This is a genomic window from Nocardia sp. CY15, from assembly GCF_009829295.1.
GTDB classification, from domain to species: domain Bacteria; phylum Actinomycetota; class Actinomycetes; order Mycobacteriales; family Mycobacteriaceae; genus Nocardia; species Nocardia sputi.
The window spans coordinates 1-81,254 of the sequence record NZ_VUOT01000017.1 but is presented as its reverse complement, the minus strand read 5'-3'; the positions used below and the strand labels follow the sequence as shown (position 1 = coordinate 81,254).

General features: G+C 67.6%; 67 protein-coding genes, 1 tRNA gene and 1 pseudogene. 24 read left to right on the top strand and 45 right to left on the bottom strand.

Annotated features, from left to right (window positions below):
* Positions 1-78 precede the first annotated feature (78 nt).
* From GVY39_RS19915 to GVY39_RS19895, 5 genes are all read right to left on the bottom strand, one after another.
* Positions 79-333 (bottom strand): S1 RNA-binding domain-containing protein, encoded by a 255-nt coding sequence (locus GVY39_RS19915; RefSeq protein WP_159926722.1) that lies wholly within the window; start codon positions 331-333, stop codon positions 79-81.
* Positions 334-591: 258 nt separating this feature from the next.
* Positions 592-2,193, bottom strand: a complete 1,602-nt coding sequence (locus tag GVY39_RS19910; RefSeq protein ID WP_159926720.1) for a carboxylesterase/lipase family protein — start codon at positions 2,191-2,193, stop codon at positions 592-594.
* 477 nt (positions 2,194-2,670) lie between these two features.
* On the bottom strand, positions 2,671-6,987 hold the full coding sequence (locus tag GVY39_RS19905) for a type I polyketide synthase (protein WP_159926718.1): 4,317 nt from the start codon (positions 6,985-6,987) through the stop codon (positions 2,671-2,673).
* Positions 6,984-7,253: an acyl carrier protein gene (locus GVY39_RS19900; protein WP_159926716.1), complete on the bottom strand. Its 270-nt coding sequence runs from the start codon at positions 7,251-7,253 to the stop codon at positions 6,984-6,986. Before GVY39_RS19900 ends, GVY39_RS19905 begins: the two co-directional genes overlap by 4 nt.
* Positions 7,254-7,282: 29 nt before the next feature.
* Positions 7,283-8,896, bottom strand: coding sequence for a fatty acyl-AMP ligase (locus GVY39_RS19895; protein WP_236565554.1), 1,614 nt, complete (start codon positions 8,894-8,896; stop codon positions 7,283-7,285).
* A gap of 333 nt (positions 8,897-9,229) precedes the next feature.
* Between GVY39_RS19895 and GVY39_RS19890 the strand changes: the two genes are divergently transcribed.
* Both GVY39_RS19890 and GVY39_RS19885 read left to right on the top strand, forming a co-directional pair.
* Positions 9,230-9,727, top strand: a complete 498-nt coding sequence (locus tag GVY39_RS19890; protein WP_159926712.1) for a MarR family winged helix-turn-helix transcriptional regulator — start codon at positions 9,230-9,232, stop codon at positions 9,725-9,727.
* The gene (locus GVY39_RS19885; RefSeq protein WP_236565553.1) at positions 9,720-11,369 is read left to right on the top strand and encodes an MDR family MFS transporter; all 1,650 of its coding nucleotides are present in this window, start codon (positions 9,720-9,722) and stop codon (positions 11,367-11,369) included. The genes GVY39_RS19890 and GVY39_RS19885 overlap by 8 nt, the downstream gene beginning before the upstream one ends.
* A gap of 70 nt (positions 11,370-11,439) precedes the next feature.
* Here GVY39_RS19885 and GVY39_RS19880 read toward each other — a convergent pair whose 3' ends face one another.
* The 10 genes from GVY39_RS19880 to GVY39_RS19835 all read right to left on the bottom strand — a co-directional run bounded on the left by GVY39_RS19880 (position 11,440) and on the right by GVY39_RS19835 (position 22,438).
* On the bottom strand, positions 11,440-11,790 hold the full coding sequence (locus GVY39_RS19880; RefSeq protein ID WP_159926710.1) for a hypothetical protein: 351 nt from the start codon (positions 11,788-11,790) through the stop codon (positions 11,440-11,442).
* A 69-nt stretch (positions 11,791-11,859) separates the two neighbouring features.
* Positions 11,860-12,270, bottom strand: a complete 411-nt coding sequence (locus GVY39_RS19875) for an NYN domain-containing protein (protein WP_159926708.1) — start codon at positions 12,268-12,270, stop codon at positions 11,860-11,862.
* Positions 12,271-12,333: 63 nt separating this feature from the next.
* Entirely contained in the window at positions 12,334-13,989 is a 1,656-nt protein-coding gene (locus GVY39_RS19870) for a S8 family serine peptidase (protein WP_201295275.1), read from the bottom strand.
* Positions 13,990-14,259: 270 nt separating this feature from the next.
* Positions 14,260-15,201, bottom strand: a complete 942-nt coding sequence (locus tag GVY39_RS19865; RefSeq protein WP_159926704.1) for a GlxA family transcriptional regulator — start codon at positions 15,199-15,201, stop codon at positions 14,260-14,262.
* A gap of 9 nt (positions 15,202-15,210) precedes the next feature.
* Positions 15,211-17,007 (bottom strand): NAD(P)/FAD-dependent oxidoreductase, encoded by a 1,797-nt coding sequence (locus tag GVY39_RS19860; RefSeq protein WP_159926702.1) that lies wholly within the window; start codon positions 17,005-17,007, stop codon positions 15,211-15,213.
* Between the two features lie 27 nt (positions 17,008-17,034).
* Positions 17,035-17,838, bottom strand: coding sequence for a TauD/TfdA family dioxygenase (locus tag GVY39_RS19855; RefSeq protein WP_159926700.1), 804 nt, complete (start codon positions 17,836-17,838; stop codon positions 17,035-17,037).
* A gap of 25 nt (positions 17,839-17,863) precedes the next feature.
* Positions 17,864-18,778: an L-tyrosine/L-tryptophan isonitrile synthase family protein gene (locus GVY39_RS19850; protein ID WP_236565552.1), complete on the bottom strand. Its 915-nt coding sequence runs from the start codon at positions 18,776-18,778 to the stop codon at positions 17,864-17,866.
* 504 nt (positions 18,779-19,282) lie between these two features.
* Positions 19,283-20,428, bottom strand: a complete 1,146-nt coding sequence (locus tag GVY39_RS19845) for an acyltransferase (protein WP_159926696.1) — start codon at positions 20,426-20,428, stop codon at positions 19,283-19,285.
* A 4-nt stretch (positions 20,429-20,432) separates the two neighbouring features.
* A complete protein-coding gene (locus tag GVY39_RS19840) occupies positions 20,433-21,611 on the bottom strand; it encodes an acyl-CoA dehydrogenase family protein (protein WP_159926694.1) in 1,179 nt (392 codons plus the stop codon).
* An 11-nt stretch (positions 21,612-21,622) separates the two neighbouring features.
* Positions 21,623-22,438, bottom strand: a complete 816-nt coding sequence (locus GVY39_RS19835) for an SDR family oxidoreductase (RefSeq protein ID WP_159926692.1) — start codon at positions 22,436-22,438, stop codon at positions 21,623-21,625.
* Positions 22,439-22,763: 325 nt separating this feature from the next.
* On the opposite strand from GVY39_RS19835, the gene GVY39_RS19830 reads away from it, so the two are divergent.
* Positions 22,764-24,017 (top strand): cation:proton antiporter, encoded by a 1,254-nt coding sequence (locus tag GVY39_RS19830; RefSeq protein ID WP_159926690.1) that lies wholly within the window; start codon positions 22,764-22,766, stop codon positions 24,015-24,017.
* Positions 24,014-24,721 carry an HAD family phosphatase gene (locus GVY39_RS19825; protein ID WP_159926688.1) on the top strand — a complete coding sequence of 236 codons (708 nt, stop codon included), beginning with the start codon at positions 24,014-24,016 and terminating at the stop codon, positions 24,719-24,721. The genes GVY39_RS19830 and GVY39_RS19825 overlap by 4 nt, the downstream gene beginning before the upstream one ends.
* 41 nt (positions 24,722-24,762) lie before the next feature.
* Here GVY39_RS19825 and GVY39_RS19820 read toward each other — a convergent pair whose 3' ends face one another.
* Positions 24,763-25,713 (bottom strand): GlxA family transcriptional regulator, encoded by a 951-nt coding sequence (locus tag GVY39_RS19820; protein WP_159926686.1) that lies wholly within the window; start codon positions 25,711-25,713, stop codon positions 24,763-24,765.
* Positions 25,714-25,819: 106 nt separating this feature from the next.
* Here GVY39_RS19820 and GVY39_RS19815 point away from each other — a divergent pair, with 106 nt between their 5' ends.
* Positions 25,820-27,079 carry a KasA/KasB family beta-ketoacyl-ACP synthase gene (locus GVY39_RS19815; protein ID WP_159926684.1) on the top strand — a complete coding sequence of 420 codons (1,260 nt, stop codon included), beginning with the start codon at positions 25,820-25,822 and terminating at the stop codon, positions 27,077-27,079.
* A gap of 17 nt (positions 27,080-27,096) precedes the next feature.
* On the opposite strand, the gene GVY39_RS19810 is transcribed toward GVY39_RS19815, so the two are convergent.
* The 3 genes from GVY39_RS19810 to GVY39_RS19800 all read right to left on the bottom strand — a co-directional run bounded on the left by GVY39_RS19810 (position 27,097) and on the right by GVY39_RS19800 (position 29,024).
* Complete coding sequence (locus GVY39_RS19810) at positions 27,097-27,513, bottom strand: helix-turn-helix transcriptional regulator (protein ID WP_159926682.1); 417 nt, start codon at positions 27,511-27,513, stop codon at positions 27,097-27,099.
* Complete coding sequence (locus GVY39_RS19805; RefSeq protein WP_159926680.1) at positions 27,513-28,169, bottom strand: SRPBCC family protein; 657 nt, start codon at positions 28,167-28,169, stop codon at positions 27,513-27,515. The genes GVY39_RS19810 and GVY39_RS19805 overlap by 1 nt, the downstream gene beginning before the upstream one ends.
* 117 nt (positions 28,170-28,286) lie before the next feature.
* On the bottom strand, positions 28,287-29,024 hold the full coding sequence (locus GVY39_RS19800) for a TetR/AcrR family transcriptional regulator (protein ID WP_236565550.1): 738 nt from the start codon (positions 29,022-29,024) through the stop codon (positions 28,287-28,289).
* On the opposite strand from GVY39_RS19800, the gene GVY39_RS19795 reads away from it, so the two are divergent.
* Both GVY39_RS19795 and GVY39_RS19790 read left to right on the top strand, forming a co-directional pair.
* Complete coding sequence (locus GVY39_RS19795; protein WP_159926678.1) at positions 29,017-30,318, top strand: lipase family protein; 1,302 nt, start codon at positions 29,017-29,019, stop codon at positions 30,316-30,318. The genes GVY39_RS19800 and GVY39_RS19795 overlap by 8 nt on opposite strands.
* A 752-nt stretch (positions 30,319-31,070) precedes the next feature.
* Positions 31,071-32,294: an alkane 1-monooxygenase gene (locus tag GVY39_RS19790; protein ID WP_159926676.1), complete on the top strand. Its 1,224-nt coding sequence runs from the start codon at positions 31,071-31,073 to the stop codon at positions 32,292-32,294.
* A 23-nt stretch (positions 32,295-32,317) separates the two neighbouring features.
* Here the strand turns inward: GVY39_RS19790 and GVY39_RS19785 are convergent, their stop codons facing one another.
* Positions 32,318-33,070 carry an MBL fold metallo-hydrolase gene (locus tag GVY39_RS19785; RefSeq protein WP_255466225.1) on the bottom strand — a complete coding sequence of 251 codons (753 nt, stop codon included), beginning with the start codon at positions 33,068-33,070 and terminating at the stop codon, positions 32,318-32,320.
* Positions 33,071-33,934: 864 nt separating this feature from the next.
* On the opposite strand from GVY39_RS19785, the gene GVY39_RS19780 reads away from it, so the two are divergent.
* Together GVY39_RS19780 and GVY39_RS19775 are read left to right on the top strand one after the other, a co-directional pair.
* Positions 33,935-35,119: a cytochrome P450 gene (locus GVY39_RS19780; protein WP_236565548.1), complete on the top strand. Its 1,185-nt coding sequence runs from the start codon at positions 33,935-33,937 to the stop codon at positions 35,117-35,119.
* Between the two features lie 173 nt (positions 35,120-35,292).
* Positions 35,293-35,366 (top strand) — tRNA-Pro (locus GVY39_RS19775).
* A gap of 43 nt (positions 35,367-35,409) precedes the next feature.
* Here the strand turns inward: GVY39_RS19775 and xerC are convergent.
* The 4 genes from xerC to GVY39_RS19755 form a co-directional block, all read right to left on the bottom strand.
* On the bottom strand, positions 35,410-36,675 hold the full coding sequence (gene xerC / locus GVY39_RS19770; protein ID WP_043704103.1) for a tyrosine recombinase XerC: 1,266 nt from the start codon (positions 36,673-36,675) through the stop codon (positions 35,410-35,412).
* Positions 36,675-36,899: an AlpA family transcriptional regulator gene (locus tag GVY39_RS19765; protein WP_043704100.1), complete on the bottom strand. Its 225-nt coding sequence runs from the start codon at positions 36,897-36,899 to the stop codon at positions 36,675-36,677. The genes xerC and GVY39_RS19765 overlap by 1 nt, the downstream gene beginning before the upstream one ends.
* A gap of 392 nt (positions 36,900-37,291) precedes the next feature.
* Positions 37,292-40,210: a PrgI family protein gene (locus tag GVY39_RS19760; RefSeq protein WP_159926672.1), complete on the bottom strand. Its 2,919-nt coding sequence runs from the start codon at positions 40,208-40,210 to the stop codon at positions 37,292-37,294.
* The gene (locus GVY39_RS19755) at positions 40,207-41,724 is read right to left on the bottom strand and encodes a hypothetical protein (protein WP_159926660.1); all 1,518 of its coding nucleotides are present in this window, start codon (positions 41,722-41,724) and stop codon (positions 40,207-40,209) included. Before GVY39_RS19755 ends, GVY39_RS19760 begins: the two co-directional genes overlap by 4 nt.
* Before the next feature lie 10 nt (positions 41,725-41,734).
* On the opposite strand from GVY39_RS19755, the gene GVY39_RS19750 reads away from it, so the two are divergent.
* Positions 41,735-42,103 (top strand): hypothetical protein, encoded by a 369-nt coding sequence (locus GVY39_RS19750; protein ID WP_159926658.1) that lies wholly within the window; start codon positions 41,735-41,737, stop codon positions 42,101-42,103.
* Here GVY39_RS19750 and GVY39_RS19745 read toward each other — a convergent pair.
* Together GVY39_RS19745 and GVY39_RS19740 are read right to left on the bottom strand one after the other, a co-directional pair.
* Complete coding sequence (locus GVY39_RS19745; RefSeq protein ID WP_043704098.1) at positions 42,090-42,479, bottom strand: pilin; 390 nt, start codon at positions 42,477-42,479, stop codon at positions 42,090-42,092. The two genes, GVY39_RS19750 and GVY39_RS19745, sit on opposite strands and share 14 nt — an antisense overlap.
* Positions 42,476-43,402, bottom strand: coding sequence for a hypothetical protein (locus GVY39_RS19740; protein WP_159926656.1), 927 nt, complete (start codon positions 43,400-43,402; stop codon positions 42,476-42,478). The genes GVY39_RS19745 and GVY39_RS19740 overlap by 4 nt, the downstream gene beginning before the upstream one ends.
* A 476-nt stretch (positions 43,403-43,878) precedes the next feature.
* On the opposite strand from GVY39_RS19740, the gene GVY39_RS19735 reads away from it, so the two are divergent.
* From GVY39_RS19735 to GVY39_RS19710, 6 genes are all read left to right on the top strand, one after another.
* Positions 43,879-44,520, top strand: coding sequence for a hypothetical protein (locus GVY39_RS19735; RefSeq protein WP_159926654.1), 642 nt, complete (start codon positions 43,879-43,881; stop codon positions 44,518-44,520).
* A 49-nt stretch (positions 44,521-44,569) separates the two neighbouring features.
* Positions 44,570-45,586, top strand: coding sequence for a TRM11 family methyltransferase (locus GVY39_RS19730; protein ID WP_159926652.1), 1,017 nt, complete (start codon positions 44,570-44,572; stop codon positions 45,584-45,586).
* On the top strand, positions 45,583-48,048 hold the full coding sequence (locus tag GVY39_RS19725; RefSeq protein WP_159926650.1) for a type IV secretory system conjugative DNA transfer family protein: 2,466 nt from the start codon (positions 45,583-45,585) through the stop codon (positions 48,046-48,048). The genes GVY39_RS19730 and GVY39_RS19725 overlap by 4 nt, the downstream gene beginning before the upstream one ends.
* A gap of 69 nt (positions 48,049-48,117) precedes the next feature.
* Positions 48,118-49,152: a replication-relaxation family protein gene (locus tag GVY39_RS19720; RefSeq protein WP_159926637.1), complete on the top strand. Its 1,035-nt coding sequence runs from the start codon at positions 48,118-48,120 to the stop codon at positions 49,150-49,152.
* A 7-nt stretch (positions 49,153-49,159) separates the two neighbouring features.
* Positions 49,160-50,164: a bifunctional lytic transglycosylase/C40 family peptidase gene (locus tag GVY39_RS19715; RefSeq protein WP_159926635.1), complete on the top strand. Its 1,005-nt coding sequence runs from the start codon at positions 49,160-49,162 to the stop codon at positions 50,162-50,164.
* 30 nt (positions 50,165-50,194) lie between these two features.
* Positions 50,195-51,643 carry a cutinase family protein gene (locus GVY39_RS19710; RefSeq protein ID WP_159926633.1) on the top strand — a complete coding sequence of 483 codons (1,449 nt, stop codon included), beginning with the start codon at positions 50,195-50,197 and terminating at the stop codon, positions 51,641-51,643.
* An 88-nt stretch (positions 51,644-51,731) separates the two neighbouring features.
* On the opposite strand, the gene GVY39_RS19705 is transcribed toward GVY39_RS19710, so the two are convergent.
* From GVY39_RS19705 to GVY39_RS19660, 10 genes are all read right to left on the bottom strand, one after another.
* Positions 51,732-52,205: a hypothetical protein gene (locus GVY39_RS19705; RefSeq protein WP_159926631.1), complete on the bottom strand. Its 474-nt coding sequence runs from the start codon at positions 52,203-52,205 to the stop codon at positions 51,732-51,734.
* Between the two features lie 90 nt (positions 52,206-52,295).
* The gene (locus GVY39_RS19700; protein WP_159926629.1) at positions 52,296-53,447 is read right to left on the bottom strand and encodes a hypothetical protein; all 1,152 of its coding nucleotides are present in this window, start codon (positions 53,445-53,447) and stop codon (positions 52,296-52,298) included.
* A gap of 468 nt (positions 53,448-53,915) precedes the next feature.
* Positions 53,916-54,227, bottom strand: coding sequence for a hypothetical protein (locus tag GVY39_RS19695; protein ID WP_159926627.1), 312 nt, complete (start codon positions 54,225-54,227; stop codon positions 53,916-53,918).
* Positions 54,228-54,359: 132 nt separating this feature from the next.
* Positions 54,360-56,126, bottom strand: a complete 1,767-nt coding sequence (locus tag GVY39_RS19690) for a VWA domain-containing protein (protein WP_236565547.1) — start codon at positions 56,124-56,126, stop codon at positions 54,360-54,362.
* 34 nt (positions 56,127-56,160) lie between these two features.
* Positions 56,161-57,378 (bottom strand): AAA family ATPase, encoded by a 1,218-nt coding sequence (locus tag GVY39_RS19685; RefSeq protein WP_159926625.1) that lies wholly within the window; start codon positions 57,376-57,378, stop codon positions 56,161-56,163.
* 743 nt (positions 57,379-58,121) lie between these two features.
* The gene (locus GVY39_RS19680; RefSeq protein WP_159926623.1) at positions 58,122-59,909 is read right to left on the bottom strand and encodes a BTAD domain-containing putative transcriptional regulator; all 1,788 of its coding nucleotides are present in this window, start codon (positions 59,907-59,909) and stop codon (positions 58,122-58,124) included.
* 10 nt (positions 59,910-59,919) lie between these two features.
* Positions 59,920-60,660 carry a hypothetical protein gene (locus tag GVY39_RS19675; protein WP_159926621.1) on the bottom strand — a complete coding sequence of 247 codons (741 nt, stop codon included), beginning with the start codon at positions 60,658-60,660 and terminating at the stop codon, positions 59,920-59,922.
* Between the two features lie 109 nt (positions 60,661-60,769).
* The gene (locus tag GVY39_RS19670; protein ID WP_159926619.1) at positions 60,770-61,915 is read right to left on the bottom strand and encodes a lipase family protein; all 1,146 of its coding nucleotides are present in this window, start codon (positions 61,913-61,915) and stop codon (positions 60,770-60,772) included.
* A complete protein-coding gene (locus GVY39_RS19665) occupies positions 61,912-63,153 on the bottom strand; it encodes a cutinase family protein (RefSeq protein WP_159926617.1) in 1,242 nt (413 codons plus the stop codon). Before GVY39_RS19665 ends, GVY39_RS19670 begins: the two co-directional genes overlap by 4 nt.
* Positions 63,150-63,947 (bottom strand): hypothetical protein, encoded by a 798-nt coding sequence (locus GVY39_RS19660; RefSeq protein WP_159989336.1) that lies wholly within the window; start codon positions 63,945-63,947, stop codon positions 63,150-63,152. Before GVY39_RS19660 ends, GVY39_RS19665 begins: the two co-directional genes overlap by 4 nt.
* 712 nt (positions 63,948-64,659) lie before the next feature.
* On the opposite strand from GVY39_RS19660, the gene GVY39_RS19655 reads away from it, so the two are divergent.
* Positions 64,660-65,508, top strand: coding sequence for a helix-turn-helix domain-containing protein (locus tag GVY39_RS19655; RefSeq protein ID WP_159926613.1), 849 nt, complete (start codon positions 64,660-64,662; stop codon positions 65,506-65,508).
* Positions 65,509-65,951: 443 nt separating this feature from the next.
* Positions 65,952-66,725, top strand: a complete 774-nt coding sequence (locus GVY39_RS19650) for a helix-turn-helix domain-containing protein (protein ID WP_159926611.1) — start codon at positions 65,952-65,954, stop codon at positions 66,723-66,725.
* Positions 66,726-67,066: 341 nt separating this feature from the next.
* Here GVY39_RS19650 and hisS read toward each other — a convergent pair whose 3' ends face one another.
* The 7 genes from hisS to GVY39_RS19615 all read right to left on the bottom strand — a co-directional run bounded on the left by hisS (position 67,067) and on the right by GVY39_RS19615 (position 74,278).
* A complete protein-coding gene (gene hisS, locus GVY39_RS19645) occupies positions 67,067-68,371 on the bottom strand; it encodes a histidine--tRNA ligase (RefSeq protein ID WP_159926609.1) in 1,305 nt (434 codons plus the stop codon).
* A 217-nt stretch (positions 68,372-68,588) separates the two neighbouring features.
* The gene (locus GVY39_RS19640) at positions 68,589-69,455 is read right to left on the bottom strand and encodes a phytanoyl-CoA dioxygenase family protein (RefSeq protein ID WP_159926607.1); all 867 of its coding nucleotides are present in this window, start codon (positions 69,453-69,455) and stop codon (positions 68,589-68,591) included.
* Positions 69,456-69,466: 11 nt separating this feature from the next.
* Positions 69,467-70,108, bottom strand: coding sequence for a 2OG-Fe(II) oxygenase (locus GVY39_RS19635; protein WP_159926605.1), 642 nt, complete (start codon positions 70,106-70,108; stop codon positions 69,467-69,469).
* Between the two features lie 85 nt (positions 70,109-70,193).
* On the bottom strand, positions 70,194-71,207 hold the full coding sequence (locus GVY39_RS19630) for a Gfo/Idh/MocA family protein (protein ID WP_159926603.1): 1,014 nt from the start codon (positions 71,205-71,207) through the stop codon (positions 70,194-70,196).
* Positions 71,204-72,598, bottom strand: coding sequence for a B12-binding domain-containing radical SAM protein (locus GVY39_RS19625; protein WP_159989334.1), 1,395 nt, complete (start codon positions 72,596-72,598; stop codon positions 71,204-71,206). The genes GVY39_RS19630 and GVY39_RS19625 overlap by 4 nt, the downstream gene beginning before the upstream one ends.
* Positions 72,598-73,746 (bottom strand): radical SAM/SPASM domain-containing protein, encoded by a 1,149-nt coding sequence (locus tag GVY39_RS19620; protein WP_159926599.1) that lies wholly within the window; start codon positions 73,744-73,746, stop codon positions 72,598-72,600. The genes GVY39_RS19625 and GVY39_RS19620 overlap by 1 nt, the downstream gene beginning before the upstream one ends.
* A gap of 4 nt (positions 73,747-73,750) precedes the next feature.
* Positions 73,751-74,278, bottom strand: a complete 528-nt coding sequence (locus tag GVY39_RS19615) for a PqqD family protein (protein WP_159926597.1) — start codon at positions 74,276-74,278, stop codon at positions 73,751-73,753.
* A 163-nt stretch (positions 74,279-74,441) separates the two neighbouring features.
* On the opposite strand from GVY39_RS19615, the gene GVY39_RS19610 reads away from it, so the two are divergent.
* From GVY39_RS19610 to GVY39_RS19600, 3 genes are read left to right on the top strand one after another with little or no spacing between them, the layout of a single operon-like run.
* Positions 74,442-75,857, top strand: coding sequence for a helix-turn-helix transcriptional regulator (locus GVY39_RS19610; RefSeq protein ID WP_159926595.1), 1,416 nt, complete (start codon positions 74,442-74,444; stop codon positions 75,855-75,857).
* Positions 75,858-75,867: 10 nt separating this feature from the next.
* A complete protein-coding gene (locus tag GVY39_RS19605) occupies positions 75,868-76,920 on the top strand; it encodes an asparaginase (protein ID WP_201295274.1) in 1,053 nt (350 codons plus the stop codon).
* Positions 76,913-77,389: a PPC domain-containing DNA-binding protein gene (locus GVY39_RS19600; protein ID WP_159926593.1), complete on the top strand. Its 477-nt coding sequence runs from the start codon at positions 76,913-76,915 to the stop codon at positions 77,387-77,389. Before GVY39_RS19605 ends, GVY39_RS19600 begins: the two co-directional genes overlap by 8 nt.
* Before the next feature lie 446 nt (positions 77,390-77,835).
* On the opposite strand, the gene GVY39_RS19595 is transcribed toward GVY39_RS19600, so the two are convergent.
* Together GVY39_RS19595 and GVY39_RS19590 are read right to left on the bottom strand one after the other, a co-directional pair.
* A complete protein-coding gene (locus GVY39_RS19595) occupies positions 77,836-78,186 on the bottom strand; it encodes a thiamine-binding protein (RefSeq protein ID WP_159926591.1) in 351 nt (116 codons plus the stop codon).
* Between the two features lie 28 nt (positions 78,187-78,214).
* A complete protein-coding gene (locus GVY39_RS19590; RefSeq protein WP_159926589.1) occupies positions 78,215-79,543 on the bottom strand; it encodes a hypothetical protein in 1,329 nt (442 codons plus the stop codon).
* Between the two features lie 528 nt (positions 79,544-80,071).
* Here GVY39_RS19590 and GVY39_RS19585 point away from each other — a divergent pair.
* From GVY39_RS19585 to GVY39_RS19575, 3 genes and pseudogenes are all read left to right on the top strand, one after another.
* Positions 80,072-80,635: a hypothetical protein gene (locus GVY39_RS19585; protein WP_159926587.1), complete on the top strand. Its 564-nt coding sequence runs from the start codon at positions 80,072-80,074 to the stop codon at positions 80,633-80,635.
* A gap of 103 nt (positions 80,636-80,738) precedes the next feature.
* Positions 80,739-80,936, top strand: coding sequence for a hypothetical protein (locus GVY39_RS19580; RefSeq protein WP_159926585.1), 198 nt, complete (start codon positions 80,739-80,741; stop codon positions 80,934-80,936).
* Positions 80,936-81,254 (top strand): annotated as a pseudogene (locus GVY39_RS19575) (hypothetical protein); the annotation flags it as partial. The gene GVY39_RS19580 and the pseudogene GVY39_RS19575, both read left to right, overlap by 1 nt.

Genomic DNA, 81,254 nt, shown 5'->3' with positions numbered 1-81,254 from the left:
CCCCTCCCCCGGTGGGGTTTGTGGCTCCGGGCGGGGCGGGGGGTGGTGGGCTCGCCCCCCCCACGCCCGCGTGGACCGTTATTCAGCGTGCGCCAGAGCCACTCGCTGCCTCTCGGTATCGATATCGAGGATGCGAACCGTCAGAATGGCGCCGATTTGCGGCTCGGTGGACCACTCGGTTCGGTGCAGCAACCCGTGGATTCCTGGATCGACCTCCAAGAACGCGCCGAACGGCACGATCTCTACGACGGTCGCCTCCAGCACTCCGCCCTGAGCGTGCGCGGCGACGAAGTCCGGCCAGCCGCGCTGCTGCGGCGTTTCCGAAGGGGACATATGTTCACCTCCTTCCGATGTCCCTGTAGTACATGGGATTTCGCGAAGAAGGAGGGCGGGCCCCTGGCCCGCCGGATGATCACAGCGCGGCCGGGCGACCGTTCTGTGCGCGGCGTGTCGCCGACCCGGCAGTCATGACGACGACCTTAACTCAGCGCATCACGCGCGGCAAGACCTGCCTACGCCGATGCGGGAATCACTGCCCGCGAACACTATTCACCGAATCGCGGAGATCGCTTCGATCGAGGCGGGCGGGGCTCAGCGTTCCCGTTCGGACCAGAACGCACAGTGGTGCCTGATGGCGAAGTCCTCGATCACGACGCTGCCGGTTGCCCGCATGAGCAGCGTCGGCCCGTCGGAACTCTGCCCTGCCGACTCCGGCCACGCCGGCCATTGGGACGCGCCTGGACCGTTCGGGTCACCGGTATGGGCGAAAGTGGTCCACCATCGTTGCATTTGCGCCGCGAACGCGGCGGACGCCCCGGTCCATGGGATGGGCACTCCCATGAGACCGGTGAACAGATACGGAAGTTCGGCGGCGTGGAAGGCGCCGGGCAGGACCGGATCGGCGTCGCCGAACGGCGCCTGATCGAATTCGTACTGCCACAGGGGATGTCCCGTGTCGCGCGCGGTGCGGCTGGTGAACAGCGCGGGACAAGCGAGAAGACCGTCGGTGATCACCGCGGTCTGAGCGGCTGACGGTGAGGGATACCGATCGAGGGGGTAGCGGGCGAGTACGCGATCGGCATAACCGCCGAATGATTGGCGGACGTAGCGCTCGTAGCTCGCCGCGTCCGGGACGTGGCCGCGGGCGTAATCGGATTCCGCGACGAACAGCGCGCCTTCCGCGCTGTTGCTCCCCACGATGAGCGGTCTCTTGCGCTTGTCTCCTGCCAGGGCTTCGGCGAGTGTGCGGGTGACGACGACGCCGTCGATGCTGGGCACCCAGACGGGGGTCGGCCCGTCGAATCGGACGGTCGGCGAATCCAGGAGCTTCGCGGCGGGAAGCGCGCGAAGGCAGCTCGAACGTGTCGCGGCGTCGCCGCATCCGATGCTCTCCGCGTAGCGCTGTGAGCGTGCGAAGGCATCGTCCCGATTGCCGGGGACCAGCGGTGACTGTGCGCACGAGCCGCTTTGGACGATCGCTTTGGCGAACAGATCGTCGGAGCCGGGTGCGGCGAAGTGTGTGCAGACGCTTCCGCCACCTGCCGATTCACCGAAGATCGTGACATTGCCCGGATCGCCGCCGAAGGCACGCGCGTTCTCGCGCACCCATCGCAGAGCGGCTTGTTGGTCCTGGATGCCGACCGTTCCGGTGGCCCCGCCGGACTCGGCGGCCAGTTCCGGGAGCGACATGAAGCCGAACGGTCCGAGGCGGTAGTTCGGGACTGCGACGATGACGTCGCCGTCGGCGACCATCCGCGTGGGGGCGTCATATTGACTGTTGGAGCCGGTGACGTAGCCGCCGCCGTGGAGAAACACCATGACCGGCAACAGTCGGCCGGGTGCCCGGTCCGGCGCGTACACATCGATGGTCAGGCAGTCCTCGCTGGTGGGTCCGGTCGGTGGTAGGCCGGGCAGGTAGCCGTTCTGCGGACATTGCGGACCGTGGTGGTGAGCAGGCCGCACGCCGGGCCACGGCGGTACCGGACGCGGGGGGCTGAACCGCGCTCCGCCACCGGTGGGGGCCGCGAAGGGAATACCCAGGTATTCGACGATGCCGTCGGCGGCGTGGCCGGAGATCTCGCCGCCGGTCACGATCACCACCAGCGGCATGGACGCCACCGCCGGAGTACTCGCCAACCCCAGACCGCCGGCGAGGATCAGGGAGATCGCGGCTCGCACGCTCGAGCGAATCATGGCTGGCCAATACCTCCGATGCGGTCGCTACGGTCGGCGGCGAGGTTTCGTCCTCGTCCGCGGTAGCCGGCACGATCGGATCGATCTCGCGGTGGTTTCCGATGCGGTGCCGCAAAGCCCGCTCGAAACGAGCCGAATCGCCGCTCGAACCCTCACCCGGCGGATCACACGCCTGTGGCGCCGTAAAACATTCCGGCCGTACACGTCGACGAGGTCCGTACCCGCCCGGCGCCTGCGGCAGCGAACTCGTGCCCGGCCCTCATCGCCCGCCCGGACTCCAGACCCGCGAAGCCGCCGCTATGGGCTCGAGCTGGAGTAATGGCATCTCGGACCGATGCTACAGCGGTCCGGGGCACGTGGAGGTGCACGACGCAGCGGGCGACGAGCCGATGACGTCGCCGTCATCGACACGGCCACCCCGGCCGCGCATCCGTCTCGGACGCGCTGTCGGCGGTCGCTGACCGGCCGGCTCGCCGGTCAGCTCTCCGCGAGCAGGGCGAGTTCCTCGGCGAGAACCTTGACGGTCTCGCGAATCTGGTCCTCGGTGTGGCACGCGGTGACGAAGAACCGCAGCCGTGCGAGGTCTTCCGGCACCGCCGGATACAGGATCGGGTTGACGTTGATGCCGCGGCGCAACAGCGCGTTCGACAGTCGCAACGTCTTCATCGAGTCGCCCACGATGCACGGGATGATCGGCGTGTCGTGGCTGTCGCCGGTGTCGACCCCCACCTCCCGGGCCAATCGCAGGAACAGTCGAGAATTGCCGCGCAGACGTTCCAGGATGGCGCCTTCGGACCGCAACTGACGGATCGCCGCGGCCGAGGCGGCTGCGTTCATCGGCGTCATGCCGACGCTGTAGACGAATCCTGGCGTCGTGTACTTCAGGAATCGGATCAGTTCCGCGCTGCCCGCGACGTACCCGCCACAACCGGCGAGCGCCTTCGATGTCGTCCCGGACCACAATTCGACGTCGTCGCGATCGACGCCGAAATATTCGCCGATTCCACCGCCGCCCGCGCCGAGCACGCCGACGCTGTGCGCCTCGTCGATCATCAACAGCGCCTTGTGCTTCTTCTTGACGGCGATGATCGCGGGCAGATCGGGGATGTCGCCGTCCTGGCTGTAGACGCCTTCGATCAGGATCAGCACCCGCCGGTACTGATGGCGGATCTCGGTGAGCAGTTCGTCGAGGGCGGCGTGATCGTTGTGCGGGAACGGGCGGCGGGTCGCGCCCGACAGCTTGCAGCCTTGCATGATGCTGTCGTGCGCGAGGCTGTCGTGGATGACGAGGTCCTCCGGTCCTACCAGATGCCCGATGATCGTGACGTTCGTGGAGTGGCCGCCGACCAGTGCGATGGCGTCCTCGGTGCCGAGCAGGGCCGCGAGTTCGGCCTCGAGTTCGCGGTGCACCGGCTTCTCGCCGGAGAGGATCCGGCTGGCCGAGCACGAGCTGCCATAGCGGGCCACCGCGTCCTGCACGGCGGCGACGACCGCCGGATGGCCGGACAATCCGAGGTAGTTGTAGCTGGAGAAGTTGATCACCGAGGCGCCGTCGATGACCGAGGTGTCCTTGGTGACACCGTCGTTGACCAGGAAGTAGGGATTGGACAGGCCGAGCGATTCGGCGCCGGCGAGCCGGTCCGCGATCGACTTCACCTCCGCGAAATCCGAGATCCGGTACTCCGGCTCGGCGACCTCACACGACGGTTCGGGCATCCCGCCGGCCGCAGGGCCGGCTGCCTGCTGCGGGACGGGCACACCCACTCGACCGGTCAGGTAGGAGGTGACGTCGCCGAGCGTCGTCGTGGGCGTGAATCTGCTCGGGTCGACGGTCAGGCGGGGTAGCTTGCGAACGAGCGCGGCGATCAGGTCGGTCAGCATGAGCGAGTCGAAGCCCAGGTCGTCACCGAGCGTCTGGGCATCGCGGAGCCGGTCGGCCGGGAATCCGCTCACCCTGGAGAACTCCGCGCGCACGACGCTCGCGACGGCTGCGGGGGGCATCGGCGGGTCCGCGGTGGCCGTGCCCACCGCGGTCGTCGGGGTCACGATGTCGTGCGGTGTGACCGTCTCGGTCGCGACCGGCGCCGCCCCTCTGGGCTGTGGAACGTGCCCGGCGGACGGAGCGCCGACCAGACTCGCCAGGACGGCGTTCTGTTCGCGGAAGAGTGCGATCAACTGGTCCATGGAGGTTTCCTCGGATTGAGCGGAAGGCGCTGCGGTATTGCGTGATTCGACCCAGAACCGTTGGTCGGTGGAGAACTCGTATCCGGGCAGCCTGCGGCGGACGCGCTGCGCCGGCTCGTAGAGCCGGTCCCAGTCGGGGTCGAGTCCGTCGCGGTACAGAGCGGCGACGGTCTCGGCGAATGCGCCGCCTGTCGCACCTGGTCCCGGGCTGGGCGTCAGGCAGCGCGCCGCCAGATCCGGGCGGGTCCGGCCGACCATCGTGGTCAGGACACGACGCGGCCCGATCTCGACGACGTGGCTGGGCTCGGTGCCGAGAGCGGCTTCGATGGCCTCGCCGAAGCGGACGGTGGCGCGGACGTGCTCGACCCAATACGCGGCGTCCATCGATTCGCTGGCGTCGAGCAGGCGACCGTGGACGGTCGAGTAGAGCGGAAGTGCGGGTGTGCGATAACCGCATTCGCGGGCGACTGCCTCGAACTGCTCCAGCATGGGTTCCATCAGCGGGCTGTGGAAGGCGTGGGAGACGTTGAGGACCGTGGTCTCCACCCCGCGAGCCGTGAGCGCGTCCCGCCCCCGGGTGATCGCCGATGCCGCACCGGAAAGCACGATCTCCCGCGGTCCGTTGACGGCGGCGAGCGCCATCTCCGGTTGGTCGGCGAGCAATTCGGCGACCTCGGCCGCGTCCGCCCGCACGGCCAGCATCGCCCCGCCCTCCGGCAACCGTCGCATCAGCTCCCCTCGTGCGACGACGAGGCGGCACGCGTCGTCCAGGTCGAACACTCCCGCCACCGCCGCGGCCGCGAACTCGCCGATGCTGTGCCCGATGACCCACGCGGGCCGGACGCCGACGTCGGCCAGTGCCTTGGCCAGGGCGTACTCCATCGCGAAGATCGCCGGTTGCGCGAGATCGGTGCGGTCGATCTCGGTGTGCTCGTCGAGCGTCAGCTCACGTACCGAGTGACCGAGATGAACCGTCATGACCTGGTCCACCATCGCCAGAGCGTCCCGGAACAACGGGACTTCCGCGTCGAGCGCGCGCGCCATGCCTGTGAATTGCGAACCCTGGCCGGTGAACATCCAGCCGACGCCGAGCGGTCCCACGACCCCGGTGTCCGCGCCGGCGCGCAGCCGCGCGACGGCGGCGTCACGATCGGCGGCCACGACGGCGAGCCGGGCGCGGCCGGAGGACTTGACCTGGTTGCTCGTCCAGCACAGTTGCGCGAATTCCTCCGGCGGGGTGGAACCCAGCGCGTCGGCCAGGCGACGGGCGTTGCGCCGCAACCCTTCCTCGTCGTTCGCCGACAGCGTGAGCACGCCGCCGCCGGAGGACGTGGGGGTCTCGGCGGCAGGAGCGCTGCCCAGCACAACATGGGCATTCGTGCCGCCGATGCCGAAGCTGCTGACTCCCCCGTATCCGGGTCCCTCCAGCGGCATCGGTTCGGTGAGCAGACGCAAACCCTGCTCGGCCATCCGCAGCCGCGGATTCTCCTGATCGGCGAACCTCGACGGCGGGACGATACCGTGCCGCAAGCTGAGAGCGACTTTGAGCAGGCCCGCGACGCCCGCCGCGCCTTCGGTGTGACCGAGATTGCCCTTGATCGATCCGACGCCGCAAAGCCGCCGCTGGTTGCGTGCGTGCAGCTGTCCCAGTGCTTTGACCTCGATCATGTCGCCGAGCACCGTTCCGGTGCCGTGTGCCTCGAGGAAGTCCACCTCCTCGGGCCGTACCCCGGCGCGCTCGCACGCCTCGCCGATCACCTGCTGCTGCGCCCAGCGGTTCGGCGCCGTGATGCCGTTGCTGCGCCCATCGGAATTGACCGCGCTGCCCTTGATCACCGCGTAGATCGGCAGCCCCGCGGCCTGCGCGTCGGCGAGGCGCCGCAGCACAAGCACCGCGACGCCCTCGCCGCGCACGATTCCATCGGCGTTGCCGCTGAACGGCTTGCACCGCGCGTCCGGCGCGGAGAGACCGGCCTGGGTGTAGAACACCCCGACGGCGGGCGTGAGCACCAAGTTGACACCACCGGCGACCGCTTGATCGCATTCGCCGGAAGCCAGTGCGCCGCAGGCGAGGTGGATCGCGACCAGCGACGACGAGCACGCCGTGTCGACCGCGACACTCGGCCCTTTCAGGTCGAACTGGTAGGACAGCCGGTTGGCGGTCATGAAATATCCGTTGCCGGAACCGTGCTGCGGGGTGATCGCGGCATAGTCGCTCATCTGCAGGTTGGCCCATTCGTTGGCCATCACCCCGACGAAGACCCCGGTACGGGAACCGGCCTCGGCGCGCGGATCGAGCGTGGCGTCTTCGAAGGCCCGCCAGGTGGCGTGCAGCAGCAACCGCTGCTGCGGATCCATCGCCTCGGCTTCGCGCGGGGTGATGCCGAAGAATGCGGCGTCGAACGCGTCCGCGTCGTCGAGGAAGCCGCCGCTGCGGGTGTTGATGGTGCCGGGGGCACCGGCCGGATCGTGGTACTCGGCGGCATTCCAGCGGCTCGCCGGAACCTCGGAGATCACGTCACGTCCGTCGATCAGCAGCCGCCACAGCGCGGCCGGATCGGGTGCTTGTGGGAATCGGCAGTCGAGGCCGACGATGGCGATGTCGGTCATGCGGCAAGGGCGAATTCGGTGGCGATGTAAGCGGCGATGTCGGCGATGGTGGGGTACTCGAAGACCAGGACCGGGTCGACCTCGAGTGACCATCGGTCCTCGATCTCGCCGCACAGGTTCACCGCCGAGACGGAGTCCAAGCCCAGTTCGGCGAGCGGGACGACCGGATCGACGTCGCGGGCCGCGCGTTCGGTGTAGTCCGCCACGCGCTCCACGAGCCAATCCTCGATCGTCGTCGTCGGGCGAACGGCTGTGGTGCTGAACATGTTTCGGCTCCTCGGCTGGTATGGGTGGATCAAGCGGTCAGGGTTCGGGTCAGCGCCGGTTCGAGATCCTCGTGCAGGACACCCTCGACACGATGTGCGAGCAGCGAGTCCCGCATCGCGGCGCGCTGGACCTTCCCGCTGGTCGTGCGCTGGACGGCCCGGGGCTCGACGAGCACCACGTTCGGCGCCGATACGTCGAATCCGCGGGCGACGGCGATCTTGATCGCCGAGGTCAGCTCGGCCAGTGTCGTGGCGCCTTGCCGCGCCGTCTTGACGCCCTGCACCACGACGAGTCGTTCCCGGCCGCCCGTGTCGACGGAGACTGCGACACCGGCGGCGCCGAGCGCCGGATGCAACCCGCGCACGAGTTCTTCGATGTCCTGCGGGTACAGGTTGCGGCCGTTGACGATCAGCAGATCCTTGTGGCGCCCTGCGACGAACAGTTCGTCCTCGTGCAGCAGACCGAGATCTCCGGTGCGCAGGAATGGGCCCTCGGCATCGAGGTACGCACCGAATGTCTCGCGCGACTCGTCGGGGCGGTTCCAGTAACCCGCGGCGACGCTCGGGCCCGCGATCCAGATCTCTCCGACCGTGTCGTCCGGAACCTGCCGTCGCGTGTCCGGGTCGACGATGCGGATGTCCAGACCGGGGGCCGCTCGTCCGCAGCCGACGAGCCGGGCTTCGCGACCCACGTCGAGGTAGACCGGCGCCGCGTCGATGGATCCGCCGCTGGCCAGCAACGTCACCTCGGCCAGCCCATAGGCGGGAAGCAACGCCGTGGGTCGCAGACCGGCGGGCGCGAATCGCTGCGACACGGCCGCGATGGTTCGTTCACGGACCGGCTCGGCGCCGCTCAGGGCGATCTCGACGCTGCTCAGATCGAGTTCCGCCAACTGTTCGTCGGTCACCCTGCGGACGATCAGGTCATAGGCGAAGTTCGGTGCGGCGGTGAAGGTCGCGCGGTATTCGCCGATGGCGCGCAGCCAGCGCACCGGATGCTTCAGAAAACTCGTCGGCGCCATGAACACCAGGTCCGCCCCGACGTACAGAGACCCGAGCAGCGTGCCGATCAGGCCCATGTCGTGGAAGTGCGGGATCCAGCTGACGCCGATCGAGGCATCGCTCAACCCGGCCGAGGCGATGGCGGCTTCGTTGTGCATCAGGTTGCCGTGCGTGACGACGACACCCTTGGGGTCGCCGGTCGACCCCGACGTGTACTGGAGGAAGGCGATCGTCTCGGGGCCGATGTCGGGCATGCGCCAGTGGTCGGGGTCGCCGAGCGGGCGGTCGGTGGCGACGACGGCCGCGCTGGTCGCGGTCTCGAGCAGCGGCTGGACGTCGCCGGTCGTGAGAACCAGCTCGGCGCCGGAATCCGCGACGATGCCCGCTACGCGGCGGGCGCTGCCCTCGTCGTACGGCAGGGGCGCGGGGACCGCGATCACGCCCGCGTACAGGCAGCCGAGAAACGCGCGCAGGAACGCCAGCCCGTCGTGATAGAGCAGCACGACGGGCTGCGCCGATTCCGGGCGGTCGGTCAGCCAGACTGCGACAGCCCTGGCGTCGCGGTCGAGTTCGAGGTAGGTCGATACCTCCTCGATCAACTCCCGCCCGACCTCGTGCAGGTAGGTGAACGACCTGTTCACACCGTAGGTAGAAGTTTGCTGCCTTACGTGGTGAACGAAACTCGGCTGCATCTCGTAGTTCCTCGATAGCGATCGACATCAGGTTCAGCTACTACTGTCCGCCGTGTACATCCCCATAACCAGTGACCTCAGGGAGCATCCAGCAACCCCCGGGGGTGGACGAATAGCCACCCTTGGGTTCGTGGTCGCGGCCCCAAGAGGCCGATAGCCGCGCATCTCTGTCATCACCCACCCCCGCAGCCTTCGACGCGGGCGGCGCCGTCCACTAGTTGCTTAGGTCAAGCAACTACTATATATTTGCGTAGCGCAAGTAACTAGTGGTCTGGAGTAGACATGGCAGTCTCGCCCGATACGGCCCAGAGCCTGATTCGAGAGCTCTACCTGATGGGCCGGGCCATCCGTATCGCGCTCGCACACCCGGAAGAAGGGCAATTGCTTCCGGGCGGCATCGGGGTACTGGGCGCCCTCGAATCCAAAGGCTCGAGTCGGCAAGGGGACCTCGCCGCGGACTTGTGCATCAGTCCCAGCGCATTGAGCAGGCACATCACCGAACTCGTCGGCGCCGACTACATCAGCAGGCACGCCGATCCCACCGACGGCCGGGCCACCCTGGTCCGGGTGACCGACAAGGGGCGCGATCTGCTGCACCGCGTGCGGGCATCGCGGGCCCGGGGATTGCAGAACGTCCTGGCCGACTGGAGTGAAGACGACGCCGAGCAGGCCTGCCTCGCCGTCCAGAAGCTCCGCGGCGCACTGACCACGCACGCCCACAGCACCCCCGTCGGCGCTCACCAGCCGGTTTCGAAAGAAAGTCAGGAAGTGGATGTCTAGTTCAGTCGAGGCGGTGACGCGACGCGACCCGTACGCGATGACCCACCGTGAAGTCTTGGAGGCGATGACCGGGCTGCTCGCGGCGTTGTTCACGGCGCTGCTCAGCACGACGATCGTCGCCACCGCGCTGCCCACCATCATCGGCGATCTACAGGGGTCGCAGACCGCCTACGCCTGGGTCATCACCGCGGCGCTGCTGGCGAACGCGGCCTCCACGCCGATCTGGGGCAAATTCGCCGACCTGTTCAACAAGAAGCTGCTTGTCCAATCCGCCATCGTCATTTTCGTGGTCGGCTCGGTCATCGCGGGCTTCGCGGGCGATGTCGCCCTGCTGCTGGTCGCGCGCGTCGTTCAGGGCGTCGGCATGGGCGGGTTGACCGCGCTCGCCGTCGCGATCATCGGCTCCATCGTCGCGCCGCGCGAACGCGGGCGATACTCCGGCTACATGGGCGCTGTCATGGCGGTTTCGATGTCCGGTGGGCCCATCCTCGGCGGCGTCATCGTCGACAGCCCGCTGGGCTGGCGCTGGTGTTTCTTCGTGTGCGTGCCGCTGGCGGTGATCGCACTGGCGCTCTTGCAGCGGACCCTGCGGCTGCCTACCGAGCGCAAGGCCGGGGTGTCGATCGACTGGCTCGGCGCCGCTGCGCTGACCGGCGGCGTGTCCGTGCTGCTCATCTGGGTGTCGTTCGCCGGAAAAGCCGGTTACTACGACTGGGTGTCGCGGGAGTCGGCGCTCTACGTGACCACCGGCGTGCTGCTGCTGATCGCGACCGTGTGGGTCGAGTCCCGCGCCGAGTCGCCGATCATCCCCTTGCCGATCGTCACCGAACGCACCACGGGCCTGGCGATCATCGCCTCGATCGCGGTCGGCGTCGGCATGTTCGGCGCGACCACCTTCCTAGGCCAGTACTTCCAGACCGCGCGCGGCTACTCCCCCACCGCGGCGGGCGTGCTGACCATCCCGCTCGTCGCGGGCATGCTGATCGCCTCGATCGGCTCCGGACAGCTGATCACCCGGCGCGGAAAGTGGAAGGCTTTCGTGGTCGCCGGAGCCGCGCTGCTGGTGGCCGGGTTCACGCTGCTCTCGACGATCGACCACGCGACGAGCCTGTGGCTGGTCGGCGGATACATCACCGTCGTCGGACTCGGCGTCGGCATGATGATGCAGAACCTCGTCCTGGCCGTGCAGAACACGGTGAGCGTGCACGACATCGGCGCCGCGTCCAGCAGTGTCGCCTTCTTCCGCACTTTCGGTGGCGCGATCGGTGTCTCGGTGCTGGGTTCCGTGCTGGCCACCCGGGTCGGTGAACTGTCCGCGGAGGGATTCGGCAGGCTCGGTATCCGGACCGAGTCCTCCGGCGGCGGCAACCTGGATATCGGCGCGCTTCCCGCGCCCATCGCGACCATCGTGCGCGCCTCCTACGGCGACGCGACCGGGCGGATTTTCCTCATCGCCGCGGCCGCGACGGTGGTCGCGCTCATCGCGGCCGCGCTGCTGCCGAACCGCCCGCTGCGCCGCACCATCGACATCGATCCGGCAGTGGACCCGATGCAGTCCGACGCTCGCACCACCACTCGGCAGGCGGGTTCGGGGAGTCCCGCGCAGCAGGCTGACGCCGGACAACCGGCTCTGCTCAACTGAGCCGCCGATCCACGGGCGGCCGGCGAAGCTCCGCGGCTCTGCGCCCGCCTGCTGCGCGCGCGACGGCGAATCAGCGTGGCGGCCGCTCCACGGAGCGCAGGTCCACGGTCGTCGCGGAGGTGAGGGCAACGGCCAAGCAACGCAGTTCCCCCGGAATCAGCACCGATCGGATCGCCCCCTGGAAACACTCCAGCATCGCGCCGTCGCACCACCGCACGTCGTAGCGGTACCAGCACCGGCGCGCGCCCCCGGCGCGCTGGATGTCGCGCTCGACCCGGACGGCCAGTTCGGTGAGCGCGGCGCGCACCTGGCTCGGCTCGCCGGTGCTCGCGATCTTCCACCACGGCCGGTTGAAATAGCCTGGTTCGGAGATCTCGACCAGGTAGAGCAATGGCATCCCCACGGCGTCGGAGGCGGTCATACCGCTCAGACTGCCCCAAACCGGACTGGACGTATGGGTGAAACGCCGGGCTTCCGACCGTCGCCCGGGTCACGATTCGATGTAGTCCAACAGCCAGGTCGGACCGACCACCTCCGCCCCCAGCGCCGCGACGCGCTCGCGCAGTTCCCGGTCCGCCGTCACCACCGTGATGGGACGGCTGCCGTCGTTCGCGCGCGCCGCGGCGACCGCGCCGACGATCGCGTCATCGCCCGAACCGTCCGCCCGCACCACGCGCAAGCCGGCGAGGTCCCGATCCGTCGCCCGGTCGACCGCGGCCTTCGCCGCCCCCTCGAGCACCACGATCACCTCGGTGGGATTCGTCATCCGCTCCGGCAGCATGGCCACTTTCCCGAGTAAGCGACGAGCAGCGCCGGCCCGGTCGCGCCACCAACCGTCGGGCCGCGAACCGACGACATTGGCGGCATCCACCACGATCAGCCGAACACTGTCATCCGCCACTTGCTCAGTCTCCCCTACCCCGCGGTGGTACACCGCCACCTGCGAAGGGCGGCGTTCGGTGGGTCACCGTACCGGCAAGGGACTAGGGATCGCGGGCTCGGCCGCCCGCACTGCGGCGAGCGCGTTCACCCTGCCGTACCCGTACTTGTCGCTGTGCCCGTCGGCGTCGTAGCCGCCGCCCTGCGAATCGATCTTGTCGCAACTGCCCTTCAACAGGTCTTTCACCTCGGTCCACGTCAGATCCGGATTCACCGACAGCATCAGGGCCACCACCCCGGCGGCGCCCGGGCAAGCGCTGGAGGTGCCGCCGAAGTCGTTGGTGTAGTCGCCCGCCGCATCCCCCGACGCCGCCGTGCCGGGGTTGTAGCCGCGGGCGCCGTGCCGGTCCACCGTCCAGATTCCCGGCGTGCGGGGGTCGGGATGTCCGAAGGGCCGGTGCCCGAAGTCGCTGCTGGGGAACGCGCACCACACCGCTTTACCGAAATCGCTGTACACGCTGCGTTTGCCGGTGTCGTTGCACGCCGCGACCGCGATCACTTTCGCGAAACCGGCATAGCCGTCGTTGTCGACGGATTCGTTGCCGTTGCCCGCTGCGAACAACACCACACAACCCTTGCCCGCACGTCCGGCGCCGACGGCGTGTTCGATCGCCAACCTGGTGCTCGCCGGTAGCGGCACCACCCGGTTGTGCACCGGATCGTTCGGCTCGAACCATTTCCCGTCGGCCGGCCCCCAGCTGCACGAGATGACGTCGGCGCCGTGATCGGCGGCCCACACGAAGGCGTCCGCCTCGGCCTGCGATCCGAGTCCGGAGGCGAGCCGGATGGGCATCAGCGCGGCCTGCGGCGCCACGCCCGACGCTGCGCCCGTGCCGTTGGCGCAGGCCACGCCCGCGCACGCGGTGCCGTGGTTGTCACCGTTGTCGGGACCGGTGCCGAAGGTGTCCTTGGGACGCGGATCGCTGGTCTTCGACGTCACGTCCCGCGGCGCGACCACCTTACCGGCGCCCGCGAATTCGGGATGGTCGATATCGACACCGTCATCGATGACGGCGATCGTCACCCCGGCCCCACGGGTGAGGGCATGAGCGGCTTCCACTGCCGCGTGCGCGTCGATCGTGACACCGTCGATGGTGGTCTTCTTCAAATGCCACTGCTGAGGAGAGATCGCCTTCCTTGAACGGCGCCGGATCAACTCCGGGTGGCAATTCTCCACATCGTCGCGATCGAGCAGCGCGTTGGCGATATCGAAGACCCGCTGGCCGGTGCCCTCCGGCGCTGCCGTGAAGTAGGCGTTCCTCGCATACGAAACCCTCTGCTTCACAGTGAGCTCCGCTGCGTCCAGCACGGCGAGACAATGCTCGTGCGCTACGCCGTCGACGAACTTCACGAAGATGTTCTCGGTGTAGAGCACCGGTTCCTCGGTGCCGGGGTCGACCAGGACGTGCCCGGCGAACCGCACCTCCGGCGCGGCTTCGAGCACCGGCTTGCGTTCTTCCACCGACCTCGACCCCGCGGGCAGCCGATATACCTCCACCCCGGCCTCCGGGTAGGCCTGCACCAGCGTCGCGTCATCGAGTTCGCCACTGAGCGGTGTGGGCACCGACCCCGATTTCCGCCGGATCCCGCGACCGCTGTGCGTGCGCACCACGATCAGATCGGGGCTCTGCTCGAGTTCGAAACCGGGATCTTCTCTCGTACCGAAATTCGCTGTGGGCACCGTGATCTCCTTCGCCATGGGGACCGAGCACCTGTGAACCTAGCTCCGGCCACCACGAAAATACCGAGTAGCGCGGTACTCGCCTTTCGGCAGGTTCGGACTCGGCACACTCGCTCGGCCGTCACGCCGCTTGCACCCGGCGACCGGACCTCGGTCGGGGACACCCGCCCACGGCGCGAGCAGCCGACGGGGATTCTCGCCGCGGATCCGTATTCTCCACGCGAATCCACGGCGAGAGCCGGCCTGCGCGCGGACGAGCCGCGCAATCGGTCAGCGGAAGGCCCGCCGGTACGCCTGAGGCGTCACACCCACGGTCTTGCGAAAGACCTTCCGGAAGGCGGCCACCGAAGAGAAACCCGTCTGGCCGGTGATGCACTCCATTGTGAGGATGGTCGTCTCTAGCAATACCTGGGCCTTTCGCACCCGGGCGGTCTGGAGCCACTCGTTCGGCGTCATCCGGACCTGCTCGTGGAAGCGCCGGATCAGCGTGCGCTTGCTGACTCCGGCTCGCTCCGCGAGATCGAGCACGGTGATCTTCTCACCGAGCATCGTCTCCGCCCACTCCAATGTGGGATTGATCGACTTGCTGTCCGCCTCCGAACGCGGACGTTCCGCGATGAACTGCGCTTGCCCCCCGTCGCGTGTCAGTGGCATCACCGAGAGCCGGGCGGTATCCGCCGCGACAGCGGTGCCGTAATCCTGCCGAACCATATGGAGGCACAGGTCCAGTCCCGCCGCGGCGCCGGCCGAGGTCAGGATGCTCCCGTTGTCCACGTACAGCACCGTGGGGTCCACGCGGACCCGCGGATAGCTTCTCGACAATTCGGTAGCGGCCATCCAATGCGTCGTTGCCCGCCTGCCATCGAGCAGGCCGACCGAGGCGAGCGTGAACGCACCCAAGCAGATCGATGCGACCCTCGCGCCGCGCTCATGGGCACGCATCAATGCCCTTCTCAATCGCTCCGATGGCTGCGCCCGGTAACTCATCGCTCCTGGGACGACGACGGTTCCGGCCTCCTCCTCGAGAAATTCGATGTCACCGAGGCATGAGATCCCGAAGAACTTCGACGGAACGTCGGAGCGCACCCCGCATACCTCGACTCGGTATGCGGGCTCGCCATCCTCCTGTCGGGCACGGCCGAAGATTTCGATGGGGACCGAGAGATCGAACGGAATCACATCATCGACGGCCAGAACAGCCAATGACCTCATGTCCTCGACCTAAACGACTTGCTGGTCCGCTTCCGGCCCGGCAATCACCAACCCCGCTCGGATCAAGCGCTTCAAGGCCCGCCCCTGCAACACCGTCAACTGTGGCGCCAGCTCCGACCACCGGGCGGGGCCTCGGGTCAGCGTTTCCCATAGTTCCTTGCCGCCGTCCCGTTCCAGGCACCGCACCTCGATCTCGGGGTCCGCCGCGGAATAGATCCGGTGGCACGGCACGGTGTCGGCCAGTGGCGAAGGCGCGGCGTCACCGTTGGCGAGGAGGTCTCGCCAGTACGCGGCCAGCCCGTCACGCGCCTCCTGGGGGATCTCGAACGGCGGCGACATGCCTTTGAAGCCCGGTATGTCGGCTCCCATGCCCGAGCGGATCCGTGCGTCTTCCGACAGCGCCACGATGTCGCCCTGCGCCAGTTCGACCGCGTCCGCGGCGGTGAAAGCCCGCAGATAAGGTCCTTCGGTGGCGAGGTCACGCGGGTCGCGGGTCCCCTTCGTCATGATGTTCAGCAGGTCGGGCACCAGCGCGGTGTTCAGCAGCGCCTGGAACGTCCCTTCGGTGGCGTTGTCGACCTCCACTCGCCGCCCTTGCGCGCTCCAGTACGGGCTGTCGGGATGCGAACGCGAGATCTCGTGGTACCACTGGTCGATGCTCAGCGCCCATGTCTCCGCCATCCCGCGCCACTCGACGTCGTAATCACGCCAGAGGTCTTGCTTGGCTTGCTCGTCCAACTCCTTGTCGAATGTCTTCCGCAGGACCAATGCGGCCGCCCAGGCTTGGGTGACGGCGAAGGACATCCCGGAAGAGAACAGGGGGTCGACGAAGTACGACGCGTCCCCGACCGCCATCCAGCGATCCGAGTACGAGCCGAAGCACTCGCTGATCCGGGAATAGTTGGTCGCCGTCAGCATCTCGGGACGAATCGGTTCGGCGTCCGCGACCAGGTCCTGCAGTACCGGGATCGACTTGATGGTCTTCAGGAAGATGTCCGGGTCACGCAGATCCACGCGGGCGATCGATTCCGGATTGGTGACGATACCGATCGACCACACGGTTTCCCGAGTGCCATCGACCAGACGAGGCGTCGGGATGTACCACACCCACCCGTGCTCGAAGGCCACCGCGTAGATCGGCGACAGATCCTCCGCCCGGAAGACGTTCCAGTCACCCGCAGCCCGTTGCGCCGGCACGCAGTTGCGGTAATGCGACCAGACGGCCACATTGCGGTACTCCGAAAGCCATTGCTTGTCCCGCTGCGAACCGCGGGCGGCCACCTGATTCGCCCGGCCGGACGCGTCGACGAAATACCCGGCCCTGACCTCGGTGCCGTCTTCCAGGACGACCGTGGCGTCCTTCGCACCGGGGAGGAACCGCACGATCCGCACTCCCTGGAAGACGTGCGCACCACAGGATTCGGCGTGATCGAGCAGAACGGTGTCGAATTCGGCGCGATTGACGTGAACCGACCATCGGTACACGCCGTCGACCAGGTAGTCCGAGTGCTCGAAGAAGCCCACGAACGGCCGCTGGGTGTCCCACTGGTAGATACCGCCGAACTTCTGGATCCAGCACTCGCTCGCGAGCACCTTCTCGAGAGCGCCGCTGGCTTGCAGGACGGGAACCAGTGGATGCGCTCCCGATTCCCCGATGTGCTCGCGGGGGAACACCTCGCGGTCGAAAATCGCCACGCGCAGGTCTGTTTCGCGGCACAACATCGCGGCGAGAGTGGACCCCGCGGGACCACCGCCCATGATGACGACGTCGTACTCGGTTGCTGGTCTGGAAACTTGTGGAGCCATTGACGTTCCTCTCCGATGGCTGATTGCTCAGATGATTTGAATGCGCTGAAGATGCCGCGAGACCGATCCGGTGAACGCATTCCTGCCGTGCAGCAGAGCGTGGTTCTCGACCACGACGATGTCGCCGGTCCGCCACTGGTGGGCATAGCAGTAGCGCGCGTCGTGCAGCCGCTCGCGCAGGTCCTCCATGACGCGCACCCCGTCCTCGGCCGAGATTCCCTCGACGGTCAAGAACAGCGGATTGGCGTAGCGCGCCGGATCCAGCGGCTCGGCGTATCGGATCGTCGTCTCGCCCGTGACGGGATGCGTTCCGAGCAGCGGCCATTCGGCCGAGCCACCGTAGTGCGCGAGTTTGTCTGTCCGGTATGTGATCGTGGTGCGAGCCCAGAGCTCCTTCAGATCTTCCGGCGCCTCCCGGTAGACCTGAACGCTGTCACAGAACACGGTCTCGCCGCCGGCGCCCTCTCCTCGCACGCACTGGAAGAGGAAGAACCGCGGCACGTGCTCGGCGAACGCCCCGTCCCAGTGGAACGGGACATCGTCCCGGTCGAAAAGGTAGTTGTCGGGAGTGTCCCGGACCACCAGATCGAGAATCGACCCGAAGTTCCACTGAAGGATCTCGCCGGCCGCGCGGCAGTAGTTCTCCAGTTCCGGTTTGCCGAGCAGGCCGAATCCGCGCAGCACGACCACTTTCTCGCTGAGCGTCGTTGCGAGCAGCTCCTCGATCGGCACGTCGGCGAGGGTCTGCCCCTCCGTCGCGGACGCCACGAGACGACCGAACGGCCGAAGCCGCTGCCCTCCCAGCAGCAATTCGCTCGAACTTTTCGTCATGACCTTATGACCTTCCTTACACTCGCTAGGAATCGGTTTGCGGCGTCCTGCCGAGGACGAAGTGACTGGGGCGACTGTTGCGCCATACCAAGCGAGCGCCCAATTCCTCGGCATACATCCGCTTGACCAGCGTGTGGCTGGTTCCGTCGTCGAGCACCACGCCGTGCCACGGCGTCAGCCAGCTGTCCTGGGTCCGCAGGAGATGGAAACCGATCTTCTCGGAATGATTCGCCTGCGGATGAATCGACAGTCGCACCGCCTCGGTGAAGATCTCCGCCATCAGGCGGCTCCACGCTTGGCTGCGCTGCACCACTTCGTACGCCGTCTCCTTCGACCGGTTCCGCCGTTGGGTGGCGGACAGGTCGGGCAGCAGCACGGCATTGTCCTCGACCATGAAACGGTGGATTCCGTTGAACATTCGCCGTGCGGCAGGATCGGCGCGCACCGCTGCGCGTAGTGCGCCGATGCCGTCCGAGTACTCCGCCAGCAGACGCCGCCTGCGTTCGTCCCAGGTCATCTCGGGCATCGCGTCCCGCAATCCGTACAGGCCGATGGAGCCGCCGCCGGTCGACCGGATCATCCGGCGAAGCTCCGCACCGTAGTGATCGACGTGCACGTCCGGGATTCCGAGCGTGTCGCTGAAGACATGGCCGTCGGAACAGATGGTCACGATCGCGCCCGGCCGGTAGACCGACGAGATCTGGTCACAGAATCCCTGCAGCGACTCGATCGCCAGTGCCTCGGCCATGTCGGGCAGACGACCGAGCGTCTTGCGGCGGTTACGCGACTTCGCCGGGAACGCCGGAATGACGAAATGGACCGGCGTACCGGCCTCGATGTACCGGATCACCTTGGGCAGGTGCGGTGCGAAACACTCCGCGCACGGAGCCAGCTCACACACCGACTTCGGCTCGGCGCTTCGCCGGCGCGCGAAGACCATGCGAAGTATCTCGGTGGCAACCGATTCCGCGTCATGGTCGTGTCTGGAGTAGGACTGTTGTCGCCCGAGCTCTTGGAGACGCTCGGACCCGTTGTCGACAGTCGTATTCATTACTACCTTCCGAACATACGACACAACGAGCGCACACAACCGGACCGCACGGCGCATTTCCGCGATTCACGCGGACCGGACCGTCGGTGAATTGTCTGCGATCAGAATGCCTGAGCGGGATTCGAAATCAGGAAGGAGACTCCGTTCGAAACCCCGTATATGCGAACCCTAAAAGTTCATAACCAGATGCGATTCACGTAATTCATTTGATCGAACACCCCCCCATATTCAGAACTCGTTCCCTGACTCAGAACACATCCCAGGATACCGCCGAGGCGGCGGCGAGGCAACCGAATTGTTCCCACCGTCGATAAAACGTGAATCGGAGGCCCGTGGCGCACCACGAGCCTCCGACCGGAAAATTTCCGCTGATTTCGAGAGCGATCCGAAGGTCTAACCGACCACCCTTTCTCCGACGCTGGGAGCTCGCCTCGGCCGAGCGAACCGACGCATAGCAGGTGCTTCCACGAAGGTGAACAACATCCAAGCGGCGAGGATGTTCAAACAGAATAAAAGGACGATTATCAGCACGGCGACCGGCACACTGAACGTGGCGGCATCCATGAGGCGGCGGACATAGAACAAAGTGACGCCCTGACAGATATAGAAGGCGAAGGAGATCTCACCGAGCTTGACCGAGAGCCGGCTCGACAGGAACCGTGACGTCCCCTCGATGTCGGACTGGGCGGCCGATCCGATCAGCAGGGCGAGCGGAACCGCGGTCGCCAGGACGAAGCCGACGTAGAACGGCGTGTACATCGCCACCACATAACCCACCCCGACCGCAGCCACCGCGGCCCAGAGCGGAATCCGTATCCATCGCCCTTCCATCACGATGCGCGCCACGAACACGCCGAGGAAGAATTCGAACAGACGCGACGGAGGAAAGAGGTAACCGAACCACAGCTGCAGAACGGGAATCGGCGTGAGTTCGGATTTCTCGGAGCCGGGGACGACGAAGGCCGTCAAGAGGACGATCACGGCAATGCCCGCCACCATGGCGGCGGCTCCGTGCCACAGATACTTCCTGTCGATTCGCAGCACCGCCGGTATCACGAATGGAAACAGAACATAGAACAGCAGCTCACAGGACAACGTCCACGACGGCGTGTTGACTCCTGCATTGATGTAGTTCTGCGGGAACCACGCATGGAGAAGGAAGAGATTCGGCAACCAAGCTTTCCATGGCGTGATAGCCGCGGCGAAAAGAACCATCGACGCCACCCAGAGCGTGAGGTGGTTGGGGAATATCTTGACCACTCGTCGCCGGATGAACTGCAATTTGCTCGATCCCGGTTTCCACGACCAAGTCAGGACGAAGCCGCTCAAAATGAAGAAGAAGGACACCCCGAGGAATCCCAACTTCCCTACAGCCCATGCCGCGTCGTACGCGACGTCCGGATCGGCGAAAAGATTGACCGGCTTGTAGGGAGGTATCGGCGAGTTCGGCAGCATCACGTGGAAAACGAACACCGAGAGCGCCGCGAAGAACCGCAGTCCGGTCAGGGACGGCAGCCGTTTGCGCTTGTCGATTTCCATCGGATCAGCCCAGCCCTACGACGAACGGGAACTCCGGCCTGCCGCCCATCAGGAAGGCTCCGGTGGACTGGATCACCTGGTCGTGCGCGATGATGTGCCGCGCCATCGTGTTCATGTCGCGCAGCCAGATATCCAGCGGATCCGGCCGGTAGATCGAATCCGTACCCACCAGCTCGCACAGGCGGGAGACGATCCGCAGCGCGGCGCGGAAAGCATGGGTCCTGGCCAGCGCGGTCGCGATCCTCGTGTCCGGTGGCAATTCCGCGAAACGGTTGCCCTCCAGGGCGTCCCACAGTGCCTCCACCGTGTTGACGACGGCGCCGCGCGCGACGATGTACTCCATCTCGCACTCGCCCAGCAGGTACTGCGCACGGTAGTTGTCCGCCCATTTCTGCCCGGCCGCGGGCACTGTCTTGCCGTCCGCGAGTCCGCGGACGTAGTCCAACGCCGCGCGCGCCGTACCCAGCGGTACACCGGGCATGATCCGGGCCAGCGCTTCGGGCTCGGCCAGCTTCCCGCTACAGCTCTTCCTTTCGCCGAACGCGAAGGAATAATGCTCGGGGACGAAGAGGTCCTCGACCGCGTAGTCGTTGCTTCCGCTGCCACGAAGACCTGTGGTGTCCCAGGTGTCGAACACGGTGACCTGATCGCGGCGCATGAAGAAGAGCCGGACGACCGGCCTGCCGTCCGCGGTCGCCTCCGGGATTCCTCCCGATGTCACGAATGCCCCGCCGATGACCAGGTCGGCATGCGTGATCGCGCTGCCGAACTTCCATCGTCCGGTCAGTCGATAACCACCGGGGGTGCGCTCGGCACGGCCGGCCGGGAAGATCAGACCCGCCGTGATCAGGTCCTGGCTCGGCATGAGCTCCGCGATCGCCTGCTCGTCGAGATATCCCGCGTAGATGCCGGTGGCGGCGCCGATCATGGCACACCACCCGGTCGCCGTGTCGCCGTACGACAGGGCCTCGACCACTTCCAGCTGCTCGAGGGAGGTCAAGCCGGGACCGCCGATCTCCGAGCTGAAACCCATTCGGTAGACGCCGATCTCGCGGAGTCGCTCCACGATGTCCACCGGAAGCTTGCGCTCGGCATCGATCTCGCTGCGGCGTGCCGCCAAATCGGGCGCCAGGGAACGTACCGCCTCCAGCAGGGAGGTCGCCGAAATTGTTGCTGCAGTCATCGTTCGATTTCCTATGCCAGAGAGGTTTCGTGCGATTCGGACCGATCGCGCAGGAGCAGCTCGATCGCCGAGGTGGTCTGCTCGGGTCCCAGCGCGGAGTAGCCGCCGTCCACGGTCCACTCGGCGCCGGTCACGAAGCTCGCCCTGGACGAAGCGAGAAAGGCGGCCACCTCACCGATTTCCCGGGCATCGGCCGCCCTGCCCAGCATGTGGAATCGGGAGGCCACCGCGTCGGTCCGCGCCCGGTCCCCTTCGGTGATCTCATCCATCACACGCGACCAGGTCCAGCCCGGCGAGACACTGTTGACGCGGATCCCGTCACCGGCGTATTCCAGCGCGAGACTTCGGGTCAGTTGCAGCAACCCGGCCTTGCTCACCGGGTATTGCACTCGCCCGGCCTGCGCGATCCGTCCACTGGGCGAGGTGAAGTTGACGATGGACCCTCCCGCGTCTCGCAGAGCGGATCGCGCCTGTCCGCACAACATCGCCGTACCGACGACATTGGTGTTCAGCACCTCCAGCCACTGTGCCCGCATGTCCGCGGTGGAGCCGTCGTCGCCGTAGACGCAGGCGATGTTGACCAGAGCGTCTATCCGGCCGTGCCGGTCGACCGCGGTCGCGACGAACGACCTGATGGACGAATCGCTGCGGAGATCGATCGGCACGAAGACGGCGCGATCGCCGATACCGGCGGCCGTCCCCTTCCCGCCGTCCGCATCGATGTCCCCCAGCACAACATTCGCGGAATACCCGGCGAAGACCCGAGCGACCTCCGCGCCGATTATGGTTGCCGCACCGGTTACGAGTACCGTCTTACCTTCGAACAACGTCGACTCCCCTCAGCTGCGCCCTCCGACTGGCTCCAGCCATAGATCGAAGTATTCACAACCAAAAGAGCGACCAGCCAGTCCGATTCGCGACAGACATGCACTCCTTTGCGCCACACGCTCCGGACCCCGTACCGAACGTGGCGTAGGTCACTCTCCCCCCTCATTCGCCGCGCGGTTGCGATATCGTCTCGATGCAGGTAGTCCATCTTTCGGGGGTTTCCGCACCGCGGTTCGACGTACGGACAGACCGCCTGCGAGGGTCGAATCCGACCTCGCGATCTCCTCAATGCCGAACGGAGTCGAGGCGTTGCCGAGCAACCAAATGATCTTGTTATTGCTGGACCTCGTACTCATCGTGGCCGCGGCCCGGCTGCTGGGATGGCTGGCCGAGAAATGCGGCCAACCCCCGGTTATCGGCGAGATCGTGGCAGGAATACTCGCGGGGCCGACGATCCTCGGCGCGGAGCTGTCCGCAGCGGTGTTTCCGCACGACATCCGGTCGTATCTCACGGCTTTCGCCAATGTCGGCGTGATGATCTTCATGTTCTCGGCAGGCCTCGAGATGGATCTCCGCTCGCTCGCCGGTCGCAGGCGGTCGGTCACCGCTGTGGCGGTTTCGGCCTACGTCGTTCCCTTCGCGCTCGGTTCCGCGATCGCGATCTGGGCGCTGGCACGGCACGGTGAAGGAAATCGGCTGACATTCGCCCTCTTCATCGGGTGCGCGTTGGCCGTGACGGCGTTTCCGGTGCTGGCCCGCATCCTGCACGACCGCGGGCTGCTGGGCACCCGCCTGGGCCAGTCGGCGATGACCAGCGCCGCATTCGACGACGTACTCGCCTGGTGCGTTCTGGCGGTAGTCATCGGTATCGCGCAGCCCGACCTCGATCACCAGTGGCGGATACTACTGTTCATCCCGCTGGTCATGGTGTTGTGGTGGGCGGTGCGTCCGGCGCTGTGCCGTATCGCCCGCAGCGGGTCCGAGAAGAACACCGGCAACATGGTATTCATCGGCGTCGCGGGCGCTCTGCTATTGGGAGCCACCACCGAGTGGCTGGGCCTGCACCTGATCTTCGGCGCGTTCCTGTTCGGTGTGGTCTTCCCCCGGCCGCTGCGCACGGCCGTCGAGGACGGCGCCCGACTGCTGAGCAGTATCTTCCTGCCTGCTTTCTTCGTGGTCGCCGGCCTGCAAGTGGATCTCGGCGCGCTCGACCGCGCGGGCGTCGTCGAGTTCGTCGCGATCATGTTCGCCGCCCTCGTTGGCAAGCTGGGCGGCACCTACGTGGCGGCCCGCTGCGGCGGAATCGACCGGGTGGAGTCCGCGGCCCTCGCCGCGCTGATGAACACCCGGGGGCTGACGGAGCTGGTGATCCTGAACATCGGACTGACGATCGGCGTCATCGGCCAGCAGTTGTACTCGCTGCTGGTCATCATGGCCTTGGTCACCACCGCCATGACGGCACCGTTGCTGAGAATCTGCGGCGTCACCCGCGCGGTGCGGCACGGTGACCCACCGTCGGCTACAAAAGAGCCGGAACAGGAGGTCGACGCCGCCGCGCAGACCGAGGCTCGAGCATGACGCCGCCCAGAGAGCAGGACCCGGGATCCTTCCCCGCGCCGGAGCTGATCGATCGAAAGGTCGCTGTCCCAGCTGTTTTCGTCGACGTCGATGAAACGCTGGTCCGGAGCGTAACCTTCCTGTCCCTGTTCGTCTTCGACGCGCGGCGCCGGGGGCACGGCGCCGAAGCCGACGCCGTGCTTCGAGAGTTCCGGACGCTTCGTGCGGCAGGCATGAGCCGCGGCGAATCACATCGGTGGTTCTATCGGCACTGGGCCGGCCGTGACACCGCCGACCTGCGGCGTACCGGAAAAGACTGGTTCGCCTCCAGTTCCGCGGACCCGGCTTTCTTCAATGCCGCCGTGCGGCGACGACTGGACGAGCTCTCCCGCACCGGCAGTCGCATCGTGCTGGTCTCCGGCTCGATCGCCCCGGCGCTGGAACCGATCGCCGAAGCCGTTGGCGCGGCAACGGTTCTGTGCACGAAGATGGAGACGGCCGCCGGAAAGTACACCGGCGACGTCCTCGCGACGATGGTCGGTACCGACAAGTCCGCCGCCCTGCTGCGGTATGCCGAACAAGCGGCCATCGATCCGAAGGCGTGCATGGCCTTCGGCGATCATCATTCCGATGTCGCGATGTTCGAGCTGGTGGGTCATCCGGTCGTCGTCGGCGACACCGACCCACGACTGCGCGATTATCCCGCGCAACGGCTTCCCGGCTAGGGCCCGAGCCCCCGGCCGAGCAGTTCCCGGAGGCGCGCCGTTCAGTTCCCGACCGTGAACATGCGCCGGTACTGGCCGGGGCTGACACCCAGATGACGTTTGAACACCGCCCGGGTGTTGGCGGGGTTGCCGAGGCCGACGCGGTAGCCGATCTGATCGACCGGGAGGCCGGTGGTCTCGAGCAGCTCTCGAGCCTGATTCAGGCGCGCGCTGGTGATCCACACATGCGTGGAGGTTCCGGTTTCTTCGCGAAAGCGCCGGATGAAGCTACGGCGCGAGAGATTGGAACGCCTGGCGAGGTCCTCGATCGAATGCCTGCGATCGAGGTTCGCGAGAATCCACGCGCGTGTCTCGGCGAGCACGCCGGAGGAGGTCTGCGGCGAGAACTGCCGGGTGTACTGCGCTTGGCCGCCCTCACGGACCGGCGGCGCCACCAGGTCGCGGGCGCGTTCGTTCGCGGCCGCCGCGCCGACGTCCTTGCGCACCACGTGCAGGCAGAGATCGATTCCGCTGGTGACCCCCGCGGAGGTCATCACGTCGCCGTCATCGACGAACAATCGATCGGAATGAACGTCGATGTCGGGGTATCGGCGCTGAAGCAACGGCGCGGCGCGCCAGTGCGTCGTAGCGGGCCGGCCGGCCAGCAGGCCCGCCGCGGCTAGCGCGAAAGCGCCGGTACAGATCGACAACATTCGCGCACCCCGTGCGTGGGCGTCGCGAAGCGATCGGATCACGGGGTCCGGCAGTGGCTGCTCGTAGGTGGAATAGCCGGGCATTATCACCGTATCGGCATGGCGGAGAGCCTCCAGCCCGGCCGTCGCCACATACGACAGCCCAGGAATCGAGGTCGGCACGGTCGGCGATACCGCGCACACTTCGAGGCGATAGTGGGGGTCCGAACCGAACACGTCGATCGGAATCGCGGCGTCCAGAACCACTACTTCGTCGGGAATGACGACCGTCACACGACGCGTTCCCCCATCCGGTTGCATGGCCCGATCGTAGCGGTGATCGGCACTCGGGCTACTACCCCGCGGTTCCGGCACGCGCATAGCCTCGCTGGAGCATCTGAGCCGACGAGCCGAAAGAAGGGGTTTGATGTCCGATTTGGCGGACTTCTCTACCAGCAACGGAGGATTCCGGGGTGTGGTCGTGACTGCTATCGAGATGTCGACCGCTGTCGGCGCCGACACCGACGCCACCTGGAAAGGACTCCTCGCCGGCGAAACCGGGATCGCCAAGGTACAAGACCCCGACTTCGAGCGCTTCAAGGTTCCCGTCGACATCGGCGGCCAGTTCAAACTGGATCCGACCGACGAACTCAGCCGCGTCCAGAAGCGACGCATGTCGTATGTCCAGCAGATCGCCTACGTCATGGGCAACCGGATCTGGGACACCGCGGGCCGGCCGGAAGTCGATCTCGATCGACTGGGCGTCTGCATCGGCACCGGCCTCGGTGGCGCCGACACGATCATCGAGTCCAACGACCAGATGCGGGAGGCGGGCTACCGCAAAGTGTCCCCGTTCGCGGTGCCCATGGCCATGCCCAATGGCGCCGCGGCGGTGGTCGGGCTGGAACTCGGCGCGCGAGCCAGCGTGATCACGCCCGTCTCCGCGTGTGCTTCCGGATGCGAGGCGCTGGTGCACGCGTGGCGTTCGATCATCCTGGGCGAAGCCGACATCGTCGTGGCGGGGGGCGTGGAGGGCCGGATCAATCCGCTCGCGGTGGCCGGGTTCTCGATGATGCGGGCGCTGAGCACACGGATCGATGAACCCGAGCGCGCGTCACGCCCGTTCGATCGGGACCGAGACGGTTTCGTCTTCGGCGAGGCCGCGGCCCTGTTCGTGCTGGAGTCGGAGGACCACGCACGGGCTCGGGGGGCGAAACCGCTGGCTCGCCTGATGGGCGCGGGCCTCACCGCCGACGGGTACCACATGGTTCTCCCGCACCCGGACGGCGCGGGAAACATTCGAGCCATGCGTCGTGCGCTCGAAACGGCGGGGGTGAGCGCTTCCGACATCGATCACGTCAACGCCCATGCGACAGCCACTCCCTTCGGCGACCTAGCGGAGGCCAGGGGAATCCGAGAGGCGGTGGGCGGCCACGCATCGGTCTACGCGCCCAAATCCGCTCTGGGCCACTCGGTGGGCGCGGTGGGCGCGGTGGAAGCCGCCCTGACCGTGCTCAGCGTGCGGGACGGCGTGGTGCCGCCCACGTTGAATCTCGACAATCAAGATCCCGAGATCGATCTCGATATCGTCCACGGCAGCGCCCGGACTCAGAAGATAGAGTACGCGCTGAACAACTCGTACGGTTTCGGTGGCCACAACGCGGCCGTCGTGTTCGGCCGCTGCTGACGGAGTCGTGCGTGCGGTCACCCGTAACGGGCTTGTCCGTCGGCATCCGCTGTGCCGGTTCGATCGGGCTCGGCGCCGCGGCGTGCTCGTTTTCCGCGAGCGATCTCCGTCGCGAGAGCGTCGAGCGGTTGGGCGAACCGATGTAGCGGGTCCGTCAGCCCGGTCAGCCCGGTCAGCCAGGCCCGGGCGGCGTCGACGCTCGCGGGGTCGAGGGTGTACAGCCGTCGAGTGCCCTCGGCGCGGACGTGCACCAGCCCGGCATCGCGCAGCACCTTGAGATGTTGTGAGACGCCGGGCTGGGAAATCGGCGTGTGCTCTCGCACGGCCGCGACCAGCGCACCCGCGGGCTGCTCGCCCGCCGCCACCACTTCGAGGATGAACCGGCGAACCGGGTCACCCAGTGCCTCGAAGATCTTCGCTGGGGACCTGTCCATCAAACCTGAGAGCCGCCTTCCGAGGCGCCGGTATAGAACGCGACGGTTCGCAGCGCCGCCGCGTTCGCGGCAGCCGGGTCGTCACCGCCGCCCACTGCGGCCTCTGCCCAGCCGAGAGCCGCCGTGCGGATGAAGGCCGCTCCCTCGGGCGTCGTCGGAAACGCCATGGCCTCGGCCTGGTCCACCCGAACTCCGCTCGACAAATGCAGCCCCAGTCCCATCAGGCCGAGATCCCACCCGACGCCTACAGCACCCGGTCCGTACTGCGACCAGAACTCGGGATCGACCGGAGCCTCGTGTACCAACTCCAACTCGGTGCCGTCTCCGGAAGGCGTGAGATCCACCGTCAGCCAGGAGATCTGCGGCCCCATCTCCCATGTCACGGCGAACCGCCTCGGCGCATCGCACTGTTCGACGACACCGTTGGCATTGCCCTCGAGCTGATAGCGGCCGCCGACCCGCAGGTCACCGCTGACGGGCAGGAACCAGCGTGGGATCCGCTCGATGTCGGTGAGGGCGTCCCAGAGATCCGCCTGATCGGTCGGATACGTGCGCCGGGCGACAGCGATCCTGGTCGGCGTGCCGTCGCGAGATCCGGTGCGGACCTCGCGGGTCACGAGCCCGGCGATGGCGGCGGGATCGGTCAGCAGTGGCATGACATCCTCCTTGATAAGCCTTGACTTATATTAGGCTCCGATGCGGCGAACGCAATACCCCCGGAGCCCTTCCGGCATCGGCGCGCGTACGACCGGAACACATACCCACCGAGCACTTCAGCCGTTGCGGGTCAACCCCGCGATCGCGCGCAGCGCCGAGATCATCCCCGTCACCGGGATGCCGGGATCGATCGACCGGAACAGGCCCAGCCCGACACCGAGCGCCAGCACCGCGACCGCGGCCTCGGCCCGCGATCGCTGGATTTCGAGGTCGTCCGGGGTTCCCAGGGCCGCGCCGACCATGCCGACGATATTGTCGAGCCGGGTCGCGAGTTCGTCGCGGAGGTGGTCATCGCGCCGAGCATGGACACTGAACTCCAGCTCCAGTTGCGTCCAGTTCGGATCACCGACAACCCGTTCGGCCCATTCCGTCATCCGTTTCAGACGGTCGGTCGCCGTAGGCGCCGCGATGATTTCGGCGACCTCCGCCGCTCGCTCGGCGTGAATTTCGTCGAGCACCGCCAGGCACAGGTCGTCTTTGGTGCGGAAGTTCGAATACACCGCCCCTTTGGTGAAACCGGCGGCCTTCGCGACCTTGTCCAGAGTCGTCGCCTGATACCCGTCCCGCAGAAAAAGCCGTTTTGCGGTGGCCATCAATTCGTTGCGCGTACGCGCCTGGCTCTGCGCTCGAGTCGGCCGCGAACGCCCTGCCCCCCGCAGCGGCCGACACTCATCGATATTCCCAGACAATCCATACCCCTTACAGATACTCTCAGTATCCGATTCTAGATGCCATGGGTATCCCAATCGCAGGAAGGATCGCATCGTGAGGAGTCGAATACTCAGATTGGCCACAGCCCTGACGGGAACCCTCATCGTGGCCGGGAGCGGGGCGGTCTCGGCCCCACACGTGTGGGCGGAACCAGCCGCGGAAGCGGTGGCGGGCGACGAGTTCTACATTCCACCGGCGTCGCCCGGGGGCGCGCCGGGCTCCATCATCCGGACCGAAGCGTCACGGCTGGCGATTTCCGTCCCGGGAATCGGCGGATCGATCCCGGCTTCGTCGACCCGCATCATGTACGTCAGCAGCGATACCCACGACGCCAGGACGACGGTGGTCGGTACATATCTGGAGCCGGCAGCGCCGTGGACCGGCCCCGGTGAGCGCCCGCTGATCGCGTACGCGGTCGGCACGAAGGGGCAGGGCGACCAATGCGCGCCTTCGAAACTGCTCGCGCAATTCATCCAATACCAGCCTCCGTTCGACGTCATCGTGGAATACGACGTACTGGCGCTGTACACGCTGCTGGCCCGCGGCATGGCGGTGATGGTGACCGACTACCACGGGCTGGGAACGCCCGCGGTGCACGACTACCTCAACCGTAAAGCTCAGGCCTACGCCCTGCTCGACTCCGCGCGTGCGGCGCTGCAATTGCCGGGCACCAGCCTCAACCCCGGCTCGCCGGTCATTCTGTACGGGTACTCCCAGGGCGGCATGGCGTCCGCGGGCGCGGCCGAATTGCAACCTGCTTATGCCCCTGAGCTGAACGTACAGGGCGCTTACATCGGCGGGCCGGTGGTGGACGACCAGTACTTCATCGGGTTCAACGATGGCCGAGCCCCACTCGGACCGGCTTTCGCGTGGATCCTCAACGGCATCGCGGCCAACTATCCCGAAACCCGCCCGGTGCTCGAGTCCGAACTCAACGACACCGGCAAAGCGATCCTGCGGGAGTCCATGGAGAAGTGCGCCGTACCGCTGGGACTGGCACAGCAGTTCCCGAACACGTCGCAGTGGACCACCAGCGGGCAACCGCTCACCGCGGTGATCGATCAGTCCCCGGTGTTGAAGTCGGCGTTCAGCCAGCAGCGGGTCGGCACGCTCACCCCGCGGGTTCCCGTCCTCATCTCCTCGAGCCCGAGCGACGAGGGTGCGCCTTATGTGCCCGTTCGCGAGATGGCCGCGGGGTGGTGCGCCAGCGGCGTGCCGGTGCAGTTGAACGCGAACGTCGAGCTGCCCAGTGTCATCACCGGGTTGCGGGCCACCCACGTGCTGGCGTTCTTCCCCTCGCTGGTCGGATCGCAGCAGTGGATCACCGAGCGGCTCGCCGGACAGCCCGCACCGACCAACTGCGGGGCCCTGCCCTGATTTGCGAAAACACGCCCGACTCGGATACCGTCGGTATCTCGATCGGAGACTCGGCGCAGCGCCGCGCGCAATCGCGCAGCATCGGCTCGTAGCGCCGCGATCTCCATGCACGGTGGTCGGCCGCGGTTCGGTTTCACGACCGAGCCGCGGCCGACCTGCCTGCCAGGGTCGTCACAGATCCCCGCACGGCAGGCGAGTTCCGCCAGAAGGTCCAGCCCGAGGCGTCCCAGCTCCAGAGCCGGTGGGCTGATTGCAGGAAATTTGCTGTTTGAGGTATCGCGTGACTGGTCGAGATCGGCACAGAAAGGGTCGCATGTCGGAGTTGGCTCACCCCCGCCGACCTGAGCCGCTCAGGTGCGCACACCGGTGATACTCGGAGATCCGGCGCGGATCCATCCGTGTCCGACACCGCGTCGCCGACTGCCGGAAGACCGGAAGTCGATGCCTTACTGTCGAAATATTCACCTCGACTATGCCACCGACGACGACCGGCCGACGACGACCGAGCTCGCCGAATCCGGTCACCGGGCACCGAACCGGACACCAGTCGCACGAGGCCGCTACCCCCGGCAGGTCGCGGCCGACCTCGCCGCACCGAATGATCGTGAGTCGGACACTGCCCGCTCAGAGGGCGCTTTCGACAGTTTTCCGCCATCCAGCGAACTTCCAGTTATCCTGGATGAGCGTGCAAAAAGTCCGCGTTGTCCGCAGTCAGAACTGTCGGTTGAGTGTCCTCCTGATGGATCGGCGAGATGACTATGACGATCTTCGAGCACACGAAAGCCCGTGATCCCAAGCGATACCTGTGGCTTCTGGGTTTGATCGCCCCGGGTTGCGCCTTGCTTCCCTCCCAACTGGTGTTGCTCACCGGGTTGGAGGTGTTCTGGTGGATCGGCCCCATCATCGTGCTGGTTGTGATTCCACTGTTGGATTGGGCGGTCGGCGACGACGGAAGCAATCCTCGCGACGAGGATTACGAGGCGCTGTCCAACGACCGCTATTACCGGTGGTGCACCTTTATGTTCCTGCCGATGCAATTCATCGGCCTGCTCATCGCCGGATATCTGTGGAGCAGCCACGAGTTGAGCCTGGCCGACAAACTGGGCTTGGCCGTGACTCTCGGCTTCGTCTCCGGTATCGGCATCAACGCCGCGCACGAACTCGGGCATCGCGCCGAACGCCTCGAACGCTGGCTGGCCAAGATCGCGCTCGCCCAGTCCGGGTACGGCCACTTCTTCGTCGAGCACAACCGCGGCCACCACGTTCGCGTCGCCACACCCGACGACCCCGCCAGCGCCCGCTTCGGGGAATCACTGTGGCAATTCATGCCGCGCACCATCGTGGGCGGATTCCGTTCCGCCCTCGAGCTGGAGCGTCAGCGCCTGGCCCGCAACGGAAAACCCTGGTTCAGCCCCACCAATCATCTTCTGCAAGCCTGGGCGATGAGCGCGGCGTTGTTCATCGGCTTGATCGCGGCCTTCGGCCCCGCCATCATCCCCTACCTCGCCCTGCAAGCACTCATCGGCGCAGGTCTGCTGGAAACCGTGAACTACGTCGAACACTATGGATTGCTGCGCGCCCGCCGCCCCGACGGCCGCTACGCACGCTGCTCACCGCGCGACAGCTGGAACAGCGACCGTCTGGTGACGAACATCTTCCTGTTCCACCTCCAGCGCCACAGCGACCATCACGCCAACCCCGGCCGCCGCTACCAGACCCTGCGCAGCTCCGAACAGGCCCCCCAGCTGCCCGCCGGTTACGCCACGATGGTCGTGCTCGCCATGATTCCCCCGCTGTGGCGCGCGGTCATGGATCACCGCGTCTTCGCCCATTACAACGGCGACATCACGCGCATCAATATGCAGCCTCGCAGGCGGCGGCTCCTGCTGCCGATCCGGCATGCGCGCAACGACGCGCAGCCTGCCGCGGACCCCCGCGCCCACAGCATGAGCCAGTCGACCCAGTCGGACCGATGACGGGCGGCGAGAGCCGCCGAGCCTCAACGGCGCAGGCGCTCGAACTCCGTCGCGCAGTGCGCGGAGAACACCGTCACCGTGTCGGCATTGTCGCGGACGAGTTCCCGTAGCCGCTGCTGGTTGTCGATGCGAGACGGGCGCCGAGTGTCCATCGCCCACTGAAAGGCGCGTAGCCCCGGGGGCATCGACGGCTTCTCGGCCATCTGCCCGTGGAAGGTATAGGCGTCCCCGGCGTGCAACAACCAGCCGTTCCCGGTGTCCACAGCGACTCCGACGTGACCGCGTGTGTGTCCCGCCAGCGGAACAACAAGAATCTCCGACGGCAGACCGCGCAGTTCGCGCACCGCCCGGAAGCCGAACCAGCGCTCCTCCCGGCTGTCGGACTCGTCATAGACCGACCACTTGGGTCCGTGCTCGAACTGCACCGGCCGATACCGGATCTTTTCGCGACGGCCGTACGCCCCTTCGACAGCCTCCAACTCGTCCCGGTAGACATGCACGGCCGCCCGGGGGAAGTCGGCGAGCCCGCCCGCGTGATCGAGATCGAGATGCGTCACGATGATGTCGCGGACATCGTCGCGGGAGAATCCCAGCGCTTCGACCTGACGCGCGATCGGCTGGTCGAGAACCGGATTCGACCGGCGGATGAGTTGCCGCCCCACCCAGACATCCGGCCGAACCAGTGCCTGCTCGCCGTAACCCGTATCGACCAGGGTCAACCCAGCAGAGTGCTCGACCAACAAGCAATGACACGCGCCGGCTGCTCTGCGCAGCACCCCCGGGCGGCCATCGAACAAGCGGCCACCCGAAGGACGGGTTCCCCCAGCATCCAAGTGATGGACACGCACCAGTCCCACTCCTATCCGTGCCGGCCACGCTACACGCCTATTTCGAATGCGGCGAGCCTGAAGGCGCCGAATCGACTCTCGCACTTCGACTACCGGCATCACAGTTGTCCCTGCTATCGATGCGCGCACCGTGAGTGCGTCAGCGCCCCGGTGCTCATGATCCCGCAACCGAAGCGACGGACAGCGATCCCATCGACGGTCGTGCAGATACCGTCATCGGACGCGATTGACGCGCACGATCGCGGTCACCGGCGGCTGACACCACTTCTTTCGAGGGCGCTGCCTCACTGGCTGAATGGTCCACTGCCGGACCGGACCGCTGTCCCAGATTGTTCGCGCTGCGAACGATGACGGAAATGAGTATGCTCCCTCAGCGTTAGTCGAATTACGCTGCGATCGAATACGTTTGGGCAAACCAATCGGTTTGACCACCGGGTTCGGCCGCGGCGCCAATTGCCGACGGCATAGCAGGGGAGTTCAGAAGTGTCGAGGTCGTACCGGGCACGCGGATCGTCAGGATCCACGACGCGCCCAGCGGGCCGGCGACGATCCGCGCCACCCGCGTGTCATCGGCCTCCCGTACTCGGCTTCCCGCGGTAGCCGACTCAGCTATTCCTCGCACGGCCGGACCCGCCTACGCCAGAGAAGCCGTACGGATCCTGTCGATGATTCCGTATTCGCTTTTCAGGAGCCTGTTGTGACTATTTCGTCGTCTCTCGTGCTGGGAGCGAGACCACCGGGACGTCCGGCGCTCCGCCCGTCCGCGCCGCTCGATCGCTACGGTGCGCGCCGGTGAAACTGTATTCGGACGAGTTCGCGGCCGACCCCCATGCCGCCTACCGGCGAATGCGCACCGATCACGGCCCGCTGGCCCCGGTCGAGGTAGCACCGGGAGTGCCGGCGACATTGGTCATCGATTACCGCACGGCGTTGAGCGTCCTCACCGATCCTTCCCGTTTCTCGGCTGATCCGAGCCAATGGGAAGAAAGTGCTGCCACGCGGTGTCCGGTGCCGTGGGCGATGCGGTGGCGGCCGGACGCGTTGCGCACCGCGGGAGACGCGCACTCCCGCTACCGAACGGCTGTGACCGACAGCCTCGATCGGATCGACCTGCACGCGCTGCGTCACACGGTCGAACGCACCGCGGTGTCGCTGATCAACGGTTTCTGCGCGGACGGTTCGGTGGATCTGCTCAGCGAGTACGCGATCCCGCTCACCGTCGGGGTGCTCGAGCAGGTACTGGGATTTCCGCCGGAGACCCGGCAGAACGCGTACACGGCGATGACGAACTTGCGCGACGCCGTCGACGAGACCTCGGTGGAATCCGGTCATCGAATGCTCACCTCGGCGATGCTCGAGGTGATCTCCGCCAGACGGGTAGCACCGGCCAGGGATGTGGCGTCCTGGCTCGTCCAGCATCCGGCTCGATTGAGCGAGACCGAACTCGTGCATCAAATGGCCATGTTGTACACGACGGGCGCCGAACCGACGTGGAACCTGATCGCGGTCACCGTACTGTTGCTCGTTACCGACGAACGCTTCGGTGGTGAACTGCTCGGCGGAGCGCTGTCCACCCGGGACGCGATCGATGAGGTGCTGTTCACCGATCCCCCCGAGTCGATTTCCTGCATCAGATATCCGCGTCAGCCCCAGATCGTCGGGAATATGTGGCTGCCGCAGCATCAACCGGTGCTGATCGGTTTGGCGGCATGCAACAACGATCCCGCCGCGGTGGCCGACGATCGCCAAGGCAACCGTTCGCACCTGGCGTGGGGCGCCGGGGCACACACCTGCCCCGCCCAGTCGGTCGCCATGGTCGTCGTCCAGGAAGCGCTCGACCAACTACTGGACGCCCTGCCGGAGATCCGGCTGGCGGTCCCCGCCGAGGAATTGCGGTGGCTACCGAACTCCTTCCACCGCGCACCGGCCACCGTCCCGGTGACCTTTCCCCCGTCCCCACCTCTACCTTTCCCTTGACACGACGCCTCCTCCGCGAACAAGGCCGCGCCATCGCCGACAAGTAGGCCGCTTGCCCACCACCTACCCCTCCGCACCGGTCGACCACCCCCCACAACACACTCTGACTAGGCGATTAGCACCGCCCCCACCTCGTGCGGTAATCTCTTCGAGCGCCCGCACAGCGGACGCAACGGGCTGTGGCGCAGTTTGGTAGCGCACTTGACTGGGGGTCAAGTGGTCGCAGGTTCAAATCCTGTCAGCCCGACATAGAAAAATCCCCTCCGACCTGCATCGGAGGGGATTTTTTCCTACGGGACCGCCCGCAGAGTTGGGGCCAATCTGGGGCCAGACTTGCCCCGCAGGTGCCGCGACAGCTGATTGCCGTCCTCCTGCAATGCCGCGATATCCGGGTGTAGGTACCGCTGCGTGATCCTGGGATCAGTGTGCCCGGCGATCCGCTGAAGCCGATGCAGCGGAACCCCGGCATCCGCGAACCATGTCAGCCCGGTATGCCGGAGATCGTGACGCCGCAGATGCTCATATCCGAGCTTCGTCACAACCTCGTCCCAATGGGTCGCATCCCGCAGCACTCCCGTTTGGATGCGACCTCCCCGAGGCCCGACGAACAGCCGAGCATCCAACAGCGCCTCTCGCCGCTGCTTCTCGCTCGCCTCCTCCTGGCCACGTTCAACGCGGGCGCGCGCCTCGTTGATCCGCCTGAGGATCAGCGGACGAATCTCCTCGATCAACGGAATCGGACGCGACCGCTTGCCCTTCGTGCCCTTGTCTTGCAATCCACCCGGCCCCGGCGTCGTCTGCCGCCGCAACGTCCACACCCACTGCTCGGTGTCGATATCCCGGACCCTGCAACCCGAAACCTCCCCGATCCGGGTCGCCGTGCAGGCCGCGAACATCACCACATCGCCCCAGCCGCGAAATCGGCCGGCCGATGCTTCCGTGAGCGCCGTCATCAACTGCTCGAGCGTGGCCCAATCCGGCAACGCCAACGCGCGCGGATCGTCGAGCTCGTCCTCGCGCCGCGCCAGCTGCCGACGCCACCCGCTCACGTCGACCCGGTTGCGATCGATCACTTCGTCGCGCACGGCTTGATCCAGGACCCGCGCCAGTGCTGCCAAGGTGTTCTTGATCGTGGACTCTCCGCAGCCGTCCGCGATCCAGCCGGTCACCGCCCGATCGGCCAAACCGGTTGTGATCATGGTGACCGGCAGATGACCCAGTGTCGGCACCACCCGACGCCGCCAGCCCGCCCGATACGGATCGAGCGTCTTCGGCTCCACGCCCCGCATCGCGGTATCCCAGTGCGCATTCCCGTACTCGGCCAGCGTCGCAGTCGCGGTCTTCGGATCTACACCGCGCAGGGCCGCCTGCTCGATCCCCGAAATCCAGTTCTCGGCTTCCTCCTGGGATTCGAACGTCTTCGACCTCGTGTCCCGGGCCTTGGCCACTGGATCGGTCCAGCGGACCCGAGCCCGAACCATCCCGCTTTTGCCTCGGACCTCGATATAGCCTCGGACTGCGACCCCGAGCGGAATGGCGTCGATGCGGTCGCTCATCACGCCGCCTTCGGATCGATGCGCCTGCTCGACAGGTACTCCATCACGTCGGCGCCGCTGTAGCGGATCACACGATCGGAGATGGCTACGAACGGCGGCCCTTGCGGCGCCTGGCCGGTGCGCCAGCGGCGGAGGCTGGAGGCATCCACCTTCAGCAGCGCAGCAACCTCCTCGGTTGTGTACCAGGCTGTCGGGTCCAGGTGCAAGTAACGATCCGTGTCCATATCGAAAGTCCTGTCTGTTCGTTATTCCAAGATTTGGGGAGCGCGCGGTGCACTATCCCCACCAGTAATGGGGGTGTGTGTCTGGGTTGGGGCTATGCCTGGTGGCCGGATCGCCCGGACATCCGGGTCCATGAACGCTCCGTATCTGCACAGTCGTCAACTACCCTCTCCTCCAACGGGTCTAATGCCCTGCCGGCCGATCCGGTGTGGGTCCGGGGCCGACCCCCACTGCTATCGCGGCAGCGGGCTATTCAGGGCGGGTTACGTCCCAGCCGTATGACCGGACAGCATCGGGTGGACGGCGGTCGGGGTTGTCCGGTGCGGTGACGCGGCGGGCATATACTCGTTGGGCGGGCAGAGTCGAATGGTTCAGGCTGCGCGGTTCTTGAGCATCACCTCCTCCTGCGCATCGGCATCGGTGTCGCGTTCGCCGCGGGGGGCCGTGACTGTCTCGGGATCGTGGGGTCGGTGAGCGGGGGTCGCGGTGCAGCAGCGTCGATTTCAATGTCGGTGTCGCCGTCGTTATCGGCGAGTTCGCCGGGATTGGTGGTGATGAGCGCATTTTCGGCGGGCGAGGCGAGAGACCCGAACACCGCCCGGTCGGTGCCGGTGACCGCGAGCAACCCCGATCCCCGTGCCGCGGAGAGTAGGAACTGCTTCTCGCCGTCGGAGAGCTGGAAGGCGGTAGCGACCTCGTCGATGGCCTGAGGTGCCTGCCGTAGCAGGATTTGGGTCGCGGCGTTGGACACGATCGCGCGCCCCAGCTCCGTCGACAGCACATCAGCGCAATCCTGCGTCGCGACGGTGAGCCCGGCCCAATGCTTGCGGAACGACTTGGCGGCCCGGAACAGGAATTGTGCTCCTGCCTGCTCGCGCAGGAGCAGCCACGCCTCGTCCACGGTGACCATGCGGGGCCGCCGCTGTCCCGGATTCGACACCCGCCGCCACGTAGCATCCAAAACCAACAGATTGCCAATGGTTTTCAGCTCCTCGGGCAGATCCCGTAGCGAAAACACGACTAATCCGCCCTCGGGCTCGGTGGTGGTCGGCCCGTCGATCACGCTGGCATAGGCACCCTCGCCGACGTAGGGGTGCAGTCCGGCGGCCAGCTCGGCACCGGCGGCCGTGCCGAGTCGGGTGAGCTGGTCGCGCAGTCCGCTCAGGGTGGGCGCGGGCCGGGTCCAGGTGGCGGGGTCGTCGGTGATCCCTACGGCGGCGTAGGTGGCGGCCAGCGCGGCATCCAGGGCGGCCCGCTGTGCGGCGGTCTGTTCCCCCAGCAGCACCTGGATCAGCCTGTGTAGGAACAACTTGCGTCGGGTGAGGGCATCGGTGGGGGCGCTGCGGCGGCCGTCGGCTCGGCTGTGGACCTCCAAGTCGAGGGGGTTGATCCTGACTCCGGGTGCGCCGAGGCGGATGTGGGTGCCGCCGACGGACTCGGCGAGGCGCCGGTATTCGTCCTCGGGATCGATGACGACCTGCTCGATCCCGCGATACAGCGAGCGCAGGATCTCTGTCTTGACCAGATAGGACTTGCCCGAGCCACTGCGCCCGAGAACGACGAGGTTGTGGTTATGGGCCTCGGGCCCGAACCGGTCCACGAACAGCAACCCTGCTGCGGCGTCACGCCCGACGAGAACACCCTGCGGTCGGTCGGCTCGGGCGGGATCGGCAGCGGCTAGCTGGGGTGAGTCGAAGGGGAATGCCGCGGCGAGGGCGGTGGTGTCGAAGGTCCGGTGGACCCGGAGCAGGTCGAGCCCGAGGGGCAACGTGGTCACCCAGGCTTGAGCTGCCCGGTAGGACAGGGTGCAGGTGTCCACGAGCAGGCTCGCCGCCAGAGCGCGGACAGCGGCGACCTCTTCGGTCAGTCCGGTCTCCGTCTCGGCGTGCACGGTCAGATACACCCCGACCCGGAACAACCGGGCTTCGGCGCGTGCGACGCGCGCCGACAGGTCGGCGGCATCCTCGACGGCGACGTCGATCTGTGGGTCGGTCAGGCGGCCCCGGCCGAGATCGTGCATCCGGGAGGATTCGAGGCGGGCCTGCTGGCGGCGCAGCCGGGTGGCGGCAGTGGCCGGGTCGATCGGCTCGACGTGCACGGCGACCTCGACTCTGCCCGGGTGAGTCAGCAATGGCGCGAGCCAGCCGGCCGTGACCTCGCGCGGATAGCCGGTAACCGCAAGGGTCGCACTCCAGTCGGAGCCGATCTCGAGATGGCGGGTGCCGATGGTGAGGGACTCCGGCGCGAACCGGTCGAGGCCCTCGGCGAACGGATCCGGTGATCGGCTGTCGGGGTCGGTAGTGATGACCGTGTCTGTGGCGGCGATGTCGGCGGCGGCGGACACCACGCTCTCTGGGTTGGTGCAGCTGGCCAGCACAACGGTGGCGGCGTCGTTGTCGAGGGCGGTCACCGAGATCCCGAGGGGGGAAAGGACATCGGCGGCCTCGGTCATCCGGCGCAGCAACCGGGACTCGGCCGCCCGCCGCGCACCACCCGACAGCACCCGTCCCGCGCGTCTGCGGCTGGGCAACCGAGCCCGCAGTCCGGTCGCGGTCAGGGGCTGGGTCTGTTCGCGCCAGATCAGCAGTACCTGCCGGTGCACCGGGGCCTCGCGGGCAGCCAGTTCGGTGAGGTGATCGGCGTGGTCGAGGGCCGCCGCGGCGAGGTCGGCTGACATCTGGGCGGCGGCGGCGTGCAGGCCGGTGATGTGCTCGGTCAGGTCCAGGCGGGCCGAGCGGATGAGGATTTGCACGGGTTGGCGGAGAGTGTGTAGCCAGCCAGCGAGTTGGCCGACGAGGCTGTCCTGTTCGGTCGGGGTGCGCAAGCTCAGGTTGAGGGTGCCTGCGACAGCGATGGCGGCGAGCCCGTCGGCGCCGAGGTCGATCACCCCGACACCACCACTGCTGCTGGCGGTGACCGATTCCGGTAGTCGAGCCGCCTGCGTTGTCAACGCTGCCGGGGCGGGCATGCGGGGCCGGGTGGTGGTGGCACGGCGGGAGATCCACTTCGGGGCCACGTGAACGCGAGTCCGGACCAGGTGGCGTGGGCGGAGGCGGTGACGGATGGCGGCCACGAGCAGCAGGTCGGCCGACAAGCCGTCGCGGCGGGTGAGCACCGCGACCGCGACGACGACGAACACCAAGGCAGCGGCGACGGCGAACACCGGCAGAGGCAGCAGGGATCGGGTCGCCGCCCAGGTCGAATACAGCAGTACGGCGGTGGTGGCGAGGACAACGAGCTGGCGGGCGGTGAAGGGCCCCAGCAGCCGGTCGGAGCGGTCGACGTCGGCGGGGATGCGCACGATGGTGCTCACTGGAGGGTGCCTCCTCTCGGGGCGCGGGGCGCGCGGCGGCGCACGGGCAGATCGGGCATGGGCAGATGCAGCTGCCGACCTGCCGGACGCGGCGGTGCGGGTGGTTGTGGTGGGTTCGGTGGCGGTGCAACGGGTTTGACCCGGGTGACGGGGAACGGCAGCGGGTACTGGCCGCTGCGCGTCGGGCGAAGACGCGCGTACGGGTCGGCCGGGGTGGGCTCGGTGAAGTCGAAGGCGAGCTGTTGCGGTGTTGCACGGCGACCGGGACGCTGCGGCGGCGGCTCGGGAGCCGGTGGTGATGTTCGGATCCGGCGCACCGGGATCGGGAGCGGGTACTGTCCCCCGGCCCCGGCGCGGATGCCCCGGTACGGGTCGGGCTCACGGAAGTCGAAGGCGAGCTGGCGTCCCCTCGCCGACCGGGTGGGACGTGGCGGTGGAGTGCCGGTCGCCTCGGCCGGTGCCGGGCTGGGTTGCCGCGCGACCCGGCGGACTCCTTCCAGGGGCAGCATGAGCTGCCCGTCCCGTGTCGAGCGCACCCGCGCGTACGGATCGGGCAGCCCATTGCTGGCGGCGGTGCGAGGGGCTCGTGGGGCGCGGGCAGGGCGCGGAAGTCGCCGTGCCGATCCCCCCGACGCGGCGGAGCGGGCACTGCTCGAGGTGGCTCCTTTGAGCATGCCGAGGGTCTTGTAGGCGATGAACCCGCGCCCGATCGACCCGAGGAAGCTGCGACCTTGCCCGATCTCGAGCACCGACAACAGCCACATCGGTGTCTTGATCAACACGAACATCAACGCCAAAGCGACAGTGAGGTCGGCGATCTCGTTGGCGTCGGGGCCGAATAGATGCCAGCCGCCGGGGGTGAGCAGGACCCGCAGGACGGTCACCAACGTCAGCGATTGCACAACCTGGATCGCCAGGCAGGCGGCGAAAGAGCGCCACCACCAGCGGGCGATGCCGTCGAGGCCGGGCAGCCCGTGACACATCAACGCCAGGGGCGCGCCCACGATCAGCAGGATCGTGATCGTGACCCGCACGACGTAGGAGATGAGCAGCACCAGCAGCATCACCGACAGCGCGAGTTGCAGCAGCACGAACACGCCTCGGCTCTGGTTGCTGGTGATCGCCAGCTCGGTCAGGGCGTCGGCGGCGGAGCCGGAGTCGACGCCGTCTCCGGCCAGCGCACCGGCGAGGGCGTTGGCGAAACCGATTCCGCCGGTGGCGATCATCATGCTCAATCCCCCGACCCCGAAGCCGATCACCAGGCGGGGTGCGAGTTCGCGGATCGACCATTGGGTTTGGACGCTCTCGCGCATCATCAACAACGCCCCGGCGGCCATCACGACCAGGACGTAGAGCGCGACCACGATCTGCCAGGACTGATTCCACAGAGTGCCGATCTCGGGTATCTGCCCGGGTTCGGGTGTGGTGAGCAGGGTTTGCGAGAGCAGTTCCAGTAGCGGGTTGAGCGAGGTCTCCACGATGCGCCGGAAGAACCCGTCGACCGCGTTCTCCACACAACCGTTGATGTTGGTGACCCCGCACTCCGCCGAACCCGAGCCCGAGCCGGGTGTCGGTGCCGTTGTCGTGCCGGGTGCAGTCGTTGTCGGCGGGGCCGGTGTCGGGGCGGTGGTCGAGGGCGGTGTCACCCACCGGCGCGGGGTTGTCGTGGTCGGTGGAGTGGTTGTCGAGGCGGGTGTGGCCGGTGCGGTGGTCACCGGCGGGGCCGGTGTCGGGGTGGCGGGTTGGGCGGCGGCCCCGCCGGAACTGGTGAGCGCGATCAGGACCGCGGCGAGCACCGCCGCTGCGCTGGCGGCAGCGATGCGCGCGACAGGTGAGAACCGGGCGGGTGCCGGGGGTGCCTGGGCCGAGGTGGTCACGGTCAGGCTCCGATGATGGACTTGAGCACGGCGACAACAACCGGTGCCAGCATCGCCAGCGCGTATCCCAGGCACGCGGCGCGGAAGGCGGTTTTGGCCTTCTCGATCTCGCTGGGGTCACCGCCGCCGAGCAGATAGCGGGCTCCGGCGATGGTCAAGAACAATGTCGCCAGCCCGGCCAGGATGCCCACCAACCAGTTGCGGGCGTTGTCGATCACCTCCCCCAACGACGAGGCGATGGCCAGCACCTCGGCGTGCGGTGGTGCCGCCGAAGCAGATCCGGCGATCGGTACCAGCAGGACCACGGTCGTGGCCGCGACCGCAAGCACCCGCAGCCAATGCCGAGCCGACCGTGGCGTCGCGTGGTTGAGATGTCCCTGGTTGGTGTTCATGCCGCCACCTGCCCGTGCTCGGTGCTCGACGGTGCCGGGGCTGGCGAGTTCCGGTTCGGCCGGCGACCTCTCCGCGGTGACCGATCCGGTGGTGCGAGGGCGGTGACCGCCGCCGCCTCGACCGGGCTGGTGCGCTCGGGGTCGACGTCGCGAGCGCGGTCGTTCAGCCATGCGAGCAGAGCGCGTTCGGCGCGGGGCCGCTGCTTGCGCAACTTCCACAGCGACACACCACGTTCAGCGGCCAAGGAGGTCAGTGACCGGCCCTCCCACCGCGACGCGGCGATGAGTTCGGCGGCGTCGGCGGAGATCACTCCAGCGGCCACGGCTTGGGCCAGCACCGTCTCGGGATGCCCCGGCCCGGCCCCGATCGCCCGCACCCGCTCCCCCAGCGGGGCCAGGTCTTGGTCGAGGTCTCCCACCACCGTCACGCTGGTTCGCTGACGGGTTGCCGCCTTGAGGACGGCGCGGTAGGCACCCCAACGCAGCCGATGCCAGACTCCCGGCTCGTCCACGCTGACGCGCGGCAAGTGGACCAGGAACGCGGTCAGGATTTCGGACTCGATGTCGTGGCGGGCGGTGCTGCTCGCGGTCACGTACTCGCTGGCGGTCCGCGACAGCATCGGCGCGGCCAGCCCGGCGCACACCAGCATCGCGCCCTGCTCCTTGGCGCGGACTCGTTGCAGCAGCCACACCCAGATTGCGTCGACCTCTGCCATCGGGGTGGCCGGGTGCCACAGTCGCTCGCGCAACTGCCCCCAGGTCCGCACCGGGGTGGCGGGGTCGGGCTGCGAGGTCGGCACCGGGCGCGGGTGGGCAGGCAGGGTTTCGGCGGCCATCCGGTCGAAGCCCGCCCACACCACTGCCATCGGCGAGTCCGGCTTTCCGCCCGGTCCTGCATATGTCGCGACGTGTGAATTAGTCACTACAGATCTCCTTGTTCGGTCGAGAACTTCCGACCTCGCAAGGACACCTCGCGCCCATATCCGAAACGCACCCAAACCCTATCCAAACCACACCCAAAACATATCTGAAACATATCAAAGTCACATCCTGGGCGGGTTGGCGAATATTTCGCTACTGTCCGCCACGCCCCCAGCGGGACGCCGGATATCCGTGCGGATAGGAGCATCTACCTGGACTTTTGAAGCTGCAGATAGAGTCGGGATATGAACCGGATATGTTTCAGATAGGGTCCGGGTACTGCACCTTCCTCCCGTCGGCAACCCGGCACAAAAATTCTTCAAAAAAAATTCAGAACCCCCAGGGAACGGACCGCCTTCCCGAGGCCAATTTTCGACCTCAGGAAATTCTCAGAAAAATATCGGGTAGCCGTGTCCCGATTTCGGCTTTTCGGCGGAAGTAAGCGAGTACACACCGCTCTCTCGCTCAGGAGGCCGCAATGCCTGCCAGCTCCCGCCGTCCACGCTCCACCGCCGCCGTGGCGATCCCCTCGACCTTGTGGGCGCTCGGACCCGAACCGCTCGATCCCACCGACCGCTGGCCCGACCGGGCGCTGGTTCACACGATCACCGAATTCTCCGCGCCCGGTTCGCGAGTAATGCTGCTCGGTTGGCCCGCCCCCGTCACCCGAGGGGCATTGCGGATCATCGAGACCGACACCGTCGCCGCACTGTCCACGATCGGTGATCTGGGCCGCCACGGACTCGACGCCCCCACCGACCGAACCTGGCGCGGTGAGCCGGTGGATCTGGTCGTCGCGAGTCTGCTCGCCGATCACCTCGACCCGATCGCCGCCGCCGAGCACATCACCGCGCTCGCGACCGAAGTCCTCGCGATGGGCGGGTTGCTGGTCGTTTTCTCCCGCTGCCGACACAGCAACTCCGGGATCCTGTCCGACCCGGCCGGTTCGGTGGTGGCTGCTGCGCAGGCCGCCGATCTGCTCTACCTCCAGCACATCATCGCCGCCCCCATCTCCGGGCAGATCGTCACCGCGACTCCCGCCCCGGCTCCCTCGGGCAACGCGCGCCACGCCATCGCGCACACCGACGTCTTCGTCTTCCTCCAGCCCGCCCATGGCTGAGCCCACACGCCCTCTGCCCCACCGGAACTCTCACGCGAAGGACGCCCCGATGACTCTCGAACCGACCGCCACCGCCACCGCCACCGCCGACGTGGACTACGGCACCCCCGCACCCACCGGCCCGGCCGTCGCACCGGTGTCGGTATGGGCCACGGCCCAGACCGCGCCCACCGCGCAGCGCCGGGGGCGCTATCACCCCGACAGCACCGCCCATCCCGCGAAGATGTTCCCCGCCATCGTCGCCCACGCCGTGAACACCTACACCCAGCCTGGGGACCTCGTGCTGGACCCGATGTGCGGGATCGGCACCACCCTCGTCGAGTCCCTGCATCTGGGTCGCCGCGCGGTCGGGGTGGAGTACGAGGGCCGGTGGGCAGAGCTGGCGCGCACCAACATCGAGCTCGCCCGCGACGCCGGGATCGATCTCGCCGCAGAGGTCTACCACGGCGACGCCCGCAAGCTCGGCGAGCTGATCCCGGCAGAGCTGCGCGCCCAGGCGAAGCTGGTCATCACTTCCCCGCCCTACGGCGACAGCTTGCACGGGCACGTGCGCGCCAACCGCAAAGAGCCGGTGCTGAAGAAGAACCACCGCTACGGCCAGATCCTCGACCGAGGCAATCTCGCCAACGTCGGGCTCGGCAGACTGTTGAGCGGGTTCACCAAGATCCTGGCCGGGGCCGCCGAATACCTCGCTCCGGGCGGGTATGTGGTGATCACCGCGCGGCCGTGGCGGCAGCACGCCGAACTCGTGCCGCTGCCCGCCCACCTCTACACCTGCGGCGAGCTGGCCGGGCTGGTGCCGGTGGAGCGGTGCGTGGCGCTGCTGGGCCGCCTCACCGAGGGCCAGCTCATCGCCCGCAGCTCGTTCTTCCAGCGCGACTTCATCGTCAAGCAGCGCGCCGCCGGGCTGCCGATGCACCTCATCGCCCACGAGGACGTCATCATCCTCCGCAAGCCCGAAGCCGAGGAGGCAACCGAACGCCGCCGCGCGGGCCGTTTCCCGTTCGGCAGCACGGCAACTTTGCCGAACGCCGAGATCACCGGCCCGGGATCGGTGGCCGCGTGAATCCCGAGCAGGGATGGCTGGGCCGGGCGCTTCTCGCGCCCGGCCGGGCCGTGGCCGACCTCCGCCAGACACTCGAACACGCCCTCGTGTCCGCCGATGCCCTGTTCGTGGTCGCAGCCGGTGTCGCGGTGCTCGCCGCGGTACGGCTCGCGGTTCGGTGGCGGCTAGGCCGGCTGAGTGCGTGTGCCCGCCAGATCACCGTGCTCACCCCGCCCTCGGTCGACGCCAAAGGCGCACTCACCTTCTGGGCACACCTGATCGGCCAGCTGCGCCCAGTGTGGGCGAGGACGCTGCTGGGGCAGCCTCATCTGGGGTTCGAGTACACCGTCACCCCTGAGGAAGGGGCGGCGATCCGGCTGTGGGTGCCGGGCGCGATTCCACCCGGGTTGATCGAGCGGGCTGTCGCCTCGGCGTGGCCCGGCGCGCATACCGACACTGCCGAACCCGCCCGGCCTCCACTGCCGAACCCGGTCAAAAAGATCCGGCGGGTCGTGGCCGGAGGCGAGCTACGCCTCGGGCGCCACGAGGGACTCCCGTTGAGTACCGATCACTCCGGTGATCTGGTGCGCAACCTGATCACCGCCGCCGACGACCTCGCCCCCGGCCACGCCGTGTGCGTGCAGATCCTCGCCCGCCCGGTCACCGGCCGCCGCGTCGCCCGCGCCACCCGCTCCGCGGCGAGCACCAGCAGCCGGACCGGTGCCGCGGCGGGACTGCTGCGCGAGGCCCTCGACCTCCTCACGCCCGGCTCGAGCAGCCCCCGCGCCTCCCGCACTGCCACCGGGGTGGGAAGCGCGCGGGCCACCGACCGGCAGACCTCGCTCGAATACAGCGCCGCCGCCCGAGCGGCAGCGGCCAAAGCGCGAGGGGCGCATTGGGAGACGGTCGTCCGCTATGCCGCCTCGATCCCGGTCTCCACCGACCCCTCCGAGATCGACTCGACAGCCGAAGCGCGGGCGGTGGCGCGGGGGCGAGCCGACGCTCTCGCCACAACGTTCGGGGCGTGCACCGATCACAACTTCTACCGGCGTCGCCGTCGGCTTTTCCGCCTCGAGCGGTTGATCCGGGAGCGGCGTCTCGGGCGTGGGGATGTGTTGTCGGTGCCCGAGCTGGCCACGATCGCGCATCTGCCCACCGACGATGGGCTACCGGGCCTGCAGCGCGCCGGGGCTCGCGCGCTGTCCCCGGCCCCGGAGATCCCCGTCGGTGGGGAGTTCACGAAGCCGTTGGGGATGGCCGACACCGGCACTCGCCGCCCGGTCGCGGTCAAAGTCAGCGACGCCCGTCATCACCTGCACATCCTCGGTCCTACCGGTGTCGGCAAATCCACGCTGTTGGCGCGCACGATCCTCGATGACGCCGAGGCGGGGCGCGGGGTGATCGTGATCGACCCGAAAGGCGACCTCGTCACCGATGTCTTGTCGAGGCTGCCGTCTCGCATGGGTGAGCGGGTCACGCTCTTCGACGCCGACGCATCCGGTGCTCCGCCGTGTGTGAATCCGCTGGACATCGGCCGGATCGGGCGCGCGGTGATGGATCTCGCGGTCGATAACCTGACCACGGTTTTCCGCCGGATCTTTCATCAGTGGTGGGGGCCGCGCACCGACGACATCATGCGCGCGAGCCTGCTCACTTTGTGCGCGCAGCCCGGGACCGCGACCCTGGCCGACCTGCCCCGCCTGCTCACCGAGGGTGCGTTCCGCTCTCGGGTCACCCGCACCACCGCCGATCCCGTCCTGCGCGGGTTCTGGGACTCCTACGAGCAGCTCTCCGATACCGGCCGCGCCCAGCTCACCGGCCCTCTGCTGAACAAGCTGAGGGCGTTCCTGCTGCGCCCGTTCGTGCGCGCGGCCATCGCCGGTGGCCCTTCGACCGTGGACTTCGGCTACATCCTCGACCACGGCGGCATCTGCCTGGCCAGATTGCCGAAAGGCTCACTCGGAGAGGAGACCTCCCGTCTGGTCGGGTCACTGCTGGTCGCGCGGACGTGGCAGGCGGTGACCGCGAGAGCCCGGGTGCCCGCCGCCGACCGACCTGACGCCGCGCTCGTGCTCGACGAGGCGCAGAACTTCTTGAACCTGTCCACCCCGATCGAGGACATGCTCGCCGAAGCCCGCGGACTCCGGCTCTCCTTGCTACTGGCGCATCAGAACTTGGGCCAGCTCTCGCGCGAACTGCGCGACGGCATCTCGGCCAACGCGCGCAACAAGGTGATCTTCGCCGTGTCGCCCGACGACGCGCGCGATCTGGCCCGCCACACCGACCCGTGGCTGTCCGAGCACGACCTGTCTCACCTCGACGCCTTCCACGCTGCCGCGCGCCTGCTGGTCGACGGCCGCAACGCCCGACCTTTCACCCTCACCACCCGCCCCCTGGACCCACCGATCCCCGGGCGCGCCCGTGAGATCGCCGCCGCCGCCCGCACCCGCCTCACCGGCTCCCGCCCCGACCGCGACGAGTGACCCGAGCACCGACAGCTCATCCCCGCCAACCGCCTCCGCCCGTTCGTCCTGAGAAAGGTTGTGCCACCGATGCTCTCCCGCCCTGCCCAGCAGGCAGACAACCGCCGACCCCGCCCCGACAACCGGCCCCGCCCCCGACCGCTCGGCAGCACCGCACTCGTCTCGCGCCTGACCGAGCGCGACCGCTGGATCCTGCGCATGCTGCACGAACACCGCGTCCTGACCACCAACCAGCTCACCAGCCTGGCCTTCCCCACCCAGCCCATCGCGCTGCGGCGGCTGAACCTGCTGCACCGCTACGGCGTCGTGGACCGTTTCCGGCCGTGGCGGACCCAGGGCAGCGCGCCGATGCACTGGGTACTCGCACCAGCCGGGGCCGGCGTCCTCGCCGCCGAAGCCGGAATCACGGTGCGCGAGCTGGGCTACCAGCACCAGCGCGCTCTGGCCATCGGCCACAGCATGCACCTGACCCACACCCTCGGCGTCGCCGAATGGTTCACCGCCCTGATCGCCCACCCCGCCCTCGACCAGCGCGGCGAACCCGGCCAGCTTGAGGCGTGGTGGTCACAGACCCGCTGCGAGCGCCTGTGGGGAGACCTCGCCCGCCCCGACGCCTTCGGCCGCTACACCCACACCGACACCGTGCTCGACTTCTACCTCGAGTACGACCTCGAAACCACCACGGCGCTGTCGCGGGTCGCGGCCAAACTCACCGGCTACGCCGAGCTGGCCCGCACCACCGGCGTCATCGCACCCGTACTGCTCTGGGTGCCAAGTATCGCCCGCGAGACCAAAGCCCGCGCGGCGCTGCACCGAACCTGGGAACGGCTGCCCGATCCCGAGGCCGTGCCCGTGGCAACGGCCGCCGCCGAACTCCTCACCCCCACCCATGAGGCCAGTCCCGCCGACCAGGTCTGGCTGCCCCTGGACGCCTACGCCGCCAACGCCTCTCGCAGGCGACACCTGCACCACCTCGCCACCACGTGGCCTCGGCGCACCCCACCCGACGCCGACATCGAACCCGAACCGACCTGGGCACCGCAGGGCGGCATCGTCACCCTGTCCCCACCACCCCCACAACCACCGACCTACGAGTCCTGGTGAGCTAGCGATGCTGGTCAAGGCACTCGGGGCAGGATTCGGCGCGTTCGTGTTCCTCACGGTCGTCATCGCGACCGTGGTCAGCGCCGTCGTGGTGTTCGACCACGCGCTCACCCCACCCGCCCCGGGAGCCTCGACCGGCACCGGCTCGACCCCGAGCACCGAAGCGGTGCAGGACATCCCGGCCGAGATGCTCGTGCTCTACCAGGCCGCTGCCGGGGACTGCCCCGGCCTGGACTGGAGCGTGCTCGCCGCGGTCGGCAAGGTCGAGACCGACCACGGCCGCTCCACCCTGCCGGGAGTGTCCTCGGGCGAGAACGCCTCCGGAGCCGGTGGGCCGATGCAGTTCCTCGCTCCCACCTTCGACTCCGTCGTCTCGAGGCATCCCCTGCCCGCCGGTGGCGCGAGCCCGCCCTCGCGCTACAACCCCTCCGACGCCATCCATGCCGCCGCGTTCTACCTGTGCGACTCCGGCGCACCCGATGACCTGCGCGCCGCGATCTGGGCTTACAACCACGCCGACTGGTACGTCGACCAGGTCCTCGACCAGGCCGCCCGCTACCGCGCCACCGACACCTCAGGCGGCGACTGCCAGACCGCCTCGCCGCCGAACCCTGCTGCTGCACAGGTGGTCTCGTTCGCTTGTGCCCAGCTCGGCTTGCCCTACGTGTGGGGCGGCAACGGGCCTGACGTGAATGGCGGCTGGGACTGCTCGGGACTGACCCAGGCCGCCTACCGCGCCGCCGGGATCTCGATCCCGCGCACTACCTACGACCAGGTCCACACCGGCACGCCGGTATCCGAAGACCAGCTCGCCCCCGGCGACCTCGTCTTCTACGGCACCGCCGCCGACGTCCACCACGTCGGGATCTACCTCGGCGCAGGCCAGATGGTGCACGCACCCACCTTCAACGAACGCGTCCAAGTCTCGCCCTACCGGTGGAAAAGCGACGACTTCTACGCCGCTAGGAGACCCACACCCACCCACGACGATGGCTCCCGCGCCGCCTCCTGACCATCCCCCTCGCAGGAATGGAGAAACCCGATGCACCACAACAACTCCCGCCTCCGCCGCACCGCCCGCGCGGCGCTGTGCGCGGCTATCGCCGCGACCACCGTGACGGCCGGTGTCGCCGCCGCAGAACCCACACCCGACCGCGCCGGTACCCCGTGCCCACGCTGGACCGCACAGCTGGCACCGGGCACCTACGAGACAAACCCCACCACCACCGGAGGGTCGGCACCCGGCATCCTCACCCTGCTCGGGGAGTCCTTGACCGCCCGCTACGGCAGCGACATCGAGATCCGCACGCTCGCGCCCTCCCCTGGTACGGGATCGGTGAGCGGAGCCGACCTCACCGCGGCGGTGTCGGGGCTGTGCTCGGACACGCGAGTCGTTTTGGCCGGCTACGGCCAAGGCGCCGAGGTCACCGGCGACCTCGCCACCACCCTCGGCAATAAGGGAGGCCCGATCCCAGCCTCCCGTGTCCTGGCCGTGGCACTCGTCGCCGATCCGCGCCGCGACGCCACCACCACTCAGCTCGGCACCCCGGTCTCCGGGCAGGGTGTCACCGGGCCACGCTCGCAGGGCTTCGGCGTGCTGAGCGACCGGGTCCGCACGCTCTGCCTCGAGGGCGACAGCTACTGCTCGACCACCGCCGAGTCGTCTCCGATCCTCGCCGCGGTGAGCCGCGCCCTCACCACCGCCGCCTCGGCCACCTCCACCCCGGCCCCGACCAGCACCGCCTTGCCCACTACCACAGCGAAAGCCCGCGCCACCACGACAAGCACACCGATCACCAGCTTCGGGTCGGCCTCGACCGGGCAGATCAGTGCATCCCAGGTCCTCGCCCAGGTCGTCACCGTCCTCAACGGGCTCACCAGCTTCACCGCGAATGTGCCCGCGATCGTGGCCGACCTCGCACAGCTGCCCGGCCTGATCACCGCCGCCGACGTGCGCGGCGTGCACCGCGTCTCGGGGGACCTGAACAACCAGTTCGCCCCGCTGGTCGAGCTGGCCGATGGACTCGACCTGCGGCTGGTGGCGCGTGCGCTGGCGTTGGCCGCGCCGCTGGACACGACCGGGGTCGCGACGATCGCCGCTGAAATCGTCGGTGTCCTGGCCGGACTCGACATTTCCCGCATCGCCACCGATGTCGGCCGCGCTCAGGAGATCGCCTGGACCGCCGTGGAATCCCTCGCCGGTGGTGACCCGGTGGCGGCGGTGTTGGCGCTGACCGGGCTGGCACCGGTCGCCGCCGATCTCGTCTCGGCCACCGCCGCAGCGTTCACCGGCCAGCAGTTCCCCACCCTGACCAACACCTACACCGCCACGACGGCCGGAACGGGCACAGCGGGCAGCGCCACCGGCACGGGCACCGCCGTTCCGGCCGCCCAGGATGGCCACACGGCCACGTTCGACGCCACCGGCTACAACACCGCCGCCCCCGTGCTGACCGACTGGATCACCCAGGCCATCGACCGCAGCAAGTAGCCCGCGCCGTCCGGCACGGCGCACAGAAAAACGGCCCGTGGTGCCGAGCGATTGCTCGGCACCACGGGCCGTTTCAGCGGGTAGGCGGTCAGGAAATGATCGGCGGCACTGCGCGCGGCGTGAACGCGGGCGGGGCACCCTTGGCGCGGAACCGCCACGACGGCAACGGCGTGGGCGCGGCGTCGATCTGCCCACCGCCGCCGCTGTCGCCGCCGTCGCCGTCGCTGGTGGTGCCCTGGTCGATCAGCTCGTTCAGGGTGGCCACGACCACCTCGCGGGCGGCGGTATCGAGGTCGCGGTACAGGGTGCCGGTCAACGGGCCGGTCATGATCCGCACCGCACCGGTGTGCGGGAAGAACTCGCCGTCGGTCGTCACCTTCTCGTAGCGCAACGCGATCGGTACCCACGGCACCAGCGAGGCCAGCACGGGCATTTGCAGCTCACGCACGGCCGTGTCCGCGATGGCGATCCACAGCTCCAGGCTGTCGGGAGCGTGGCTGGAATCGGCGTACACCCGGTACAGGGCCGAGGCGAGGACCTTGGGGGTTGGGGTGGAGTACATAGTCGAGCACCTTTCTCAGAGGTTAGATTGAGAGGGCGGTGTCGGACTCCCCGGAGCTACGATCTCCGGGGATTCCGGCATCGCCCGTTGTCAGGACGCGAGGGTGAACTTCTTTGGGGCCGTGCTGGTCTGGCGCGCGGTCCCGTGCTTGGTCAGGGTGACCAGGGCGTTGTGGACCGCGCCGCTGGACCGGGCCAGGGCTTTGCCGATCTGGTGTGGGGTGAACTCCTTTCCGGGGTTTTCGCGCAAGTGGTCCTCGACCTGTCCCCGCAGCGCACCAGCGGGCAGGCGTTCCACCGTCGACTCCGGGTCCGCCGCAGCGCCGTCGTCGGCCGCCGCCGGGGGTACCGGGGCCGGGGTGGCGGGATCGTCGCCTGTGGGGGCAGCTACCGCCGTCTCTGGGGTGGTGTCGGGGGCGGGGTCGGTCGGGGCCGCCTGCTCGGCGGGGGTGGCCGGTTCGGGCGCGGTGGGTTCGGCCGCGATGGATTCCGGGGTCGCCGGGTCGGCCGGTGCGGTGGCCGCCGGTTCGGGTACGGCGGGCTCGGGCGCGGCCGGGGCCTGTTCGGGTTTCGCTCCGGCGGTCCAGTTCTTCCCGGCCCCGGGCTTGCCCGGATCGGTGACCGCCCACACTGCCCCGGCGAGTTCCCATTCCGTCAGCAGATGCCGCGCGGGGATGGTCCCGATGGCTGCCATTTCCGCCAGCTCGGCGGTGGTGCTGCCGGGATGGGTTTCCAGGGCCTCCCACAGCGCGCGTGCTTCGGCATTGTGCAGCGCGGGCACCTCCGCCGCCGACACGGTGGCGGGTTCGGTTGCGGGCCCGGCGGTGTCGGGGTCCGGTTCGGCCGATGTGAGTGTCTCGGGCGAAACCGGTTCCGGCGTGGCGAGTTCGGCGGGGCCCGGGTCGGCGGGCGCGGCGGGGGCCGGGTCCGGTTCGATGGCAGCGGGTGCGCCCGCGCCCTGGGCCCAGGTCTTGGCGGCCCGAGGCGAATCGGGGTCGGCGTGCGACTGTGCACACCCGGCGGTTTCCCACTGCGACAGCAACCGCCGCGCGGTGGACAGTCCGATCCCGGCGATGTCTGCCAGCGCGGCGGTGGTGCTGCCGGGATGGGCCCGCAGCGCCGCCCACAACGCGCTGTCGCTGTCGCGGCGCAACACCGGCACCACACCCGACCGCGAACCACGTTCCGGGGCAGGCGCGGCCGTTTTCGTAGGGGCGCTGGAGGCGTTCTTCTTTTTGGACATGGGGGTTCCTTCCAAACAATGGGTTTCGGTGAATTCGGTGATGTCCCGGTCGGGACGGAATCCGCACCGATCGGGGCGATTCCCCAGGGGGTCGGTGCCGTTTCCGGTTCCATGACCGCTCGATAGGGCGTGTGATGTCAAGCGCAATGTGGAAAATAGTTCCGGCCCCGGATTCCTCTCTTCCATTTCTGGAATGCGAACGGCACGAGAGGAATTCGACCCGCCACTATTCATTTGCGCGAGACCAGGTGACTCACGCCGGCGACCTCGCCGCAGTGCCGCAGCGGACGAGGACACACTCCGGAGCACGCGGCCGGTTGCGGGTCGCGCCCGCTACCGCGTTGCCACTGAGTTTGGCTCCAGGTTTGGATGACGCCGTCCTCGTCGTGACCTTGGGTGTTCTTCATCAGGCGCATGAGGGTTTCCTGTTCGTGGGCTGAGTTGGGGTCGGTTGTGTCGCTAGCGGGCTCATCGGGTGAGGCGCTCGCGCAGGGGGCCGGTGGTGCGGTCGAGCCACACACTCGCCCCGTGCCCGCGCCCGCTCCGGCGCACCAGGTCGACGGCACCGGTGGCGTAGGCGGCGATGTCGTCGGGGTGCACGAGGTGAATACGCGGGGCGGCATAGCCGCCCGTACCGCCGGTCACGTGCGCCACGGTGTACATGCCGCGCTCGTCGTGGGGGCCGGGGGCGTAGATGATGAATTGATCGCCGGTGATGGCGTTGGCGATCACGTAGATCGGCTCGAGGGCGGCGGTGGTGGGGATCGCGGGGTCGGGCATGGTTCGCCTCCTGATCGTTGCCGCCCCGGTCGGGGCGGGGTGGGGTTGGTGGTGATGGTCGGGCCGCGCCGGTGGCGGTGACGGCCCTGTCCAGGTGCCCCGGGCGCGGTGCGCGCCCGGGGCACCCGGGGTCTAGGCGGCGCGTACGGCGGCGGTGGCGGCGCGGCCGATGGCGGCGGCGGTGGCGGCCGGGTCGGTAACCAAGTGCAGGGTCACTCCGTCCAGCGGCTCCGGCTCGCTGTCGGCCGGTGCCAGCCACAGCACCGCGCATCCGGCCGCGCGCAGCGCGTTCACGCGGGCCTGGGCACGGTTACGGTTGCGGCCTTTGTATTGGCCGTCGGAGATGATCACCAACAGCCGGGTCGCGCCGGGCCGGGCCAGGTCGAGGGCACCGTCGAGGGCCTCGACAGCGGTATCGATGGCGTGGAGGTAGTCCGGGCAACTGAATTCGGTCACCCTCACCGGGGCGGTGCCCGGGTAGGTGATCGGTTTGACCGAGGCCCCGAACGTCACGGTCGCGGTCTGGGCGGGCATGGTGGCCAGCTCGGCCGCGCGGGCGATTATCCACGCGGCCGAGGCCGCCGGGGCGGCGTAGTTGCCCATCGAGGAGGACACGTCACACGCGACACCGACTCGCAACGGCGGCACCGGAGGCGTTTTGCGGGTGGTGCGGGTGAACGGTTCGGCGGTCGGAATCGCCCCGGCGGCGCGTTGGGCCTCCCGGGCCAGCGCGCCGCGCATCCGCAACCGGCCCGGCGGCAGTGCGGAGGTCGTTTTCACGGTGGTCCGTTCGCGGGTGGCGGCGGTGTTGAGGGCGCGGGCCAGCACCCGCGCGGCGGTGTGCTCCTCTGGGCGGGCGGTGCGTGTGCGTCGCGTGCTTGCCGTCCGGCCCCGGCTCGACCCGTCACCGAACACCTTTCGTGCTTGCAAGGCAGCGTCTTTCGCGGCGCGTTCGGCAGCCTCCCGGGCGGCGGAGGCGATCTCGGCGGGGTCGGGGTCCACCGGCGAGGCGGCGACCGCGTTGCCGATGTTGGTCACGGTGTCGCCGATCGCGGCCCCCAGCGGCGAGGACGGCACGGGGTCGGTGTGGGGGTCGGGGCCGACGATATCGAGCCAGCGTTGCCCGAGCTCGAGCATGGCGGCGGCGTCGGTGTCGGCCACGGTGTGGGCCTCGCGCCAGATGGCGCGCAACTGGTCGAGGGTGTCGGTGCCGAGGATGGCCTCGATCGCGGTGGCGGCGGGCGCGACCTCGGCGGCCTCCAGGATGCCGCCGTCGAGGCGGGCCAGGATGAGCGCGGCGTTGCGGGCGGCGTTGTAGCGGGTTGGGGGGATCTGGGCGGCGGCGATCGCGCCGCCGTTGTCCCCGATCACGATCTCGGTGGTGCTGGCGCGCAACCAGTGCCGGTCGTCGGGGCGGCGGCGGACCTGGGCGGCCTCGATCCGTGATTCCTCGAGCAGCATGGCGGCCTCGACCACCCCCGGGTGCGCCACCGGCGGCGGGTTCCACGCCGAATGTTTGGCGTGCGCGCACTCGTGCACCAGCGCGCCCCACACCGCCGGGTAGCGGTTGCGGTCGCTGTTGCGTTCGGGGTGGGCGGTGGCGGGGTCGATCTTGAGGCGGGAACCGTCGAGTTCGATGGCCGCGAGCCCCGGCACGAACACCGCCGGGTTCCCGAACGCGGCACCGGGGGCGATGCTCACGGTCAAATCGTCACGGTCGGCGATCGGCGGAACCTCGGCGGTCATCGCAGCGGAAAGGGTGGCCCATCCCCCGGTCACCGGCACCGACGCCGGGGCGGGGGTGGCAGGCGCGGCGGGGGCCGCCCCCGCCCCGGCGGCCGGGGCGGAAGCGGTGCCGGTGCCCGGGGTAGCGGGGGCGGTGATCACGTGGCCGGTCATGGGGGGCAATACCTTTCGTAGGCGGGGTGGGTGGTCAGATGCGAGGGCCGAGGGCCAGCGGGGCGTGGTTGGCGCCGTACACGCTGCGCACCACGGCGGCCACGATGGCCCGGTCGTCCTCGGGCGCGGCCCCGATCAAATTGGCGGCGGCCGTGGCGGAGTCGGTGGCGGCGGCAATCTTGCGGAACGCCAGCAGCTCGCGCAGCTGCGGTGCCCACCCGACCTCGCCCTTTTCCTGCCGGGCGGCCAGCTCCCGCGCCACCTTCACCGCCCGCCGCTCCACCCCGAGCTGGGCGGCGAGGTCGTAGTCGCTGCCCACCTGCACCTGGAACGCGAACCGGCTCGCCAACGCATCGGACAAGATCGCCCCGTGCACCCCCGGGTTGTGCCCGGCCACCACGAAGAACCCGGGCTCGGCTTTGACCACCTCGCCGCCGTGGGCTTTGATCACGATCTCGCGGCGGCCGTCCATGGCCGGGTACACCACCGACAGCACAGTCGGCGGGATCAGGGTCGCGTCATCAATGAACAGCACCCGGCCCTCACGCATGGCCCGGACCAGCGGGCCGTGCACGAAAACGAAAGTGCCATCCGGGTTCTGGGTGTACTCGCCCACCAGATCGGCGACCGTGGTGTCCCCGTCACCCTGCACGGTCAGCAGGTCCCCGTAGGCGGCCTCGATGAGCGAGGTCTTCCCGGTTCCGGGCGGCCCGTACAGCAGCACCGGCACCTCGGCCGCGCGCATCGTTTGCAACACATCGACATCGGCGCGCCCAGCCAGCTTCCGCACGTGGTAGTCCTGCCCGTTCGGCCGGGCCACCGTGTTGCCGGTGCGCGCCGGTGCCGCCGGGGCGGCAGGAGTGGCCGGGGCGGCGGGAGTGTTGTTCTTCTTGGGGCGGCGGCGGGCCGGTTTCGCCGCCTTACTGGCGGCCGGGGCTGCCGGGATGGCAGGCGCGGCCGGTGCCGGGGCGGCAGCGGTCGGGGCGGCGGTGGCCGTGGTGGCGGTGGCGCGGTAGCGGCGCGGGGCCGCCGAGGTGCGTTCGGCGTGCCCGGCGGCGGTCAGCGATTCCAGCGCGTTGCCGACCGCGCCGGACGACCGGCCGAGCCCGTTGGCAATCTCACGCGGGGACTGTTCGCGGGCCGGGTCGGCGGCCAGCGCGGCGGCAACCATGCGGCGGAGTTCGCCGTTGGGCAGGCGACCGGCGGCCGGTGCAGCGATAGTGGCGGTGGCGGTGGCGGGTGTGGTGGGCATTGCGACTCCTGCAATTCCGTTCCGAATTCGCGCCGGTTTTCGGCATACGTGCGGCGTGGCCGCCATTCGGATTTCTGCGAATTTCCCGGCGAATTCCGGGAACGTGGTCGACGCTAGCTCGACCTCGAACAGCCTCACAACCCCGAGAAAGGCTCAATTTTCCGGAATTTTTCCGGACAACAGCGAATCCGTCTAGGCAATACGGAAACGCGGCGCGCACATGCACTCGCCAGCCAGGCCACGCCTCGGCCAGTAAAGCCCGGGAAGAATGGATAGATAATGATCAATAGAAAAAGGAGAACGAGGTGATAGGAGGAGGCAGGCGACCGGGTAGTCAGACACAAGAGGACGCATCGAACCGGCCGTGAGAAACCGCCCGAGCATGTCTATACATCTTTGTGTATAGACAATCCCCGCCGATATCCGACCGGATATTTGCCCGATGACCTGCTGTTTCGCGCCGCGGGAGTGCGTCGTTCCAATCCGCGCACCGAATCATGCAGCGAATCTCACCATGGAACATCGCACGGAAATTTTTTCATCGAGCCACTCAGGCCGACAGGGACTCCATCCTTGAGAAAAGCTACGAGTGCCCGGTGCAGGAAACCCGATCCCTCCAGCAATTATCGAAGAATAGCGGAATGACACGAAAGCACGAACGATTGTTTCGTAAACGGCCGGAAAAACTGATTTCTACACTAATCGACAATCAACGCGAGCGGTAATATCCGACCGCATTCGACTCATTTTTGGGCACGGCGGAGCGTTTCGAGAAGCTGTCGGGTTTCCTGACTCGGGGACTGGCCGATTTCGGCGAGTCTCCGAGTCAGGAGGCTGTAGGTGCGGGTGAGTGCGGCGGTTTCGCCGAGGCGGGCGTGCAGGCGCAGGAGGTCGTGCCATACTGCTTCGTTGTACGGGTCGTTCTCGACGGTGGTTTCGAGCATTCCCAGGGTCGCGCGAGGGTCGTCGGTGTTGCGGGTGGCCAGCCAGCTCAAGGCATTCAGCGAGGTGCGTCGCGCCGATTCACGAATGGATTGGACCCAGGTGTCGGTGAGGTCGCTGGCCAGCTCGCTCGTCACCAGGGCCGCGATGCGGCGGGCGGCGTCGGTCTGCTCGGCGTCGCTGCGGGCGTGGCGGCGTTGCGCTACCGCCGTGTTGAAGTCCCAGTAGTCGACGCCGAGGTGGCCCGAGAGCCGGACCTGGGTGCGATCTTCGGCGAGTACGTCGGTGATCTGCCCGCCGGTGGCGGTGCTGAGCGCGGCGCGTAGGCGGCTCAACGTGTTCGCCAGCGCGCTGCCGCCCCGATGTCCGGGCCGCTGGCCCCACAACAGCTCGATGAGCTGCTGTCGTGGCAGCCCTTCGGGATGCAGGGCGAGCACGGCCACGAGTTCGCGAGCACGCGGCTGCAGCTGTGTGGTGATCTCCACGCTTTCCCCGGAGCCGGGGTCGTGCCAGAAGATCCGGGTGGGCCCGAATACCCGCACCGTCAGCGCGGGCGCGCCGCCTACCGGTGTCGGCACCGGCGCAGTATCGGTGGAGGCGGTCTCGGGGTGTGAGCTCGGCTCAGGCGCCGCGGTGAGGTCGCCCTCCGCGAGCTGGCCGGCGTCCTCGGCCTCGACAGCGAGCACAGGCTCAGAAGGCGGTGCGGCGATGGTCTCACCGGCGTCCACCACCACAGGCGCACGCAGGCGAGGACGCGGGGTGGGCACGGTGGCGGGGTCGATGCTGTAGATCCTCGGCCCGTCCTCGCCGCGGCGTCTGCGGCGGTCCTGGCGGGCCGCAGGGGCCGCGTGAGGTGGGTCGAACTGGCCGGAGTGTTCGTAGCGGCGCAGCTGGATCTCCACGTCGATGATGGTGCCGCGAGCGGGCGGGATCAGGTGCTGGCGTGTGCGGCGGCCAGTCAGCAGGGCACGGGCACCGGCGCGGGAGGCGGGCAACTCTCCCACGACCGGGAACCCGATCGCGTCGATGTAGGCGCGGCTGCCGCCGATGACCACGATGCCCCGGGGGCGTCGACGCCGGGTGAGATCCAGGAGCCGCTCGGCGGCGGGCTCGGGATCGATGTGCTCGGCGCGCACCACGAACAGGGCGGCGTCGGCGGCGGCGATGACCGGATGCGCGGGCGAGCCCGGTTCGGGGACACCGCAATCGGCGAACACGGTCGCGCCGAGCCCGCGCAAGCCCCGGTTCGGATCGGTCAGCAGCGCAGCGGCCGGGACAGGATGGGCGGGGTCGTATTCGGGAGGCGCGGCCAGGAACGCCTCCCCGCCGGGCAGATGCTGCACGTGCTGGGCCAGCAGCTCAGGGGTGATGGGATGGCCGACGGCGCTTCGGCGGGCGAGGCTTGCCAGGCCGAGATGCGGGTCCGCGCCGACCATTTCGGCGAGCTGGCCGCCTGCGGGGTCGGCTTCCACGATGAGCGCGGTTTCGGGGCCGGGCCAGGTGTGGGCGAGCGCGACGGTGGTCGTGGTTGTCCCGGCGCGCGAGCTCAGTCCGGCGACGGCGATCAGGTACGGCGCCTGCGGCCTCATCGATGGGTTCCTATCCCTGCTTCTGGACGTTGGAGATCACCAACGCGCCCCCGGTTTCGGCGGGGCGGGTGTTGATCAGCTGGAGGTAGTCGATCCGTGTACGGTCCGGGCGAATCTCGGCGATATGGACGTTCGCGGTCGTCGGGGAGATCGGGGTGATCGCCACGCAGTGCCGGGTGCCGGGCGGGATGGTGGCGATGCCCGCGGCGAGGCTGTCGAAGACGATCCCGGTCTCGAGGGCGAGCAGCGGCATCGCTTTGGCCGCATCACGGTCGATGTAGTACGCGGCTTCGAAGGAGGCGATCACCCCCGTGAGGGTTGTGGGGTCACCGGCGCGGTCGGTGACCACCTCACCCGAGAGCCCGGTGCACGGGCCCTGCGCTGTGGTGGTCGGGCTGGGCGGGGCGGCGGTGGCCTGTAGCTGCTGGCCGGTGTCGGCGGTGTCGTCGGTCGAGACCACCAGGACACCGGCCAGGACGGCGACAGTGGCCGCCAGGGCGGCCCAGGCACTGCGCGGAAGCCGTTCGGCGATGTCGACCCGCCATCGGGGTACCCGGCCGCTGTCGGGGGTGGCAGGAGTGGCGCGTATCCGGCTGAGCCAGAACTCCTCAGGAGGGGGCGACTCGTCGGGCTTGTCGACGTCATGGCCGGAGCTGGTATCGGCGACGATCCGCAGGTCCGGAAGAGCCTGAGGTAGGTCGACCCAGGCTTCGTCCTCGTCATCATCTGGGGTGTGGGGGTACCTCGCCATTCATCTCGCCTCGCCTCGGATCGGGTTGTCTCCGGGCTACCCGCACCCCGCGAGGAAGAAAATGGGGGTCGCGGGGTGCGGGCAGGGTTCCCGGAGGGTCAGGGGTGGATCACGTGCTCGGCTCACTTCTGGCCTCGGCCGGTGCCGAGATCGGCTGAGACACGGGGCCGTTGGCGATGTCCTCGGTGAGCCGGGCCAGGACGTCGGAGATCGCGCAGTGTGCGGTGCTGCGGTGGTCGCCGTCGTACTCGCGCCAGTCGACACGGGTGCCGCGCTGCCGGTAGGCAATCAAAGCCTTTCGTCCAGCGCGGACGGGCACGATCAGATCGAGTTCCCCGTGGTAGAGATGCAGGGGTACATCGGATTTCACGTGTGCGAGGGTCTCCAGGGCGAGGACTCGACGCCACCAGTGGTCGTTCCACGGGTCGGGTTCGCGGCACCAGTGCGCGAGAGGTTGCGGGAAGCGTTCCAGTAGTTCGACGACGGTGAGGTGGCGGGCCTCGGCGGCAGCGACGAGACCGTCCTCGTTGAGCACGTGCCGCAGGGGCAGTTGGTCGTAGGCGCGAGCCAGGCCGATCAGCCCGGCGAACGCGAGCCCCGCGAGACCGGTGCGGGTGCCCCGGCTGACCAGCGGGGCCAGGACCGCGAGGTCGGAGGCGACTGCTCCGGCCGCGACGCCGCGCAGGTCGATCTCGGGGGCGTACCAGGGCTGCAGCTCCCCCGCGACCGCCGCGACACGGCCACCGTCGGCGTATCCCCAGGCCACCACTGGCGCGACCGCGACCCCGAGGTCCGCGCCCCGATAGACCGCTCGCGCGAGGTCCAGCACGCTGCGGGCTCCGGCGCGTGCGGCGAGGAAGGTGTGCGGGCCGCCTCCGGTGATGCCCAGGCCCTCCCCGTCCGGGATCGCCACCACCCAGCCTCGCGCGAGGGCGGCCTCGATACCGGTGGTGTCGGGTTCGGCACCGATCGCCAGCAGTTGCGACGGCGCGCAGACACCGCCCAGGCCGCGAAACTCCGGGCAGTACACCAGGATCGCGGTCGTGCCCGGGGTTGCGATGGTCTCGGGGATCAGCACGATTCCCGAGGCCGCGATGGTTTCGGAGCGGGCGTTGGCCGTGGCGTAGATGACCTGCCACGCCCCCCGCGCCTCGCTCAGCTGCGCGACGAACACCGGCCGTGTGCGCACGAGGTCTCCGGGGCGGTAGCCGTCGAGGGTCGTGACGTTGTAGAAGTCGTTGGTGCTGGTGGTCATTGGTGGCTCCCGGCGAGGTCGTGGGCGAGTGCGGTCATCCACGCGATGCCGCTGGCGAGTTGTCCGGCGGCGGCGTAGCCGGTGTGGCTGCCGTGGATGTCGGCGTAGCGAAGCCACACGCCCGGATTCGTCAGATCGGCGTTGTCGCCGACCAGCTGGCCCCACGCAGCCGACAACTGCCCGGCCAGCTTCGGCAACTGCCCGACCGGGTCGGAGGCCACCACCCCAGTGATCTGCCCCCACCGCGCCATTGCGGCAGCCGTCTCATCCGCACCCGGTCGTGGAGTGCGGGGGTCGGAGGCGTCGGTGAGCCGGTCGGCCAAACTCGCCGCGGGCACGTAATCGACGATCCCGGGCTCGATTCGGAAGTCGCTGTTCACCACGGTGGTCCAGGCGTCACCGAGCACACCCGACAGCAGCGCCTGGAGCGAGCCGAGCGCCGCTACCGGATCACGCAGATCCGCCTGGGCAGCGACCTGCGCGGCCACCCGCAACAGAGCGGCGCGATCAGGTGCCGCACAGCTGAGGTCGCCTTCGACGCAGACGTCGGTCACCCGGCCGGTCAACGCCCCGTACTCGACACCCGAACTGGTGGCGATCCCGCCACCGGCTGCCGGGGCGGTGGTGATCGCCACCCCCGACACCGCCGCCCCGGACGTGCCCGGGGCCGGGTCGGGAGTGAGTTGGCCGGGGCGGCCTGGGATCACCGGTGAGCCCGGGGCGCGGTCGGGATCGGAGTACAGCGCGATACCCGCCACCCGCTCGGGCGGGACGGGTCCCTCGCCCGCGCCGACAGCACGGGCGAATTCCGAGACCACCTGTGCGCCTTGGGAGAACCCGACCACCGCGAGCGCCGTGGCCGGGCAGTCGGCGGCGATCCTCGCCGCGGTCGCGGTCAGCGCGGCCAGGCCCTCGCCGACCGAGGCCGCGTACGGGGCCGTGCCGCCACCGGTGCCTACCGCGCCCCCGAACGCGGCCGAGTACGGAATGTAGGTGCGCTGCACCAAATCCGGGACAGCGGCCACCACCGGGCCGAGCAACGCGCCCAGCATCCCGGTGTCGGCGGTCTCGGAGGCCCCCAGCGAGGACTCGCCGGTGCCCTGCACCCCGAGGACCCACAGCACGGGGCAGCCCGGCCCGCCGATCGCGGGTGGTTGCGCCGTCCCGGAACCAGGCGTGCACAGCGCGCTCGTGCAGGCCGCCAGGACGGTGGCGGTGAGGAGACGGAGACTGGTCACGGCTGGCCAACCCCCACTCCGGCACCGAATCCCGCGCCCACCGTGCCACCGGCCAGCGCGCCGACCACGGCGGCGGGAAGCCCGGCCACGATCGCGCCCGCGACAGCGCCCGCTGCCGCGCCCAGCGCGGTACCGGCCACACCGGAGGTGATCGTGCCGATGACCGGCACGGTCACCACGGTGCCCAGTGCGGCACCGGCGATACCGCCGATCGTGCCACCGGCCAGCCCGCCCGCGACCGCACCCGCTGCCGCCGCCGGTGCACCCGCCAGCGCGCCGCCGATCGCGCCACCGGCCCCGGCTCCGGCGATCGTGGCACCGGCCACCCGGTCCGAACGCCCGGCCGGGATCCCGACCGAGTCCAGGAACGTCGCCGCCTGGGCCTCGGCGTTCGCGGCGACGTCGTTGATGGTGTCGCGGACCTCCGGGGGCACCCAGTCCGGCGAGGGTGTCTGCCATTGGCCGATCCGGATCGTGTCCGGCGGCGGCTCGATCGGCGCGACCGGAGGCACCGGTTCCGGTGAGTGCAATTCGATCACTTGGATCGGGGGCGCGGGAGCGGGTGGAGGCGCCGGGCGCGCGGCCGGACCGTTGCGGATCTCAGGGGGCTGCTGCAGGTACACAGGAGGCTCGGGCGGCGGTATATCCGGTGGCGGGGGCGGGACGGGGGCGGCGGTCCCGGGCTGGACCGGGGCGGTGACGCCGGGCTGGTCGGCGATCGGATCCAGCGTCACCGCACTGGCTTCCAGCGCGGCCAGCATCATCACCACCGGCACAGCGCCGACAGCCAACACACGGCCACCCCACAGCAGCCGACGCCCGTATGCGAGGGATGCATTCCCGTTTTCGGGCACGACAAATAACCCTTTCGATCGAATGAGAAAGGAGAGGAAAAGGATCAGTAAATGCGCGTGACAACGCGCGAGAAAGGCCGGGCGCCCCGGCTGCCCGACCGCAGCCGGGAGACCCGTTGCCGTATTCCCCGTATCAGGGGATCGGTACGGCCGATCAGATGAACGGCAGGACCAGGTTCAATACCTGCGAGGCGGCTGAGAGCACATTCGAGACCAGTGATGCGCCTGCGTCGAGCAGCGACAGGATGGTGTATGGGTCCACAATTATTCCTTTACCGAAGGAGGTGCAGTTGCACCACCATCACAGCCCCGAAAACCGCTGCCGCGCCACCCCTTCGAGGGGTAAGGATTCTGCTAGCAAAACCATTACCCCTCCGGCTGCACATGGTGACCTGCACCGACGGGTGAAAGGGGTAACGCGAGTGTCAGTAGGGAAACTTCCCGAACGCGTGTCCCCCTCGGCGGGCGAGCGCAGCGAATAGTCCGCGACCGCCACACGGAAGCCTTCGGCTAATCATCAGCTAGCTCACGGAGAATAATATTTGCCGAGATGATCTTCCTCTGGTAGGAACGAATCAACTCGGGGGAGTGAACCTTTCAACGTACCCCAAGCGGAAGGGAGTACGGAAGACCGTAGTAGGAGTGGCTTTACATGACCCGGACGACGAACCCGCACCATCCACGACGACGCCGCCAGCAGGACCGCACCAGTTCGTCGTGTGCGGAGATACCCGACCTCGGTTGCTGGGCACGCCGGATCCGCGAGCGCCGCAAGCTCCCGCGCCCGCGCGCCGCCGACCGCCTCCACATCAGCAAGGAGATGCTCAAGAAGATCGAGAACAGCGATGCCCCGTGCTCGCCAGTGGTTTTGAATCACCTCGTCACCGCCTACGACCTCGATCGCGCGCAGGAACGCTACATCCGTGACCTCGCCCGGCCCGCGGTCGCTCTGCCGCCGATCGAGGAACTACGCACCCGCACCGACACTCCCGAGAACCGGGCGACACTGACCTACCTCGACCGCCGCGAGATCGCCGCCGCCTACATCGATCCGCTGTGGAATGTGGTCCTCGCCAACGAACGGTTCACTGCAGGCCTGCCCGGCATCCAACAGTTCCGCGACAACATCGCCTTGTGGTTCTTTCACCCCGGCACCACCACGCCCACCGCCGAACCCATCGTCGTGCACTGGGACAGCGCCGCCGCCTACCTGGTCGCGACCCTGCGCGGCGCCCTCGGACGCCACCGCGAAACCCCGCACGCCCTCACCCTCTTCCACGACCTGCGCGGTGCGGCCACCTTCCGCGAGGCGTGGGACACCAGCGACGCCGTTGCTTACGGCCGCCGCCCCGAGGAACCCGTCCACCTGCGCGACCCCACCACCGGCGAGCCGTACACCGTACACATCCACCTCGGCTACGCCTCGAGCTCCCACGACGTCCGATTCTGCATGTGCTACCGCGAGCCCTACCCCCGGACCAGGTCTGACCGACAGTGTTAGCCGACACGAAAATGCCGATGAACCGCAGCTCACCGTGCCAACGAATGCGACCGGCATCGCCGTGCCGACAAACGCGCCGGTTGCCGCCGATGAGCGCCGTACGGGCACAAGGCCCGCACGGTCCTGGCCTCGCGGTCCGGTCACGTGCGCACAGCCGGAGGCATCGAGAACGCCGACGCAACCGGCATCGCCACTGCCAACGCCCGGCTGGCCAGATCGGCAGGCTGAGCGCCTTTTAGTAGGAATCCTGAGTGCCATACAACAGACCCAGGAACCCGACCCTCGCCCCACACGGCATGCCCCGAATCCCCTCACCACCGAACAGGAGTACCGAATGACAAGCAATCCCCCCAACCGCCACCACGACGCCGAGCAGACGCCTCGTCGTTCGCACGCCGGGGAAATCGCGCACGCGCTACCCCCGCACAGACGGGAAAGATGAAATGCGCAAAGCCCCGGCACTCGACGGGATGCCCGACTTCCACGACTCGCTCGAATGGCTGCGCCACCACCATCACCTCTCCCGCGAGTCCGCCGCCCAACAAGCCGGCTTCAGCAGCTCCTACCTCCACCAGCTCGTCCGGGATCGGACCTACCCCGGCCCTCGTATCTTCACCAAACTGGCCGACGCCTTCGACCTCGACCCCTCACAGCGACGACACCTGCACGAACTGTGGCACCCCTCCCTCGACCTGCCACCCGCCGAGGAACTACGTCAGCACCTCATGCTCCTGGGCATCCAAGCCCACCTCGACCACCTCGATACCCGCCAGGTCCTCGCCGTCTACCTCGACCCCCTCCGAACCGTGCTGCACGGCAACCGAATCTTCCACCGCATGGTGCCCAGCCTCGCCGAGGCCGGCAACAACTACTTCCAGTGGATGTTCTCCCCCGCCGCCCGCGACCACATCGACAACTGGGACAACGAGGCCCGCTACACCGTCACCATCCTGCGCGGAACGCTCGGTCGATACCGCGACCTCCCCCGCGCACGATCCCTGTTCCGGAAACTGCGGACCACCCCCGAATTCCCCCGCGTCTGGGAATCCACACCCATGCAAGTCACCTACGACCGCCCCCGCCCGACACCGATCCACATTCGTACACCCGGCACCGACCAGCCCCTCTCACTCAGCCTCGAGATCAGCGACTACCCCGACTGCCCCGATGTCCTCCTCGCCTACGGCCTCTACGACACATCGGCCATCGCCCGCTAAGGCGGCCCCGTGCGACGGTGGGTGTCCACGACGCTCGCCGCCTGCTGCGATCGATCAAATGGTCAGTCAAACAGTCGCCCGAGCAGGGCGCCCTGGCCGGATTGCAAATACCTCCTCTACGCGCTCAGGCAGGACGATCTCGCACGCCACGAGCAGGATGCAGCCGAATTGTCTTGGTGCATGGAGTCGTTCAACGAGCTGGTGGCTGCGGTACAGGCCGGACGGTTGCAGCTGCCGACGAAACAAAGCAGCGGCAGCCACTTCCGGCGCGCGAGCCCGAAAGTTCGGGCTCCGAATGACCTCGGTGTAGGTCCTGCCCCCTTTGAGCAAACTCGGACCGACTACTGTGGTCGATCGTTTGAGGTACGGGTCGATGTCTCCAGTTCGCGCTCATCGCTACGAACGACCGCGCCGTCTACCAGTTGAAGAATCGCGAACGATCCAAAAGAGGCCGCCTCCAGGCGCTTCAGTTGAGCGCCGAGCTTGCCGCTACGCCGGACAACTTCAACCGTGCGGCTATCGTGCCGCAACTCGCGCGCTGCCGAGAGTGCCTCCGCAACGGGGACGTCGGGTTCGACGAGGATCGCGAGGGCGTCGTGGCGAGCCTGGTGGCCGAGTAGGTTCACAATGCGTTCGAATCCGATGGAGAAGCCGCAGGCGGGTACGTCTTTACCGAGGGATCGGCCGATCAGCTGGTCATAGCGTCCGCCACCAGCGACCGAGCTGGACGACTCGGGGTGGGCGATCTCGTAGATCTGGCCAGTGTAGTAGCCCATGCCACGCACCAGGGTGGGGTCGAATTGCCAAGCGAGCGAACGTTCTTCCGCGAGGAGGTCCAGGCTGGCGGTGGTGGCAGCGAGGTCGTCGAGGGACTGCTGGGGCACGCTTGGCAGCGCGTCGGCCAACACGTCAAGGAGTTTGCCTGTCGGGGTGTCCTGGAGCGCGGCGATCTTGTCCAGTGCTGCGGCCACGGCCTCTCCGGGCATCTCTGACTTGGCGAGTTCGGCGCGGACGCCGTCCCAGCTGATCTTGTCGAGCTTATCCAAGGCGATGAAGAACTTGTCCCAGCAGGCTTCGGGCAGGCCGGAGTCTGCGGCGACAGCGGTGAGGAACCGGCGGTCGGACAGCCGCACGGTCACGTTGTCGAGGCCAACGGCGGCCAGGGCGCTGGTGGTGGCTTCGATCAACTCGGCTTCGGCCAGCACGCCGGGTTCGCCGATCATGTCGATGTCGCATTGGTAGAACTGGCGGTAGCGGCCCTTCTGGGGCCGTTCGGCACGCCAGACGGGGCCGACTTGCAGGGCGCGGAACGGGGTGGGCAATTGAGCGTGATTGTTGCCGTAGAACCGGGTCAGCGGCACTGTGAGGTCGAACCGCAGCCCGAGGTCGACCAGATCGGCGACGATGCTGCGAGGTTCGACTTCGGGGGGCAGGCCGCGACGCAGGACCTGGTAGATCAGCTTCTCGTTCTCGCCGCCCTGGCCCCCCTGCAAGCGGGTGATGTCCTCCAGGGCGGGAGTCTCGATGCGCTGATAGCCGTAGCTGCGGTAAATCTCTGTGATGGTCGACAGCACATGGTCCCGCGTGGCGACCTCTGCGGGGAGCAGATCGCGCATTCCGCGGGCAGGACTGTTGTCGACTTTCACAGGGCATCCTTCGCTGCGTTGGTGGGAGTAGCCCGGCTCACCAGAGTGGGGCCGGTGGCAGGTACATGGACATGCAGGTACTTGGACATGTTAGTCAGGCTGGGATCATGTCCGGTCGGCGACGTGTTCGGCGGCGGCATCGTGCTCAGGCAGCTGTTGGCCTGTGACTGCGAGGTTGGCGCGGGGAATCGCGTGCGGAACGGTCCGCCAGCGGTGACTAGAGGGTCTCGTAGGCATGGAGGCTTTGTTGTGCCTGGCAGAAGTCGGCTCGGGCTTGGTCAGTATCCGACCAGTCGTCGCCGTAGATCAGCTCCAGTTGATCGGGGATCGCGCCGTAGACGTCGCCGGGGCGGCTGCGCGCCCCGAAATCGCCCAGTAGCCGGCGGCGGCGCGGCGTTTGGCGATCGAGGATATCGACGTCGGGAGTTATCCAATAGTCGACGGGTCGGCAGAATAGTTGGCCGTAGCGCAGGACCACGCTAATGCGGGTGGTGTCGCTGGTGTTGGCTGCGACGCCATGACCGAGTGAGAGCGGGAACAACACCACGTCACCGGCATGCGCAAGGATCTGTCTGGGCTCGGCAACCTGTTCGAACGCGATCTTGCCCGGAAAGTTCGCCTGGTGGGAGCCAGGAGCGACGGTGAAGTTCCCAGCATCGGGCCTGGTGAGTTCGGTGAGGAAGAACTGGGCTTTGATCTGCACTTCCTTGACGCTGGGTGCGGCGTGGATGAGCGACGGGCCTTGGTCGGTATGGAAGGCCACGAGAGGCTCGGGTGCGGGGTATCGGAAGAAGATCTCCGAGCCGAGCACCTGCACGTACGGGCCGATGAGCCCGAGAATCCGGCCGAACACCCCAGGGTGATCGAGCAGCAGATCCAGTTCTGGGCACCAGCGCAGCGCATTCGCGATGCTCAGGTCTCGATTGTTGCCAGCGTCGAAGACATCGGCAAAATCGACGGCAGCGTCGCTGCTGTGCAGGTCGAGCAGCGCAGCGTGAAGCGTTTGTACTTCGGCAGGCGCGAGCGCGCCGCGGATGTGCAGATAGCCCTGTTCGGCCCATTGCTCGCGTTCGTCGTCGGTCATCAGCCGTTGTGTCATCGCTCGATGCCTCCATACAGCGTGGTGATCGAGAAGCGGGATCCGTGTTGGACCGGCCGGACAGCATGCGCTCGTGTGGGTGCTAGCGGGAGAAGCAACGCGGAGTTGAATCGCGGTCGCAACTGCCGTGTTTCGGGTCGCAGGGTCCATTTCTTCAGGGGAAAGAACCAGTCCGAATCGTCGTATTCGACGACGTCTTCGACCAGACCGACGACGGTTTCCCCGCCGTCACCTGAAGTCCAGTCCGCCGTGAGATTGCACACGACCGAGAGCCGATACTCGGGTGCTGGACAATCATCGTGCGGGTCGACGTAGTCACCGACATCCATACGGTAGGGCGTCGTGGGCCGCAGCACCTCGAGAGGTTGCCCGAGCCATCGGCTCAGCTGGTCCAGCCACCACGGGCTGACGAACATGTCGAGGGCGTCGAGCGCAGTGATATCGGGCGCAGCGGCCGTTGCGATGGGACTGTCCGGCATGTCGCCCAGACGCCTTGCGCGGCTTACACGTTTCGTGTCGCCGATTTCGTCGCGCTCGTAGTGGATTCCACGACCCAGATGGTCGGCAAGGGAGCTGGCGTAGTCGGGGTCGAGCACGTCATCCATGCGGATGGCGACAAGTTCATCGGCGATGACCACCGTGTCCTCGATGAAGCAGCGGCCTGCAGCGACCGGACGCGTCTCCAGTTCGAATTGCGGAATTCGCATTGTCTTTCTCCTCCGTTCAGCAGGCGCCGTTGAGCCGACCGAGGGCCTTCCCCCGTGGCCGGATCCAACGTGAGGTGGATCGCTCCGCGTGGTCATAGGCGGCGGTCACGAGCACGCTGATCTGCTCGACGTCACTCAGCCGGGAACCCATCGGCGGCTCACCTACTGCAATCCGGTGTAGGTCAGTGACCGGGCGCAGCATGGGCTCGGGCGCGATGACGGTGGGTGCTGGAGCGTCGAAAGTGCAGCCGCTCTCGTTCAGGAGGGCGGCTCCTTGGTCCGCTTCGAGGGCGATCTGCCAGTCTCCGCAGCCAGGCCCCTCCTCCGCGTCGGCGAGCACCAGGCGCACCTCGACGGCGCCAGCACGGAAACAGAGGTCCGCTTCGACGTCCGCGCCGCGTTCGTTGCGGCCGAAAACCGCCGTGATCGTGTTGGGCGAGGGGGCCGGAACGTCGGCGGGCAGGAACATGGCAATGACATCCAGTGCGTGGCTGCCGTTGTCGATCAGTACACCGTGCCGGGGGCCGGCGGATGCCCTGTAGGTGGGTGCTGTGTGGGCATACCTCGTTGCGTACGGTCCTGTCCAGCGAGCCTCGATTCGGCGCAGTGACCCGATAACTCCCTGCGCGACCAGCTCGGCGCTCTCGCGGATGTGCGGCTGATAGCGTCGGTTGAATGGGGCGACCCAGTACGGGCGTGCGCCGGACAGACGCCGCAGCCGGGAAAGTTCGCTGGAGGTCGCGGCGACAGGCTTCTCGACCAGGCATGGCAGTGTGGCGGGAAGCCCCTCGAGTACATCGAACACCGCGCGCGGCGGCACCGCCACCACGACGGCATCGAGCACGCCAGCGTGCACCATCGAATCGACATCGTGATACGCGGTGCTGCCGAAGTCCTCGGCTATTGCGGTCGCCGAGTTGTGGCGAGCGGCGGCTACGCCAGCGAGGTTCATGGCTGGGTCGGTCACGATGTCGAGGGCATGCGAGCGCGCCGCGAGTCCGGCACCGACGAGTCCGATTTTGAGGCTCATGCTGGTCTCCCGACGAGCGGAAGGTGTTTCTGCACCTGCTCAGCCGCGTGGTCCCATTGGCTGCGGATCGGTTCCAGGCGTCGCAGATTGGCGATATCGCGGAAGTCTGGAGAGCAGAACTCGTCGTAGCAGCGGCTGACCCAATCGCGAATATCCCTGGCGGACATGGCGTCGTTGTGGCAGACGGGCATATCGAGCCAACTGGTTGTTTCGTACCAGTACTTGTCGGGAATCGTGATGCCGTACCGCCGCGGGTTGGCGTACACGTCCGTGCCAGGGCGAGGCTCCATGACGTTGAACGTGGCGACCGTGGGATTTACGAGCCGAATGAAATCCATGGTGGCCGCCAGCGTTTCCGGGGTGTCCCCTGGCGCGCCGACAATGAATGACGCGTGCAGCTCCAGCCCCGCCGCCATAATCCGCGCAGCCGTCTTGTACAGCCGCGCGGGCGAGGTGCCCTTTTTCACCAGTCGCAGCGTCTGTTCCTGAACGGACTCGAATCCGACGAACACCCGATATGCGCCCGCCTCGATCATCGCGTCGAGCACTTGCGGGCGCGCGTCCTGTGCCCGCATGTTGCTGGTCCACGGGATCGTCAGGCCACGCCGCGTGATCTCCTCGCAGATCGCAACTGCTCGGCGTGGGTCGCCGGAGAAGGTGTCGTCACCGAAGAAGATCGAGGAGAACCCGAGCTCGGCGACGGTTTCCATCTCGTCCGCGACGTGCGTCGGGCTGTTCCACCGGGCCGTACGACCAGCAATCGTCGTCGAGCAGAAGGTGCAGCGGCTTGGGCATCCTCGGGCGGTCATGACGACCGTCTCGTAGTCGTAGTCGAGGTAGTTGCGCATGTCGAAGATGCTGCGGTCGGGTCGTCCGTATCGGTCGAGATCCATCTCTGGAGACGAGGGCGCCGTCGTCCGGACGCCGGGTCCGTCCCGGAAAACCAGACCCGGCACCTTCGCCAGCGCCGAGGTACCCCCGCCGGAATCTAGAGCGTCAGCGAGGTCGACGATGCTGTCCTCGGCGTCGAACAGCAGCACGAAGTCGACACAGTCGTGGCGGGTGAGGCACTCGGTGCCGATGAACGAGACATGCGGGCCACCGAACACAATCGGGGTCGTCGGACGCCAACTGCGGACCGCTCGCGCGATCTCGAGCGCGTGGTAATAACTCTGGGCAACGGAGGTGACGCCGACCAAGTCCGGGTGGACGTCGTCGAGCCTCGCAACCAGCGCATCGACATTGTTGCCCTCGAACGGCAGGTCCACATGCACAACTTCATGTCCAGCCCGGCGCAGCGAGCGCGCCATGTAGGCGTAGCCCAGAGGTGGATGCAACAGCAACGTATGCGGGTCGTGCGTGTAGTGCGGATTGACGAACAGAATCCTCATCATTCGGCTCCTACACGCAGCCGAGGCAGGCCCACGAAAACCCCCGGAGCCCTTTGCGGAGCAGTCGCAGGGATAGTCTGCTGCGCGGTGTCGAGTCCGTGAGGGTCGAAGTCCACGAATCGCTGCGCACCGCAACGCTCGTCGTACTTGCCGTTGTAGTGGAACGCCTTGCAGCCGCCCATGCACGGCCCGAGCGCCGAGCAGGAGCCGCATGGTCCGGCCGGCGGTTCCCGGCGGTCGGAGTAGCGGTCGACCAGCCTTTGCCAGATGTCGGCGAACGGCTCGTCGCGAACGTTGCCGATGGCTTCTTCGATGAAGTTGCAGCCGGACACGTTGCCCACGGGGTCGATCGACACCATGCTGGTCCCCACATTGCACAGATTCGATCCGATGAACAACTCGCGGGCCGGCTGGTCGGTCAGCCGGTCGTCGATCAGCGTCAGCATGAAAGGGTCGTGGGTGTAGATGTCCAGCACGCCTTGGTGATCGAGGATCAACTGATACAACCGCTTGCACACTTGCTGGTAACGGGGCCACAGGGTGCGATCGAAGACGCTGTGCAGGTTGTAGCGGTTCTGCATGAAGCTGATCGCGTCGACTCCGATGTCTAGGGCGAAGTCGACGATGCGGTCGACATGCTCGTAGTTGTGGGAGTCGATGGTGGTCGAAAACCCCACCGTTGCCATGCCTTCCTGCTTGAGCATCCGCAGAGCCCGGACGGCGACGTCGAATGCACCGGCCTTGCCGCGGACCCGATCGTGCACGGCGGGGTCGGTGCTGTCGATCGACACCATCGCGCGACTGATCCCTGCTCGGATGAGCTTCTGCGCGTCCTCGGGCTGGCGGACGTAGAAGCCGTTGAGCATCAGAGTCTGGTAGAAATCCAGGTCCCGGAAGACCGCTGCCGCCTCGTGGAAATCCCGACGGATCATGTTTTCGCCGTGTGAGTACACCAGGCTTGCCGCGCCCTCGCTGTGCAGTTGCTGTGCTAACCGGTCGATCTCGGCGAGCGTGAACTCATCCCGGTTGCGCCGGTACAGGGCGTAGCAGTGACTGCATTTCAGATTGCATCGATAGGTCAGACCCAGCTGGACAAGGATCGGCAGCGGATGCTCGGGAAGCTGGAAGTCGTCGGGCCTGACGAGCACGGCCTCATGCTGCATCGTCGCCCCGCTTCAGCAGCCCGGCATCGGTGAAGTCGTCAATGAAAGCGGTAACGTCGGCGGCGATCTCTTCGGGCGCCGCGTCGAATTCGAGGGTTAGAGCGTCGACGATTTCGCCGAATCCCTGGGGGCCTTCCGCCAGCAGACCGACGACGGCCGACGCCGATTCGTTCAGCTCGTACATCACGCCCTTGGCTCTGTCGAACAGCATTGTCAGGCCGGCGCTTGTCTTTCGCGCCACGGCGTGGGTGTGAAGAGAGATCTTGGTGCTTTCGAGTTTTGCGGACATGGCTGCCTCGCCTTCGAGCAGGAACGGCTTGTCTTTTCTGGGTCGGTGCCCGCCTTCAACGACTCGGGCGGGCACCGACAGTCCGACCGGATCAGCAATGAGTCCGGACGTTGCGGGCGCGCCACTGCGGACGACGCCAGGGTCGCTTGACCTTGGCCATGGAGATCCTCCTTCCCCGCTGTTCAACTCGTTGTAACCGTTCGCCACAACGACTTTCAGGATGATCACTTCCGCTGTCCGGCGTTGACCGAATCGGGGCTGTCAGTGCGGACAAACATGCTTGTCCGCATGGCACCGGCCCCAGGGCTCCGATCTCGGTAGACACCTCGGAGGCCCTTGAACGAGACAAACGAGTAGCGGACACGCCGTCGCGATTGCGACAATCGACGTCGTGGGGCGGGCGCCGGATCATCTGCACGGACTATCCGCGAGCGGCGGGTTCGGAGCCGAGCTGCGACGACGACGGGAAGCCGGAGGCTATTCTCTCGCCAACCTGGGCCGACTCGTGCATGTCAGCGGCGACCTGATCGGCAAGATCGAGAAGGGGCAGCGGACGGCGAGCCATGACCTGATCCGACGGCTGGACGACATCCTCGGCGCGGCGGGGGCTCTGGTTGAGTCAGTGCACCGCCCGCAGCCTCGGGCAGAAGATGTCGTGCTCACCACCAAACACGCTGCCGCAGCGATTCCATGGGCGCGAAAGACGCGACGTCCGTTGGGCCAGATCGCCATCGAAACCCCAGCTGGCCAACGCTTCACTGGTACATCCATCCCGGCCCTCGTTCTGCCTGCCGACAGTAAAGAGGAGCGCATTCTTCTTGACGGCGGATCGCAGCGGGTTCGCGATCATGCCCGCACCCGGAGCGGGCTCCTGGTCGCCGCCGTGGAAACCAACGGGTCTTCGCGGTACTTCGGGCTCTCCGCCAGGGCCAGTCGACAACAGGAACTGGTGCTGCCGAGCGCATACGAGCTCGACGAGATAACGATGGGAATGCTGTGGGCCGTCAGCAACCTCGATGAAGGCCTGCTCGATAGCGATACCGAACTCGACGCGGCAGTTGCTGTACGTCATCTCTATGCCAGCGCCACGGCTTCGGCGATCAGCCGGGACGACACCCTTTCCCTGGTAGCTCAAATGTGGCTCGGTTCCGACTTCTGCGCCCGCCACATTCTCCGCCATGCCGACCGGCTCGGCCAGACACCGCTGTACTGGACGTCAGAACGAACCGGAGAAGAGGCAAGTGCCTGGCTGCTGTTCGCACACAAACTCGAATATCTCCAAGAGACAGCCGCGCGCCATGCAGCTGGCACTCCATCGATTCGCGCCCTCCACGTCGCGCCGGATCCGTCTAGATCGATGCTGCCGGAACGGATTCTGCTGCTCCTTGCCGCAGCGTTGATGGAATCGTTCCGCATTCGCGTCGTGGTGTGCCCGGACCCGCTATTCGATGACACGCCCGGATTTGTCTTGGACCCTGGCGCGACAGCCATACTCGCCAACTGGGTGCGGAGCGACGACGTCTGGTTGGTGGATATCACCGACAAACGAACGACCGTCCGTCAGTTCGCCGACGTCATTGGGCACGCCACGGCTCACTCGGCGATCGACGCGCCGGAACCCCTCCAGCGCCTGCACCGCCTCGCCCAGTACCTCGATATCGACTGGAACTGGGTCACCCGCAGATGCCGTGGGCTGGCCGGTACAGGCATAGCCCGCCTGGTCCGGCCGAGGAGTCGCCTATTGTCCCTGGCTGGACTCGAACGGGCCTGTGCCTTCCTGGGCATGGGGGCGGCAGCGGGCGGATAGTCTGGCTGTCGTGTCGAACCCTGAAAGCCTCAGCCGAGTCGTCGTGTTCGGACTCGGTGGAACGATCGCCATGACGCCGACCGGCTCGGGGGGAGTCGCTCCCAGCCTCACAGCCGAACAGCTCGTCGACGCCGTGCCGGGCCTGAACGATGCTGGGGTGAAACTAGATGTAGTGCAGTTCCGGCAGATCCCTGGGGCCTCGCTGAGCTTCGCCGACATCGCCGCGCTCCACGAGGCCGTCGCCGCAGAACTACCGAACGCCGCGGGCGTCGTCGTGACCCAGGGAACCGACACCATCGAGGAGACCAGCTACCTCCTCGACCTCCTTCACAATCGGCCTGAGCCCGTGGTCGTGACCGGCGCGATGCGCAACCCGAGTATGGCTGGAGCTGACGGTCCGGCCAACCTCCTCGCCGCAGTCCAGGTAGCCGCGTCCCCACAGGCGCGGAAACTGGGCTGTGTGGTCGTCTTCGCCGACGAAATCCACGCCGCACGCCGCGTCCGCAAAACCCACACCACCCGCTGCGCCGCATTCGAATCGCCGGACGGTGGGCCGCTCGGCTGGGTTTCAGAAGGCCGCGTGCACTTGGCTAACCGCCTATCTTTCCGAACTTGTCTGCCCGCACCGCCGACCGACGATGTCCGCGTAGCCCTGGTGTCCACCGCGCTCGGCGACGACGGCACCGTCCTGGACGCTGTCGCCGACCATGTCGACGGGATCGTCGTGGCCGCCGTGGGAGGCGGACATGTACCTGCCCACGTTGCTCCGCGCCTCGGCGCGATCGCCGAACGCAAACCGGTAATTCTCGCGTCCCGCACGTGCGGCGGAACGGTGCTGGCCGAGACCTACGGATTCTCAGGCTCCGAACGCGACCTGCTCGCTCGCGGCCTGATTTCCGCTGGGTTCCTCGACCCGGTCAAGGCCCGCCTGCTGCTGCACACCCTGATATGCAACCAAGCCGACCGCGACACCATCGCGTCGGCCTTCGCCGTAGCCAGCGGCCACGCCGATCCAGCCTTGTGGCCCTGGGCCGTACAGATGGCGGGTGCGGACAATGCGTAGCACCGAAGTCGCCATCGGCAGAACGTTTTTGGTCGTGTTCGATCACGGCGACGACTTCTTCCCTGCGCTGCAGGACTTCTGCCGCTCCAACAACGTCAAGCAGGGATTCATCCCGTCCTTCATCGCCGGATTCTCCGAAGTCTCCATCGTCGGCACCTGCGAGAAACTCGAAAACCCCGCAGCCCCGGTTTGGTCCAAGGTCCAGCTCGCCAATGTCGAGGCGTACGGCGGCGGCACCCTCGCCTACGATCCGGACCACGACATCATCCGACCGCACATCCACGTTGCAGTCGGCCTCAAGGAGTTCAGCGCCGCCGGCCACACCAGCCATCTCCTCGAGGCCTCAGTCCAGTTCCTGACCGAAATGATGCTTATAGAAGTGACCTCCCCCGACCTGAGACGCATCCCACGCCCGGACCTATTCGACGTTCCGCTTCTCCGGTTCAATCGGCAAGCAGACCACGAGTGAACCTCCGTTGTCCCAGCCGCCCAGGCAATTGGGCTGGCTTCAGCACCGACGAGTGTGACCTTCAGAAGATCCATTATTGATGGCCCCTGCAAGCCTCTGTCTCACGGCCGCAGAGATCCTTGAGATACCAGTCCCAGGGGACCGCGCTCATCGACGGCATAGTGACTGAAGTGGAATCCGCACCGGGACGCGACGGCCGCGGGGCTCGGTTGCACGATCGCGCAGGCGACAGCGGCGTTCGCGGCTGGCCCCCCAGCACCCAGGAACTCTTCTAGCGCTAGACTTTTGGTGTCCTCACCTGGATAGTGGTGAACAGCGTACGTGATGTAGAGGGTAGCCAGACCCACGAACAGTGCTGCGGTCACCGAGTGTCTCCTCCGGATTAGCGGAGCCAGGCAGCGTTGACTACGCGGTCGGCGCATCGAGGCGTGCGGATCAGTGGGGCATCAGGAATGGTCCCTAGCTGTTGCGGGTCGTGACGTCGGTGACGCGGGAGATCCGGTTTTCGCCGCCAAGTGCCGCTCCACCGATACCACCTTGCCGGTCAGAGCGTCGGTGACGCCCGGCCGAATATCACCCTTCAGCACGATGCTGCATCGGGGTGCGACAGCCATGACCGCGCCAATCGCCTGCTTGATCACCGCCATGACTTCGTCCCATTCCCCCTCGATCGTGGTGAAGAGGGCGTTCGTTTCGTTCGGCAGTCCGCTTGCTCGAATCACGCGGACAGCCTCGGCAACTCCTTCGCCGACGCTCTCGCCGGTCCCCATCGGCGTGACTGAGAAAGCGATGATCACGGCAGCTCCTATCGGTAAGGGCCTGAGGTCATGAGGCGTGGAGCAGATCGGCGATTTCGCGCCGAAGGTTTTGGGCGCCAGCGGAAGATGTCAGATGATCGGCGCTGGCGGCACGGTACACCAGCTTCAGGCCATCGAGGACGCGCGCCGAGCTAGTGCCGCCAGCGCTTTCGACCGCCTGGATTCCAAGCGCCAATCCTTCATCGCCATCCCCGTGGCGCAACTCCAGGGCAGCCAGCCGGATCAGGCTGAGCTGACGTGACCGGGCATGCTCATCGGACAAGTGGAGCGCTGTCCGGAGCCTGGCGGTCGCGCCTCGCACTTCGGCATTTTGGTGGTACGCGAGGTCAAACAGTCCTTGCGCCGTGTCCCCCTGAAGCAGCGACTCGGTGTAGTAGGACTTGAAGCCTTCCTGGTCGGTATCCGGATGGTCCTGCGCCTGCGCTTCGGCAAAGAACTGCTCGGCCTGGTCGACAGCCCGCATACACTCGACCGCATTACCGAGCTTGCCGAATGCTCGTGCCTGCACCGCCGCGATGTCGGCGCGGCGCAGCAGCGACAGCCGGTCGGATCGAACCGATGCCAGCCCAAGCAACGTCAGCGCGTTGTCGGCATTCCCGAGATAAATATCCTGACGGGCCAAGCATGTCAGGACTGCCGCGCGCAGCCACCACTCGTCAGCTTGCTCGGCGCAGTGCCACCCCGCGCGAAAGCTGGTGCGGGCTGCCTCGTGGTCGCCGCGGTCGTACTGTGCCCAACCGACGACCCGAAAGAACGTCCCCACCACCGTGTGCATGGCGCTGCGTACCGGCTCCGACATATCCGCCCGTAGGTAGTCCACTGCCACCCGGAGCTGCGCGACCATGCCGTCCCCGATGTGCATGCCAGCGTCGTCCGCGGCACGGAACAAGGAGGCCCAGTCACGGACGCGGTTGACGTGATCCATACCCACGCGTGCGGGTGCGTGGTCGATTGAGCGGGTGGCCATCGCGACCACATCGTCGGTTACAGCCGTGGCAGATACGGCTACCAGACCGCGAAGAAACTCAGCGCGACGCACATCATCCACCTGATGTTCTGGGGGCCATGCCTCCCCATCATAGGGTGCGCGAACGGCAGGTCCGGCGAACGAACGGCGACTACGATTGTGCCGCTCACGCCACACCGCCTCCCCCTCAGCCACGATCTGCTCGAAGCGGTCGCGGTCCTCGGGTGTCGCCCGCTGCTGGTAGGTCGTATCCAGGATGGCTTGGGTACCAGATCGCGGCGTGACTGCGCTCAGCCCGCTGCGCCAGTTCGTGATCGTGGTGGTCTCGACACCTAGCAGTGCGGCGAACTCACGGATCGACTTGCGCATGGCTTCTTGGAGTGCGGCGGCTTCGAAGCCGGTCCACTGTCGCGCTCGTACCATCGCCTTTGCCTATGTTTTTGAGCCTGACCTGGGCAAATACCTACGCAATGCCCACACTACCCCATCACCGCGCGGTGACGGCCGAAACCGCATGTGCGCCAGGGTCAAAAGCGGTACCCGGTACCGGGCCGACGCCGCAAACCCCTCACGCGGCGCACCGGCGGCCAGGGTGGCGGGCCGGTGGCGAAAGCCCCCGGTGCCGGGTACCACCCGAACTTTTGCCGCCTTGGACCCGGAAAGAAGCACTGCGCGATGCCCACCAGTTCCCTCGCTATCTATCAACTGATCGCCATGACCGGACAGGCGGCGCATCAAGCGCCCCTAGTGCCGTTCACGATCTCGCAGGCGCACACCGTAATGCGCTACCGCGTTGCCTGCCGGGCGAGGTGCTGCCCGCACAAGGCCGCCGCCCTCGACACGCTCGTTCAAGCCGGCCGGGTGGTGCCATCCGAGACGAAGCCGCGGTGAGCCACGATGACCACACTGCCCAGTAGCGGCTCCCCGGACGACCACCTGCCCGATATCAGCGGCAGCGATCCGGCCGGAGTGACGCCGGAATGGGCGCCGGTCGAGCCGCTGCCGTCGAGCGAGATGCTGCTGGCGGCACTCGCTGGACCGATGCAAGTTACAGCCACGGACAGCCTCGATCCGGCGAGCGACTTGGTGATCTGCCAGGAGCGACATCGGTTGGCGATCAGCGTGTTGGCGAGTGGCGCCGTCGCGGGCGAACGGGTGCAATCTGTTGCGACGGCTCTGGATTCGGCGCGCGACCTGCTAGTGACGATCGTCGACGACGCTGTGGGCAATCGACTACTGCGCCGTCGGCGGGATGGGAGGCACCTTGCGGGCACGGATGGGGATGCCCGGCCTGTGTCGGTACATACGGAGTCGATCGGGGAGATCCCGGCTCGGATGGCCGCGCTGTGGGTCGTGCGCTTCCTACCTGGTCGGACGCTGTCGCAGGAGCAAGCGCGAGCCGCGCTGCGAGTGGCAGGGGAGCTAGACGGGTGCGGGGGTACGCGGCTGTGCTGGGTTTGACGGTGCTCGAACTCATCGGGGTGGCCATGATGGATTGCTCCGGGCAGCAGGCGTATGCGCACGGTAATGCCCCGCAGGCTCTCTCGCGATTGGGGCGAGCGCAGTGACCGGCGAGCAGGCCGCCGCCTCGGCTGCGGCGGTCGCGGCGTTCAGCGCGGGAGCTGCACGAGGCCACCAGGCTGCCGCCTGTCAACGCCGGTCGAATCTTGGATGCGACACCGCCCTCGAGCTGGCGGAGCTGGATGCCGCCTTGGATGCGGCGGCATGGCATGTGTTCGAGGCTCGGGCGGTGGTGCGGTGATGTTCGAGAGATGTCACAGTGCGCGGGAGGTCGCCGAGGTTTACCGGCGGCGTGGGTTCATCGTGTCGTGCGCGTTCGATCGCGTGTTCCTGGTCGCGTCGCTGACGTTGGGCGCGGTGGTGATGCCCGCGCCGCTGGGTAGGCGGGTGCGGAAGGCACTGCTCGACACGGGCAAGTTCGCCTCGGTGCCGATCCTGACCCATGCCCGCCCGGATCGGGAGTGGGTGTTCCTGGTCGGCCCGGCCTGGGGTGCGGGAATGTCGACGCCGACCGTGGCCAGCCTCGAGGCACACGGGGTGCGAGTCCTCGACGCTCGGC

What these genes read in the sequence shown, in the direction of transcription:
- GVY39_RS19915 (WP_159926722.1), bottom strand. Translation starts at nt 333, where the DNA reads ATGTCCCCTTCGGAAACGCCGCAGCAGCGCGGCTGGCCGGACTTCGTC.
- GVY39_RS19910 (WP_159926720.1), bottom strand. Translation starts at nt 2,193, where the DNA reads ATGATTCGCTCGAGCGTGCGAGCCGCGATCTCCCTGATCCTCGCCGGC.
- GVY39_RS19905 (WP_159926718.1), bottom strand. Translation starts at nt 6,987, where the DNA reads ATGACCGACATCGCCATCGTCGGCCTCGACTGCCGATTCCCACAAGCA.
- GVY39_RS19900 (WP_159926716.1), bottom strand. Translation starts at nt 7,253, where the DNA reads ATGTTCAGCACCACAGCCGTTCGCCCGACGACGACGATCGAGGATTGG.
- GVY39_RS19890 (WP_159926712.1), top strand. Translation starts at nt 9,230, where the DNA reads ATGGCAGTCTCGCCCGATACGGCCCAGAGCCTGATTCGAGAGCTCTAC.
- GVY39_RS19885 (WP_236565553.1), top strand. Translation starts at nt 9,720, where the DNA reads ATGTCTAGTTCAGTCGAGGCGGTGACGCGACGCGACCCGTACGCGATG.
- GVY39_RS19880 (WP_159926710.1), bottom strand. Translation starts at nt 11,790, where the DNA reads ATGACCGCCTCCGACGCCGTGGGGATGCCATTGCTCTACCTGGTCGAG.
- GVY39_RS19865 (WP_159926704.1), bottom strand. Translation starts at nt 15,201, where the DNA reads ATGAGGTCATTGGCTGTTCTGGCCGTCGATGATGTGATTCCGTTCGAT.
- GVY39_RS19860 (WP_159926702.1), bottom strand. Translation starts at nt 17,007, where the DNA reads ATGGCTCCACAAGTTTCCAGACCAGCAACCGAGTACGACGTCGTCATC.
- GVY39_RS19855 (WP_159926700.1), bottom strand. Translation starts at nt 17,838, where the DNA reads ATGACGAAAAGTTCGAGCGAATTGCTGCTGGGAGGGCAGCGGCTTCGG.
- GVY39_RS19850 (WP_236565552.1), bottom strand. Translation starts at nt 18,778, where the DNA reads ATGGTCTTCGCGCGCCGGCGAAGCGCCGAGCCGAAGTCGGTGTGTGAG.
- GVY39_RS19845 (WP_159926696.1), bottom strand. Translation starts at nt 20,428, where the DNA reads ATGGAAATCGACAAGCGCAAACGGCTGCCGTCCCTGACCGGACTGCGG.
- GVY39_RS19840 (WP_159926694.1), bottom strand. Translation starts at nt 21,611, where the DNA reads ATGACTGCAGCAACAATTTCGGCGACCTCCCTGCTGGAGGCGGTACGT.
- GVY39_RS19830 (WP_159926690.1), top strand. Translation starts at nt 22,764, where the DNA reads ATGATCTTGTTATTGCTGGACCTCGTACTCATCGTGGCCGCGGCCCGG.
- GVY39_RS19825 (WP_159926688.1), top strand. Translation starts at nt 24,014, where the DNA reads ATGACGCCGCCCAGAGAGCAGGACCCGGGATCCTTCCCCGCGCCGGAG.
- GVY39_RS19820 (WP_159926686.1), bottom strand. Translation starts at nt 25,713, where the DNA reads ATGCAACCGGATGGGGGAACGCGTCGTGTGACGGTCGTCATTCCCGAC.
- GVY39_RS19815 (WP_159926684.1), top strand. Translation starts at nt 25,820, where the DNA reads ATGTCCGATTTGGCGGACTTCTCTACCAGCAACGGAGGATTCCGGGGT.
- GVY39_RS19810 (WP_159926682.1), bottom strand. Translation starts at nt 27,513, where the DNA reads ATGGACAGGTCCCCAGCGAAGATCTTCGAGGCACTGGGTGACCCGGTT.
- GVY39_RS19805 (WP_159926680.1), bottom strand. Translation starts at nt 28,169, where the DNA reads ATGCCACTGCTGACCGATCCCGCCGCCATCGCCGGGCTCGTGACCCGC.
- GVY39_RS19790 (WP_159926676.1), top strand. Translation starts at nt 31,071, where the DNA reads ATGACTATGACGATCTTCGAGCACACGAAAGCCCGTGATCCCAAGCGA.
- xerC (WP_043704103.1), bottom strand. Translation starts at nt 36,675, where the DNA reads ATGAGCGACCGCATCGACGCCATTCCGCTCGGGGTCGCAGTCCGAGGC.
- GVY39_RS19765 (WP_043704100.1), bottom strand. Translation starts at nt 36,899, where the DNA reads ATGGACACGGATCGTTACTTGCACCTGGACCCGACAGCCTGGTACACA.
- GVY39_RS19750 (WP_159926658.1), top strand. Translation starts at nt 41,735, where the DNA reads ATGTTGGTGACCCCGCACTCCGCCGAACCCGAGCCCGAGCCGGGTGTC.
- GVY39_RS19745 (WP_043704098.1), bottom strand. Translation starts at nt 42,479, where the DNA reads ATGAACACCAACCAGGGACATCTCAACCACGCGACGCCACGGTCGGCT.
- GVY39_RS19735 (WP_159926654.1), top strand. Translation starts at nt 43,879, where the DNA reads ATGCCTGCCAGCTCCCGCCGTCCACGCTCCACCGCCGCCGTGGCGATC.
- GVY39_RS19730 (WP_159926652.1), top strand. Translation starts at nt 44,570, where the DNA reads ATGACTCTCGAACCGACCGCCACCGCCACCGCCACCGCCGACGTGGAC.
- GVY39_RS19720 (WP_159926637.1), top strand. Translation starts at nt 48,118, where the DNA reads ATGCTCTCCCGCCCTGCCCAGCAGGCAGACAACCGCCGACCCCGCCCC.
- GVY39_RS19715 (WP_159926635.1), top strand. Translation starts at nt 49,160, where the DNA reads ATGCTGGTCAAGGCACTCGGGGCAGGATTCGGCGCGTTCGTGTTCCTC.
- GVY39_RS19710 (WP_159926633.1), top strand. Translation starts at nt 50,195, where the DNA reads ATGCACCACAACAACTCCCGCCTCCGCCGCACCGCCCGCGCGGCGCTG.
- GVY39_RS19705 (WP_159926631.1), bottom strand. Translation starts at nt 52,205, where the DNA reads ATGTACTCCACCCCAACCCCCAAGGTCCTCGCCTCGGCCCTGTACCGG.
- GVY39_RS19700 (WP_159926629.1), bottom strand. Translation starts at nt 53,447, where the DNA reads ATGTCCAAAAAGAAGAACGCCTCCAGCGCCCCTACGAAAACGGCCGCG.
- GVY39_RS19695 (WP_159926627.1), bottom strand. Translation starts at nt 54,227, where the DNA reads ATGCCCGACCCCGCGATCCCCACCACCGCCGCCCTCGAGCCGATCTAC.
- GVY39_RS19690 (WP_236565547.1), bottom strand. Translation starts at nt 56,126, where the DNA reads ATGACCGGCCACGTGATCACCGCCCCCGCTACCCCGGGCACCGGCACC.
- GVY39_RS19685 (WP_159926625.1), bottom strand. Translation starts at nt 57,378, where the DNA reads ATGCCCACCACACCCGCCACCGCCACCGCCACTATCGCTGCACCGGCC.
- GVY39_RS19680 (WP_159926623.1), bottom strand. Translation starts at nt 59,909, where the DNA reads ATGAGGCCGCAGGCGCCGTACCTGATCGCCGTCGCCGGACTGAGCTCG.
- GVY39_RS19675 (WP_159926621.1), bottom strand. Translation starts at nt 60,660, where the DNA reads ATGGCGAGGTACCCCCACACCCCAGATGATGACGAGGACGAAGCCTGG.
- GVY39_RS19670 (WP_159926619.1), bottom strand. Translation starts at nt 61,915, where the DNA reads ATGACCACCAGCACCAACGACTTCTACAACGTCACGACCCTCGACGGC.
- GVY39_RS19655 (WP_159926613.1), top strand. Translation starts at nt 64,660, where the DNA reads ATGACCCGGACGACGAACCCGCACCATCCACGACGACGCCGCCAGCAG.
- GVY39_RS19650 (WP_159926611.1), top strand. Translation starts at nt 65,952, where the DNA reads ATGCGCAAAGCCCCGGCACTCGACGGGATGCCCGACTTCCACGACTCG.
- GVY39_RS19640 (WP_159926607.1), bottom strand. Translation starts at nt 69,455, where the DNA reads ATGACCGACGACGAACGCGAGCAATGGGCCGAACAGGGCTATCTGCAC.
- GVY39_RS19630 (WP_159926603.1), bottom strand. Translation starts at nt 71,207, where the DNA reads ATGAGCCTCAAAATCGGACTCGTCGGTGCCGGACTCGCGGCGCGCTCG.
- GVY39_RS19625 (WP_159989334.1), bottom strand. Translation starts at nt 72,598, where the DNA reads ATGAGGATTCTGTTCGTCAATCCGCACTACACGCACGACCCGCATACG.
- GVY39_RS19600 (WP_159926593.1), top strand. Translation starts at nt 76,913, where the DNA reads ATGCGTAGCACCGAAGTCGCCATCGGCAGAACGTTTTTGGTCGTGTTC.
- GVY39_RS19590 (WP_159926589.1), bottom strand. Translation starts at nt 79,543, where the DNA reads ATGCGCAAGTCGATCCGTGAGTTCGCCGCACTGCTAGGTGTCGAGACC.
- GVY39_RS19585 (WP_159926587.1), top strand. Translation starts at nt 80,072, where the DNA reads ATGACCACACTGCCCAGTAGCGGCTCCCCGGACGACCACCTGCCCGAT.